Below are 115,343 nucleotides of genomic sequence, written 5' to 3'. Positions count from 1 at the left end.
TGCGCGACCAGCCACAACGGACCCGCAGCCCCCACCCCACCGAACCCGGCAGACGCTTAGTGCACGTCGTTAGTAGCCGCGATCTTCTTCCACGACTTCGGCCGCACCGGAACCCCAGCCGCCTTCACGATGGAAGCGGCCCGCGCCGCGGGCACCGCCGGCTTCGTCGGCTGGAACAGCCACGTGTCGAAGAGCACCGACAGCGACTTCCCGGACACCTGCTCGGCGTACTTCTGGAAGTCCTGGACGGACGCGTTGCCGTACGCGTGTTCCGTCGGCCACCCCTTCAGAACCGCGAAGAACGCATCGTCACCGATCTCGTTCCGCAACGCCTGGATGGCCAACGCCCCCCGGTCGTAGACCGGAAGCTCGAACTGGTTCTCCGGACCGGGGTTCCCCGGCGCGATCGTCCAGAACGCGTCGTCCGCAGGGTGCGAGGCATAGACGTAGTCGGCGAGCTGCTGCGCGGTCCCCTCACCCTCGTGCTCGGACCACAGCCACTGCGCGTACCGCGCGAAACCCTCGTTGATCCAGATGTCCTTCCAGCCCTTCAGCGACACGTCGTCGCCGTACCACTGGTGGGCCAACTCGTGGACGACGACAGAGGTGTTGGAGCCGTTCGCGAACTGCCTCGGGCTGTAGTAGACGCGGGTCTGGGTCTCCAGCGCGTACCCGGTGGTCGTGTTGGGCACGTACCCGCCGGCGGAGCTGAAGGGATACTTCCCGAAGTAGCCGCTGAGCCAGTCGACGATCTCCCCGGTGCGCTCGACGCTCGCCCGCGCGGCCCCGTCGTTGTCGCCGAGATCCTTGCTGTAGGCGTTGACGACCGGGACGCCGCCGCCCGAGGTACTGGTCGTGATGTCGAACTTGCCGAGGGCCAGCGTGGCCAGATAGGTGGCCTGCGGCTTGTTCTCCCGCCAGTTGTAGCGGGTCCAGCCCAGCTTCGAACTCGTCGACTGGAGCGTGCCGTTGGAGATCGCCTGGGTACCGTCCGGGACGGCCACCGACACGTCGTAGGTCGCCTTGTCGCTCGGGTGGTCGTTGCTCGGGAACCACCACCACGCCGACTCGGGCTCGTCCGCCGCGACCGCGCCGTCCGGTGTGCGGTGCCAGGTGGTGAAGCCGTACGCGCTCTTCGTCGACGGCACCCCGCTGTAGCGGACCACGACCGTGATCGGCGTGCCCTTCGGCAGCGGGGTCTTCGGGGTGATCTCCAGTTCGTGCTGGCCGGAGGTCGCGAAGGTCGCCAGGGCGCCGTTGACCCGCACCTCGCTCACGTCCAGCAGGAAGTCCAGATCGAACCGGGACAGGTCCTGCGTGGTCGTCGCGAGGACCGTCGCCGTACCCGCCAACTCGTCCGTGGCGGGTTGGTATTGAAGCCTGAGGTCGTAGTGCGAGACGTCGTATCCGCCGTTGCCGTAGGCCGGGTAGTAGGGGTCACCGATGCCCGGAGCGCCCGGGGAGTAGCTTGCCGCCGATGCCGGGATCGCCAGCATGAGGGAGGCCGCCGCGAGTGCGCCCGGCGCGATGATTCTGCGGTGCACGAGAACTCCAAGTCGTAGGGCTCCACGAAAAGCCGGAGAGCCATGGGGGTCCACGAAAGTCGAAGAGCCGTAGGGGGTCGAAGAGCCGTAGGGGTCGGTCCGCCAAATCTGTTCAAAGGCTATTCAGTCCCTGTGGCACCGCGCCTGTCCACGGCACCTCCTGTCACACGATCGCCATTCGGCCGTCACGAGCCCCGGAGTGCCTCTTTCTGCACGGGAGTTGACCGATGTACCGTCCGCGCATGCCGAAACGCACGCGCTTCACGATCTGGAGATCGCTCGCGACGGCGGCGATCGCCGCCCTCCTGGCCGCCTTCCTCACCCCGACAGTGGCCCAGAGCGCCCCGCAGGAAAGCCAACCGGTCTACTCCTACGCGAACGCCATCCGCGAGGCCGTCTGGGTGGACACCGGACTCGACGGGGACGGTGACGGGAAGACCGACCGGGTCGCCGTCGACATCGTCCGGCCGAGCGAACCCGCCCGCCAGGGCCACAAAGTGCCCGTCATCATGGACGCCAGCCCCTACTACTCCTGCTGCGGCCGCGGCAACGAGGGCCAGCTGAAGACCTACGACGCGAGCGGCAACGTTGTCCAGATGCCGCTGTTCTACGACAACTACTTCGTGCCCCGCGGCTACGCCTTCGTCGGCGTCGACCTCGCCGGCACCAACCGCTCCGACGGCTGCGTCGACGTCGGCGGCCGCTCCGACATCCAGTCGGCGAAGGCCGTCGTCGACTGGCTGAACGGCAGGGCCAAGGCCTACACCAGCCGCACCGGAACCGCCCGCGCCACGGCGAGCTGGACCAACGGCAAGACCGGAATGATCGGCAAGAGCTGGGACGGCACCATCGCCAACGGCGTCGCCGCCACCGGCGTGAAGGGCCTGAAGACGATCGTCCCGATCAGCGCCATCTCCTCCTGGTACGACTACTACTTCGCCAAGGGCGCCCCGCTCTACGACTCCGGCCCCGACTGGCTGTCCAACGTGGTCGAGAGCCCCGAGGCCCAGGCCGGCTGCGCGGCCGTACAGCAGAAGATCGTCGACGGCGCCCCGCGCACCGGCGACTGGACCTCGTTCTGGACCGAGCGCGACTACGTGAAGGACGCGAGCAAGGTCAAGGCCAGCGTGTTCCTCGTGCACGGACTCCAGGACCTCAACGTCCGCACCAAGAACTTCGGCCAGTGGTGGGACGCCCTGGCCAAGAACGGCGTCGAGCGCAAGATCTGGCTCTCCCAGACCGGCCACGTCGACCCCTTCGACTACCGTCGCGGCGCCTGGGTCGACACCCTGCACCGCTGGTTCGACCACGAACTCCTCGGCTACGACAACGGAATCGACCGTGAGCCGATGGCCGACGTCGAACGCCACCCGGACCAGTGGGTCACGTCGAAGGTGTGGCCGCCCAGCGGCACCGCCACGACCACCCTCCACCCGGCGCGGGGCACCCAGGCGGGCGTCGGCACACTGGGACTCGGCGCGGGCAAGGGCACCGAGACGTTCACGGACAACCCGCAGGAGAGCGAGACCGACTGGGCCGCCGCGATCGACAAGTCGACGGCGGACAAGGCCGGTTTCGTCACCGGGCCCCTCAAGAAGGACCTGCGTCTGTCGGGTTCGTCGAAGGTGACCATCACCGCGACGCCCACCACCTCCACGGCCCATCTCTCCGCCGTTCTCGTGGACTTGGGCCCCGACACCATCCGCGACTACGCCGACTCGGCCGAGGGCATCACCACGCTCACCGACCGCACCTGCTGGGGCGACAGCACGGCCGGTGACAGTGCCTGCTTCCTGGCAACCCAGGCCAAGACGACGGCAGTCGAGTACAACGTCTTCAGCCGAGGCTGGGCCGACCTCGGCAACTACGCCTCCGACCTCAAGGGCGTACCGCTCACCCCGGGCAAGGCGTACACCATCACCCTCGACCTGGCGGCGACCGACCACGTCGTCCCGGCCGGACACCGCCTCGCCCTGATCGTCGCGGGCACGGACAAGGACCTCATCGATCCGCCGTCCACCACCCCGACCCTCACCGTGAACCTGTCCCGTACCTCGGCCCAACTCCCGCTCGTCGGCGGCGCGTCGGCGTTCGCGAAGGCCACGGCGGGCAGCAAGTCCGTGACATCCGACGCCGAGACCCTGGACGGCGTACGGGCACCGCATTCCGCGCAGCGGGTACCGGGCAACTGATCATCCACTCCGAGTGCGGGCGGCGGCGCGAGTGAGCTCCGCCGCCCGCATCCCCAGCGCCTTGGCCGCCCACGGCCCCGGTTCGTCCAGCCGCGTCTCACCCTGTACGCCCTCGACCACGCGTACGCTCGTCTCCTCGGACCGCGTCGCCAACTTCTCGTACACGACCGGCGATTGGAACGCCCACTCACCGACGAACGCCACCGGTTCGATCCGGTACGGCCACCACCGCGCGCCCGCAACCGCCGAGGTCGTCAGCCCGACGGACTCCCGCGGCCACACCCGGACCCGGGCGCCGCGCTCGGCCGGCCCGACGGCCGTCGTCAACCCGATGACGCCCCCGCCGACCACGACCACCTCGCCCCTCACACCGGTGTCGGTGCGCGGACGGTAGCGGAATGTGTCATGCCGTGCTCATATCGCCATCGCGCTGGGGATACTCACAGCATGTCTGCCGAACACGCGACGCCTGCCGAATACGCGACCTTCGGCCTGGCACCGGCGATGCGCGCCGGTGAAGTCCTCGCGGACGGCGGCTACCAGGTGCACCGCGACTTCGTCGACTTCATCGTCGACGGACGCCCGCTGCTGTTCCAGCTGACCGACCTGGACGCCGTCTCCCCGCTCGCCTCCGACGTCCCGCCCGCGATCTTCACCGCCCAGGTCCGCAGCCTGCTCCTGGAGACGGACGCCCCGCTGGAGGGCGGCCGTTACGTCATCTACGGCTGCCCCGAGTGCGAGGACCTGGCCTGCGGCGCCGTCACCGCCGTCATCCAGAGCGACGGCGCCGACTTCATCTGGCGGGACTTCGCCTGGCAGACCGACGAGCATGCCGACCTGGAGCGCAACGGCTACCACGGCATAGGGCCCTTCCGCTTCGCCGGAGCCGAGTACCGCGCGGCCCTCGACTCCCTCATCGACGGCACCGAGATCCCGGCCGGCGGGCGACGCGTCCTGCTGATCGGCGCCCGCGTCGCCGTACTGAACAGGCTCGCCGCCGCACTGCGCGCCATCGGCATCGGTGCCGACATCACCGGCGACGCGACCCACGTCCCCGCCGACGAACTCCGGGTCTACGGCGCCGTGGCGTTCGGCCGGGCCGTCACCGAGGAGGAGCGCGCCGCCGTACGGGCCGCCTTCGACCGCGCCGGGGTGGAGGTGGCATACGTCGACGGCCTCGCACCCATCGTTCCCCTCCTCGTCGCGCAGATCGAACACGCCCTGGACCGCCGCCCCGCCGAGCTGCACCGCCTGACCCGGCTGGTCGCCGCCGACGGCGAGGCGGGCATCGAGGTCACCTCCCCGTGCCGGGTGCGCGTCACGGCGTACCGTCTCGACCGCCTCTACCGCAGCCACACCCAGGACGTCTTCGACGGCGTCCTGGAACCCGGCCGCCACCGCATCGCCCTGGACGCGAAGGCGGTGAAGGGCGAGGCCTTCGTGGTGGCACGGACCACGGGGAGCGTGCTGGTGGAGGCGATGGCCCGCTGAAAACCGCGGCGCGGGCGGCGAAGGGGACCGATTAGGATCGATGGTCTGATGACTGCCACTCTCGTCGCCAAGAATCTCGCCGCCGGACACGGCGACCGCGCCCTGTTCACCGGGCTCGACCTCGTCGTCGCCCCCGGCGATGTGATCGGCCTTGTCGGTGCCAACGGCGCGGGCAAGTCCACCCTGCTCCGGATCCTCGCCGGCCTGCTCGCACCGGAGGAGGGCGAGCTGCGCCTCTCCCCGCCGACAGCGACCGTAGGACATCTCCCGCAGGAGCCGGAGCGGCGCCCGGGCGAGAGCGTGCGCGAGTTCCTGGCCCGCCGCACGGGAGTCGCCGAGGCACAGCGCACGATGGACGAGGCCACCCAGGCACTGGTGGACGGCGCCCCCGGCGCCGACGACGCCTACTCGGCGAGCCTCGAACGCTGGCTCGACCTCGGCGGCGCCGACCTCGACGAGCGCGCCGAGGAGGTCACCGACTCCCTCGGCCTGGCCGTCGACCTCGACCAGCCGATGACGTCCCTCTCCGGCGGCCAGGCAGCACGCGCGGGCCTCGCCTCCCTCCTCCTCTCCCGCTACGACGTCTTCCTCCTCGACGAGCCCACCAACGACCTGGACCTCGACGGCCTGGAGCGCCTCGAACGCTTCGTCTCCGGCCTGCGCGCCGGCACGGTCGTCGTGTCGCACGACCGCGAGTTCCTCACCCGCACGGTCACCAAGGTCCTCGAACTCGACCTGGCCCAGAACCAGATCAACCTCTACGGCGGCGGCTACGAGGCCTACCTGGAGGAGCGGGACGTGGCACGCCGGCACGCCCGCGACGACTTCGAGGAGTACGCCGACAAGCGCTCCGCGCTCCAGGACCGGGCGCAGATGCAGCGCGGCTGGATGGACAAGGGCGTCAAGAACGCCCGCCGCAAGGCGAACAACGACAACGACAAGATCGGCCGCAAGTTCCGCAGCGAGGCCAGCGAGAAGCAGGCGGCGAAGGCCCGGCAGACCCAGCGCATGATCGAACGCCTCGACGTCGTCGAGGAGCCCCGCAAGGAGTGGGAGCTGCGCATGGAGATCGCGTCCGCGCCCCGCTCCGGCGCGGTCGTCGCGACCCTGCGGGACGCGGAGGTACGGCGCGGCGACTTCAGCTTCGGCCCGGTGTCCCTGCAGATCGACTGGGCGGACCGGGTCGCGGTGACCGGCGCGAACGGCGCGGGCAAGTCGACGCTCCTCGCTGCGCTGCTCGGCCGTATCCCCTTGGACGCGGGGCAGGCTTCGCTGGGCTCGGGTGTCCTGGTCGGCGAGGTCGATCAGGCGCGCCAGTTGTTCCACGGCACGGAGTCCCTGCTCGACGCGTTCTGTGCGGCGGTCCCGGACACCGAGCCGGCCGAAGTCCGCACGCTGCTCGCCAAGTTCGGGCTCAAGGCGAACCACGTGATGCGGCCTGCGGGGACGCTGTCACCGGGTGAGCGCACGCGGTCCGCGCTCGCGCTCCTCCAGGGCCGGGGTGTCAACCTCCTGGTCCTCGATGAGCCGACGAACCACCTGGACCTGCCCGCCATCGAGCAGTTGGAGTCGGCGCTCGATGCGTACGAGGGCACGCTGTTGTTGGTCACGCATGACCGTCGGATGTTGGACGCGGTTCAGGTGACTCGGCGGTTGGAGGTGGCGGACGGGAAGGTGACGGAACAGCGGTGAGGATGAGGTGGTTCGTTCACTGCCGGTCGGTGGGGGCTGGTCGCGCAGTTCCCCGAGCCCCTGAAGGGGAGCCCTACGTACCGGAGTTGAGACGATCGGCTTCCTTCGCCGCTCGCTCCACCCGGTCCCGGTGCTCGGCCCACCAACTCGCGTCGCCAGGCGCCATGTTGTCGCCCCCGGCCCGCTGACCCACCGTCCCGTCGACGAGTTCCCGTACGACATCGGCGTGGCCGACGTGTCGGGACGTCTCGTAGATCATGTGGACGAGGGTGCGGTGCAGGGTGATGTCGTTCCCCCGCTCACCGGGGATGCGGACGACCGCGTCCAGGGGCAGCGCGTCGATCGTCGCGTCGGAGTGTGCGCACACGCGCCGATAGCCCCCGACGATCTGCTCCCGCGTCTCGTCCGGCGTCGCCCACAGATCCGAGTTCGGCTCGGCGTCCCCCGCGATCCACAACTCCGGCGCGGAGACCGGCCGCCCGAAGACCGTCCCGAAGTAGAACCCCTCGGCCCCGGCCAGATGCTTGACCAGCCCCAGCAGATTGGTCCCGGTCGGCGTCATCGGCCGCCGGATGTCGTACTCCGACAGCCCTTCGAGCTTCCAGAGCAACGTGTCACGGGCGTCCTGCAGAACGACGCGCAGGCCGGCTTTGAAGTCCGCTGAGATCATGCCCCCAGTTTGTAGCAGGGCGCCAAGCGCCCTGTAGGGGCGCGGGGAACTGCGCGACCAGCCCCCACCGGCCCGCAGCTCCCCACAACCTGACCGCCAGAGCCGTCAGCGCTTGCCCTTCTTACCCGGGTCCAGCAACCCCGCCTTCCGCAAAGCATCAGCCATCGCACTGTTGCCCGGCGGCGGAGCCGCCTGCCGCGATCCACCACCCTGACCACCCTGCCGCTGCTGCTGGCGCTGCTGAGGAGGACGCCCTCCACTCCGCTGCCCGCGCTGGGCACCCCCACCCTGCTGTCCCCGCTCACCGCCGGAGGCCTGCGCCGCCGCCTCGTCGTCCAGCCGCAACGTCAACGAGATCCGCTTCCGCGGGATGTCGACATCGAGAACCTTCACCTTGACGATGTCACCCGGCTTCACCACGTCCCGCGGATCCTTGACGAACGTCTTCGACAGCGCGGAAACGTGCGCCAGACCGTCCTGGTGGACACCGACGTCGATGAACGCCCCGAACGCGGCGACGTTGGTGACAACCCCCTCCAGGACCATCCCAGGCGCAAGGTCGGAGATCTTCTCGACGCCGTCCTTGAACGTGGCCGTCTTGAACGCCGGCCGCGGGTCACGCCCCGGCTTCTCCAACTCCTTCAGGATGTCGGTCACGGTCGGCAGACCGAACGTCTCGTCCACGAAATCCGTCGGCTTCAGCGAACGCAGCACCGCCGTGTTGCCGATCAGCGAAGCGACCTCGCTGCCCGCCGTCTTCACCATCCGCCGCACCACCGGATACGCCTCGGGGTGCACGCTGGACGAGTCGAGCGGGTCGTCGCCGCCGCGGATGCGCAGGAAGCCCGCGCACTGCTCGTACGCCTTCGGGCCGAGCCGCGCCACGTTCTTCAGCTGGGTGCGCGACTTGAAGGGGCCGTTGGCGTCGCGGTGCGACACGATGTTCTCCGCGAGGCCGGAGGTGATGCCGGAGACGCGTGAAAGCAGCGGCGCGGAGGCCGTGTTGACGTCCACGCCGACGCCGTTCACGCAGTCCTCGACCACCGCGTCCAGCGAACGCGACAGCTTCACCTCGGACAGGTCGTGCTGGTACTGGCCGACACCGATCGACTTGGGGTCGATCTTCACCAACTCCGCGAGCGGGTCCTGGAGCCGGCGGGCGATGGAGACCGCGCCGCGCAACGACACGTCCATGTCGGGCAGTTCCTGCGAGGCGAACGCGGACGCCGAGTACACGGACGCGCCGGCCTCGGACACCATCACCTTGGTGAGGTTCAACTCCGGGTGCTTGGTGATGAGTTCACCGGCGAGCTTGTCGGTCTCGCGGGACGCCGTGCCGTTGCCGATCGCGATCAGGTCGACCGAGTGCTGGGCCGACAGTCGGGCCAGCTTGGCGAGGGCGTCGTCCCACTTGTTGGCCGGGACGTGCGGGTAGATCACGTCCGTGGCGACGACCTTGCCGGTCGCGTCGACGACGGCCACCTTCACACCCGTACGGAAACCGGGGTCCAGGCCCAGCGTCGCGCGCGTGCCGGCCGGGGCGGCGAGCAGCAGGTCCCGCAGGTTCGAGGCGAACACGTTGACCGCCTCGTCCTCGGCCGCCGTCCGCAGTCGCAGCCGCAGGTCGATGCCGAGGTGCACGAGGATGCGGGTCCGCCAGGCCCAACGGACCGTGTCCTGAAGCCACTTGTCGCCGGGGCGGCCCCGGTCGAGGATCTGGAAGCGGTGGGCGACCATCCCCTCGTAGGAAGAAGGCCCCTCGGTGTCCTCCTCGGGCTCCAGGACGAGATCGAGGACGTCCTCCTTCTCGCCGCGCAGCATCGCGAGGATGCGGTGCGAGGGCAGCGCGGTGAACGGCTCCGAGAAGTCGAAGTAGTCGGCGAACTTGGCGCCCGCCTCCTCCTTGCCGTCCCGCACCTTCGCGGCGAGGCGTCCGCGCCCCCACATCCGCTCCCGCAGCTCGCCGATCAGGTCGGCGTCCTCCGAGAACCGCTCGGTGAGGATCGCCCGCGCACCGTCCAGGGCCGCCTGCGGATCGGCGACACCCTTGTCGGCGTCGACGAACGCGGCGGCAGCGGCCAGAGGTTCCACGGACGGGTCGCCCAACAGCCCTTCCGCGAGGGGCTCAAGTCCCGCCTCCCGCGCGATCTGCGCCTTGGTGCGCCGCTTGGGCTTGAAGGGGAGGTAGATGTCCTCAAGACGAGCCTTGGTCTCGGCGGCCCGAATCTGCGCCTCCAGCTCCTCGGTGAGCTTGCCCTGCTCGCGCACCGATTCGAGGATCGCGGTCCGCCGCTCCTCCAGCTCCCGCAGATAGCGCAGCCGTTCCTCGAGCGTGCGCAACTGCGCGTCGTCGAGCATCTCGGTCGCTTCCTTGCGGTAGCGGGCGATGAAGGGAACCGTCGAACCGCCGTCGAGCAGCTCGACGGCAGCCCTCACCTGCCGCTCCCGTACGCCGAGCTCCTCGGCGATCCTGCCTTCGATGGACCCTACGAGGGGTGTCGTCACGCCCGTACCGCCTTCTCCACTGAGGTTGCGCGGCAATTGTGGCAGGTGACACCGACAGCCGGGGATCAGGGCGCCGTCCTGCGGGCCCGGTTCCTAGCTCTTGCCGATCAGATTCCGCGGAAACGCCCCGGCGGCGAGCGCGCGCCGTGCGAACCCGGTCGCCAATTCGGTCAGTCGTACGACGCCCTCGGCCCCCAAGTGCTCGTACGGCGCCCGGTCCAGCCGGTCGGTCTCCGCCTCGATCTCGGTGCGCAGCGCGATGCCGGCCTCGGTCAACTCGCCGTCCCCGTCGAGCAGTCCGCGCTCGCGCAGCCGTTCCGAAGCGGCGTCCCACTCCTCCTGGTTCCACCCGCGCGTGCCGAACACCCACTTCGGGGTCATGCCCTTGCCGGTCGCCGTATGGGTGACCACGGCCTCCAGGCCGTCGAGCCCGGCGGACATCAGAACGGCGAGATGACCGTCGCCCCGGTGCTCGCGCAGCAGCGTGGCGCCGTGGAAGTACGCCAGATGCGGCTCCTCGGGGACCGGCAGATCGGCGTGGGCGGCATACAGGGGCCGGGAGGGACGCGTACACGCCTCGGCGGCCCGTAGCGCCAGCCGCGCGGCCTCCGCCATCTCCTCCGACTCCACCACGTCGTCGTCCAGCAGGCGGCGCAGGGTCGCGTCGACGGCACGCGCGCGTGCGTGCAGGACCTGCTCCGGGGAGGCGATCTCCCACACGGCGGGCACATGCCGCGCCACGAGCTCGTACTTGTAGTTGTAGAAGGTCGCCGCCACCGTGCCCGGTCCGACCGCCCCCATCGCCGCCGCCCGTGCGGCGAAGTTGATGGCCGCGGATTCCTTGATTCCGAGATCCGTCAGCTCCCTCCCCAGGTCGGGCGAGAAGTACAGCGTGGCGTGGAGCGAGTTGAGCGCGTTGTGGCAGCGGCGCCCGGCACGGGGATCGACGGCGGCAGTAGTCATGACGGTCACGCTACCGACTGGTTGGTACGGTCTCCAGTGGCGGGCACGGGATGGCAGGAAAGGTGGGGTACCCGTCATTGCGGCCAACACCGGAAGCGCGAAGAATCAACGGTATGCGAACCGTCCTGGTGGTCCTCTTCGACGACGTGCAGAGCCTCGACGTCACCGGCCCCGCGGAGGTCTTCGCGGGCGCCGAGACGCAGGTCCCCGGGACCTACCGCATCCGTACGGCCTCCTTGGACGGCGGCCCGGTGCGCACCTCCAGCGGCCTGATCCTCGTACCGGACTCGTCCCTCGCCGACGCACCCGCCCCGCACACGCTCCTCGTCCCCGGCGGCCAGGGCACGCGCGGCCCGGCCCCGCGCCTGACCGACTGGCTGCGCGCGCACGGGCCGAGCGCCGAGCGCCTGGTGTCCGTGTGCACCGGGGCGATCCTGCTCGCCGAGGCGGGCCTCCTGGACGGGCGCCGGGCCACCACCCACTGGGCGTACGGCGCCAAACTCGCCCGGGACCACCCCGCCGTGACCGTCGACCCCGACCCGATCTACATCCGTGACGGACACGTCTCCACCTCGGCCGGTGTCACCTCGGGCATCGATCTCGCCCTCGCCCTGGTCGAGGAGGACCTGGGCCGGGACACGGCGCTGACCATCGCCCGCCACCTGGTCGTCTTCCTGCGCCGGCCAGGGAACCAGGCCCAGTTCAGCGCCCAGCTCGCCGCCCAGACGGCCCGCCGCGAACCCCTCCGCGAGGTCCAGCAGTGGATTACTGAACACCCTGACGACGATCTCGGCATCGAGTCCCTGGCCGCCCGCGCCCGCCTTTCGCCCCGCCACTTCGCCCGCGCCTTCCAGGCCGAGACCGGCATGACCCCCGGCCGCTACGTCGACCGCGTCCGCCTCGAACACGCCCGGCGCCTCCTGGAGGAAACCGCCGACGGCATCGAGCAGATCTCCCGCACCAGCGGCTACGGCACTCCCGAGGCGATGCGCCGAGCCTTCCTCAAGACACTCGGCACGGCCCCGACCGAATACCGCCGCCGCTTCCATCCGGCCCAGAGCGCCCGGGCAACACCCGCCCGCTGAAGACCGAGGGCATCGCCGGCGTTCCACCGCCCCAGCCCGTCCGGCCCGGAGAGTCTTCCGGTGCTCCCACAACTCCCAGTCGCTGAACGCCGAGAGCTCCCCGGGGGCGTCCCGCCACCCCCTGCCCAACGGACGCGGCCCAGCGTCCACACCTCAGGGGCGCGGGGAACTGCGCGACCAGCCCCCACCGACCCGCAGTGAACGAACCACCTGAACCTCACCGCTGCTCCGTCATTCAGCGTGTCCTCACAGGCGCCCAGAGCCGACTCCGGCGGAAAGCCCCCGGCGCTCCACCGCACTTGCCCATCGGGCATTGAAAGCCTTCCGACGCCCCCACAACACCCACCCCACCGAACACCCAACAACGAGCACCGGATGGTCCCCATGCAGATCGCCATCGTCCTCTTCGACCGCTTCACCGCCCTGGACGCCGTGGGCCCCTACGAAACCCTCGCCCGCCTCCCGGACGCGGACACCGTCTTCGTCGCGGAGCGAACCGGCCCCGTCCGCAACGAAACCGGAAACCTGGCGATCGTCGCCGACCGGACCCTGGCGGATGTACCGAGCCCCGACATCCTGGTCGTCCCGGGCGGCCCAGGTCAGACCGCGCAGATGGGCAACGCGCCCCTCCTGGACTGGCTGCGCACCGCCGACGGCACGAGCACCTGGACGACCTCGGTGTGCACAGGCTCCCTGTTGCTGGCCGCCGCAGGACTCCTCCGGGGCCGCCGCGCGACCTCGCACTGGCTCGCCCTGGACGACCTGAAGCGGTTCGGTGTCGAGCCCACGGGGGAGCGGGTGGTGACCGACGGCAAGTACGTCACCGCGGCCGGCGTCTCCTCCGGCATCGACATGGGCCTCACCCTGCTCGGCCGCATCGCCGGCGACGCACACGCTCAGGCCGTACAGCTCGCGATCGAGTACGACCCGCAACCGCCCTACGACGCGGGGGCCCCGGAGAAGGCCCCCGCGCACCTCGTCGAGAAGTTCCGTACGAACAGCCGCTTCATCCTGACGCAGTCCACGTGAAGCGCGGCTCGCGGCGCTCCAGGAACGCGGCGACGCCCTCCGCGGTGTCGCCGCTGCCGCGCGCCTGATCGGCCCAGTAACCGTCCCTGTCCGTAAGCCCGTTGGCGAACTCCTTCGCCGCCGCCTGCGTCAACTGCGAGCGGGACACCAGCACTCGGGTGAACTCCGCGACCCGCTTGGCGAGTTCACCCTCGGGCAGCAGCTCGTCGACGAGACCGGTACGCAGCGCCCGCTCCGCGTCGATCAACTCGCCGGAGAACAGCAGGTGCTTGGCGGCCCCCGGACCCACCAGCGACACCAACCGCCCGGTGGCGGACGCCGGATACACGATCCCCAGTTTCGCCGGAGTCACCCCGAACAGCGCGCCCTCCTCGGCGAACCGCAGATCGCAGGCCGCCGCCAACTGCGCCCCGCCGCCCACGCAATGGCCCCGGATCGCGGCCAACGTCGGCTTCGGGAACGCGGCCAGGGCCTCCTCCGCGAGCACCGCGAGCCCCTGTGCCTCGCCCGGCGACTCCCGCAACGTCGAGATGTCGGCCCCAGCGCAGAACGTCCCGCCCTCACCGGTCAGCACGAGCGCCCGTACGGCCGGATCGGCGGCCAGGGTGTCGAGCAGCGGAGGCAATGAGCGCCACATCTCGGCGGTCATCGCGTTGCGCTTGCCGGGGTGGTGGACGGTGACGGTGGCGACCGAGTCGGTGACGCCGTGCAGCAGGCGGGGCTCCATGCGCCGGATGCTACGGACAAGCCGAAGAGTTCGCTAAGTCGGCACATGGGGAACAGAGGCGATCTCACACTCGATCCGGTCGTGCAGCAACGATCGGAAAGCGTCCGATAACTGCTGACTTCTGTTCAGTCATCCGGGGTGGCGCGGGTCGGTGCCAACACTCGTGGGGTGGTGACAATCGAGCGCAAGGGTGGCGACCGGACGATGGAGAACCACGGGCGAGGGTCAGGCCCACGCCCAGAAGGCGGCAGGGACGATCCCCTGGACCCCGCCCCGCCGGATCCGCTGCCGTACGAAGGAGTCTGGCGGTTCACCGCGTCCGCCGTCGACGTCTCGGTCCCGCAGGCGCGACACGCCGTACGGGACCTGCTCTTCCGCCAGGGCGTACCCCTCGCGGACGACCTGCTCCAGGGGCTGTTGCTGATCGTCTCCGAACTGGTGACCAACGCGGTCAAGCACGCGGCGCTGCTGTCGCCGGTCCTCGCCGTGGAGATCGCCGTCGGTGCCGAGTGGGTGCGGGTGTCCGTCGAGGACAACCACCCCTACCGCCCGACCGCCCTGGTGGCCGACCACGACGAGACCGGCGGCCGGGGACTGCTCCTGGTGCGCGAGGTGACCCGGGAGGCGGGCGGTGTGTGCGACGTCGAGCACACGGCGAGCGGCGGGAAGGTGATCTGGGCCGCCCTGCCGCTCCGGCCCGCGCAGGTGTCGTAGACCCGGTTACCAGCCCGCGGACGGGCCCGTCAGTTCCCTGACCGCCGGACGGGCCGCGTCCAGCACTGTCATGAACCAGGACGAGAAGGTGTCCTTCGCGTGGCGCTCCGCCAGCTCGGCGGGGGTCACGAACGCGGTCGTGCCCACCTCCTCCGGGTCCGGCCGCAGCGGGGACTGCACCATGCCGACGAAGAGGTGGTTGTACTCCTGCTCCACCAGACCGGAGTCCGGGTCCGGGTGGTTGTAGCGCACGGTGCCCGCCTCGGCGAGCAGCGACGGGGACACCCCCAGCTCCTCGTACGTCCGCCGGGCCGCCGCCGCGAAGGGCGCCTCGCCGGGGTAGGGGTGGCCGCAGCACGTGTTGGACCACACGCCGGGGGAGTGGTACTTGCCGAGCGCCCGCTGCTGGAGCAGCAGCCGGCCCTGCTCGTCGAAGAGGAAGACGGAGAACGCGCGGTGCAACTGCCCCGGCGGCTGATGGGCGGCGAGCTTCTCCGCGGTACCGATCGTCACGCCGTTCTCGTCGACCAGTTCGAGCAAGATCGCTTCAGCGGTGCCGTTCGACGAGTTGTGCGTCGCGGTGGCAGGTGTGATCGGCATACCCATCCTTCACTTCGGTCTTCGAGCCAAGTCTGCCGTACGAATCCGGCACTCCCGGCAGTTCATCGTGCCCGGCGCGGCGACGGCGGAACCGTCCGGGGGCGGGACTGTGGGAGTGAGGACGCGGACGCGCGCCCGGACGGCTGCGTTCCGTCGCAGCCGATCGTTTTCTGCCGAACTCTGTCGATTTCCGTCAGCGCCGAGACCTCGACGGGGACTTCACGGCCACCTCAGTGGCACAGCTTCGCCTCGTGCTCCGCGTGCCCGCCGGGCTCCAGCTGGAAGGTGCAGTGCTCCACGTCGAAGTGGTCGCCCAGGCAGCCCTGGAGTTCGTGGAGCATCTTCTCGTTGCCGATGGCGTTGAGCACCTCCGAGCTGACGACCACGTGCGCGGAGAGCACCGGCATCCCCGAGGTGATCGTCCAGGCGTGCAGATCGTGGACGTCCTCGACCCCGTCCAGGGCCAGGATGTGGGCCCGCACGTCCTGCATGTCGACATCCTTGGGGGCCGACTCCAGCAGCACGTCCAGGGTCTCGCGCAGCAGCTTCAGCGTGCGCGGCACGATCATCAGGGCGATGGCGAGCGAGGCGATCGGGTCGGCCGCCTGCCAGCCCGTGGTCAGGATCACCACGGCGGCGATGATCACCGCGAGGGAGCCCAGCGCGTCGGCGGCCACCTCCAGGAACGCGCCGCGCACGTTCAGGCTGTCCTTCTGCCCGCGCACCAGCAGCGTGAGGGAGATCATGTTCGCGACCAGGCCGATCAGGCCGAACACGATGGTCAGCCCGCCCTCGGTGTCGGCGGGCGTGACGAACCGCTGGACCGCCTCGTAGAGGACGTATCCGCCGACGCCGAGCAGCAGCAGACAGTTGGCGAGCGCGGCGAGGATCTCCGCGCGGGCGTAGCCGAAGGTGCGGTTGCCGGTCGCCGGGCGGTTCGCGAAGCTGATCGCGAGCAGCGCCATGCCGAGGCCCAGCGCGTCCGTCGCCATGTGGGCCGCGTCCGCGATGAGCGCGAGGGAGTCCGCGAGCAGCCCGCCGACGACCTCGACCACCATCACGGTGATCGTGATCCCCAGCGCGACGCGCAGCCTGCCCCGGTACGCGGCCGCCGCCGTACCGGTGACGGGAGCACCGTGCGAGTGCCCGTGGTCGTGCCCTGCCCCCATGGAATGCCGCCCTCCTGATTACTGCCCGGGACCCCAGTGAACTACGGGTGGGGGGTATCGGGCAACGCGGCACTGAACACCGTTGTCATGTGCCCTGACCTGCGCAAACAAATCGCAGGTCAGGGCAGCCTAAGTTCACAGGGCGTGGTGCAGCCGCCAGCCCTGCCACGCCGAGTCGACCATCTCCCGCACCCCGCGCCGAGCCGTCCACCCCAGTTCTACGGCGGCCCGCTCGGCGGAGGCGACCGCGCGCGGCGCGTCACCGGGACGCCGCCCCTCGACGACGGCCGGCCGCCGGTCACCGGTGACCTCGCCGATCACCGTGACCAGCTCGCGCACCGAAACCCCTTCCCCGCGGCCGATGTTGACCGTCAGGTCGCCGCTCGCGCCGCCGTCGGACAGTCGCCGGGCCGCCGCCAGATGGGCCTCCGCGAGGTCGGCGACATGGATGTAGTCGCGGATACAGGTGCCGTCCGGGGTCGGATAGTCGTCGCCGAAGATCCTCGGGGCCTCGTCGCGGGTGAGCCGGTCGAAGACCATGGGGACGATGTTGAAGACGCCCGTGTCGGCCAGTTCCGGCGCGGCGGCGCCCGCCACGTTGAAGTAGCGCAGGCACACCGTCGCGATGCCGTGCGCCCCGCCCGCCGCCCGGACCAGCCACTCACCGGTGAGCTTGGTCTCGCCGTACGGGTTCACCGGCGCGCACGGGGTGTCCTCCGTGATCAGGTCGACGCCCGGGTCGCCGTAGACCGCCGCCGAGGACGAGAACACGAACCGCTCGATGCCGGCGCCCGCGACCGCGTCCAGGAGGGTCGCCAGGCCGCCCACGTTCTCGCGGTAGTAGCGCGTCGGCTGCGCCACGGACTCGGCGACCTGCTTGCGCGCCGCGAGATGCACGACCCCCGTCACCTCGTGCTCGGCGAACACCCGCTTCAACAGGTCGCCGTCGAGGGAGGAGCCGTTGACGAGCGGGACGTCCGCCGGGAGGCGCGCGGGGTTGCCTGCGGAGAGGTCGTCGAGGGCGACGACGCGTTCCCCGGCGTCCGCCATCGCCCGTGCCACATGGGCCCCGATGTATCCGGCTCCGCCGGTGATCAGCCATGTCATGGGCATTGACCCTATGCCGATACGAAGTGGGCCTCCGCAATGTCCCGCGATGCCCGGTCTGGCGGGTGCGGTTTGTCGGCCGGGGCCCGAATCCCTGATGATGATCTCGGCGGAGGCGCTGGCAGACCCTGTTGATCAGGCCATGAACGGCCGGTGAACACGGGCTTGAGAGCATCCGATAGCCTCTGCCGACATGCCGCCCGGGTGCCACCCAAGGGGCGCCACCACCATGCACATGACCGGCGCCCGAGCGTCGGTACCCAGGGAGTGAGTTCGGTTGTCGACCGCCATCCTCACCGGCTCGCCGGTCCCCGGATCGTCGATCGAGGGCGATCTGCGGTCGCTCGGCTTCGACGTCCGGACCGCCGCCGACACCACCGAGGCGGAGACGCTCCTGGCGGCGGTCCCCGGTGACCAGCGGGTCGCCGTCGTGGACGCCCGCTTCGTGGGCCACCTGCACGCGCTGCGCCTCGGCCTCACCGACCCCCGCTTCCCACTCGCCGCGGTACCGGGCGCCGTCACCGCCCAGCCCGCCGGCCGCCAGGCACTGACCCGCGCGGTCGCCCGCGAGAACTCGGCGAGCGCCGGCACGACCCTCCTCGACAACCTCGCCGACCGCATCGTCACCGCCCTCGACACCGACGGCTGCGACGTGCACCGCCCCGAGCTGGGCAGCCTCGTCGCCACCGTCCCCGCCGACCCGCAGGCCCGCAATGAGGCACGGCAGGCGGTCGCCGCCGTCGACGACGAGGCCGTACGCCTGAAGTCGGCCGTGAAGTCCCGCGACGGCTTCTTCACCACCCACTTCATCAGCCCGTACTCCCGCTACCTCGCCCGCTGGTGCGCCCGCCGCGGCCTCACCCCGAACCAGGTCACCACCGCCTCGCTGCTCACCGCCCTGATCGCGGCGGGCTGCGCGGCCACCGGCACCCGCGCCGGGTACGTCGCGGCAGGCGTCCTGCTGATCGCGTCCTTCGTCCTGGACTGCACCGACGGCCAGCTCGCCCGCTACTCCCTGCAGTACTCCACGCTCGGCGCCTGGCTCGACGCCACCTTCGACCGCGCCAAGGAGTACGCCTACTACGCGGGCCTCGCGCTGGGAGCGGCCCGGGGCGGCGACGACGTATGGGCCCTGGCCCTCGGCGCGATGATCCTGCAGACCTGCCGGCACGTTGTGGACTTCTCCTTCAACGAGGCCAACCACGACGCCACCGCCAACACCAGCCCCACCGCCGCCCTCTCCGACAAGCTCGACAGCGTCGGCTGGACGGTCTGGGTGCGCCGGATGATAGTCCTGCCCATCGGCGAACGATGGGCGATGATCGCCGTCCTCACGGCAGTGACCACACCCCGGATCACCTTCTACGTCCTCCTCGTCGGCTGTGCTTTCGCGGCGACGTACACGGCGGCGGGCCGGGTGCTGCGCTCGCTGACCCGCAAGGCGACGCGGACGGACCGGGCGGCCGGGGCGCTGGCGGACCTGGCGGACAGCGGGCCGTTGGCCGAACTGCTCGCGCGCGTCCTGCCCGGCAGGTCTCGCGTTCCGGCGCTCCTCTGGGCCGTCGCCGGGACCGCCGTACTCCTGCTCGCGGCCTGGTTCGACGGACCGGGCCGGTCGGTCGTCCTGGCCGCCGGTGTCTACGCCATGGTGTCCGCCGAGGCCGTCTCCCGCCCCCTCAAGGGCGCCCTCGACTGGCTGATCCCCCCGCTCTTCCGGGCGGCCGAATACTGCACCGTCCTCATCCTCGCGGCCAAAGCGGAGGTGAACGGAGCACTTCCCGCGGCTTTCGGCCTGGTGGCCGCGGTCGCCTACCATCACTACGACACGGTGTACCGCATCCGCGGCAACGCCGGGGCGTCCCCGGCCTGGCTGGTGCGCGCCATAGGGGGGCACGAGGGGCGGACGCTGCTCGTCACCGTTCTCGCCGCCGTGCTCACCGCGTCGCAGTTCACGGTCGCGCTCACGGTCCTCGCCGTGGCCGTGGCCCTGCTGGTGCTCTTCGAGAGCATCCGCTTCTGGGTGTCCGCAGGGGCGCCCGCCGTACACGATGAAGGAGAACCCGCATGATCGGCCTCGTGCTGGCGGCCGGCGCCGGACGGCGTCTGCGCCCCTACACCGACAGCCTTCCCAAGGCTCTGGTGCCGGTGGGGCCCGCGGGCATAGAGGGCGAACCCACGGTCCTGGACCTGACCCTCGGCAACTTCGCCGAGATCGGTCTGACCGAGGTCGCGATCATCGTCGGTTACCGCAAGGAAGCCGTGTACGAGCGCAAGGCGGCCCTGGAGCAGAAGTACGGCCTCAAGCTCACCCTCATCGACAACGACAAGGCCGAGGAGTGGAACAACGCCTACTCCCTGTGGTGCGGACGTGACGCCCTCAAGGACGGCGCGATCCTCGCCAACGGCGACACCGTCCACCCGGTCTCCGTCGAGAAGACCCTGCTCGCCGCCCGCGGCGACGGCAAGAAGATCATCCTCGCGCTGGACACCGTCAAGTCCCTTGCGGACGAGGAGATGAAGGTCGTCGTCGACCCCGCCAAGGGCATGACGAAGATCACCAAGCTGATGGACCCCGCCGAGGCCACCGGCGAGTACATCGGCGTCACCCTCATCGAGGGCGACGCCACCCCCGAACTGGCCGATGCGCTCAAGACGGTGTGGGAGACCGACCCGCAGCAGTTCTACGAGCACGGCTACCAGGAACTCGTGAACCGCGGCTTCCGGATCGATGTCGCCCCGATCGGCGACGTCAAGTGGGTCGAGATCGACAACCACGACGATCTGGCCAAGGGGCGGGAGATCGCGTGCCTGTACTGACCCGGCTGATTCCCTCGCCCGTCGTCGTGGACATCCGCCCGGGTGCCCTCGACGACCTGGCCTGCGTCCTCGCCGACCAGCGCATCTCGCACTCCGGCCGGCTCGCCGTCGCGGTCAGCGGCGGCTCCGGTACCCGGCTGCGCGCCCGCCTCGAACCCAGCCTGCCCGGCGCCACCTGGTACGAGGTCGGCGGCGGCACCCTCGACGACGCGATCGAGCTGGCCGGCGAGATGAAGGCCGGTCACTACGACGCGGTCGTGGGCCTCGGCGGCGGCAAGATCATCGACTGCGCCAAGTTCGCCGCCGCACGCATCGGCCTGCCCCTGGTCGCCGTACCGACGAACCTCGCGCACGACGGTCTGTGCTCGCCGGTCGCCACCCTCGACAACGACGCGGGCCGCGGCTCCTACGGCGTGCCGAACCCGATCGCGGTCGTCATCGACCTCGACGTCATCCGTGAGGCACCGGTCCGCTTCGTGCGGGCGGGCATCGGGGACGCGATCTCCAACATCTCCGCCATCGCGGACTGGGAGCTCGCCAACCGCGTCAACGGCGAGAAGATCGACGGTCTTGCCGCGGCCATGGCCCGGCAGGCGGGCGAGGCCGTACTGCGGCACCCGGGCGGAGTCGGCGACAACGCCTTCCTCCAGGTGCTCGCCGAGGCGCTGGTGCTCACCGGTGTCGCCATGTCGATCTCCGGGGACTCCCGTCCGGCCTCCGGCGCCTGCCACGAGATCAACCACGCCTTCGACCTGCTCTTCCCGAAACGCGCCGCCGCCCACGGCGAGCAGTGCGGACTGGGCGCGGCCTTCGCGATGTACCTGCGCGGAGCCCACGAGGAATCGGCGTACATGGCCGAGGTACTGCGCCGGCACGGACTGCCGGTGCTGCCGGAGGAGATCGGCTTCACCGTGGACGAGTTCGTCCGCGCGGTGGAGTTCGCTCCGGAGACCCGCCCCGGCCGCTACACGATCCTCGAACACCTCGACCTGAAAACCGACCAGATCAAGGACATCTACGCCGACTATGTCAAGGCCATCGGTAGCTGAACTCCGTCCCGTCGTCCACCCCGCTGGGGTGAAGGACCGGCGCAGCGGTGAGCACTGGATGGGGCGCCTCTACATGCGTGAGGTGTCCCTGCGGGTGGACCGCTACCTGGTGAACACCAGGGTCTCGCCCAACCAGCTCACGTACCTGATGACCGTCTTCGGCGTGCTCGCCGCGCCGGCGCTGCTGGTGCCGGGGATCACGGGCGCCGTGCTCGGCGTGGTGTGCGTCCAGATGTATCTGCTGCTGGACTGCGTCGACGGCGAGATCGCCCGCTGGCGCAAGCAGTACTCCCTTGCAGGGGTCTACCTCGACCGGGTCGGTGCTTATCTGACCGACGCCGCCGTGCTGGTCGGCTTCGGGCTGCGCGCCGCCGACCTGTTCGGCAGCGGCCGTATCGACTGGCTGTGGGCCTTCCTCGGGACGCTGGCCGCGCTCGGCGCGATCCTGATCAAGGCCGAGACCGACCTGGTCGGGGTCGCCCGGCACCAGACCGGCAAGGCACCGGTCCAGGAGGCCGCGGCCGAGATGCGGTCCTCCGGGATGGCGCTGGCCCGCCGGGCCGCCGCCGCCTTCAAGTTCCACCGGCTGATCCTCGGCATCGAGGCGACCCTGCTGATCCTGGTCCTCGCGATCGTGGACCAGGTCCGCGGCGACCTGTACTTCTCCCGACTCGGCGTCGCCGTACTGGCCGGCATCGCGCTGCTGCAGACCCTGCTGCACCTGGTGTCGATCCTCGCGTCGAGCAGGCTGAAGTGAGCGGCCTGAAGGTCGGGGCGGTGATCATCACCATGGGCAACCGCCCCGACGAACTGCGGGCCCTGCTCGACTCGGTCGCCAAGCAGGACGGCGACCGGGTCGAGGCGGTCGTCGTCGGCAACGGCTCGCCCGTCCCGGACGTCCCCGAGGGCGTCCGGACCGTGGAACTCCCCGAGAACCTCGGCATCCCCGGCGGCCGCAACGTCGGCCTGGACGCCTTCGGGCCCGCCGGTCGCGATGTCGACATAGTGATGTTCCTCGACGACGACGGACTCCTCGCCCAGCACGACACCGCCGAGCTGTGCCGGCAGGCCTTCGCCGCCGACCCCCGGCTCGGCATCATCAGCTTCCGCATCGCCGACCCGGACACGGGCGTCACTCAGCGCCGCCACGTCCCCAGGCTGCGCGCCTCCGACCCGATGCGGTCCTCCCGGGTCACCACCTTCCTCGGCGGCGCCAACGCCGTCCGCACGAAGGTCTTCGCCGAGGTCGGCGGACTCCCGGACGAGTTCTTCTACGCCCATGAGGAGACCGACCTGGCCTGGCGGGCCCTCGACGCGGGCTGGATGATCGACTACCGGTCCGACATGGTGCTGTACCACCCGACGACCGCCCCCTCGCGGCACGCGGTCTACCACCGGATGGTCGCCCGCAACCGGGTCTGGCTGGCCCGCCGCAACCTCCCCGCCCCCCTCGTCCCCGTTTACCTCGGGGTGTGGCTGCTGCTCACCCTCCTGCGCCGCCCCTCGCGCCCGGCCCTGCAGGCCTGGTTCGGCGGGTTCAAGGAGGGCTGGACCACTCCCTGCGGACCGCGCAGGCCCATCAAGTGGCGTACGGTGTGGCGCCTGACTCGACTGGGCCGTCCACCGGTGATCTGACAAGCTCGAAGATGCCTGGCCGCGCGCGCACGGCGCGCGGCCCACCCCGGGAAACCTGACCGACGGCGGATACATGTCGCGTCCTATAGCACAATTCCGTAAGACGAACGCAAGACAGTCGTAAGACGAATCCGAAAATGAAGGCTTCCACCCTTGAGTGAGACAACGCATGACGGCGGAGTCGCGGTGAGCCCGCGTCCGTCGCCCGACGAAGGCCTCACGGCGGCGCAACTGTCCGCCAAGTACGGGCTGACGGTCAGCGGTGCCCGCCCCGGACTCGCCGAGTACATCCGCCAGTTGTGGGGACGCCGGCACTTCATCCTCGCCTTCTCCCAGGCGAAACTGACGGCCCAGTACAGCCAGGCGAAGCTCGGCCAGCTCTGGCAGGTGGCCACACCGCTGCTGAACGCGGCCGTGTACTTCTTCATCTTCGGCGTCATCCTGAAGGCGAGCCGGGGCATGTCCCGGGACGTGTACATCCCGTTCCTGGTCACGGGCGTGTTCGTGTTCACCTTCACGCAGAGCTCGATCATGGCGGGCGTGCGGGCGATCTCCGGCAACCTCGGCCTGGTGCGCGCGCTGCACTTCCCGCGGGCCTCGCTGCCGATCTCGTTCGCGCTGCAGCAACTTCAGCAGCTGCTGTTCTCGATGACCGTGCTGTTCATCATCGTCGTCGGCTTCGGCAGCTACCCGAGTCTGTCCTGGCTGCTGATCGTCCCGGTCCTGCTGCTGCAGTTCCTCTTCAACACCGGGCTCGCGCTGATCGTGGCGCGGATGGGCGCCAAGACCCCGGACCTCGCCCAGCTGATGCCGTTCATCCTGCGCACCTGGATGTACACGTCGGGCGTCATGTTCTCCATCAGCACGATGATGGAGGGCCGCTCCGAGGTGTTCGTCCGCCTGCTCCAGGTGAACCCGGCCGCCATCTACATGGACCTGATGCGCTTCGCGCTCATCGACGGCTACGGCGCCTCGAACCTGCCACCGCACGTCTGGGCCATCGCCGCCTTCTGGGCCGTGGTCCTGTTCGTCGGCGGCTTCGTGTACTTCTGGCAGGCGGAGGAGAGGTACGGCCGTGGCTGAGCAGAACCTTGAGCAGAACCCCGTGGACCCGAACCCGGGGGACCTGATCCCCACCGTCATCGCGGACGAGCTGCACATCGTCTACCGCGTCCACGGCGCCAAGACCGGCAAGGGCAGCGCCACCTCCGCCCTCAGCCGCATAGTCAAGCGCGGCGAGGAGCGCGGTGTGCGCAAGGTGCACGCCGTAAGGGGCGTCTCCTTCGTCGCCTACCGGGGCGAGGCCGTCGGCCTGATCGGCTCGAACGGCTCCGGCAAGTCGACCCTGCTGCGCGCCATCGCCGGCCTGCTCCCCGCCGAGAAGGGCCGCGTCTACACCAACGGCCAGCCCTCGCTGCTCGGCGTGAACGCGGCCCTGATGAACGACCTCACCGGCGAGCGGAACGTCATCCTGGGCGGGCTCGCCATGGGGATGACCCGCGAGCAGGTCAGGGAGCGCTACCAGGAGATCGTCGACTTCTCCGGGATCAACGAGAAGGGCGACTTCATCACCCTCCCGATGCGCACCTACTCCTCCGGCATGGCGGCCCGGCTGCGCTTCTCCATCGCCGCCGCCAAGGACCACGACGTCCTGATGATCGACGAGGCGCTGGCCACCGGCGACCGCAAGTTCCAGGTCCGCTCCGAGGAGCGCATCCGCGAGCTGCGCAAGTCCGCGGGCACGGTGTTTCTGGTCAGTCACAACAACAAGTCGATCCGCGACACCTGCGACCGGGTGCTGTGGCTGGAACGCGGCGAGCTGAGGATGGACGGGCCGACCGACGAGGTCCTCAAGGAGTACGAGAAGTTCACGGGCAAGTAGTCCACCCGCATACGGTCACAAAAGCCCAGAACGCTTCCCAGGGCCCCGCCGGAACTGTTCCGGCGGGGCTCCGCGTCTGCAAAGGAAACGTCAACTCGGCCCCGCCCAAGGAATCTTGACGCCAATCGGTGTGTTGTTGTGATGTGCAGGACACCCCGAGGAAGCTCGCTGCGTTGTACAACGTAAGCTGTACCGGTGCCGAATAGCGGCAAGTGGGGCGATAATGCGCGACACCCTTCTGCGGGTATCTGTGCGGACGACTGGGCGGCGTGTCCGAAATAGTGTGTATTGGGTCGGCAGTGTAGAACGGGAGATGTGACGGCAATGGCTACGGAAACTCCCCAGCTCACCGAAGCACGCGCCGTCCCCGCCCCTGGCAGTGAGCGGTGACGGGAAGCGGCACCGCCGGCCCCGGTGATCCGGAGCGCGGCACACTCGACAAGGCCGCGGGTGAGAACTTCCCCGTGGCGCCTTTCTTCCTGCCCAAGGCCTGGCGCACCGACCTCATGGCGGTGTACGGATTCGCCCGCCTCGTCGACGACATCGGCGACGGCGACCTGGCCCCCGGCGGCGCCGACGCCAGGCTCCTCGGTGTGTCGCCCGCGGAGGCCGAGGACCGCCTGGTCCTCCTGGACGCCTTCGAGGCCGACCTGCACCGCGTCTTCGACGGCACCCCGGGCCACCCCCTGCTGCGCCGCCTCCAGCCGACCGTCCGCCGCCGCGCGCTGACCCCCGAGCCCTTCCTCGGCCTGATCGCCGCGAACCGCCAGGACCAGCTCGTCACCCGCTACGAGACCTACGACGATCTCCTCGCCTATTGCGAACTGTCCGCGAACCCGGTCGGCCGCCTCGTCCTCGGCGTCACCGGCACCGAGACCCCCGAGCGGGTCCGGCTCTCCGACGCGATCTGCACCGCACTGCAGATCGTCGAACACCTGCAGGACGTGGCCGAGGACCTCGGCCGCGACCGCATCTACCTGCCCGCCCAGGACATGAAGCGCTTTCACGTCCAGGAAGCGGATCTCGCCACGCCCTCCGCGGGCGCATCGGTGCGCGCACTGGTTGCATACGAAGCAGAACGCGCCCGGGATCTCCTGAATGAAGGCGCCCCCCTGGTGGGTAGCGTCCACGGCAGGTTGAAGCTGCTGCTCGCGGGGTTCGTGGCGGGGGGAAGGGCGGCGATCCACGCGATCGTCGCCGCCGAATACGACGTACTTCCCGGCCCACCCAAACCCGGCAGGTTCCAGTTGCTGCGCGAGGTGGGCGTGACTCTGCGAGGAGAGGGGTGATCCGGACCGTGGAGTCTGCACCGCACATGTCCGCGCCGGTACTCGCCGCCTACAGCTACTGCGAGGCCGTCACCGGACAGCAGGCACGCAACTTCGCGTACGGCATCAGACTGCTGCCGACGCCGAAGCGGCGCGCGATGTCGGCGCTGTACGCGTTCTCACGGCGTGTCGACGACATCGGCGACGGCACGCTGGCGACCGACGTGAAGGCGGCGCGCCTGGAGGACACCCGGGCGCTGCTCACCCGGGTTCGCGAAGGCAAGGTCGAGGAGGACGACACCGACCCCGTCGCGGTCGCCCTCGCCCACGCGGCCGAGGCCTTCCCGATCCCGCTGGGCGGCCTGGACGAGCTGATCGACGGCGTCCTGATGGACGTACAGGGCGAGACCTACGAGACGTGGGACGACCTGAAGGTCTACTGCCGGTGTGTCGCGGGCGCGATCGGGAGGCTCTCGCTCGGCGTGTTCGGCACGGAGGCGGGGGCGCGCGGAGTCGAGCGCGCCTCGGAGTACGCCGACACCCTGGGGCTCGCGCTCCAGCTCACCAACATCCTGAGAGACGTCCGCGAGGACGCCGAGGGCGGCCGTACGTATCTGCCCGCCGACGACCTCGCGAAATTCGGGTGCTCGGCCGGGTTCAACGGACCGACCCCGCCGGAGGGCTCCGACTTCGCGGGTCTCGTGCACTTCGAGGTGCGACGGGCCCGCACCCTTTTCGCCGAGGGCTACCGGCTGCTCCCCATGCTCGACCGCCGCAGCGGCGCCTGTGTCGCCGCCATGGCGGGCATCTACCGCCGTCTCCTCGACCGCATCGAGCGCGAGCCGGAGGCCGTACTGCGCGGCCGCGTCTCGCTCCCCGGCCGAGAGAAGGCCTACGTCGCCGTGCGCGGCCTGTCCGGCCTGGACACCCGGCATGTCTCGCGGAGGACGCTCAGGAGGCGCACCTGATGGACAAAGTGGGCCAAGGTGATGCCACCGGAGAAATGCGGCACGCAACCCTCCGGTGTGAAGTCGCGTCCCTGACTGCAACGACCTGCCACGGCGGGTACGCAGGGGGGAGTACGCGATGAGCGACGGGACGCGGTCCGACGGGCCGCCCTCGGACAAACCGACGGGAGGGGCCGGTCGGCATGCCGTGGTGGTCGGCGGCGGGCTCGCCGGCGTGACCACCGCGCTCGCGCTCGCCGACGCCGGAGTCCGCGTCACCCTGCTCGAGGGCCGGCCGCGCCTGGGCGGGCTCGCCTTCTCCTTCCAGCGCGGCGACCTGACCGTCGACAACGGACAGCATGTGTATCTGCGCTGCTGCACCGCCTACCGCTGGTTCCTCGACCGCATCGAGGGCGCGGCGCTGGCTCCGCTGCAGGACCGTCTCGACGTGCCCGTGCTCGACGTGAACCGCCCCGAGGGGCGCCGGCTCGGCAGACTGCGGCGCGACCCGCTGCCCGTGCCCCTGCATCTGGGGCGCAGCCTCGCGACGTACCCGCATCTCTCGTTCGCCGAGCGCGCCAAAGTCGGCCGTGCCGCACTCGCCCTCAAAGGGCTCGACCTCGCCGACCCCGCGCTGGACGCCCAGAACTTCGGCAGCTGGCTGACCGCGCACGGTCAGTCGGCGCGTGCCGTCGAGGCACTGTGGGACCTGGTGGGGGTCGCCACCCTCAACGCGGTGGCCGGCGATTCCTCGCTGGCGCTGGCCGCGATGGTGTTCAAGACCGGTCTGCTCTCCGACCCGGGCGCGGCCGACATCGGCTGGGCCCATGTCCCGCTGGGTGAACTGCACGACCGGCTGGCCCGCAAGGCGCTCGACTCCGCGGGCGTGCGCACCGAAGTCCGTACACGCGTCACCTCCATCTCTACTGACGAGAACGGGCGTTGGAGCGTTCAGGTTCCCGGCGAGACCCTCGATGCCGACGCCGTCGTCCTCGCCGTACCCCAGCGCGAGGCCCACGATCTGCTGCCCGACGGCGCCCTCGACGCCCCTGAGCGGCTGCTCGCCATCGACACCGCGCCGATCCTCAACGTCCACGTCGTCTACGACCGCAAGGTGCTCACCCGGCCCTTCTTCGCCGCGCTCGGCAGCCCCGTGCAGTGGGTGTTCGACCGGACCGACGCGTCCGGGCTGAAGGACGGCCAGTACCTGGCCCTGTCCCAGTCCGCCGCGCACGACGAGATCGACGAGACCGTCGCCGAACTGCGCGAGCGCTACCTCCCCGAGCTGGAACGGCTGCTGCCCGGTGCGCGCGGCGCCGAGGTGAGGGACTTCTTCGTCACCAGGGAGCGCACGGCGACGTTCGCTCCCGCCCCCGGCGTCGGACGGCTGCGGCCCGGCGCCCGCACCAAGGCCCCCGGCCTGTACCTGGCCGGAGCGTGGACCGCCACAGGGTGGCCCGCGACCATGGAGAGTGCGGTCCGCAGTGGGGTGAGCGCGGCGGACGCCGCACTCGCTGCCCTGGGCCGGCCCCGCCCCAGCCATCTCTTCGAGTTCGAGGAGGCGGCGTGATGCTCGATCAGCATGCGGCAGGCCCCCGCACCCCCGGTAGCACGACAAGAGGAGAGACTGTGCCCACTGTGCCCCCGGCCGAGACGGCTGCCGACGCGGTGGACGTGTCCGCGCTCCTGGAGCGCGGCCGGACCCTTGCCACACCGGTACTGCGGGCGGCCGTGGACCGCCTGGCTCCCCCCATGGACACCGTTTCCGCCTACCACTTCGGCTGGATCGACGCCGAGGGCAACCCGGCGGCCGGCGACGGCGGCAAGGCCGTTCGCCCCGCGCTCGCCGTGCTCTCCGCCGAGGTCACCGGTGCCACGCCCGAGACTGGCATCCCCGGCGCCGTCGCCGTCGAACTGGTCCACAACTTCTCGCTGCTGCACGACGACCTGATGGACGGCGACGAACAGCGCCGGCACCGCGACACCGTCTGGAAGGTGCACGGCCCCTCCCAGGCCATCCTCGTCGGCGACGCCCTGTTCGCGCTGGCCAACGAGGTCCTGCTGGAGCTCGGCACCGTCGAGGCCGGCCGCGCCACCCGCCGCCTCACCACCGCGACCCGCGCCCTCATCGACGGCCAGGCGCAGGACATCTCCTACGAGCACCGCGACCGCGTCAGCGTCGAGGAGTGCCTGGAGATGGAGGGCAACAAGACCGGCGCCCTGCTTGCCTGCGCCTCCTCCATCGGGGCCGTGCTCGGCGGCGCGGACGACCGCACCGCCGACGTCCTGGAGAAGTACGGCTACCACCTCGGCCTGGCCTTCCAGGCCGTCGACGACCTCCTCGGCATCTGGGGCGACCCGGAGTCCACCGGGAAGCAGACCTGGAGCGATCTGCGCCAGCGCAAGAAGTCCCTGCCCGTGGTGGCGGCGCTCGCGGCGGGCGGACCCGCCTCCGAGCGGCTCGGCGAGATCCTCGCCGCCGACGCCAAGAGCAGCGACTTCGAGAACTTCTCCGAGGAGGAGTTCGCGGCCCGCGCCGCGCTCATCGAGGAGGCCGGCGGCCGCGAGTGGACCGCCGAAGAGGCACGCCGTCAGCACACCATCGCCATCGAGGTCCTCGACGCCATCGACATGCCCGACCGGGTTCGGGCGCAGTTCACGGCGCTCGCCGACTTCGTCGTCGTACGAAAGAGATGATCACTATCGGTCGAATAGCCCTCGCGTAGTCGCCGGCCGGTGCTGCGGAGATACGAGTACCGGCCGACGGCGGACCCACAGCAGAGACATGCCACTGCACGAAGGGGAAGCCATGACAGCGACGACCGACGGAAGCACCGGGGCCATGCAGCCCCGTGTTGCCGCGGCCAGCGAAACCGACATCGACACCCCCGTGGCGGCCGGGATGCACGACGCCGCCGCACTCGCCGTCCAACGCGCCACCGACTTCCTCCTCGCGCAGCAGGACGCCCAGGGCTGGTGGAAGGGCGACCTCGAGACGAACGTCACGATGGACGCCGAGGATCTGCTGCTCCGTCAGTTCCTGGGCATCCGCGACGAGTCGACGACCCAGGCCGCCGCACTCTTCATCCGCGGCGAGCAGCGCGCGGACGGCACCTGGGCCAGTTTCTACGGCGGCCCGGGCGAACTCTCCACCACCATCGAGGCGTACGTCGCCCTCCGCCTGGCCGGTGACGCGCCGGACGCCCCGCACATGGCGAAGGCGTCCGCCTGGGTCCGCGAGCGGGGCGGCATCGCCTCGGCCCGCGTCTTCACCCGGATCTGGCTCGCGCTGTTCGGCTGGTGGAAGTGGGACGACCTGCCCGAACTCCCGCCGGAACTCCTCTACTTCCCCACCTGGGTACCGCTCAACATCTACGACTTCGGATGCTGGGCCCGGCAGACCATCGTGCCGCTGACGGTCGTCTCCGCGAAGCGGCCGGTACGGCCCGCACCCTTCCCCCTCGACGAACTCCACACCGACGCGAACAACCCGAACCCGGTCAAGCCCCTTGCCAAGGTGGCGAGTTGGGACGGCGCCTTCCAGCGGCTCGACAAGGCGCTGCACCTCTACCGCAAGGTGGCACCGCGCAAGCTGCGCAAAGCGGCGATGAACGCGGCAGCGCGCTGGATCATCGAACGGCAGGAGAACGACGGCTGCTGGGGCGGTATCCAACCGCCGGCCGTGTACTCGGTGATCGCCCTGCACCTGCTCGGCTACGACCTCGAACACCCGGTGATGCGCGAGGGGTTGGCGTCCCTTGACCGGTTCGCGGTCTGGCGCGAGGACGGGGCCCGGATGATCGAGGCCTGCCAGTCCCCGGTGTGGGACACCTGCCTCGCGACCATCGCGCTCGCCGACGCGGGCGTGCCCGCCGACCACCCCCAACTGGTCAAGGCGGCCGACTGGATGCTCGGGGAGGAGATCGTCCGCCCCGGCGACTGGGCGGTCAAACGGCCCCAACTGCCGCCCGGCGGCTGGGCGTTCGAGTTCCACAACGACAACTACCCCGACATCGACGACACCGCCGAGGTCGTGCTCGCGCTGCGCCGGGTCAGACATCACGACCCGGAGCGGCTGGACCGGGCCGCCGGACGCGCGGTCCGCTGGAACCTCGGAATGCAGTCCAAGAACGGCGGTTGGGGCGCCTTCGACGTCGACAACACCAGCCCGTTCCCCAACCGGCTGCCGTTCTGCGACTTCGGCGAGGTCATCGACCCGCCGTCGGCGGACGTCACCGCGCATGTCGTCGAGATGCTCGCCGTCGAGGGCCTGGCCCACGACCCGCGCACCCGGCGCGGCATCGAGTGGCTGCTCGCCGAACAGGAGCCGGACGGCTCGTGGTTCGGCCGCTGGGGCGTCAACTACGTATACGGCACAGGGTCCGTGGTGCCCGCCCTCGCCGCGGCCGGGATCCCCGGCTCGCACCCGGCGATCCGGCGCGCGGTGACCTGGCTGGAGACCGTCCAGAACGACGATGGCGGCTGGGGCGAGGATCTGCGCTCCTACAAGTACGCCAAGGAATGGAGCGGCCGGGGCGCCTCGACCGCCTCGCAGACGGCCTGGGCGCTGATGGCCCTGCTGGCCGCGGGGGAGCGCGACTCCAAGGCAGTGGAACGCGGCATCGAATGGCTCGCGACGACCCAGCGGGAGGACGGGTCCTGGGACGAGCCCTACTTCACCGGCACGGGTTTCCCGTGGGACTTCTCCATCAACTACCACCTCTACCGACAGGTCTTTCCGCTCACCGCGCTCGGGCGCTTTGTGCACGGAGAACCGTTCAGCCAGACCGTCTCTCCGGCCGTTTCCCAGACCAAGGGGGGCTGATGAGCAACCAGCCCGCCGGACCGCCGCTGCTGATCGCCTGCGCGCTCGGCATCGAGCGCCTCGCCCTGCGCTTCGGCGACCGCTCGGGCGCCGGCGGGCAGGTCACCGTCCTACGGACGGGCATGGGGCCCCAGGCGGCCGAGGAGGCCGTCACGAGGCGCCTGGCCGACCCGGCGCTGTCCGAGGCTGCCGTACTGGCCACGGGCTTCTGCGCCGGGCTCGCCCCCGGCATGCACCCCGGCGACCTGGTGGTCGCCGAGGAGACCAGGGACCCGCGCGGAACCGTTCCGTGTGTCGGCACCGAGCTGCTCGTCAAGGAAATCGTGCGTGCCCTGCCCGGACGCACCGTCCACACCGGCCCCCTGGTCGGCTCTGATCACGTCGTCCGCGGTCAGGAACGGTCGGATCTGCTCGCGACCGGCGCAATCGCGGTCGACATGGAGTCGGCGGTCACGCTGCTGAGCGCCGTGCGTACGGGCACGCGCCCGGTTGCGGCCGTACGGGTGGTCGTGGACGCTCCTGAACATGAACTCGTCCGGATCGGCACGGTGCGCGGTGGAATATCGGCTTTCCGCGTTCTTCGATCCGTTCTTCCCGCTTTTTTCGAATGGCACCGTTCTTTGCTGCTCCCTCGGAGGTGAGCCCAGATGGCCATGCCGCTGCGTCAAACCATCAAAGTCGCTACATACTTGGCCGAACAGAAGCTCCGCAAGCGGGACAAGTTCCCCCTGATCGTGGAGCTGGAACCGCTCTTCGCGTGCAACCTGAAGTGCGAGGGCTGCGGCAAGATCCAGCACCCGGCGGGCGTGCTCAAGCAGCGCATGCCGGTGGCGCAGGCCGTCGGGGCGGTGCTCGAGTCCGGTGCGCCGATGGTGTCCATCGCGGGCGGCGAGCCCCTGATGCACCCTCAGATCGACGAGATCGTGCGGCAGTTGGTGGCGAAGAAGAAGTACGTCTTCCTCTGCACCAACGCCATGCTGCTCCGCAAGAAGCTCGACAAGTTCACGCCCTCGCCGTACTTCGCCTTCGCGGTGCACATCGACGGGCTGCGCGAGCGGCACGACGAGTCCGTCGCGAAGGAGGGCGTGTTCGACGAGGCCGTGGAGGCGATGAAGGAGGCCAAGAAGCGCGGCTTCCGGGTCACCACCAACTCGACCTTCTTCAACACGGACACCCCGCAGACCATCATCGAGGTCCTGAACTTCCTCAACGACGACATCAAGGTCGACGAGATGATGATCTCGCCCGCCTACGCCTACGAGAAGGCGCCCGACCAGGAGCACTTCCTGGGTGTCGCGCAGACCCACGAGCTGTTCAAGAAGGCCTTCGCGGGCGGCAACCGCCGGAAGTGGCGGCTCAACCACTCCCCGCTCTTCCTGGACTTCCTGGAGGGCAAGGTCGACTTCCCGTGCACGGCCTGGGCGATCCCGAACTACTCGCTCTTCGGCTGGCAGCGCCCCTGCTACCTGATGAGCGACGGGTACGTGCCCACGTACCGGGAGCTGATCGAGGAGACCGACTGGGACAAGTACGGCCGCGGCAAGGACCCGCGCTGCGCCAACTGCATGGCGCACTGCGGCTACGAGCCCACCGCCGTCCTCGCCACCATGGGTTCCCTCAAGGAGTCCCTGCGGGCCATGCGCGAGACCGTCGCCGGAAACCGCGACTGACGTCATGACCGCCGTAGCCCTGGGCGTCCCCGAGATGCCGGTCCGGCCGATCGCCGAGCGACGTGTGTCGCGACGCATCCAGGTCGGACCGGTGGCGGTCGGGGGCGGGGCCCCCGTCTCGGTCCAGTCGATGACGACGACCCGTACGTCGGACATCGGTGCCACCCTGCAGCAGATCGCCGAACTCACCGCGTCCGGCTGCCAGATCGTCCGCGTCGCCTGCCCCACGCAGGACGACGCGGACGCGCTGGCGACCATCGCCCGCAAGTCGCAGATCCCGGTGATCGCGGACATCCACTTCCAGCCGAAGTACGTGTTCGCCGCAATCGAGGCCGGCTGTGCGGCAGTTCGCGTCAATCCCGGCAACATCAAGCAGTTCGACGACAAGGTCAAGGAGATCGCGCGGGCCGCCAAGGACCACGGCACGCCGATCCGGATCGGGGTCAACGCCGGTTCCCTGGACCGCCGTCTGCTGCAGAAGTACGGCAAGGCGACGCCCGAGGCGCTCGTCGAGTCGGCCCTGTGGGAGGCGTCGCTCTTCGAGGAGCACGGTTTCCACGACATCAAGATCTCCGTCAAGCACAACGACCCTGTGGTGATGGTCAACGCCTACCGGCTGCTGGCCGCGCAGAGCGACTATCCGCTGCACCTCGGGGTCACCGAGGCAGGGCCCGCCTTCCAGGGCACGATCAAGTCGGCGGTCGCCTTCGGGGCGCTGCTCAGCGAGGGCATCGGCGACACCATCCGGGTGTCGCTGTCCGCCCCGCCCGCCGAGGAGGTCAAGGTCGGCATCCAGATCCTGGAGTCGCTGAACCTGCGGCAGCGCCGGCTGGAGATCGTGTCGTGCCCGTCCTGCGGGCGCGCCCAGGTGGACGTCTACAAGCTCGCCGACGAGGTCACGGCGGGCCTGGAGGGCATGGAGGTGCCGCTGCGCGTCGCGGTCATGGGCTGCGTCGTCAACGGCCCCGGCGAGGCGCGGGAGGCGGACCTGGGGGTCGCCTCCGGCAACGGAAAGGGCCAGATCTTCGTCAAGGGCGAGGTCATCAAGACCGTGCCCGAGTCGAAGATCGTGGAGACCCTCATCGAGGAGGCGATGAAGATCGCCGAGCAGATGGAACAGGACGGCGTCGCGGCGGGGGAGCCGGCCGTCACCGTGAGCTGAACCAGCACGGACCGAAGGGGGCCCGACGTGACGATCCTGGAGAACATCCGGCAACCACGCGACCTGAAGGCGCTGTCCGAGGCGGAACTCGGCGAACTGTCCGAAGAAATCAGGGAGTTCCTGGTCCATGCGGTGGCCAGGACCGGCGGACACCTCGGGCCCAACCTGGGCGTGGTGGAACTGACCATCGCGCTCCACCGGGTCTTCGAGTCACCGACCGACCGCATCCTGTGGGACACCGGCCACCAGAGCTACGTACACAAGCTCCTGACGGGCCGTCAGGACTTCTCGAAGCTGCGCAGCAAGGGCGGCCTCTCCGGCTACCCCTCGCGCGAGGAGTCCGAGCACGACGTCATCGAGAACAGCCACGCCTCCACCGCGCTCGGCTGGGCCGACGGCCTGGCCAAGGCCCGCCAGGTGCAGGGCGAGAAGGGCCATGTCGTCGCGGTCATCGGCGACGGCGCGCTCACCGGCGGCATGGCGTGGGAGGCGCTGAACAACATCGCCGCCGCCAAGGACCGGCCCCTGATCATCGTCGTCAACGACAACGAACGCTCCTACTCGCCCACGATCGGCGGCCTCGCCAACCACCTGGCGACGCTGCGCACGACCGACAGCTACGAGCAGGTCCTCGCCTGGGGCAAGGACGTCCTGCTGCGCACCCCGATCGTCGGCAACACGATCTACGAGTCGCTGCACGGTGCGAAGAAGGGCTTCAAGGACGCGTTCGCCCCGCAGGGCATGTTCGAGGACCTGGGCCTCAAGTACGTCGGCCCGATCGACGGACACGACATCGGCGCCGTCGAGTCGGCACTGCGCCGCGCGAAACGCTTCCACGGCCCGGTCCTCGTCCACTGCCTCACGGAGAAGGGGCGCGGCTACGAACCCGCCCTCGCCCATGAGGAGGACCACTTCCACACCGTCGGCGTGATGGACCCGCTCACCTGCGAGCCCCTCGTGCCTTCCAACGGCCCTTCCTGGACCAGCGTGTTCGGCGACGAGATCCTGCAGATCGGGGAGGAACGGGACGACGTCGTGGCCATCACGGCGGCCATGCTGCACCCGGTCGGCCTCGGCAAGTTCGCCGCGAAGTTCCCCGACCGGGTGTGGGACGTCGGCATCGCCGAACAGCACGCGGCGGTGTCCGCGGCGGGCCTGGCGACCGGCGGACTGCATCCCGTCGTCGCCGTCTACGCCACCTTCCTCAACCGCGCCTTCGACCAACTCCTGATGGACGTGGCGCTGCACCGCTGCGGGGTGACGTTCGTCCTGGACCGTGCCGGGGTGACCGGAGTTGACGGAGCGTCGCACAACGGCATGTGGGACATGTCCATCCTTCAGGTCGTGCCGGGCCTGCGGATCGCCGCCCCGCGCGACGCCGACCAACTCCGCGCCCAGCTACGGGAAGCGGTCGCCGTCGACGACGCGCCGACCCTCGTCCGCTTCCCGAAGGAGTCGGTCGGACCGGAGATCCCGGCGATCGACCGCGTGGGTGGCCTCGACGTGCTGCACCGGGGCGCCGAGACCCCCGAGGTGCTGCTCGTCGCCGTAGGAGTGATGGCGCCCGTCTGCCTCCAGGCCGCCGAACTCCTCGAAGCGCGCGGCATCAACTGCACGGTGGTGGACCCCCGTTGGGTCAAACCGGTCGACCAGGCACTCCCGGGCCTCGCCGCCGAACACCGGTTGGTGGCCGTGGTGGAGGACAACAGCCGAGCCTCCGGCGTCGGCGCCGCCGTGGCGCTGGCACTGGGCGACGCCGAAGTCGACGTGCCCGTACGGCGGTTCGGCATCCCGGAGCAGTTCCTCGCGCACGCCAAACGCGGCGAGGTGCTCGCCGACATCGGCCTCACACCCGTCGAGGTCGCCGGACGGATCAGCGCAAGCCTGGCGGTCAAGGACACGGCCGACCACGCAGCCAAGGAGAAACCCGAATGACCAAGGAGTTCGACCTCACCGCGCTCTTGGCCGAGCGCGGAGCCGAGCGTTACGAGCTGCACGCCAAGTACCTGAACCACCAGCTCCCGCGCATGCTGCACACCATCGGCTTCGACAAGGTCTACGAGCGGGGCGAGGGCGCCTACTTCTGGGACGCGGACGGCAACGACTACCTGGACATGCTCGCCGGGTTCGGGGTGATGGGCCTGGGCCGCCATCACCCCGTCGTCCGCAAGGCGCTGCACGACGTCCTCGACGCCCAGCTCGCCGACCTCACCCGCTTCGACTGCCAGCCGCTGCCCGGCCTCCTCGCCGAGAAGCTGCTCACCCACAGCCCGCACCTGGACCGGGTGTTCTTCGGCAACAGCGGTACGGAGGCGGTCGAGACCGCGCTCAAGTTCGCCCGCTACGCCACCGGGAAACCCCGGGTCCTGTACTGCGACCACGCCTTCCACGGCCTGACCACCGGTTCGCTCTCCGTCAACGGCGAGGACGGCTTCCGGGACGGCTTCGCCCCGCTGCTGCCCGACACGGCCGTACCGCTCGGCGATCTCGACGCCCTGGCACGGGAGTTGAAGAAGGGCGACGTCGCCGCCCTCGTCGTCGAGCCGATCCAGGGCAAGGGCGTACACGAGGCCCCGCCCGGTTATCTGCGCGCCGCGCAGGAACTCCTGCGTCAGCACAAGGCGTTGCTCATCGCCGACGAGGTACAGACGGGCCTCGGCCGTACCGGCGACTTCTACGCCTACCAGCACGAGGACGGCGTGGAACCGGACTTGGTGTGCGTGGCCAAGGCGTTGTCCGGCGGGTATGTGCCGGTCGGCGCGACCCTCGGCAAGGACTGGATCTTCAAGAAGGTCTACTCGTCCATGGACCGCGTGCTGGTCCACTCGGCGAGCTTCGGGTCCAACGCCCAGGCCATGGCGGCCGGCCTCGCGGTGCTGTCGGTCATGGAGAACGAGCAGACCGTCGCCAACGCCCGTGCCACCGGGGACCAGTTGAGGACCCGGCTCGCCGCGCTGATCGACAAGTACGAGCTGCTCGCCGACGTGCGCGGCCGGGGTCTGATGATCGGCATCGAGTTCGGGAAGCCCAAGTCGCTGAAGCTGCGCAGCCGTTGGACCGTGCTGCAGGCCGCGCGCAAGGGACTCTTCGCGCAGATGGTGGTCGTACCGCTGCTCCAGCGACACCGCATCCTCACCCAGGTCTCCGGCGACCACCTGGAGGTCATCAAGCTGATCCCGCCGCTGGTCGTCGGCGAGCGCGAGGTGGACCGCTTCGTGGACGCCTTCACGGCGGTGATGGACGACGCGCACAGCGGTGGCGGGCTGATGTGGGACTTCAGCAAGACGCTCGTGAAGCAGGCGGTGGCCAACCGCTGAGCCTCAGGACGGGGTTTTTGCCTCTGTGGCAAGAAATTTGCCGCAGGGGCAAACGTCCGGCTGAATGGAGAGCATGAGCTCTTCCGAGACCGAGCCGGAACCGCACACCGACCCGGAACCGTCAGCCGGACCGGCCGACGACCTGCCGGCCACCGTCGCACCCCAGCTCCGCGCCCTGCGCCGCCGCGCCTCCCTCACGCTGGAGGTCGCCGCCCGCTCGGCCGGACTCTCGCCCGCCCACCTCTCCCGGCTGGAGACCGGGCTGCGCCAGCCCTCGCTGCCGATGCTGCTCGCGCTGGCCCGCATCTACGGTACGACAGTCTCGGATCTGCTCGGCGAGACGGTCACCGACCGGGACGCCGTCGTGCGCGCCGCCGAGATGGAACCGACCCACGCGGGCGGCTGGACGTACTGGCAGGCCGGGGCGCCCGGCCGCGGAATGCAGTCGCTGCGCGTGCGCATCCCGCACGGCTCCCAGGGCGACATCGTGCGCGTGCACCCCGGCGAGGAATGGCTGTACGTCCTCAAGGGCCGGCTGCGGCTGCGCCTCGGCGACACCGCGCACCTCCTCGGGCCGGGCGACAGCGCGCACTTCGACTCGCTCACCCCGCACCGGCTCGCCGCCGCCGACGAGACCGGCGTCGAGGTCCTGTTCGTCCACACCCTGCTGCAGAGCCCCACGGCCACCCTGTGCCTGGGCCCGATCACCGGAGAGACGCCATGAGCGGCAACAACATCGAGGACAAGTTCCCGCGTGCCCTGTGGGTACGGCTCATCATCTACATCGCCGTCGGCCATCTCTTCGCGGCCTTCATCTACCTGCTGTTCTCGGTGGGCGCCAAGTAGCCTGCCGCAGCTGTCGGTTCAGTCGAGCAGGCGCTCGCGCAGCCGCTCCCGGATCTCCGGGGTGATCCCCAACCCCTGCTCCAGATAGGCGTCCACACTGCCCCAGGTCTCCTCGACGGTGTCGAACGCCGCCGTCAGATACTCGGCGCGGGCGTCGAAGAGGGGGCTGAGGAGTTCCATCACCTCGGGGGAGTGGCCCGCTGCGGAGGAAGCGCTGCGCCGCACCTTGTAGCGGCGGTGCTTCGCGTTCGACTCCAGGTAGTCGGCCAGGATCGCCTCGCGCTCCACGCCCACGGCGAGCAGGGTCACGGCTATCGACAGGCCCGCGCGGTCCTTGCCCGCCGCGCAGTGCATCAGCGCGGGAACACTGTCCTCGGCGAGCGAGTGCAGCACCTGGGAGTGCTCGGCGGTGCGCTCCTTGATGATCGTGCGGTACGAGTTGATCATCCGGTCGGCGCCCTTGCCGTCGCCGAGGATCCCGCGCAGCTGCTCTATCTCCCCGTCGCGGACCATCTTCCAGAACTCGGAGCCGTCCGCCGGGTCGCTCAGCGGCAGATTCACGTTGCGTACGCCGGGCAGCTCGACGTCGGGACCCTCCAGCTTCTGGTCCGACGCGTTGCGGAAGTCGAAGATCGTGTGCAGCCCGAGGGAGGCGAGGAACGCCGCGTCCTCGTCGGTCGCGTGCGCGAGGTGGCCGCTGCGGAACAGCACCCCGTGCCGCACCTGCCGTCCGTCCACCGTCGGAAGTCCGCCCACGTCCCGGAAATTGCGCACTCCGGACAACTCCGGCTCGGTCGACGGAATCTGCTGCGTCACGAGGACTCCTCCCACTCGGCCCGACGACGCGGCTCACCGGCGGGCACGTTCCCGACGATACGACATCGATTCCGGAGGCCATGAGTTGTCCACAGGCGTTGCCTCACAGGCCCCGGGCCATTGATGATGTTGCTGCTTGAGTGGACTTGTTCGAATCTGTGAGGGACCTGATGCTGGAGATCGCCGAGAACGGCCGTACCTGGGTGCTGTCGGGCCCCACGAGCAGCTACGCCGTCCATCTCACCGAGGACGACGAGCTGCTCCACCTGCACTGGGGCCCCGTCATCGCCCTCGCGGACGCCGAGGAGCTCGCCGCCCGCCCGCTGCCCAGCGGCTCGTCCTTCGAGTCCCCGCTCGACGGACGCGAGGAATACCCCGTCGAGGGCGGCCCCCGCTTCGCACGGCCCGCCCTGTCCGTGCGCACGCCCGAGCGCCGCGGCACGGAATGGACCTTCGAGCGCTACGACACCGAGGGCGACGAGCTGCGGCTGCGCTTCCGGGACACCGGACTGGCGATCACGCTGCACTACCGGACGCGCGGCGACGTCGTAGAGCGCTGGACGACCCTCGACAACGACGGGCCCGAGGCCCTGGAGCTGTTGCGGGCCGACTCCGCCGTGTGGACCCTGCCCGAGCGGGAGGGGTGGCGGCTGTCGCAGTTGCACGGGCGGTGGGCCGCCGAGTCCCGGCTGGTGCGATCCGACCTCACCTACGGTGAGAAGGTCATCGGCAGCCGGCGCGGACACACCGGGCATCAGCACCTGCCCTGGGTCGCGCTCGACCTCGACGCGACCGAGGAGCGCGGCGAGGTCTACGGCTGCGCTCTCGGCTGGTCGGGGTCCTGGCGGATCGCCGTGGCCCAACTCCCGGACGCGCGCGTGCAGATCAGCGGCGGCGCCGGGTACGACGACTCCGGGCTGCTGCTCCTGGCGGCGGGGGAGTCCTTCACGACCCCCGTCTTCGCCGGACTGTGGAGCGACGCCGGCTTCGGGGGCGCCAGCCGCACCTGGCACACGTACCAGCGGACGTACGTCATCCCCGACGCGGACCAGGACCGGCCGGTGCTCTACAACTCCTGGGAGGCCACCCAGTTCGACATCTCCGAGGAGCAACAGGGCGTGCTCGCGCGGCGCGCGGCGGCGGCCGGTGTCGAGCTGTTCGTGGTCGACGACGGCTGGTTCGGGAAGCGCACCAGCGACCGCGCCGGACTCGGCGACTGGACCCCGAACCCGGACCGTTTCCCCGGCGGCCTCAAGCCGCTCGCCGACTACGTGCACGCGCTCGGCATGCAGTTCGGTATCTGGGTCGAGCCCGAAATGGTCAATCCGGACAGCGACCTGTACCGCGCGCACCCCGACTGGGTGCAGTTCCAACCGGGACGAAAGCGGACGGAGTTCCGCAATCAGCTCGTGCTGAACCTCGCCCGCGAGGACGTCCAGGAGTACCTCTGGGAGCGCCTCGACACGCTGCTGACCAGTGCCCCGATCGACTACGTGAAGTGGGACTTCAACCGCTGCTTCACCGACGCCGGCTGGCCCGGCGAGGCCTATCCGCAGCGCCTCTGGGTCGACCATGTGCGCGCACTGTACGGCCTGTTGGACCGGCTGCGGGCGGCCCACCCCGGCGTGGCCTTCGAGTCCTGCTCGGGCGGCGGCGGCCGGATCGACCTCGGCATCATGAGCCGCACGGACCAGGTGTGGACCTCGGACAACACCGACCCGCTCGACCGGCTCGCCATCCAGCACGGCTTCAGCCAGATCCACCCCGCGCGCGTGATGGCCGCCTGGGTCACCGACAGCCCGAACACCCAGCTCAACGACCGGGTCAGCAGCCTGCGCTTCCGGTTCGTGAGCGCCATGGCCGGGGTGCTCGGCGTGGGCGGCGACCTCTCGGAATGGACCGAGGAGGAACTCGCCGAGGCCCGCCAGTGGGTGGACCTCTACAAGGAGATCCGGCCGCTCGTGCAGCACGGCGACCTCCACCGGCTGCGCCCGCCCACGGGCGGACTCAGTGCCGTGCAGTACGTGCGCGGCGACGAGACCGTCGTCCTCGCTCTGCTCCAGGCGCAGCACTACGGCGAGCCGCTGCCGGCGCTCCGGCTGCGCGGGCTCGAGCCGACGGCGTCGTACGAATGCCTCGAAACGGGCGAAGTCCACCGGGGTGCCGTCCTGTTGCATCACGGACTGCGCACCGGTCTGCGCGGTGACCTCGATGCGACGGTTCTCCGGCTGCGTCGCATCTGAGCCTTCTGTCCTAATTGCAGCCTTCGTTACAACTCGCTCTGGAATAAGGGAATCTGATGAGGGCGTACGTGATCAGCGTCATATTCGTGACCGTACGTCGCTCGTCATGTTCACGTAATTGACGTGCTTTTCCAGGGGAATTGAGGGGTGGAGCCCCAGGGGAATTCACGGAGGGTCACTGTGAATTCCCACAGGGGATCACAAGAAACGCAAATCCGTGGAACCTCCTGCTTGTCCCTTTGCGTCTTCCTCGCTTACGTTCGCCACCAATCCGGACGGACGCCCAATCCTGCCGCCGACCGGACTCCGCACACACCCACCCGTATGCGGCAGGAGCGGGGGACCCACAGGTAAGACGCCTGTTCCGGTCTCCGGAACGGGCTTGGGGTAAAGCCGCGACCAGCGCGCGGCCGGGCATCTCCAGCCCGCACCCGACAGCTCACCTCGCAGGCGCCGGAGAGGAATTCGTCATGCCCGCGAAGGGTAAGCACCGCCGCCCGAAGTCCCAGCGCCTCACCCGCTCGATAGCCGTAGCCGGAACAGGCGGCGCCGCGCTCGCCCTGCCGCTCATGGGGGCCGCCGGCGCTCATGCCGCGACCGTGACTTCCGCTCCGGAAAAGGCCGTTCAGTCGGTTCCGGCCACCGAGAAGGCGACCACTGAGAAGACGGTCGCCGCGAAGTCGGTCGCCGAGAAGACCGCGAGCGTCAAGACGTATTCGGTGAAGGCGGGCGACTGGCTCGCGAAGATCGCCGAGGACCAGGACGTCAGCGGCGGCTGGAAGAAGATCTACCAGGACAACCGCGAGGCCATTGGCGCCGACCCGTCGCTGATCCACCCGGGTCTCAAGCTCTCCCTCGGCAAGAAGGCCACGACGAGCACGGACACGGGTGCGAGCACGACCAAGTCGTCGGATTCGTCTTCCAGTTCGTCCTCTTCGTCATCCTCCTCTTCCTCGAAGAAGACGACCGCCGCGCAGAGCGCCGACGCCACCAGCACCTCCAGCGGCTACACCCTCCCCGTGACCGGCGGCACCATCGGCACCGGTTACCACGTCGCGGGCAGCATGTGGTCCAGCGGCTACCACACGGGCGTCGACTTCGTCGTCCCGACCGGCACCACCGTCAAGGCGGTCGCCGCGGGCACGGTCGTCTCCGCCGCCTATGACGGCGCCTACGGCAACGAGGTCGTGATCCGGCACGCGGACGGCGAGTACTCGCAGTACGCGCACATGTCGCAGCTGTCCGTCTCGGCCGGCCAGACCGTGACCGAGGGCCAGCAGATCGGCCTCTCCGGCGCGACCGGCAACGTGACCGGCCCGCACCTGCACTTCGAGATCCGGACCACGCCGTACTACGGCTCGGACGTGGACCCGGTCGCCTACCTCCGCTCGCACGGCGTCACCGTCGGCTGACATCAGGCCCCGGGCATCTGCCCCCTTGTCACCGAAGGCCGCACCCTGATCCCCGGGTGCGGCCTTCGGTGTTGTGGCATTCCACGCGCCAACGCCCCTGATCAGAGACTTATTCCGACTTTGGACAACCCTTTACAAGTGGCTTATATCACCGTCCGTCAACCCCTAAATACGATCGCGTAGGTCACACTCCAGGGTGAATTATGGTTGCCGTGGCTAACGATTCGAAGAGTGACAACAGATCGGTGATCGGGTCGTACGTGGCGGTGGGGGACAGCTTCACCGAGGGCGTCGGCGACCCTGGGCCCGACGGGGCGATGGTCGGCTGGGCCGACAGGTTCGCGGTACTGCTCGCGGACCGGCGACCCGAGGGCGACTTCGAGTACACCAACCTTGCCGTGCGCGGGAAACTGCTCGACCAGATCGTGGCCGACCAGCTCACCCGCGCCAAGGAGATCGGCCCGGACCTGGTCTCCTTCTGCGCGGGCGGCAACGACATCATCCGGCCCGGCACCGACCCCGACGAGGTCGCCGAGCGCTTCGAACGCGCGGTCGCCGACCTCACCGGCGCCGTCGGCACCGTCATGGTGACGACCGGCTTCGACACCCGTAACGTGCCCGTGCTCAAGCATCTGCGCGGCAAGATCGCCACCTACAACGGACATGTGCGGGCCATCGCCGACCGCTACAACTGCCCGGTGCTCGACCTGTGGTCCCTGAAGACGGTCCAGGACCGACGGGCCTGGGACGGCGACCGGCTCCACCTCTCTCCCGAGGGGCACACGCGCGTGGCGCTCCGCGCCGGCCAGGTCCTCGGCGTCGAGGTCCCGGTCGACCCGGACCAGCCCTGGCCCCCGCTGCCGCCTCGCGGCACCCTCGACATCCGGCGCGACGACGTGCACTGGGCGCGCGAGTACCTGGTGCCGTGGATCGGGCGCCGGCTGCGCGGCGAGTCCTCGGGCGACCATGTGGAGGCCAAGGGGGCGCTGTCGCCGGGTGACATCAAGATGCGGATCGAGTCGGTGGCTTGACGGGGTGGGGTGACGGGGCCGGTAGGGGCGACCGGTGTGCCGGGGGCCGTACGGCTACCTAGGTCCCGGCGTGCGACCCCGGGGTCGCGTCCGTGCGCCCGCACGCGCACGCGTGGCCTTTGTCACTGCCCTGTGCGGCCACCCTCGCGCGTGATTCAGGAAGCGGTCAACGCCGCCCGCTCCAGGCCGAGTTCCCGCGCGAGCGCCTCGTCGACCCACTCCAGGGCCCGCGCCCGCGACACCGCTCCCGCGTACGCCGTCATCTGTACGGCGAGGCCGTCCAGGAGGGCGGTGAGGCGCAGGGCCGTGCTGTCCGGGTCCGGGCAGTGGAACTCGCCCGCGGCCACACCCTCGGCGACGACCTCCGCGAGCGCCTGCTTCCACTGCCGGTCGAGATCGCGGGTGACGTCCAGGAGGGCGGGTTCGCGCAGGGCCGCCGCCCAGCCCTCGATCCACAGCCGCCAGCCCTTGGCCTGTCCGGTCGGCGCGTACCAGCGCACCGCGGTCCGCAGTCGGCGCAGCGCGGTCGTCCGGCGGCTCAGTAGCTTGCGCAGATGCGCGAGGTCGTCCTCGGCGGCGAAGGTGAACGCGGCGGCGACCAGTTTCTCCTTGGTCGAGAAGTGATAGAGCACCAGCGCGTTGCTCACCCCGAGCGCCGAGGCCACGTCGGCGATCCTGACCGCCGCCACGCCCCGCGCCTCGATCTGCTCGACGGCGGCCCGCAGCAACTCCGCACGCCGTTCCGCCACGCCCAACCGCACTCTCGCCACGCGGTCACCCTAATCCGTAGCCCGCCGAGGTGTTGCCCCGTGTCTCACCGGTACCAGCCGAAACGTTCCGCGATGACCGGCAGCCGGTCCGCGACGATGGCGTGCGCGGCGGCGCGCGGTGTCGTGTCGTCGGCCTCCGCGCGGGCCAGCATCAGGTCGATCAGGGCGCGCATCGAACGCCGGGTGTGGGCGAACGCCTCGTCCGCGTCAGCGCCGATGTCGCCGAACAGGGTCCACCACCACCAGGCGTTCGTCCCGGAGTTCACGACCACGTCCGGCAGCACGATGACCCCGCGCGCGGCCAACAGCTCCTCCGCCTCGGGCAGTACCGGCATGTTGGCCGCCTCGACGATCCAACGGGCGGAGATCCCCTGCTGGTTCGTGGTGTCGATCGCGTACGACACGGCCGCCGGAACCAGTACCTCCGCGTCGACGGACAGCCAGTCCTCACCGGGGAGTTCGCGGTCGCCGGGGCGCAGCGCGGCGCGGTCCGCGGTGCCGTATCCGTCCCGGGCGGCGAGCAGCGTGTCCACGTCGAGGCCGGCCGGGTTCGCGATCGTGCCCTTGACGTCGGCCACGGCCACGACCGCCAGCCCCGCGCGCGTGAGGAACCGTGCCGTCGCCCCGCCCATGGTGCCCAGGCCCTGCACGGCGACCCGAGTCCCCGCGTACGGCACGCCCGCCCGGTCAAGCGCCGCGAGCACCGACTCGGCGACCCCGCAGCCGCCGACCAGCTCGTCGAGACCGATGCCGTCCACCTCGACCGCGAAGGCGTCCGCCAGCCGCCGCCGTGCCGTCGTCTCGTCGTCGAGCAGCGGATACACGGCCTGGATCGACGACACGAGCCCCGCCTCCGCGGCGGCCCGGTCGACCAGGTCCTGGGTCAGCCCGAGATCCTCGCCGGTCGTCCAGAAGCTCTCGATGTACGGCCGCATGGCCCGCAGGTAGCGGACGAGGAGGCCGTACGACACCGGGTCCTGGGGATCGCAGTCGATGCCGCCCTTGGCGCCGCCCAGGGGGACGTAACGGCCCTCCGGGTTGTAGTGCAGCGCCTCCTTCATGGTCATCCCGCGCGCGAGCCCCGCCACCTCGTCGAGCGTGCAGCCCGGCCGCATCCGCAGACCGCCGCTCGACACACCGCGCACCAGCCGGTCGACGACCAGGAAGCCCTGGCGGCCGGTGACGTGGTCGGTCCAGGTGAGCGACATCAAGGGGGCGGTCATACGGACTCCTCGCGGCGTCGGCCGGCAGGGCATGTGCAGAAGTGCGTACCGGACGGCTGGTACTGAACGGCGAGTCAGTATCGGAAGCGGAGCCGGGTCCTGTCAACGGAAGATCGAATTCCGCCCCGCGGTGTCAACCCCGGGCGTGGAACTTTGGTCTTTCCTTGGAATGACGGCCCCGTGAAGCCGATGCACCGGCGTTGTCACAGGGGTCGACCATAATGGAAAGCCTGACCGACTCCACCTGGAGGAATCGTGACCGGTTTCCGTACCCTGAGCTCCGGGCTCCGCGAGCTGCAGCCCGCGGCCTTCGGCGCGGACCCGAGCGGCGAGCGCCTGGCGCGCATCCGCAGATCCCCCCACTTCAAGGACGGGGTCTTCCAGAATCCCGGGGGCAACACGAACGTCCGCCCGTCCGGCGGCACGATGCGCGAGATGGGCAAGGCCTATCTCGACAAGGAGGCACGCGCCCGCCGCGCCCCCGACGGCACGCTGCCGGTGCACGCCACCACCCTCGCCGACCTGGCCAAGCCCGCCGCCACCGGGCTGCGGCTGACCTGGATGGGGCACTCCAGCGTCCTGGCGGAGATCGACGGCCACCGGGTCCTCTTCGACCCGGTCTGGGGCGAGCGCTGCTCCCCGTTCCCGTTCGCCGGACCCAAGCGGCTGCACCCGGTGCCCCTGCCGCTGGCCGCGCTCGGCCCGGTCGACGTCGTGGTCATCTCGCACGACCACTACGACCACCTGGACATGCCCACGATCAAGGCGCTGGCCGACACGGACACCTTGTTCGCGGTGCCGCTCGGTGTCGGCGCCCACCTGGAGCACTGGGGTGTGTCCGCCGACCGGCTGCGCGAGCTGGACTGGCACGAGGAGACCACGGTCGGCGGCCTCACCCTGACCGCCACCCCGGCCCGCCACTTCTGCGGCCGCGGTCTGCGCAACACCCAGCACACGCTCTGGGCCTCCTGGGTGGTCGCCGGCGAGGAGCACCGCATCTACCACAGCGGTGACACCGGGTACTTCGAGGGCTTCAAGGACATTGGTGCCGCGCACGGCCCGTTCGACGCGACGATGATCCAGATCGGCGCGTACAGCGAGTTCTGGCCCGACATCCACATGACGCCCGAGGAGGGCATGCGCGCCCACCTCGACCTCCAGGGCGGGCAGCCGCACGGGGTGCTGCTGCCGATCCACTGGGGCACGTTCAACCTGGCCCTGCACCCGTGGGCCGAGCCCGGCGAATGGACCGCGGACGAGGGCGAGGCGGTGGGCCAGGCCGTGGCCACACCGCGGCCGGGCGAGCCGTTCGAGCCGGGCGGCGAGCTGACGACGAACCCCTGGTGGCGGCCCTTCGGCGGAACGATCGCCCACCACTGGCAGCAGCCGAAGCCGGTCGGGACCGAACCGAAGCCGACGGCGACCCCGGCGGAACTGGACCTCGCGAACGAACGCTGAGCGGACCACGAGGCCGCGCGCCCAGCCCGCCCGCGCCCCTCGCCCGCACCCACCCCTGCGCTCCAGCGCACCGCGGAACCGGGCCCACGGCATCGTCCGGACGATGCCCACCCGGAACTCGCGCACGCTGGAGCGCGGTTGTTTGCTGCGGCCGGACTCCGCACCGTCCCGACCCGCGCGTGCCGTCGACGCGCCCGCTCCGGCGAACACGGTGGGTGATGTTCTGGGGTGCGGCCGAGATGGGGCGGGGCCCCGAAAGATGCCTTCGCAGCCCGGCCGCGGGTGTGAGACGGAAGAGCGTCCCGTGCCGAACTCCCGGACCCCCGGCGCCCGTTCGTGACCGGTTCCGATCAGGGGCGATCGATTCTTTGTCCTTCTTCTGCATGTGGTCGAGCAGGTTATCGGTCTGTCGTGCGAGGCCTCATACCAGAGCGGGACGCTCCCCGTGGGACTTTGTCAACTGCCCACCGCACCTGATGCGTTGGCGACTACTGTGAGTGTCCGCCGGGCGACGCGGGGCCAATTTTTTCGGCTCTCTCGACCGGCACCGCGATGGCGTATGCCCGAATCGCGCACCCCGCGCGAGCAAACCGGCCCGACGCACCAGTACGAGGACGCCGATGTCTCAACTCCGTGCACCGGCCGCACGCGCAGACCGCCGTGAGGGCGGCCGGCACGGGCGACCGGCCGCCCGCCCCGTGCCCGCAGTGCCCGAGACGCACATACGGCCCCAACTGCTCCGCCTCGCCGTGCTGCCGCCCATCGCGGTCGCACTGAGCGCCAGCGCGGCCGTCCTGTTCACCGTCCGCTCCACCGGAGCGCGGACCAGCCTCACCCTCTGGGGTGTCCTCGCCGGAGCCACGTCGGTGACTGTCGCGGGCATTCTGATCGCCGCCGTGGCCGCGGGCCGCGCCGCCGGTTCCGTCAGCGACCGCATCGGCGCCCTGCGCCGCAGCAGCGCGCGCGGCGAGGCCGACCTGCGCGACCTGGTCGAGGCGCTGCGCCGCGGCGAGGGCCCGCCCCAGCGCAAACCGCGCAGCAGGCCCCCCGGAGACGCCGACGACTTCGACCTGCTCGCCGCCGACCTGGCACACGCCCACGACGGCGCCGTCACCGCCGTCGTGGCCGCCGCTCAACTCTCCAGCCAGGCCGGCAGCGAACAGAAGGTCGAGGTCTTCGTGAACCTCGCCCGGCGCCTGCAGTCCTTGGTGCACCGGGAGATCTCCATCCTCGACGAGCTGGAGAACGAGATCGAGGACCCCGACCTGCTCAAGGGCCTCTTCCACGTCGACCACCTCGCCACCCGCATCCGCCGTCACGCCGAGAACCTCGCCGTCCTCGGTGGCGCCGTCTCGCGCAGACAGTGGAGCAACCCGGTCTCCATGACCGAGGTGCTGCGTTCCGCCATCGCCGAGGTCGAGCAGTACTCCCGCGTCAAACTCGTGCCGCCGATCGACGGCACCCTGCGCGGGCATGCCGTCGCCGACGTGATCCACCTGCTGGCCGAACTCGTCGAGAACGCCACGGTGTTCTCCGCCCCGCACACCCAGGTACTGCTCCGCGCCAACCTCGTCACCTCGGGCCTCGCCGTCGAGGTCGAGGACCGCGGACTCGGCATGCCCGTCGGCGAACAGAGCCGGATGAACGCCCTGCTCACCGATCCCGACCAGGTCAACGTCGCCAGCCTGCTGGCCGACGGCCGCATCGGCCTGTTCGTGGTCTCCCAACTCGCCCGCCGCCACGGCATCCACGTCCGCCTGCAGACCAACATCTACGGCGGCGTGCAGGCCGTACTCGTCGTGCCACAGGCCTTGTTGGGTACGGCGCCGGGCGCCCCCGGGGCCGTAGGGCGGCCGGAGGACACGATGGGCGGGGGGCATCCGCTCGTCCCGCCGCAGCAACCTCCCCAGGGCGGGGCGCAAGGTGGGTCGCGGGGTGGGACCGATGGGGGTCGACCGGGGCGGCACCAGCGTGAGGCCGGGGCACCGGGGCGGCATCAGCGGCCGGACTCGGTGCCGAACGGCGGCGGACCGGTGCCGCTCCCCGTACGCGGCGCCCACGTGGAACGGGCCAACCCCTCGGAGGCGGTACCCGGTATCCGCCCCGACGACCGGCGGACGGTGGCCGAGAACGTGACCGCACCGCCCGTGCCACGCGGCGGAGCGGTACGCGGCACCATGGGCAAGCCGCCCCAACTGCCCCGGCGCCGCGCCCAGGAACACATCGCCCCCCAACTCCGCGACGGCCCGGCACCCCGCCAGGACTCCGAACACCCCGCAGGCCACGACCCCGGCCTGATGGCCGCATTCCAGCGGGGGATCGGTCTCGCGGAGGCACAGCAGCACATGGAGGCGACGGAGGAGGCCGAGCCGGCGTCACCGCACATGGACCCGCTCCATAGGGAGGCTCCGCACCTGGAGGCGAAGCACATGGAGTCGGGCCACACCGACGTGGCGCAGTCACCGGTGTTGAGCGCCGAGCCGCAGCACATGGAGTCGGTACACACCGGGTCGGCCCACATGGGGTCAGATCACACGGAGTTGCCGCACACAGACGGGGTCTACGTGGGCGGGGCCTACATGAGTGCGCTCCACACGGAGCCGTCGCTCACAGAGTCGTCGACGCGCACGGGTTCCGACCCCACGACCGCGTCCAACGGCACAGACCGCTTTCCCCTTGCCGACCACAACCCTGCGGCCCACACCCCCGTGGACCACACGGAGATGCCGCCCTTCATCCTCGGCCCCCACATGGACGCGACCCCCATAGCCGAAGCGCACGCGCATGCCCCCGGTCACGGTCACGACCTCACCGCCCGGCACGACGGGAGCGCATCAGCCGGATGACCACGCACGCCCCCACCCCCACAGCGGCGACCACCCGCACGCCGACCCCCACCCGCGCTCCCGCAGACCTTCGTACCCCAAGGAGTCGATCCACCATGGCGAGCGATGCGCCGACCGGCCATGTATCCGATCTCGACTGGCTGATGAGCGGCCTCGTGCAGCGCGTACCGCACACCACCAGCGCGGTCCTGCTCTCCTGCGACGGGCTCGTGAAGTCGGTTCACGGCCTCGACCCCGACAGCGCCGACCACATGGCGGCCCTGGCCTCCGGCCTGTACTCCCTCGGCCGGAGCGCGGGCGTCCGCTTCGGTGACGGCGGAGACGTCCGGCAGGTCGTCGTCGAACTCGACTCGACGCTGCTCTTCGTCACCACCGCCGGCTCCGGCACCTGTCTCGCCGTGCTCGCCGGCCGCGAGGCCGACGCGGCCGTACTCGGCTACGAGATGGCGATGCTGGTCAAGAGTGTCCGCCCCTACCTCGTGACCGCGCCCCGGCAGCACGCCGTCGAATCACCTGCGATGAGGCCTTGAGCGTGGCGACGGCCGGCGACGGGCCTTGGTTGGACGACGCGGCCGGACGTCTGGTGCGCCCTTTCACGGTCAGCAACGGCCGGACCCGGCCCTCCGTCGCACTCGACCTCCTGTCGCAGGTCATGGCTACCGGTGCCACCCCGCTCGGCTACCTCGGCCCCGAACACGCGCAGGCGCTCGACCTGTGCCGCGCGCCCATCTCGGTCGCCGAGGTCTCCGCCCACCTGAAGCTGCCGGCCGCGGTCACCAAGGTGCTGCTGTCGGACCTCGTCGACTGCGGGGCACTGACCACCAAGCCACCCGAGTTCCACCACAACCCCACTGACCGGTCTCTTCTGGAGGCAGTGCTCGATGGACTACGACGACAGCTCTGACTACGAGAGCGGCCACGATCCCTTCCCCACCGCACTGAAGATCCTGGTGGCGGGCGGCTTCGGCGTCGGCAAGACGACCTTCGTCGGAGCGGTGAGCGAGATCGCGCCGCTCAGCACGGAGGAGCTGCTCACCACGGTCAGTGCCGCGACCGACGATCTCGAAGGCATCGAGAACAAGGTCGAGACGACCGTGGCGATGGACTTCGGCCGGATCACCCTCGACCCGGAACACGTGCTCTATCTGTTCGGTACACCCGGACAGGAGCGGTTCTGGTTCATGTGGGACGAGCTGTCCGAGGGCGCGCTCGGCGCGGTCATCCTCGCCGACACACGCCGCCTGGAGGAGTGCTTCGCCGCCGTCGACTTCTTCGAGCAGCGCGGCCTCGGATTCATCGTCGCGATCAACGAGTTCGACGGCTCCTACCGCTACGACCCCGAGGAGGTGCGTGCCGCCATAGATCTCGACCCCGGCATCCCCGTCGTGCGCTGCGACGCGCGGATCTCCAGTTCCGGAGTCCAGACCCTGCTGACCCTCGTACGCCACCTCATCGCCCACGCCCCGGCGCCCGCGCCGAGCCATGGTGCCCACATGTGATCCCCACACACCGCCACGGAGTTCCTATATGACCTACGTCCACAGGGACGGAGTACGCCCATGAGCTACGACCCGCCGCGTCCGGCCGGTCGTCTGCTGCTCACGCCCGAGGACAAGGAGGCCCCTCAACGGATGCGTCGGCTGCGCGGGTTGGGGCTGGGGGAGCGCCCGGACCCGGCGCTCGACGCCTTCGCGGACCATCTCGCCGAGCTCACCGGGGCGCCGTACGCCATGGTCAACTTCATTGACGAGAACCGGCAGTTCTTCGCCGGTCTGCACACCCCGGGCAGTGTGGGACTGCCCAGGCCGGCCTCGGGCGGGGAGCATGCCAAGCCAGAGGTGGGGCGGCAGTTGGCGCGTGACTATGGGTTCTGCCCCCATGTGGTGGTCCGACGTAAGGCGCTGGTGTTGGAAGACGTCTGCGACTATCCGCGGTTCGCGGGGAATCCGGTCGTCGACGAGTTCGGTATCCGGTCCTATCTGGGGGCGCCCCTCATCGACTCCACGGGGATGGTGCTGGGCACGGTGTGTGTCGTAGACACCGAGCCGCGGCCCTGGGGGAAGCCGGGGCTGGAGACGATCAAGCGGACCGCGGCCGAACTGGTGGCTCGGCTCGAACTGCTCGGGGGCGGGTAGCCGGATGGCCGGGCGGGCGGGAAGCTGGGTAGCCGACCGGTCGTATAATGGTGGTATGGGTAGGACCAGTGACGCCGGAGAGAAGATCCTTGCCGCCGGGCGGTCGCTCTTCGAGGCGCGCGGTTACTCGGCACTCGGGGTGGCCGAGATCTGCAAGGCGGCCGGAGTGCCGAAGGGGAGCTTCTACTACTTCTACGAGTCGAAGGAGTCCCTCGCGCTGGCCGTCGTGGACGAGCACTGGGCGGACCAGCGGCGGGAGTGGACGCGCATCCTGAGCGGAGACAGCGGTGCTCCCCAACCCCTGGACCGGCTACGGCAGTTGTTCGAGGAGACGGAGGCCGGCCTGCGCGCCGGACAGCAGGGCTGCGGCACCGTGATGGGCTGTCTGTTCGGCAATCTCAGTCTGGAGATGAGCAACCAGACCGAGGCCGTCCGCACCCGGCTGCAGGAGATCTTCGACGCCCAGGTCGAGATGGTCGACGCGGTCGTCAGCGAGGCCCGCGACCGTGGGGACGTCACCGTCGCCGACACCCAGGAGGCGGCGCGGTCCGTCGTCGCGCAGTTGGAGGGCCAGGTGATGTTCGCGAAGCTGTACAACAACACCGGGCGGCTGAGCCCCCTTTGGGCCAACTGCCTCGCCCTGCTCGGGGCGGCCCGCGCCGCCTGATCAGCGGCCTGCGGTCGGTACCTCCAGAGCGGGCCCGGAGTCTCGTAGCGCCACCGCGTCGCGCGGCGGGAAGCCGACGCGCAGGACGGCGGCGGACACGGCCGCGGCGAGGACCACCAGGGCGGCCAGGAGCAGGGCCGGGCGGTAGCCGTGGTGGAGCAGCGGGGCGACGGCCAGCGGGCCGAGGATCTGGCCGACGGAGTATCCGGCGGTCAGCAGCGCCACCGAACGCGGAAATCGCAACTGGGCCCCGGCCGCCAGGGCCAGCGTGCTGATGCCGATGAAGGTCGCGCCGAACAGCACCGCGGAGACCAGTGCCGCCGTCACCCCGCCGACCAGCGCGGGCAGCGCGATACCGACCGCCTGGATCACCAGCGCCACGCACAGCAGTCCCGGCCGCGACCAGCGGCGCCCGAGCCGCGCCCACAGCGCCGAGGAGGGTACGGCGGCCAGCCCCACCAGCACCCACGCGCCACTCCCGATCCAGCCGGGGGAGCCCTGTCCGATCGCGGCGACCAGGAAGGTTCCGGCGACGATGTAGCCGACGCCCTCCAGGCTGTAGCTGACGAACAGGGCGCCGAACCGGCGATCAACTCTCGTCTCAGGGACGCGAGTTGAGGGTGCGGCTGGCACCTCGGGCCGTAGGTTCCACGAAGCCGTCGCGAGCGCCGTGGCGAGAGCGGCCGATGCCCACCACGTGGTCCGCCAGTCCCCGACCGGGCGCAGGGCGAGGACCAGCAGGCCGGAGAGCGCGATGCCGGCGCCCACGCCGCCGAAGGCCCAGCCGGGCAGGTGCGGCGGGTGGTCCCGGAGGTGGCCGAGGAGTGAGTTGACCGCGATCACGAAGATCAACGCGCTTGCCGTGCCCGCCAACAGGCGCAGTGCGATCCACACCCCGGTGCTGTCGGTGGTGGGCATCGCGGCGAGGGTGCCGACCAGGAGGACGAGCGAGCCGCGCAGGACCGCACGGGAGCGGACCAGGGCGGGGAGGAGGGTGCCCGCGAGTGCGCCGAGGAGGTAGCCGACGTAGTTGGCGGTGGCGAGGTGCGCGCCGGCGTCGGTGGACAGGCCCGCCCGGGCGTGCATCAGCGGGAGGATCGGGGTGTAGACGAAGCGGCCGACACCCATGCCGGCCGCGAGGGCCGCGGCGACCCGGGCGACATGGGCCCAGGGCGACAGGAGGGGGCTCTCCGCCCGTGCCCCGCGGACCGGGGCGCACGGGCTCACGGCGGTGAAATCCCTTGCAGGCGGGGCGAGTTACTCCGCATAGCCGGGGTCGTTCGGGTGCGGCTCCAGCGGGGTGACGACGAACGTCATCCACGCGTGCAGGGGCAGGGTGCCGAGCACCTTCTCGTGGAGTTGCTCCTCGTCGTCGGCGCGCCAGACGCCGATGCTGCGCCGTTCGCCGACCGGGCGCCACAGCCGCCCCAGATGGCCGGTGGCGGCCAGTTCGCGGGCGCGGACGGCCTCGGCGGCGCGGCGCCGGTCGACCTCGTCCTGACCGGTGCCTTCGGGGATCGTGGTGGTGATCTCGACCAGGAACTCTCGCATGATCTCGCTCCGTTCGGGCCCGCCAGGACCGGCGGCAGGGCGCCGGACTTCCGTGCCCCCATCGTCGCCCGGGACCGGCGCGGGCGCCACGACAGGCTTGCTCCCTGCTGAGAGGGACGGCCTCCCAGCCCGCGTAGCATGACGGGCGTGGAGCTGCGCCAACTCAGGTATTTCGTCGCCGTCGCCGAGGAACTGAACTTCGGCCGGGCCGCCGACCGCCTCCTGATCGCGGGCCCGTCCCTCTCCCAGCAGATCAAGGCCCTCGAACGCGATCTGGGCGTACGACTCTTCGACCGCGACCGCCGCTCGGTCTCGCTCACCCCGGCCGGAGCGGCCCTCCTCCCGCACACCCGTGCCCTGCTGGAGCGCGCCGCCGACCTCCAGCGCAGGGCCGGCCGGCTCGCGGGCTCGGAGGCGGTCCGGCTCGGCTACGTCAACTGGCTCCCCGCCGACCTGACCGCGCGCACCGCCGGAGTGGCCCAGGTGCATGTCGACGCGTGGGTCGCGCCCTCGCACACGCAGGCCTCCCGGGTCTCGGACGGCAGCCTGGACCTCGCCGTGTGCTGGGTGCGGGACGAGGACCTGAAGCGGCTCGGCCTCCGGGCCCGGCTGCTCGGTGCCGACCGGCTATATGCGGTGAGCACAGGCAACGACCCCGGTGATGTGTGGGCCCGGGACACATCCGTCCTCCTCGACGACGACACCAATTCCTGGTCGTCCTGGAACGTGTACGCCGAGCAGCTGGCCCACGACACCGGGGCCCGCGCGGTGTCCATCTCCGACGGCGGCATCACCGGCCCCGCGTTCTTCGACCACGTCCGCCGCAGCCGCCGCCCGGTCGTCAACTCGCCCAAGGGACAGACCACTCCACTCCCGCCCGACCTGGTGCGCCGCGAGATCGTCGGACCGACCGTCCACTGGACCTGGTCGCTGGTGTGGCGCGAGGGCGAGACGCGTACCGGGGTCCTCGCCGCGGTGGACGCGCTGTGCGACGGCGTCGGCGACCTCGGACTCCGCGCCCCCGACGCCTGGCTGCCCGAGGGCGACCCGCACCGCTGACGTGGACTGGGAGGTCAGGCCTCCCAGCAGCGAGGATTCCGGTCCTGGGAAAACCCCCTCTGACCTTTGCTTTCACCTGTCCGGGTCGCCTACCTTCACGAATAGGCGACCGGTCGGCTAGTAGAGACGATCGACCGGGAGCACCACAGCCACCACTTCGGAGAAGGTCGTCATGAGCACTCAGAACCAGAAGGTCGCGATCGTCACCGGTGCCTCGCAGGGCATCGGAGCCGGCGTCGTCGAGGCCTACCGCAAGCTCGGCTACGCGGTCGTCGCCACCTCACGCGCGATCGCCCCTGCCGACGACGCGGACGTCGTGACCGTCCAGGGCGACATCGCCGACCCGGCCACCGCCGAGCGGGTCGTGGCCGCCGCCATCGAGCGGTTCGGCCGCATCGACACGGTGGTCAACAACGCGGGCGTCTTCGTCGCCAAGCCGTTCACCGACTACACGGCCGACGACTACGCGAGCGTGATCGGCATCAACATGACCGGGTTCTTCCGGATCACCCAGCTGGCCATCGGGCACATGCTCACCCAGGGCGGCGGCCACATCATCAACATCACCACCAGCCTGGTCGACAACGCGGACGCCCGTGTCCCCTCCGCACTGGCCTCGCTGACCAAGGGCGGCCTGCAGTCCGCCACCAAGTCTCTCGCCATCGAGTACGCCACGCGCGGCATCCGCGCCAACGCCGTGTCGCCGGGCACCATCAAGACCCCGATGCACCCGGAGGAGACCCACGAGGGCCTCGCCGGCCTGCACCCGGTCGGCCGGATGGGCGAGGTGGGCGACATCGTCGACGCCGTGGTCTTCTTGGAGAACGCCCCCTTCGTCACCGGCGAGATCCTGCATGTCGACGGCGGTATGAGCGCCGGTCACTGAGAAAGGTCGACGGAGATGAACACCACGAACGACGACGAACTCGTCCTGCGCGGCGTCCTGGAGCCGTGGAAAGCGGCCGTCGACGCCCACGAACCGGAGGAGGTGGCCCGGCTCTTCACCGAGGACGCGATCTTCCAGGGGCTGCACCCCTACGGCGTCGGCCGACCCGGCGTCGCCGAGTACTACGCCTCCCAGCCGCTCGGGATGAAGGCCGCCTACCGGATCCTGGAGACCCGGCGGTACGCCGACGACCTCGTACTCGGCTATCTGGACACGGAGTTCACGTTCACCGACCGGCCGCCGGTCGACGTCAAGCTCGCCGTGCTGGTGAAGCGGTTGACGGACGGCTGGTACATCGCCCACTACCAGGTGTCGCGGCTCGACGGGTGACGGACGTGAAGGCGGCCGGTGTGAAGGTGCCAGGTGTGAAGGAAAGCTGCGGCACGGCTTAAGAAAACCTCGATGGACCGGGGCGCTCCGGTGGGGCAGATTGCTAGCAGAATCCACCCCCACCCCTGGAACGGGCTCGTCCGGCATGCCCGGATCGTGCCCGGCCCCGGGACCTACCCTCAGGAGCCGTGGCGTTGAAGGCGCTGGTCAAGGAGAAGGCGGAGCCCGGGCTGTGGCTCGTGGACGTCCCGGAGCCCGCCGTCGGACCCGGCGACGTACTGATCAAGGTCCTGCGGACCGGGATCTGCGGCACCGACCTGCACATCCGGTCCTGGGACGGCTGGGCGCAGCAGACGATCCGTACCCCCCTCGTGCTCGGGCACGAGTTCGTCGGCGAGGTGGTGGAGACCGGCCGTGACGTCGTCGACATCACGGCCGGCGACCGCGTGAGCGGCGAGGGCCACCTGGTGTGCGGCAGGTGCCGCAACTGCCTTGCCGGGCGCCGCCACTTGTGCCGCGCCACGGTCGGGCTCGGCGTCGGCAGGGACGGGGCCTTCGCGGAGTACGTCGTGCTGCCCGCCGCCAACGTGTGGGTGCACCGCGTCCCCGTCGACCTCGATGTCGCCGCGATCTTCGACCCGTTCGGCAACGCCGTCCACACCGCGCTGTCGTTCCCCCTGGTCGGCGAGGACGTACTGATCACCGGCGCGGGCCCGATCGGCCTGATGGCGGCGGCAGTTGCCCGGCACGCCGGCGCGCGGAACATCATGGTGACCGACGTGAGCGAGGAGCGCCTCGCCCTCGCCCGGAAGATCGGCGTGAGCCTCGCGCTGAATGTGACGGACGCTCAGATCGCCGACGGTCAGCGGGAGTTGGGACTCCGCGAGGGCTTCGACATCGGCCTGGAGATGTCCGGCCGACCCGAGGCCATGCGCGACATGATCGCCAACATGACGCACGGCGGCCGGATCGCCATGCTGGGACTGCCCTCCCAGGAGTTCCCGGTCGACTGGTCCCGCATCGTCACCTCGATGCTCACCATCAAGGGCATCTACGGCCGTGAGATGTTCGAGACGTGGTACGCGATGTCGGTACTGCTGGAAGGCGGCCTCGACCTCGCGCCCGTGATCACCGGCCGGTACGGCTACCGCGACTTCGAGGCGGCGTTCGCGGACGCGGCGAGCGGACGTGGCGGCAAGGTCATCCTGGACTGGACCGCGTAACTCCCTTCCGACCGCGTAACTCCCTTTTGGTGAAGGAACTTTAGGAGCTTCCCCCATGTTCGACTCCGTGCGCGACGACCTCCGCACCACCCTCGACGAGATCCGCGCCGCCGGACTCCACAAGCCCGAGCGCGTGATCGGCTCCCCGCAGTCCGCGACCGTGAACGTGACCGCGGGCGGTCACCCCGGCGAGGTCCTCAACTTCTGCGCCAACAACTACCTCGGCCTCGCCGACCACCCCGAGGTCGTCGCCGCCGCCCACGCGGCCCTCGACCGCTGGGGCTACGGAATGGCCTCCGTGCGCTTCATCTGCGGAACCCAGGAGGTGCACAAGGAACTCGAGGCCCGCCTGTCCGCGTTCCTCGGCCAGGAGGACACGATCCTCTACTCCTCCTGCTTCGACGCCAACGGCGGTGTCTTCGAAACCCTGTTGGGCCCGGAGGACGCGGTCATCTCCGACGCCCTCAACCACGCGTCGATCATCGACGGCATCCGCCTCTCCAAGGCCCGCCGCTACCGGTACGCGAACCGCGACATGGCAGACCTGGAACAGCAATTGAAGGAAACGGCGGGCGCCCGGCGCAAGCTGATCGTCACCGACGGCGTCTTCTCCATGGACGGTTACGTCGCCCCGCTGCGCGACATCTGCGACCTCGCCGACCGCTACGACGCGATGGTCATGGTCGACGACTCCCACGCCGTCGGTTTCGTCGGTCCCGGCGGCCGGGGCACCCCCGAACTGCACGGCGTCATGGACCGCGTCGACATCATCACCGGCACCCTCGGCAAGGCACTCGGCGGCGCCTCCGGCGGTTACGTCGCCGCCCGCGCCGAGATCGTCGCCCTGCTCCGCCAGCGCTCACGGCCGTACCTCTTCTCGAACACCCTGGCCCCGGTGATCGCGGCGGCGTCGCTCAAGGTGCTCGACCTGCTGGAGTCGGCGGACGACCTGCGCGTCCAACTCGCCGAGAACACGGCGTTGTTCCGCCGGAGGATGACCGAGGAAGGCTTCGACGTCCTCCCCGGTGACCATGCGATCGCACCCGTGATGATCGGTGACGCGGCGGTGGCCGGGCGGATGGCGGAACTGCTGCTCGAGCGGGGGGTGTACGTGATCGGGTTCTCGTACCCGGTCGTCCCGCAGGGCAAGGCCCGTATCCGCGTCCAGCTTTCCGCCGCACACTCGACGGAGGACGTGAACCGGGCGGTCGACGCGTTCGTGGCGGCGCGGGCGGAACTGGAAGCCTGAGCGGTTTCAGCAGGTTGGACATATTGCGATAATCGGTCCCATGATCGAAGCGCGGCGGCTCCACATCCTCCGTGCGGTGGCCGACCACCGCACCGTGACGGCGGCAGCCGCCGCGCTGTACCTCACCCCCTCGGCGGTGTCCCAGCAGCTCGCCGCCCTGGAGCAGGAGACCGGCCACCGCCTGGTCGAGCGCGGCGCCAAGGGCGTACGGCTGACCCCGGCCGGCGAGATCCTGCTCAGCCACACCAACGTGGTCCTGGCCCAGCTGGAACGGGCCGAGGCGGAACTCGCCGCGTACAGCTCGGGCGCGGCCGGCACGGTCACGGTGGCCGCGTTCGCGACGGGCATCGCACAGGTCGTAGCACCCGCGGTGTCCCGGCTGTCTCTCCTCGCACCGGGCATCCGCCTCCGGGTCCAGGACGCCGAGGGCGACGCCAGTCTGCCGATGGTGCTGGACCGGCAGGTGGATGTCGCGGTCGCCGTCGAGTACCGCGGGGCCCCGCCCGCCGACGATCCGCGCCTGATCCATGTTCCGCTCTACGCCGAGCCGTTCGACGTGGTCGTCCCGCTCACCCACCGCCTCGCCGACGCCGCCGAGATCCCCCTCGCCGAACTGGCCAAGGACCCGTGGATCGGCCCGTACCCCGGCAACCCCTGCCACGAGGTCACCGTCCTGGCCTGCGAGAACGCCGGATTCCAGCCCCGCCTCGAACACTCCTCCGACGACTTCCGCGCCGTCGTCGCCCTCGCGTCGGCCGACGCGGGCGTGGCCCTCGTCCCCCGCTCGGCGCTGCGCGGCATGGACCTGACGGGCGTGGTCGTCCGCCCCGTCGACGGAGTGGCGCCGACCCGCCGGGTCTTCGCGGCCGTACGACGCGGCACGGAGGAGCACCCGCTGATCCGACCGGTGCTGGAAGCGCTGGAAGAAGTGGGCCGGACGTAACCTCGTCGTCTCATATCCGGGATACCGTCCCGAATATGAAACAGGAGGAAACGGGGACCGCCGACCCCATGGACGCCCGGCTCGGCACCCGCCTTGCCGAACTACGGGCCGAACGCGGCTGGTCCCTGGGGGAGTTGGCGGAACGCAGCGGGGTGAGCCGTTCGACCCTGTCGCGGGCCGAACGCGCCGAGATCAGCCCCACCGCCTCCCTCCTCAACCGCCTCTGCGGTGTCTACGGCCGCACCATGTCCCAACTCCTCAGCGAGGTGGAGACCGAGCCCGCCCTGCTGATCCGTGCCGCCGAGCAACCGGTGTGGGAGGACCGCACCTCCGGTTTCCTACGACGATCCGTGTCGCCCCCGCACACCGGGCTGCGCGGCGAACTGGTCGAGGGACGGCTCGGCGCGGGCGCCGACATCGCCTACGACCGGCCGCCCGTACCCGGTCTGGAACAGCACATCTGGGTCCTGGAAGGCGCCATCGAGGTGACGGCCCAGGATGTCGAGCACCATCTCGACGCCGGTGACTGTCTGCGGTTGCGGGTGTGGGGGCCGACGCGGTTCCGATGCCCGGGGCCTGGCAGCGTGCGTTACGTGCTGGCGGTGGTGCTGCCGTGAAGGTGACGCGTCTGGATGTCACTCAACTGCTCGCCGCCGTCGACGAGTTGGCGAACCTGCTGATCGACACTGTCGACGACGGCGCCTCGGTCGGCTTCCTCGCCCCGCTCGACCGGGCGGCTGCCGTCGACTGGTGGCGGGAGCGCGCCGACGGTGTGGCCGTCGGCCAACTCGCCGTGTGGGCGGCGTCGAGCGGCGAGCGGGTCGTCGGCACCGTGAGCCTGGCCTTCCCGGACAAGCCCAACAGCCGCCACCGCGCCGAACTGGTCAAGCTGATGGTGCACCGGGAGGCCAGGGGAGAGGGCCTCGGCCGTCGGCTCCTGACCATCGCCGAGGACGCGGCCGTCGCCGCCGGCATCACCCTCCTCCATCTGGACACCGAGACCGACAGCCCCGCCGAGCACCTGTACCGCTCGGCCGGCTGGACCCGGGCCGGCGTGATCCCGGACTACGCGGCGAGCCCGGACGGGGTGCTCCGGCCGACGACGCTCTACTACAAGTGCGTGGGGGAGTATCTGAGGGCAGGCACTCCCACCAGGTGATTGTCAGTGCCGGCCGCTATGTTGCGTGTCATGCCGGATGCTGAAGACGTACGCCGTATCGCCCTCTCCCTCCCGGACACGACGGAGAAGATCGCCTGGAACATGCCCACTTTTCGGGTCGCCGGGAAGATGTTCGTCACGGTGCCCGAGGAGGAGACCTCCATCGCCGTGCGCTGTCCCAAGGAGGAGCGCGACGAACTGGTGCTGGCCGAGCCGGAGAAGTTCTGGGTCGCCGACCACGAGGCGGGCTTCGCCTGGGTCCGGGCCCGCCTCGCCGCGCTGGACAGCGAGGAGGAACTGCGCGACATCCTCGCCGACTCCTGGCGCCAGGCGGCCCCGCCCCGACTCCTGGAGTCCTACCCGGAGTTGGGCCTGCCGTCCAGCGACTGAAATTCCCTCGGGCGTTGTCAGTGGTGCGTGGCATCATCCGAAGACAGGAGTGGGAGCCGGGGCGGAGGGGGATCCGGCTCCCACCTGGACGGGAGTTCATGGCACCGGCGGGGCGCATCGGGGGCGGCGGCCGGGGAGGGAGCGGTGGGGGATGACGGGGACGGCATCGGATCCGGCACGCGAGTCGGCGGGGTTCGAATCGGCGCCCGGCGGGGCGGCCGGCGGAGGCGATGACATCGTTGCCGGAGCCGGAGCCGTCGGGGTTGTGAAAAGAGGCGCCGAGGGTGGCGAACGGCCCGTCTGGTCAAGGGACTTCGCGCTGTTCTTCGTGGCCCGCGCCATCGCCCGGCTCGGCGACACCATGCTGCCCGTGGCCCTCGCCGCAGGCCTGTTGGAACACGGGTACGGCGCGGGCGCGGTCGGCCTTGCCATGGCCTCCACGGCCGCCGCCTTCGCGGGACTCGTCGTCTTCGGCGGTGTGATCGCCGACCGCTTCAGCACCCGCAAGCTGATGATCGGCGCAGACCTGGTGCGCCTCGGCACCCAGTCCCTCGCCGCCGCACTCTTCTTCACCGGCCATGTCGTGCTCTGGCAGATCTGCGCGATCGGCTTCGTCAACGGCGTGGCGGGCGCGGTGTTCCAGCCCGGCGTGGCGAGTACGGTGCCGAGACTCGCCTCCGACATCCAGGGCGCGAACGGCGCGATACGCATCGCCGAGTCCGCAGCCCAGTTGGCGGGTCCGGCCGTGGCGGGCCTGCTCGTCGGATTCGCCTCGCCCGGCGGCGTGTTCGCGGCCCACGCCGCCACCTACGCCGTGAGCGCCCTCTGCCTCCTGCTGCTCCGGCTGCCCCCACTCGCGCCGGGCAGCCGCGAGCCCGGGCACGGGACGGGCGCCTTCAAGGCCGATCTCGTCGAGGGATGGCGGGAGTTCAGATCCCGTACCTGGCTCTGGGGAGTCATCGCCGTCTGGTGCCTCTACATGATCGCCGTATGGGGTCCGACCGTGCCGCTCGTGGCGACAGAGGTGGTGCAACAGCACGGCCCGCGCGCCTACGGCCTGGTCAACTCGGCCCTCGGCGCGGGCACCGTCGTAGGCGGACTCCTGGCCCTGCGGCTGCGCCCCCGCCGGATGCTGCGCGCCGGTGCGATCGCCCTGTTCGCCTTCGCCGGCTTCCCGGCGACCGTCGGAGCAGGGCTCGGCGTACCGGCCATGGCGGCCGGAGCCGCTGTCGCCGGGGCGGGCATGTCCTTCTGGGGCGTGATGTGGGCGACCAGCGTCCAGACACAGGTCCCACCGGACGTCCTCAACCGCATCCACGCCTACGACGTGGCGGGCTCCCTCGCGATGATGCCGGTCGGCCAGGCACTGGCGGGTCCTGCGGCCGCGGGTATCGGCGCCGACCACGTACTGCTCGTCGCGGGCGCGATGAGCCTCGTGGTGCCGATCGCCCTGCTCCTGGTGCCTGCCATCCGCGACCTGATACGCGCCGACGCGATCGCGGTCGGTCCGAGCGGCCCGAGTAACCCGAGCGATGCGGCGATACGTGAACGGGCGTGCCCGCAAGAGAGTTGACGGCGGGTGCGGGTGTTGGCGTACGCCGGGCTCGCTCAGCCTCGCGCTGTCGTCGGCCCGTTCCCGGTGAAGCCGGCGATCCGTTCGCGCAGGGTTCGCGCGTCGAGGCCGTGGGCGGTCAGGTGTTCCGTGAGGGTGCCGTAGCGGCGGAGTTCGGCGCGGCCCACGCCCAGGCCGAGTACGCGGTGGGGCACGTCGGCGAGTGCGTCGTTCGCGGCCGGCGTCGAGGTGCCGGCCAGGTACGGCTCGACGAGGACGACGTCCGTCCCGGCCGTCCGCGTGGCCCGGCGCAGTGCGGTCGCGTCGAAGGGCCGTACGGTCGTGGCGTACAGGACGGTGATGTCGAGGCCCTCCGTTGCGGCCAGCACGGCGTCGAGCATCGGACCGACGGCGACGACCACACCCGCGCGGCCCTCGCGGACGGTGAGGAAGCGCTCGCCGTCGACCGGAAGAGCCTCCGGGTTCGACTGGACGGACAGCCGTACGTACACCTTGTCGTCGCCTGCGGCGACCGCGTGCCGTAGCAGGGTCTCGGCCTCGTCCGGGTGGCCCGGCACGTGCACGGTCCAGCCGTCGAGAGTGTCGAGGAGGGCCACGTCGCCCGGAGCCATGTGCGTGAACCCGCCGGCGGGCCAGTCGAAGGAGGCCGCCGCGCTCACCAGTACCGCGCCGACGTCCTGATGTCCGAGGTCCAGCTTGAGTTGCTCGAAGGGCCGCTCGACGAGGAAGCCGGCGAAGGTGTGCACGATCGGGCGCATGCCGGTCAGGGCGAGTCCCGCGCCCGCCCCGACGAGGAGTTGCTCGCGGATGCCGACGTTGATCACCCGGTCGGGATGGCGGAGTTGGGCCTCGGTGAAGCCGTCCCTGCCGATCTCGGCGAGGACGACCGCGAGGCGTGGGTCCTCGTCGAGCAGCCGGGAGACGACCGGGGCGAAACGGTCACGCATGGTGTCCATGGAGAGGAAGCCCTTCTGGAACAGCTGCTGAATGGCAGGCTGGCTGGACGGATGATCAGGGACGGGTGATCAGGCGGACTTGGGTTCCACCCGGGCCACGACCACCTGCGGTCGGCCGGGGTGCGGAGCGGTGAAGGCGGCGTACAGCGCGTCGTGATCGCGGCCGTCGACCGTGATCGCGGACCAGCCCGCCGCCTCGAAACGGGCGGCGATACCGCCGGGCCGGGCGTGGCTGGCGGAGGAGTTGTCGACGACGACGGTGTGCAGCCGGTCCAGCCCGGCGGGCCCGGCGAAGGCGATGGCCTCGTGGTTGCTGCCCTCGTCCAGTTCGGCGTCCCCGACCAGCACCCAGACCCGCGGCTCGGCGAGCCCCTGGGCGCGCAGCCCCAGCGCCGTCCCGACGGCGATCGGCAGCCCGTGCCCCAGCGACCCGCTGCCGATCTCGGCGCCCGGCACCAGCACCCGGTCGGGGTGGTGGCCGAGCGGCGAGTCGTAGGAACCGAAGTCCGGGAGCCACTCCACCGGCACGAATCCCTTGGCGGCCAGTACGGCGTAGTACGCCATCGGCCCGTGCCCCTTGGAGAGCAGGAACCGGTCCCGCCCGGGGTCGTCCATCCGCTCCGGGCCGACCCGTAGGACCCGGTCGTAGAGCACCCACAGCACGTCCAGCGTCGAGGTCGCCGCCGGGCCGTGTTTCTCGTCGCCGGTCATCAGCCCCATGAGCCGGGGCAGGTCGCCGTGCGTGTACGGGCGGCTGTGTTCCGTGGTGATGGTCATGAGGGCGATCGTCCAACCTCAACCAAACTTCAGGTCAAGGGGTGGGCGGGAACTCGGCCGGCAGGTGGCCCCGAATAAAGGCGTGCGCGATCACCGATGCGAGTGCGGTATTGTTTCCATGCGCGTTCGGCCAGGGGAAATCCCAGGTCAGATGGGCAACGGGACGTGGCGCAGCTTGGTAGCGCACTTGACTGGGGGTCAAGGGGTCGCAGGTTCAAATCCTGTCGTCCCGACCAGCTTTGCAGCGGGTCGGAGGCCGTTTTCTCAGCGATGGGAAAGCGGTCTTTTCTGTGTTCGCAGGCGTAGGTCGATGGAGTGTGACGGTCACAGGGTGACCGTCTTGTACTCGACGTACTGGGCGAGCCCCACGGCGCCGTACTCGCGGCCGATGCCGCTGGCCTTGTAGCCGCCGAAGGGGCCGTCGAAGGCGATGGGCGCGCCGTTCACGGTGACCGTGCCGGTACGCAGGCGGCGGGCGACGGCGAGCGCGCGGTCCTGGTCGGCGGACCACACCCCACCGGAGAGGCCGTACTCGGAGTCGTTGGCGATGCGCACGGCGTCGTCCTCGTCGTCATAGGGGATGACGACCAGGACCGGGCCGAAGATCTCCTCCTGTGCGATGCGCATCGCGTTGTCCACGTCGGCGAAGACGGTAGGGGTGACGTAGTTGCCGCCTTCGAGGCCGGGCGGCACCTGGGGACCGCCGGTGACGAGCCGAGCGCCTTCCTTGATGCCGAGTTCGATGTAGTCGCGCACGCGCTGCTGCTGGTCGGGGCGGACCATCGGGCCGATGAAGGTGTCGGGGTCGCTCGGGTCGCCGACCTTGAGCGACTCGACGAGGGTCTTGAGAGCGGCGACGACTTCCTCGTACCGGCTGCGCGGGGCGAGGACGCGGGTCTGTGCGATGCATGCCTCGCCGTTGTTCAGCAGGGAGGCGAACTTCAGCCCCTGCACGGCCTGTTCGACGTCGGCGTCGTCCAGGACGACGGCGGCCGACTTGCCGCCCAGCTCCAGGCTGACCCGCTTCAGCTGCTCGCCCGCGATGGACGCGATCCTGCGGCCGGCCCGGGTCGAGCCGGTGAACGCGATCTTGTCCACATCGGGGTGCGACACGAGGTACTCGCTGGTCTTCCGGTCGGCGGGCAGGACGCTGACCACGCCCTCCGGCAGGCCGGCCCGCTCCAGCAGTTCGGCGAGGAAGCCCATGCTCAGCGAGTTCTCCGGGGACACCTTCAGTACGACGGTGTTCCCGGCCAGCAGTGCGGGGATGAGCTTGGCCAGGGCCGCCGAGAACGGGGAGTTCCACGGAATGACGGCGGCCACGACACCGATGGGTTCGCGCCGCAGCACGCTCCGGGTGGGGGAGTCGGGGTCGGACGGCGTCAGGGACTCCTCCCAGCCGAGTTCCTCGGCCGCCTTGAGGTAGGCGCCCGCCTGCCGTCCCAGCCCCGGCTGCCCGGCCAGCGTGAACCAGCCGGCCGAGCCGTTTTCCGCGGAGATGAGCGCGGCGATCCTCTCGGCGTCGGCCTCGCGCAGCGCGTTGAGCCGCCGGACGACGGCGATGCGTTCGGCGGGTGCCGTGCGGGGCCAGGGGCCCTCGTCGAAGGCGGCGCGGGCTGCGGCCACGGCGCGGTCCACGTCGGCGGTGCCGGCCTGCGCGGCCCGGCCGATGACCGTCCGGTCGTGCGGCGAGCGGATGTCGAGCAGCTCGGGGTTGCTCGGTGCGGTCCACGAAGCCGCGATGAAGAGTCGGTCGTAGGTGATCATGTGCTCTCTCCCGAGGAGTTGAGGGGTGATCGTTTTCGGTATCTGTCACTTCAATGTAGCACTTAGATGAAGCATCGCCTCATGCGTGTGGTGATAGCGGGCTATACTTCGCTGCGTGAGAGCCGACGCCGTACGCAACCTCGAAGCCGTCCTGACCACCGGTGCGCGCATGCTCGCCGCCGATCCGGGCGCGAGCATCGCCGCGATCGCCGCTGAGGCCGGTGTCGACCGGCGCACCGTCTACCGGCGGTTCGCTTCCCGCGAGGAACTGCTGGCGGCCATCTACGAGGCCCGCGTCGAGGCGATCGAGCGGGCCACCGAGGACGCCAGGCTGCGCGAGGCTCCCGTCGCCGTGGCCCTGCACCGGTATGTCGAGGGGATCATCGGCGTCAATCGCACCTGGCCCGTGGAACTCGCCCGGATGAAGGCCGACGAGACCATCCGCGAGCGGCGTGACGTCCTGATCCGGGAGGTCGACACCTTCCTGCAGCGCGCCACCGACGAAGGTCTCCTGCGTGCCGACATCCCTGCGGCATGGGCGAGTTCACTGCTGCCGCAGCTCATGCACCTGGCCTCGCAGCAGCTGCCCGACCACAGTGCCGCCCAGGCCGCCGACATGGTCGTCGACACCTTTCTGCGGGGGCTCGGCGGCGGAGACGCCGACGGGGTGCGCTGACCCGGATCCTTGACCCCCGTTCGGCCCTCCATGATGCTGTGTTGCGACACGTGAGAAGCGTGCCGTAATGAGCAACGTATCGCTCAGGTCTCGTACCAGCGGAGGAGTGGCCATGACTCACCAGGTCCGTGCTGTCGTCGCGCGGGGGAAGGGTGCCCCCGTCAGCCTGGAGACGATCGTCGTCCCCGATCCCGGTCCGGGTGAGGCGCTGGTGAAGGTCGAGGCCTGCGGGGTCTGCCACACCGATCTGCACTATCGCGAGGGCGGCATCAACGACGAGTTCCCGTTCCTGCTGGGGCACGAGGCCGCCGGTGTCGTGGAGTCGGTGGGGGAGGGCGTCACCGATGTCGCCCCCGGTGACTTCGTGATCCTCAACTGGCGTGCCGTGTGCGGGAATTGCCGGGCCTGTCGGCGCGGACGGCCGCAGTACTGCTTCAACACCCACAACGCCAAGCAGAAGATGACCCTGCTCGACGGCACCGAACTCTCTCCGGCCCTCGGCATCGGCGCCTTCGCCGAGAAGACGCTGGTCGCGGCGGGACAGTGCACCAAGGTCGACCGCGCCGCGTCGGCTGCCGCCGCCGGACTGCTCGGCTGCGGCGTGATGGCCGGCATCGGCGCGGCCATCAACACCGGCAACGTCGGACGCGGTGACAGTGTCGCCGTCATCGGTTGTGGCGGGGTCGGTGACGCGGCGATCGCCGGGTCCCGGCTCGCGGGGGCGGCGCGGATCATCGCCGTGGACATCGACGACCGGAAACTGGAGAAGGCCCGCTCCCTCGGCGCCACGCACGCCGTCAACTCCAAGGAGTCCGACCCCGTCGAGGCGATCCGGGAGCTGACCGGTGGCTTCGGCGCGGATGTCGTCATCGAGGCGGTCGGCCGCCCGGAGACGTACAAGCAGGCCTTCTACGCCCGTGATCTCGCCGGGACGGTTGTCCTCGTCGGTGTGCCCACCCCGGAGATGAAGCTCGAACTCCCGCTCCTGGACGTCTTCGGGCGCGGTCGAGCGGATGCACGGCGGCGATGTGCTGCGTTCGGTGGTGGTGTTCTGATGGCCGCGCGCATCGAACACCTCGTCACCTCCGGGCAGTTCACGCTCGACGGCGGCACCTGGGGCGTCGACAACAACGTGTGGATCGTCGGCGACGACCACGAGGTCGTCGTCATCGACGCCGCCCATGACGCCGACGCCATCGCGGAGGCGATCGGCGACCGCCGGCTGGCCGCGATCATCTGCACCCACGCCCACAACGACCACATCGACGCCGCCCCGGCTCTCGCCGACCGCACCGGCGCTCCGATCCTGCTGCATCCCGACGACCTGCCGCTGTGGAAACAGACCCACCCGGATCGGTCACCCGACGGGGAACTGGACGACGGACAGGTCGTGGAGGTGGCCGGGGTCGAGCTGACCGTGCTGCACACGCCCGGTCATGCGCCCGGTGCCGTGTGTCTGTACGCGCCGGGGCTGAACGCCCTCTTCAGCGGTGACACGCTCTTCGCGGGCGGGCCAGGGGCCACAGGGCGGTCGTACAGCGATTTCCCGACCATCGTCGACTCGATCCGGGAGCGGCTGCTCGGTCTGCCGGGCGGCACCGTCGTGCACACCGGTCATGGGGACACGACCACCGTCGCCGCCGAGGCTCCGCATCTTCAGGAGTGGATCGACCGAGGGTTCTGAACCCTTCCCGGTGTTGCTTGTCGCGCACGCTGTTGCGTGAAAAGCAACACTCGGGCGGCGGTCCAACCGCCCTCAGGATGCCTTGACAAGGGTTTGGGGCCGCCCTCAAACTGACGTTGCGCTTACCGCAATCCGTTTCGCTATACGCACCGAGGTGTCATGATGATTCCCGCGTGCCTTCTCGTGGATCTGCCGCGAGGCGAGGCCTACCGGCTCGACATCGATCCGCCGGTTTCGGTGTTCCACACCGACGACGGCGAGGTCTTCGCCATCGACGACACGTGCACCCACCAGGACGCCTCGCTCGCCGACGGCTGGCTGGAGGGCTGCGAGGTGGAATGCCCGCTGCACGCTTCGAAGTTCGACCTGCGGACGGGAGCCGTCGACGCCCCGCCGGCCAAGCGCCCGGTGCGTACCCACGAGGTGCTCGTCCAGGACGGCATGATCTACGTCGTGCCGTCCACGGACGCCCCGAACCTGCCGCCCTGCGTCGCGTCCCGGCTCGCCGGAGGACCCGCGTGAGGACCGTGGCCGTGGTGGGCGCCTCGCTGGCAGGGCTGTCGGCGGCGCGCTCGCTGCGGAAACAGGGCTACGACGGAGGGCTCGTCGTCATCGGCGACGAAGCCCATCGCCCGTACGACAGGCCGCCGTTGTCCAAGGAGTTCCTGGCCGGCACTGTCGGCGAGGCCGACCTCCTGCTGGAGACGGACGACGAGGATCTGCGGGCCGAGTGGCTGCTCGGTGTGCGTGCCGTCGCCCTCCAAGTCGACGGCACGGAGCGGGTCCTGGTGCTCGACGACGGGCGGGAGGTCCGGGCCGACGGCGTCGTCGTCGCGACCGGCGCGGTGGCGCGGAACCTGCCCGGCACGGACGGACTGGCCGGCGTGCACACCCTGCGCACCCTGGACGACGCCCGCGCCCTGCGCGACGAACTCGCCCTGGGCGGACGGCTGGTGGTGATCGGCGGCGGGTTCATCGGCGCCGAGGTCGCCTCCACCGCGTACGCCCTCGGACTCGACGTGACGGTGATCGAGGCGGCACCGACCCCCCTCGCGGGACCGCTCGGCGAGACCATGGGCGGCGTCGTCTCCGCCCTCCACGAGGCCCACGGCGTACGGCTGTTGTGCGGTGTCGGGGTCAAAGGGCTGAGCGGCGAGGACCGGGTCGACGCCGTGCTGCTGGAGGACGGGCGAACCGTCCCCGCGGACATCGTCGTCGTCGGTGTCGGCGCTCGGCCGTGTGTCGAGTGGCTGGAGGGCTCCGGCGTCGAGCTCGACAACGGCGTCAAGTGCGGTGCCGACGGCCGTACCAGCGTCGCGGGTGTGGTCGCCGTAGGCGATTGTGCTTCCTGGTACGACCCGCAGGCGGGGTTCCACCGGCGGGTGGAGCACTGGACCGGTGCGCGGGAGCGGCCCGAGGCGGCCGTGGCCGCATTGTTGTCGTGGGGTGCGGTGGAGGCGGGGGCGCCGCGGCCGCCGTACTTCTGGTCGGACCAGTACGGCGTGAAGATCCAGTTCGCCGGTCATGCGGCCGGCGCCGACAGTGTGACCGTCGAGGAGGGCGCCCCGGGCGACCGCAGTTTCCTCGCCGTCTACCGGTGTGCCGGGCAGCCGGTCGCCGTGCTCGCGATGAACCAGCCGCGGCTGTTCATGCGGTGGCGCAAACAGCTTGCCGCCAGGGTGAGTTGAACCGTACCTACGCCGTCCGGAGTCGCTCTTCCCGGCGCGTGAATGACCGACCCACGACGTTCTCCGAGGAGTGCTCTGTGACCTCGACCAGCCTGCCGGACAGCCTGATCGCCACCCTGCCCGGTTCCGCCTACACGGACCCGGAAATCTTCGCCCAGGAGCAGGAACGCATCTTCGAGACGATGTGGTTCTGCGTCGTGCGCTCCTCGGACCTGGCCAAGCCCGGCGCCTTCCGGACCGTCGACGTGGGCCGCGAGAGCATCCTGATCACGCGTGCCCGCGACAACTCGATACGCGCCTACTTCAACGTCTGCCGACACCGCGGCGCGAAGTTGTGCACGGAGGAGGCCGGCGAGGTGAAACGGGCCTTCCAATGCCCGTACCACGCCTGGACGTACGACCTGAACGGCAAGCTCGTCGCGGCGCCCAACCTCACGAAGATGCCCGACGTCGGCCGCACCGAGTTCGGGCTGGTGAGTGTCGCCGTCCGCGAATGGCTCGGCTATGTGTGGGTCAACCTGGCGGAGAACCCGCCGTCGTTCGACGAGGACGTCATCAGCGAGGTCGTCACCCGGCTCGGCGACGTGGAGTCCCTGGAGCACTACGACGTCGACCACCTCTCGGTGGGCAAGCGCATCGTCTACGACGTGAAGGCCAACTGGAAGCTCATCATCGAGAACTTCATGGAGTGCTACCACTGCGCCACGATCCACCCCGAACTCACCGAGGTACTACCGGAGTTCGCCGACGGCTACGCCGCGCAGTACTACGTCGGCCACGGCGCGGAGTTCGGTGAGGAGGTCCAGGGATTCACCGTGGACGGCTCGGAAGGACTCGACCGCATTCCAGGGGTGAGCGACGACCAGGACCGCCGTTACTACGCGATCACCATCAAGCCGCAGGTGTTCATCAACCTCGTCCCGGATCACGTGATCTTCCACCGGATGTACCCGGTGGCCGTCGACCGCACGATCGTCGAGTGCGACTGGCTCTATCTCCCGCACGTCGTCGAGAGCGGCAAGGACGTCAGCCGGTCCGTGGAACTCTTCGACCGGGTCAACCGCCAGGACTTCGAGGCCTGCGAGCGCACCCAGCCCGGGATGAGTTCCCGGATGTACGCCAAGGGCGGGGTGCTGGTGCCCAGCGAGCACCACATCGGCGCCTTCCATGACTGGGTGAACGAGCGCCTGGGGATTCAGCAGGGGTGACGTCGGTTCAGCCCAGGTAGCCCATGCGGTGGCTGATCTCCTCGGCGCCCTTGACCAGCACCGGGGCGAGTTCGTGCAGCCGCTCCTCGGTGAAGCGGTACGCCGGTCCCGAGGCGCTCACCGCCGCGATGACCTCGCCGTCCCGGTTGCGCACCGGGGCGGCCACGGCGTGCAGCCCGACCTCCAACTCCTCCAGGGTCCAGGCGTATCCGCGCTCCCGGGCCTCGGCGAGGTTCTTCTCGAGCTTCGTCTTCGAGGTGATGGTGTGCGGGGTCACCTTCTTCAGGCCGGCCTCCGCGAGCAGCGTGGCGCGCTCCTTCGCGGGCAGGTGGGCCAGCAGGACCTTGCCGCTGGAGGTGGCGTGCAACGGGGTGAGTTCTCCTACCCAGTTGTGCGCGGTGACGGCGCCGGGGCCGCGCACCTCGTACAGGTTGATCGCGTACTGCTCCTGCATGACGGCGATGTTGACGGTCTCGCCGATGTCCTCGGCGAGGCGCTCGCAGACCGGGCGGCCCTGCTGGGTGATGTCGATACGTCCGGTGACCGCGCCGGCCAGCCGTACGATCCCGAACCCCAGCCGGTACTTGCCGCGTTCGCCGGCCTGCTCCACCAACCCCCGTGCCTCCAGGGCCCCGAGCAGCCGGAACGCCGTCGACTTGTGAACATCGATCTCGCCGGCCACCTCGCTGACACCGGCCTCGCCACGCTGGGCCAGGATCTCCAGCACGCTGATGGCACGGTCCACGGACTGAACTCCGCCGGACTGCGAACCTGTTGTTTCAGTATCTGGACTGTAGTTGCTCACAGCGAAACTATACGCGTAGTGCGGTACAAGCCGTTTACGTTTGGGACTCTGAGCAGGTTCTTTCGGCTGGTAACGGGCGGTTGACGTGGGGCGCCGGCCCGGCCGAGGTTTCCCTCCGGGCAGGGGACAGTGTGGGGGATTCCCTGTCCCCGTCCGCGGAGCGTCTCCACGGCCGGCGCAGCGCAGCGGTCAGTACTGCTCGGTCTCCACGAAGCCCGCGTCCACGTCGTCGGCGCCGTAGGTGTCGGTGGCGGCCGTCAGGTTCAGTCCGGGCGGGCTGTCCTTGAGACCGAGGCCCATGCCGGCCAGCTTCTCCTTGACCTCGTCGATGGACTTCGCACCGAAGTTGCGGATGTCCATCAGGTCGGCCTCGGAACGCGCCAGCAGCTCGCCCACCGAGTGGACGCCCTCGCGCTTGAGGCAGTTGTAGGAGCGGACCGTGAGCTCCAACTCCTCGATCGGCAGGGCGAGATCGGCGGCAAGAGCGGCGTCCACGGGGGACGGGCCCATGTCGATGCCCTCGGCGTCGAAGTTCAGCTCGCGGGCGAGACCGAACAGCTCGACCAGGGTCTTGCCGGCCGACGCCATGGCGTCACGCGGCCGCATGGCCTGCTTCGTCTCGACGTCGACGATCAGCTTGTCGAAGTCGGTGCGCTGCTCGACACGGGTCGCCTCGACCTTGTACGTGACCTTCAGCACGGGGCTGTAGATGGAGTCGACCGGGATACGGCCGATCTCCTGGCCCACCTGCTTGTTCTGAACAGCCGAGACGTAGCCGCGACCGCGCTCGACGGTCAGCTCCATCTCCAGCTTGCCCTTGCCGTTGAGCGTGGCGAGGACGAGGTCGGGGTTGTGCACCTCGACACCGGCCGGGGGCGCGATGTCGGCGGCGGTGACCAGACCCGGGCCCTGCTTGCGCAGGTACATCACGACAGGCTCGTCCTGCTCGCTGCTGACGACGAGCTGCTTGATGTTGAGGATCAGGTCGGTGACGTCTTCCTTGACGCCCGGCACGGTGGTGAACTCGTGCAGGACACCGTCGATCCGGATGCTGGTGACCGCCGCACCCGGGATCGAGGACAGGAGCGTACGACGCAGGGAGTTCCCGAGGGTGTAGCCGAAGCCCGGCTCCAGCGGCTCGATGACGAACCGGGAGCGGAACTCGTCGACAACTTCTTCGGTCAGGGACGGACGCTGAGCAATCAGCACGGGGTGTTGCCTCCAGTGGTTTGGCGCCCGCTATGTGACGCCGTGGACACCACGAAGGGTACGGGGCGGCGCGAGCGATACGGTCTCCGCCGTGGCCGAACCACCCGTCTCCCGACCAGGAGAGGAGACCGGAAGGGTACCGGACACCAGCCTACGACTTCCGCGCGCCCTGGCGCTGCCCGCTCCGGGCCCGCTCCGGTCGTCGGCGGGTACCTGCTCCGGCAGCGCGCCCGACCCACCTGACGCGCACCTTTTGCCGGGTTCGGCTGTGGTGTCAGAGACGATCGAGGGGGAACCCGTTCTGGACCGGCGCTCAGGAGACAGAACATGAAAACGATCCACGCGGCCGATATCCGCGAGTGGCGCAACCGCAACGTCGTCGACTCCGAGGGGCACAAGATCGGCGTGCTCGAATCGGTCTACGTGGACACCGCCACCGACGAGTCGGCCATGGCCACCGTCCGCATCGGACTGCCCACGCGTCAACGACTGGCTTTCGTTCCCCTCGACGACGCGGTCCTCGGACCCGACTACGTCAAGGTCACCTACGCGAAGGCGCTGGTGAAGAAGGCGCCGTCGATCGGCACGGACGACATCCTGCCGGCCGAGGGGGAGGAGGCGATCTTCCAGCACTACGGTATGGACTACCGGCCCGGCGCGGGCGGAGAGCGGCAACTCGCTCGCCGCTGACCCGCTGTTCAACCCCACGTCTGAAGGGTGGTGTTCCGTGATGGTTCTCTTCCTGCTGCTCGTCCTGATCGCCCTCGTGCTGGGAATCGTCGGGGTGGCCGCGCACGGCCTGGGCTACCTGCTGGTGATCGGCATCGCCGTTCTCGTGGCGGCTCTGGCCCTCGTCGCCGTGCGCTGGTCCCGGCGCTCCGGCAGCCGCCCCATTCGCTGAAGCCGAGGTCGGCCCGTCAGGGCAGGATCGAGTCGATGTAACCGCCGTCGACCCGCAGCGCCCCGCCTGTCGTGGCCGATGCCTGGTCGGAGCTGAGGTACACGACCATGTGCGCGATCTCCTCGGGCTCGATCAGCCGTTGCAGCAGGGACTGCGGCCGGTGCTTCCGCATGAACTCGCGCTGGGCCTCGTCCCAGGGCAGCTCGCGGTCGACGAGTTCGTAGACGAAGTCCTCGACACCGCCGGTGTGGGTGGGGCCGGCGATGACCGAGTTGACCGTCACACCCGTGCCCGCCGCCTGCTTCGCGAAGCCCCGGCCGACGGCGAGGAGCGCCGTCTTGGACATGCCGTAGTGGATCATCTCGGCCGGGATGACGACCGCCGAGTCGCTGGCGATGTACTGGATCCGGCCCCAGCCGCGCTCCGTCATGCCCGGCAGATACATCCGGGTCAGCCGTACCGCGGCCAGCACGTTCACCTCGAAATAGCGCCGCCACTCCTCGTCGCTGATCTCCAGCGGGTCGGCGGAGCCGAAGATGCCGAGGTTGTTGACGAGGACGTCCACCTCCGGCAGCGCCTCCAGGACGCGCTGCGCGCCCTCCTCGTTGGTCACGTCGGCGGCCACCGGGACGAAGGAGGCGCCGGGCACCTCCTTCGCCAGCCGCGCCACGCCCTCCGCGACCCGCTGCTCGTTCCGGCCGTTCACCCCCACGCGGGCACCGGAGCGCGCGAGTCCGGCGGCGATCGCCGCGCCGATGCCCTGCGTCGAGCCCGTCACCAGGGCGGTGCGTCCGGTCAGGTCGATCTGCATGGGGAACCAGTCCTCTTGTCGCGTGTGTCCGTCCTGCGTGCCGGTCCGTCTGCCGTCAGCCTGGCGGCAGCGCGAAGGGCCCGCCACTCCGGCCGACGCCGACGGGCGCGGCCGGCTTCGGAGTCGTATGCCCACTGCCGCCATCGGCATCCACTAGACGTGCATGTCGACGACCACCCATGAGGCGTGGTGCACCCAGTGGGCGATGGCGGCCAGGTGCGCAGGGTGGTTGAAGTACCGCTGGAAGGCGGCGGTGTCGTCGAAGAGGCTGTTCAGGGCGAAGTCGTAGGAGGCGGGTGTCTCGTCGAACACATGCCATCCCACCTCCCACTGGCGGATCTCGGGGATTTCCCGGTCGAGGTTCCGCACGAGCTCGAAGCCCTCCACCACCTCCGGAGATACCCGCGTGAGGCCTTCGTTGAGCTGGAAGAAGACGATGTTCCGGATCATTTCCCCTCCTGGTGCCGAGCCGGATGCGGTGAACGTGGTCGACTACGGGGCGTCCCACGACTCGGTTCACCACGAGGGGCGACGCGCCGACGAGCCCTTCGGGGCTTTTGGTCACCCACGGCACAATGGCGCCCATGCGTTTTCGACTGCTCGGCCGCCTGGAGCTGGTGAACGGCAGCGGCGCGGTCATCCCTCCGGGCCCGGTGTCCCGGGCGATCGTGGGCCGGCTGCTGCTGGCCCACGGAGCGGTCGTGCAGCGCGACACCCTCATCGACGAGTTGTGGGAGGAGCGCGAGACCAAGGACCCGGTCAACGCGCTTCAGGTGCAGATGGCCAAGCTGCGTGCCGCGTTCGCGGCGCGGGGCGAGGACACGCGCCTGCTGTTCGGGCACGGCGGGTACCGGATCGTCCTCAGGCCGGAGGACGAGGTCGACGTACCCGCCTTCGAGACCGTGGTCCGCGAAGGCCGGGAGCACCTGGCGGCGGCGGAGTACCGGAAGGCCGAGAGCGCCCTGCGGCAGGGGCTGTCGATGTGGCGCGGGCGCGCCCTGGACGGCCTGGAAGGACGGGTCTTCGAAGTCGAGCGGACCCGCCTGGAGGATCTGCGGCTGGGCGCGCTGGAGGACGCCGCCACCGCGGGCCTCGAACTCGGCCGTGCGGAGGACATGGTCCCCGAGCTGAAGGCCCTCGTGTCCCTCGCACCGCTGCGCGAGCGGTCCCGGGCCCGTCTCATGCTCGCGCTCTACCGCTGCGGACGGTTCGCGGAGGCGCTGGAGGTCTACGAGACGGGCCGTCGGCTGCTGAAGTCCGAACTCGGTGTCGTGCCCTCGGCGGAGCTGCGCTCCCTGCACGCCACGATGATCCGCCACGACCCGTCACTCCAAGGACCGTTCCCCGCGTCCGACCGGCTGTCCTTGACGCGCACGGAGGACCGGCCCACCCAGGCCGAAGGCAACGTGATCCGACCGCTCGGCCCGTTCGTCGGCAGGCGCAAGGAGCTGAACGCGCTGCGCGAAGTCGTCGACCGCGAGCGGCTGGTGACCGTGCTGGGACCGGGCGGCGTCGGCAAGACGCGCCTGGCCCTGGAGGTGTGCGCGCTGGTCCAGCCGTCCGGCGGCAACGTGTGGTGGGTCGACCTGGCCACCGCCGACGACGCGAACGTGCTCGCGGTGGTCGCCTCCGCACTCGGCCTGTCCGACACCTCCGTCCGGCTGGACCAGCCGCCGCACGACTATGTGCACCGGCTCACCTCGTTCCTCGCCGGACGGCGGGCCGTACTCGCGCTCGACAACTGCGAGCACCTGCTCGACGCCGTCGCCCCGCTCGTGGCGACGCTGCTGGGCCGGTGCCCCGCACTGACCGTCCTCGCCACCAGCAGAGCGCCGCTGGAGGTCCCGGCCGAGGTGCTCCACCCGCTGGCGCCGATGCCGGACGACGAGGCCGCGGACCTGTTCGGCACCCGCGCCGCCATGATCGACCCGTCCTTCGTCCCGGACGAGGCGGCGCTGCGCGACATCCGCTCGCTGTGCCGGAGGCTCGACGGACTGCCGTTGGCGGTGGAACTCGCCGCCGCGCACGTCCGGCTCCTGTCCGTCCGGCAGATCGAGGCCCGCCTCGACAACCGCTTCGCCCTGCTGACCAAGGGCGACCGCACCGCACCGGCCAGACACCGCACCCTGCGTGCCGTCCTCGACTGGAGCTACGCCCTCCTCGACACCACCGAGCAGAGACTGCTGACGGAACTGGCCCTCTACGTGGGCGGCTGCTCCCTCGAACTCGTCGAGGCGGCCACCCCGCTCCCCGGGGCGGACAGCGCCCAACTGCTGCATGTACTGGCCCAGTTGGTCGACAAGTCCCTCCTCGTCCCGGTCGCCACACCCGACGGGAACCGGCTGCGGATGCTGGAGACGGTCCGCGAGTACGCGCTCGCGCGACTCAGAGAAGAGGGCTGGGCGCCGGAAGCCGAGGAACGCCTCATGGCGTGGGCCGCCCGCTTCGTCCGCGAGGGCAGCGAGGGAATCTCCTCCCGCGGCCAGAAGGAGTGGGCCCGGCGGCTCACCGAGGAGGCCCCCAACATCAGGGCGGCGTCGGAACTGATGACGGCCACCTCCAGGGAGGCCAAGGCCCTCCTGCTGGAGGCACGGCTGGGCTACTTCTGGTTCATCAGCGGCCGCGAGGAGGAGGGAATCGACCGCCTCCACCGCAGCCTGCAGGCCTACGACGCCGCAGCGGGCCGGCGGACCGAGGAGCCCACCGAGGAGGACGAGTGGGCACTCTTCCACACCATCGCCTGGCTCACCTGGCTCAACCACGTCGCCGGACATCACGCCGAAGCCAGGTCCTACATGGTGCGGCACAAGGCGGCCTGGCAGCACGCGAAGAACCCCGACCTCGCCGTCCTGGGCCTCTGCTACGACGCGCTCCACGCGATGCTCCACGGGCACGACGACGTGGAGGAACTCTTCGCCGCGGCGGAGGCCGCCGTGGTGGGCACGGAGTTCCACTGGGACCGGGCGGTCCTGCAGACCAACTGGTCGACCTACTGCCTGCAGCACGGGGACGTCGAGGGGGCCCGCCGGCACGGTCTGATCGCCGTCGCGGCGTCACGCGCGGCGGACGACGACTTCGCCCGGGTCTTCTCCCTCACTCTCTGCGGCGACGCGGACGAGAGCGACGGACTCCGTGACCGGGCTCGTGAGCAGTGGACCGAGGCGGCCCGCATCCTCCGTGCCATCGGGGCGCGCACCCGCTGGGCGTACGCCGTGCTCCGGCTGGCCTGTCTGGACATCGCCGAGCGGGAGTTCGCCGCGGCCGAGCAGCGGCTGGTGGACGTGAGCAGGCTCGCGGACGAAGTGAGCGCGGACGACCTCCAGGCTGCCGTGGCGAACCTGCGCGGACTGCTGGCGTTCAGGGACGGCCGCTTCGCGGACGCGGAACGCGTCTACCACCGGGTCTGGCACTGCCCGCAGGCGCCGCCCGACCGCAGAGCGGTGTCGGCCGTCGGGCTGGCCGTCCTGGCGAGATTCGGTCCGCCGGGGCCCACCGCGCCGGACGACGCGCAGGCCTGGATCGAGCGGGCGCGTCGGATGCACGCCGGGTTGCTGGAGCCGCTGGCCCGGCACGCGGTGGGGGCGATGTTGGACAGGCTGGACACGCAGGACCCGCCGGGGGCCGGTGGGCGCGACTCGCTCTCGGGCGGCCCCTCGGTACTGGCCGCCTTCTGCTGAGTGGTCATGTGCGCGTTTCGTGAACCTCTTCGGGGTGTGCGCCGTAGCAGCCATCGGACGGCACCCGGTCGCGTCGAGGAGCCGTATCCCTTGCTCCCCACGTGGCCGTCGCGCCGACGAAAGGCACAGCACCATGACCGAAAACCAGGGGCCGACCGCTCTGGGAGAAGACACCGTCACCGAACTGGCCGACCGGATCCAGGGATTCGTGTTCGTCCCCGGCGACGCGGGCTACGCGGCGGCGACCGCGGGGTTCAACCTGCGTTCCCAGCAGCGGCCCTGCCTGGTCGTCGCGGCCGCAGGCGCCGCTGATGTGCGGGCCGCGGTCGCTTTCGCCGCCGCGCGTGACCTGCCCGTCGGGGTCATGGCCACCGGGCACCAGCCCTTCCCCGCCGAGGACGGCTTCCTGCTCGTCACGACGGGTGCGATGCGCACGGTCGAGATCGACACCGAGCGCGGTGTGGCCCGCGTGGGGGCCGGCGCGCGCTGGTCGGACGTCGTGGAACCGGCGCAGGCGGAAGGCCTGGCACCGCTGAACGGGTCCAGCCCCCTCGTGGGAGCCGTGGGCTTCACCCTCGGCGGCGGACTCAGCCCGTTCCTGGGCCGGTCCTTCGGCTGGGGCGCCGACCACGTCGTGGCGATCGAGGTCGTCACACCGGACGGCGTGCTGCGGCGCGTCTCGGCGACCGCGGAACCCGAGCTGTTCTGGGGCCTGCGCGGCGGACGCAGCAACTTCGGTGTCGTGACCGAGCTGGAGATCGGGCTCTTCCCCGTGACCTCTTTCTACGGCGGCGGTATCTACTTCCCCGCCGAGGACGTCGAGGCCGTGCTCCGCGCCTTCCCCGAGGTCGTCCGCGCCGCGCCCGACGCCTTCACCTGCTCCGTGGCCCTGCTCAACTTCCCGCCGGTCCCGGAGATCCCCGAACCGCTGCGCGGCCGGTTCCTGGCCCACGTACGGGTGACCCACCTCGGCTCCGACGAGGAGGCCGAGAAGCTCATGGCGCCCTTCCGGGCCATCGGCGAGGGGATCCTCGACACCGTCGCCCGCCACCCCTACGGCGCGTTCCCCGTCGTGCACACGGACCCGGTCGACCCCTTCCCGTACGAGGAACAGGGCGCCCTCCTGGCCGAGTTGCCGGCCCAGGCCGTCGAGTCCCTCGTGGAGAGCGCCCAGGTGGCCGCCGGCGGTCTCGTCACGGTCCTGGAGATCAGGCATCTCGGCGGAGCGCTGGCCGGTCGGCCGATCGCGGCGGGTCCCGTCGCCGCCCGGGACGCCGTGTTCAACGTGTGGGGAGCGACCGTCGGGCCGCCGGAGGTCGTCGACGCCGGAATGTCCATGCTCGGCGGAATGATCGAGCGCCTGAGCCCCTGGGCCACGGGACTCTCGTACACGAATTTCGCCGGTCGTGACGACCGGGCGGAGAACGTGTTCACCGCCGAGGACCTGGAGCGGCTGCGCGCCCTGAAGAAACGCTACGACCCGCGGAATCTCTTTCGGGTCAACAACCACAACATCGCTCCGGAATAGGACTCGGCCGGCACCGACTTGATCCCAGGAGACCGCACGGTGAAATGCGAACAGGGGAAAACCGAACTGGCTGCTTATGTCATGGCAGCCCTCGATCCCGCGGAAGCGGTACGCGTCGACAGTCATGTACGGGAGTGCCGGGCCTGTGCGGGCGACGTGGACGAGATCCACACCACTCTCGCAGCCGTCCGGAGACTGCCTGCCGAGGCGATGCTGGGCGACTGGTCCGGCAAGCTCCCCAAACTGCGGGAGGCGGCGGTCCGCGCGGCCTTTGCGGAGTTACCGGGAGACAGCTCCTGAGCGTCCCCGGCCTCCGCCCGTAAGCCCTTTCCTGCGTCTGTCCTGACAGGCGCAGGCCAGGCAAGCGGAGATTAAGCGGCCGGCAAGAGGTCCCCCTGAAGGTTGCCCCGTTCAGCTTTCAACGAGTTGGTGCGCCGTGCACAGCCGGCGGCGCAATGGGGGAACGTGGCAATGAGGTACAGCACAGGAGACCGGGACAGGACGCACGACGAGGCGTTCATCCGCGCCGTCTACGACAAGCATGGTGTGTTCCTGCTGAGAGTGGCCACCGGCCTGCTCTGGGGCGACAGCCATCAGGCCCAGGACCTGGTCCAGGAGGCCGTTCTGCGCGCCTGGCAGAACGCCGAGATCCTCGATCCAGGGGCGGAGGGCATCCGGCCGTGGCTCGTCACCGTGGTCCGCAATCTCGTCATCGACGGCTACCGCGCCCGGCAGGCCCGCCCGCCGGAGACGGTCGACACCGCGTTGAACGACATGCCCGGTCCGGAACGCATGGACGCGGCCCTTAGCAAGAAGATCGTGCGCGAGGCGATGGCGGACCTGACGTTGCAGCACCGCGAGATCCTCGTCCACGTCGAGTTCCTGGACCGGTCCGTGGCCGAGACGGCGAAGACCCTGGGCATACCGCCGGGCACGGTCAAGTCCCGCACACACCTTGCCCTCAGGGCCCTGCGGACCGCGCTGACCGAGCGGGGCCACACCTTGTGAGGGGTGCCTCCCACGAGGACCCGGAAAACCGAGAGGGAGCACCGGCGACCCCGGTGCTCCCTGTCTCGGTAATTCGGTAAAAGGCTGATGGACATACGCCGTTACCGGGCTCTGCGACTCCCGGCGGTCTCGCGTTGAGTCGCCCGTCGGCGCGCCGCGTCAATCACGCTCCTCTCTTCCGTCGAGAGGAGGTCCATCAGCTTCTCGTTGTTGACCCAGTCGTTCAGAAGGGCATGAGAACCTCCGAGACTCAGCGAGTACGCCCACATACTTCGTCCTCGCCGCGTCCCGTTCCATTCGGTTGCCCAGCTGAGCAGATGGCCAATTCTCTGCTCCTGCGTGAACCTCATGACTCGCATGCCCGTCACCTTTCCATGGTTACGAGAAGGCCTGTTCCTCTTCCGCTCTGTAAACGGGTCGGGGAAGAAAGAGGTTCACAGAAGGATCAGAATCCGGTGAGCGTCACCTTGCCGATGGTGGAGCCGGACTCCAGGATGCGGTGCGCCTCCCGCAGATGGGCGGCGTTGATCGTCCCGAGGTCCCGGGTGGCCGTGGTGCGCAGGGTACCCGCGTCGACGAGCCGGGCGATCTCGCCGAGGATGTGGTGCTGCGCCACCTGGTCCGGGGTCCGGTACAGGGAGCGGGTGAACATCAGCTCCCAGTGGAAGGAGATGCTCTTCGCCTTCAGCAGGCCGATCTCCACGGCACCGAAGTCGTCGATGGCGAGCAGCCCGCCGAACGGCTTGAGGATCTCGGCGTACGCGGCGAGGTTCCGGTCCGTACCGGCGGTGCCGAAGATGTGGTCCACCCCGCCGGGCGCCACCTCGGCGACCTGTGCCTGCAGCGGGCGATGGTGGTCGACCACGTGTGTCACGCCCATCCGGCGGGCGAACTCGACGCTCTCCGGGCGCGAGGCGGTGCCGATCACGGTCAGGCCGGTGAGGGCGCGGGCCAGCTGGGCCACCATGGCTCCGACACCGCCCGCCGCCGCGGTCACCAGCAGCGTGCCGGTCTCCTCCGAGGCACCCTGGCGCAGGCCCAGGCGCTCGAACAGGCCCTCCCAGGCGGTCAGCGAGGTCAGGGGCAGCGCCGCCGCCTCAGAGAAGGAGAGCGTGCTGGGCTTCCGGCCGACGATGCGCTCGTCCACGGCGTGGAAGCGCGCGTTCGTGCCCGGCCGGTCGATCGCGCCGGCGTAGAACACCTCGTCGCCGACCTCGAACAACTCGACCTGCTCACCGACCGCGACGACCGTGCCGGCGGCGTCCCAGCCGAGGACCTTGGGCTCGCCGCCCGGGTCGTTGCTCTGCCGGACCTTGTAGTCCACGGGGTTGACCGCGACGGCCTCGACCTGGACGAGCAGATCGTGCGGACCCGGCTGCGGCACGGGCAGTTCGACGTCCACGAGGCTCTCGTCGTCATCGATCGGCAGGCTCTTGCGATAGGCGACGGCGGGCATCGTCGACGTCTTCCAGGTCTCGCTCATCAGGGATCTCCCTCGATTCGTACGGTGGGCCGACGAGGAACGGCGGCCACGGCCCGCAAGGTACCCATCGGGAGGTAGTAACCTTCAAGGGAGCCTAGTTCCCAAAGGGAAGTATTGGGGTGGGGAACCTGCGAAGAACCCCGAACGTCGTGGAGTCGGAACATCGTGGAGTCAGGCGGACTCGGGGAACCGGTCTATGTTCTGCTCCACCCAGGTCCGCAGATGGGAGAGCGGCGCACAGGCGTCCTTGCCGAGCGGGGTCAGGCTGTACTCGACGCGGGGCGGCACTTCCGGGTAGATCCGCCGGTTGATCAGGCCGTAGTCCTCCAGGCGGCGCAACGTCTGGGTGAGGACCTTGGGGCTCACGCCCTGCAGTCGGTCGCGCAGTGCTCCGAAGCGCCGTGGACCGTCCTCGAGCGCCCCCAGTACGAGAGCGCTCCACTTGTTGGCGAGCAGGTCCAGCATGTCGCGGCAGGGGCAGGCCGCGGAGTAGACGCTCTTGGGGTCGTCGCAGAGGCCCGATGTCTTCGTCATCCGGCGATAGTACCCAACGGGTACCAGCATCCCTTGCGGGTAACCGCCGGCCACCTCGTAGGGTCACGGATGTGCTGGGAACCCTGTCGACCGGTTGTCGATCGGGGGTTCGTCGCGCGTCGATCGTCGGCGCTCACCGTAGAGCTGTAGGACGACACAGCTGTAGGACAAAGCAACCGGCCCCCCACGGACACAGGCTGAGACATGAACGATGAGGCCATGCACTTCCGACTGCTCGGCCGCCTGGAGCTGGCCGACGGGAGCGGTGCCGTCGCTCTGCCCGGTGCCGTCTCCCGGGCGATCGTGGGCCGACTGCTGCTGGCCGGGGGAGCGGTCGTGCACCGGGACACCCTCATCGACGAACTGTGGGAGGAACGCGAGGCGAAGGACCCGGTCAACGCGCTTCAGGTCCAGGTGACGAAGCTGCGCGGGGCGCTTGCGACACGGGGGCAGAGCGGGCGGCTGCGGTCGGAGCACGGGGGTTACCGGTTTGTGCTGGGCCCGGAGGACGAGCTCGACACGGTCCGTTTCGAGGCGGCGGTCCGCGAAGGGCGCGCGCACCTGGCGGCGGGGGCGTACGGGCAGGCCGAGGACGCGCTCCGGCAGGGGCTGGCACTGTGGCGGGGCCGCGCGCTGGACGATCTGAAGAGCCGGTTCTTCGACGCCGAGCGGCTGCGACTCGAGGAACTGCGCCTGAGCGCACGGGAGGACGCGGCTGCCGCCGGTCTCGAGCTCGGCCGCGCCGAGGAACTCGTCCCCGAGCTGACGGCACTCGTGTCCGGCGCACCGCTGCGCGAGCGGTCCCGGGCGCGTCTGATGCTCGCCCTCCACCGCTGCGGGCGGCATGCCGAGGCCCTGGACGTGTACGAAGCCGGCCGCACGCTGCTGCGGTCCGAGCTGGGCGTCGACCCGTCCCCCGAACTGCGTTCCCTGCACGAGGAGATGCTCGCCCACGACCCGGCGACCACGGACTCCGCACGGTTGACCTCGGCACACGCCGATTCCCGGCCGACCCCCTGCGAAGGCGCCCCGGACCACCCCCTCGGCCCGTTCGTCGGCCGGGGCGAGGACCTCGACGGGCTGTGCGCGGTCGTGGACCGGGAGCGGCTGGTGACCGTCGTAGGACTGGGCGGTGTGGGCAAGACCCGCCTCGCTCTCGAAGCGTGCATGCTGCTGAAGTCGTCGTACGACGATCTCTGGTGGGTCGATCTGACCTCGGCCGACGGCGCGGGCGTCCTCGCGGTGATCGCCGGAGCACTGGGTCTTTCGGACGCCGCCGTCCGGCCGGACCAGCCGCCGCACGACTATGTGCACCGGCTCACCTCGTTCCTGACCGGACGTCGGGCGGTCCTCGTGCTCGACAACTGCGAGCACCTGCTCGACACGGTAGCCCCGCTCGTCGCGGCCCTCCTCGGCCGGTGCCCCGCGCTGACCGTCCTGGCGACCAGCAGGGCACCGCTGGCCGTCGCGGGCGAAACGCTGTACCCATTGGCGCCGATGCCCGACGGCGAAGCCGCGGACCTGTTCAGCGCCCGGGCCGCGATGATCGACCCGTCCTTCGCCGCAGGACCGACGACGGCGCACGACATCCGTTCACTGTGCCGCAGGCTGGACGGACTGCCGCTCGCGGTGGAACTCGCCGCCGCACACGTGCGGTTGCTGCCGGTACGCGAGATCGAACGGCGCCTCGACGACCGCTTCGCCCTGCTGGCCAAGGGGAAGCGCAGCGCCCCCGCCCGGCACCGCACCCTGCGCGCCGTCCTCGACTGGAGCTACACCCTCCTGGACGCCACCGAGCAGCGGGTGCTGACGGAACTCGCCCTGTACGTCAGCGGCTGTTCCCTCGACGCGGCCGAGACGGCGATCCTCCCGCCCGGGGCGGACCCCCACGAGATCCTCCAGGTACTGGCCCAACTGGTCGACAAATCCCTCCTGTTCACGGTCCGGACGCCCGACGGCAGCCGACTGAAGATGCTGGAGACGGTCCGCGAGTACGCACTGGACCGGCTCCGGGACGAAGGACGGGCGGCCGAGGCGGAGGAACGCTTCATGGCCTGGGCCCTGCGTCTCGCGCACGACAGCACCGACGGCATCACGCCCGGAGACCAGGGCGAGTGGATCAGACGCCACACCGCCGAATCCGCCAACATCAGGGCGGCCTCGGACCTCCTGATGTCCAGGGCGAGAACAGCGCAGGCCCTCGCGCTGGAAGCACGACGCGGCTACTACTGGACCATCAGCGGCCGCGAGGAAGAAGGCATCGACCGCCTCCAACGCAGCCTGCAGGCCTACGACACCGCCGAGCAACCCGCCGCAGGCCCCACGGAAGAGGACGAACGGGCCCTCTTCTACGCCCTCACCTGGCTGATCTGGCTCAACCACGTCGTCGGTCGGCACGCGGAGGCCGACCTCCTCATCGACCGCTACCAGGCGGCCTGGCGACAGGCGAAGAACCCCGACCTCGCCGTGCTGGGACCCTGCCACGAGCCGCTCCACGCCATGCTGCGGGGGCGGCACGACGACGTGGAGGAACTCTTCGTGCTGGCCGAGAAAGGCATCGCAGGCACCGAGTTCCACTGGGACCGGGCGGTCCTCCAGACGAACTGGACGACGTACTGCCTCCAGGCCGGCGACATCGACGCCGCCCGCGCTCACGGCCGGGCCGCCGTCTCGGCGGCACGCGCCGCAGGCGACGACTACGCCAAGGCGTTCTCCCTCGTGCTCTGCGGCGACGCGGACGAGAGCGGCGGCCTGCGCGCCCACGCCCGCGAGCACTGGACCGAAGCGACACGCATCCTCCACGCCATCGGCGCCCGTGCCCTCTACGCGTACACCGCGCTCAGGATGGTGTGCCTGGACATCGCGGAGGGAGAGGTCGGGACCGCCGAGCACCGGCTCTCGGAGGTGGCCCGGCTCGCGGACGAACTGAGCGCCGACGACCTCCGGGCCGCGGCAGCCATCCTGCGCGGAGCACTCGCGATCCACGACGGCCGCTTCACGGACGCGTGGACCGTCTTCGCCGGCGTCTGGAACAGCCCCACGGCACCGCTCGACCGCAGAGCGATGTCCGCCATCGGCCTGGTGGTGGTCGCGGCCTTCGGCCCGGCCGACCCTTCACTGCCCAGCGACGCACGGACATGGATGGACCGCGCCGCCCAGGCGCACGACCGGATACGCGAACCGCTGGCCCGCCGCGCGGTCGGCGTCCTGCTGGACAGGCTGAACGAGTACTTCCAGTCCTGCCCGAGCGGCGAGATGCGGGCCGACCGGGTACAGGCATGGCTCTCCAGCAACCCTTCCCTGCTCGCCGGTTTCAGCGGAGTGCTGAACGGCCCGGGCCGGCATCGATGACCTGAGTTACGGGGAGGCCGCAGGCTGCGGCCTCCCCGCCGGGCCTCAGGTATTGCGCGCGGACCTCGGCCGCAGAACGGGCCGCTCCCTCTTGCGCTCACCCAGCACCTTCACCAGCTGAGCGGGAACGGGGTTGTGGAAGAACGCGCTCAGAGCGATCTCCACGTCGAGTGCTGTGCGGATGCGGTTGATGAGCCGGGTCGCGAGCAGTGAGTGGCCGCCGAGTGCGAAGAAGTCGTCGTCGGGGCCGACTTCGGGCAGGCCGAGGATCTCCGCGAAGAGAGCGCAGAGGATCTCCTCCTTCTCGGTGGCAGGCTTACGGCCGCCGCCCGACGCGATGACCGGGGCGGGCAGGGCGCGTCGGGCGAGCTTGCCGTTCGAGGTCACCGGCAGCCGGTCCAGTACGACGAGTGCCGAGGGGATCATGTAGTCCGGGAGCACTGCCGCCATGTGCGCCTTCACCTGTACGGCGACATCGGGGTCGGCCTCGCCGGTGGGGACCAGACAGCCGACCAGCCGCTTGTCACCGGGGATGTCCTCACCCACCAGAAGAGCTGCCTGGGCGACGCTTTGGTGAGCGGTGAGTGCTGCTTCGATCTCGCCGGGTTCGATGCGGAAGCCGCGGATCTTGACCTGGTCGTCCGTGCGGCCGAGGTATTCGAGGACGCCGTCAGTGGTCCAGCGGACCAAGTCGCCGGTGCGGTACATCCGTTGGCCGGGCTCGCCGAAGGGGTCGACGACGAGAACGAGTGCCCGGGTGTTGGCGATCGGGCCCCGATGGGCACCCTCTGCGCCTGGTCGTCCAGCGCCGGAATCATGTAGGCGCAAGCCACTGTTGTTGCCTCGGTCGGCCCGCAGGCATTGACCACTTGCAGCCCGGGCACCACCCGCTGCGCTGCCCGCACATGGCGCGCCGACACGCCTCGCCGCCGACCAGAATGCGCTCCAGCCCCGTCAGCACCCCCGGGTCCTCGTCGGCCACCGCGTTGAACAGCGACGTGGTCAGCAACAGGCTCCGCACCCCGTATCGGCTTGTCAGCCCGCCGAGTTCGGCCACCCCCACCCCGCCGGGCGGGGCCACCACCAGGCGGCCACCGTGGATCAGCGGGCCCCACAGCTCCCAGGTGGTCGCGTCGAACGCCAGGGGAGCGAGCGTGAGTTGTACGGCCTCGGGCCCGAGCACGTCGTACTCCTGCCCGCACACCAACCGCACCACCGACCGGTGCTCCACCATCACGCCCTTCGGGCGCCCCGTCGACCCCAAGGTGAACATCACGTACGCCACGTCCGCCGGAGCCACGTCGACCGCCAGCGCGTCGGCGGAACCGCCCGCGAGGTCGAGCCCGTCGATCAGCACCAACTCGGCCTGATGCACCCGAAGTCGGTCGGCTGTTGAGTGAACCGGGTCGGGGAGCGGCTCGTAGACGGCATACGGCGAGTCCTGCGAAACGGCTCGTCCGAGGGCGGTCCCCCCGCCCCCGCACGCCTTGTGCCCGTCCGCTCGTCAGCCACGCGCCGACATCGCTGACGAGTATCCGCAGCACGCGGGTCACCCTGGCCAAGGCTCCGTACGTGTTGCGTCTTCGGAGGAATGACATGCCGAGCAGTCCCGCAGATCAGACCCTGGCCGCCCAGGTGGTCAACAGCATGGAGCGGATGAGCGGGAGGTTCCCGGGATACCGCCGCTCCAGTGCTCGGGGGGCCGGTTTCCGGGCCACCTTCACTCCCACCGGGGACGCGGCGGCCCTGACCACGGCCGCACATCTGCAGACGCGGCCGGTTCCGGCGACAGTACGGTTCTCGAACTCCGAGGGAAATCCGCACACCCCCGACACCGCCCCCGTCACCCGCGGCATGGCCACCCGATTCCATCTGCACGACGGCAGCGACACCGACCTCATCGCCCTCACCGTTCCGCGCTTCGTGGCCTCGACGCCCCGGGAGTTCCTCGAACTGACCGAGGCCCTGCGCCCCGACCCCGTGTCCCACCAGCCCGACCCGGCCCAGGTGGTCGCGTTCGTCCAGGCCCACCCCCACCTGGCCGAAGCCGTCGCCCAGCAGCCGCCCATACCCGTCAGCTACGCCTCCGCCGCCTACTGGGCCATCCACGCCTTCATCTGGGTGGACGCGGTCGGCGCCAGGCAGGCCGTGCGCTACCGCTGGGAACCGGTGGCCGGACGCGTGGAGTTGAGCGCGGACGAGGCGGCCACCCGCACCGCCCACTACCTGACCGACGAACTGCACGAGCGCCTTGAACAGGCACCGGTGGCGTTCAACCTGCGGATCCAGCTCGCCGAACCCGACGACCCCACCCACGATCCCAGCACCGTCTGGCCCGACCACCGCAAGGAGATCAACGCCGGGCGTCTGGAGATCAACGCACCGGCCGACGACCAGGATCTCTGGAACACGCAGGCCTTCAACCCGACCCGTGTCACCGCCGGTATCCAGCTCTCCGACGACCCCGTGCTCGCCTTCCGCGCCCACGCCTATGCCGAGTCCCACCTTCGGCGCAGCCACAACCAATAGGCCGCGACCCTCAGCGACCTGGGTGCATCCACGAGTGAACCTCCTTGATGCGTACGCCGTTTCACGAATCGACAGCCCAACGCCCCCGCACCGCACGACCGTTGGCGGAGTGACTCGACGAGCGCTCCGGGGGCCCGACGAATGGATGGACTTGAACAAGCAGACCGAGCGATACCCCGGCCGACGTGGCCTGTTGCGAGGCGCCGTGGTGGCGTCCTGCGCGATGGCCCTGTCCACCGCGGGGGCGACAGCCGCGAGCGCCGCGACACCCACCCCGCGCACCGTGAACTACGTTGCGCTGGGCGACTCGTACGCCTCCGGCCCCGGTATCCCCACCCAGGTCGACTCCGCGTGCGCGCGGTCCGACCAGAACTATCCGTCCCTCTTCGCGGCAGCGCGGAACTGGCAGCTGACCGACGTCAGTTGCTCGGGTGCCACCACGACGGCCCTGGCCGGAACCCAGGGTGCGCAGCAGCCGCAGCTGGACGCGCTCGGCGCGGACACGGACGTGGTCACGCTGACCATCGGTGGCAACGACATCGGGTTCTCCAGCAATCTGGCCACCTGCGCCGGACTGGCGGCCAAGGACCCGACGGGCAACCCGTGCCGGACCTTCTTCACCAGTGACGGCACCGACCGGCTGGCGCAGCGGGTCGACGACACCGCTCCCAAGATCGCCGCGGCGCTGGACGCGATCCGGCAGCGGGCCCCTCGGGCCAAGGTCCTGGTGGTCGGTTACCCCGACCTGTTCCCGGACGACGGGGTCGGCTGCACCAGTTCCGCCGTACCGATCGCGGCCGGTGACTTCGCCTATCTGCGGGACACCGAGAAGAAGCTCAACGCGATGCTCGCGAGCCAGGCGTCCGCGAACGGCGCGGGCTACGTCGACACGTACACCCCGTCGACAGGACACGACATGTGCCGCCCCGCCGGAGAGCGCTGGATCGAACCGCTGGTCGCGACGGCCCCTGCGGCACCCGCCCACCCCAACGCCCTCGGCCAGCAGGCCATGGCCACCGCGGTGGAGCAGGCCCGCCACTGCGGCGCGCACCGCCGCTGACCTGAACGGAGACGGAAGGGGGGCGCCGGCTGTCCTGGGGAGAGCCGGCGCCCCGCTCCGGGCGGTCCGGAACGAATCCTCGGTCGGTCGCTGAGCCGGAGAACCCGTCTCCCACCGCCTGGAGCGATCGACGCCGGGCACGTAACACCTCCGAAACCCGGACCTTGCAAGTTGCGTGTCTCGCAACCTAGTGCGTATGGCGATACCCGTATTAGCATGCGTCGCGTATCTACGGCGCGAGCGAGACGAGAGATCATGGCTCCCCTGCAATACGACTTCGTCATCGTCGGCGGTGGATCCGCCGGCAGCGCACTGGCGAACCGGCTCTCCGCGGACCCCGCCCATCAGGTGCTGGTCCTGGAGGCCGGTCGGCCCGACTACCCGTGGGACGTCTTCATCCACATGCCCGCGGCGCTGACCTACCCGATCGGCAGCCGGTTCTACGACTGGAAGTACGAGTCGGAACCCGAGCCGCACATGGGCGACCGGCGCATCTACCACGCGCGCGGCAAGGTGCTGGGCGGTTCCAGCAGCATCAACGGCATGATCTTCCAGCGTGGCAACCCCATGGACTACGAGCGCTGGGCCGCCGACGCGGGCATGGAGAGCTGGGACTACGCGCACTGTCTGCCGTACTTCCGGCGCATGGAGAACTGTCTCGCGGCCGAGCCCGACGACGAGTTCCGCGGCCACGACGGCCCGCTCGTCCTCGAACGCGGCCCCGCTGCCAACCCGTTGTTCGGCGCCTTCCTCAAGTCCGTCCAGGAAGCGGGCTATCCGCGCACCGACGACGTCAACGGCTACCAGCAGGAGGGCTTCGCGCCCTTCGACCGCAACGTCAGCCGGGGCCGTCGGCTCTCCGCCTCCAAGGCGTACCTCAAGCCCGTGCGGAAGCGGCCCAACCTCACCGTCACCACCCGCGCGATGGTCACCCGCGTCCTCTTCGAGGGCAAGAAGGCCGTCGGCGTCGAGTACCGGCACCGCGGCAAGGTCCAGCAGGTGCGCGCCCGCGAGGTCATCCTCTGCGGCGGCGCCATCAACTCCCCGCAGCTGCTTCAGCTTTCGGGAGTCGGCAACGCGGAGGAGCTGAGCGCGCTCGGCATCGACGTCGTCCACGATCTGCCGGGCGTCGGCGAGAACATGCAGGACCACCTGGAGGTGTACATCCAGTACGCCTGCAAGCAACCCGTCTCCATGCAGCCGTACATGGCGAAGTGGCGCGCCCCCTTCATCGGGCTGCAGTGGCTCTTCCGCAAGGGTCCCGCCGCGACCAACCACTTCGAGGCCGGCGGCTTCGCGCGCAGCAACGAGGACGTCGACTACCCCAACCTGATGTTCCACTTCCTGCCGATCGCGGTCCGCTACGACGGCTCCTCGCCGGCCGGCGGCCACGGCTACCAGGTGCACGTCGGGCCCATGTACTCCGACGCCATCGGCTCGGTGAAGATCAAGAGCAAGGACCCGCTGGAGCACCCGGCGCTGCGCTTCAACTACCTGTCCACGGAACAGGATCGGCGCGAGTGGGTCGAGTCGGTCCGGGTCGCCCGCAAGCTCCTCAACCAGCCCGCCATGGCCCCGTACAACGACGGGGAGATCTCGCCCGGCCCGTCCGTGGAGAGCGACGAGGAGATCCTCGCGTGGGTCGCGAAGGAGGGGGAGACCGCTCTCCATCCGTCCTGCACTTGCAAGATGGGCACCGATGAGATGTCCGTTGTCGATCCCGGCAGCATGCGGGTGCACGGTGTGGAAGGGCTGCGGGTCGTCGACGCGTCGGTGATGCCGTACGTCACCAACGGCAACATCTACGCGCCGGTCATGATGATCGCCGAGAAGGCGGCCGACCTCATCCTCGGCAAGGAGCCACTGGCTCCGTCGAAGGCCGTGTACTACCGGCACCGCGACGCCCAGAAGCAGGCCGGGTAGGGCGTGTTGGGCAGCAACGGTCTCAAGGCGCTCCTGTCGAGCGTCCGTTACGAGGTGCTGCCCGCGAAGACGACCGAGGAGAAGGTCCTCGCCCATGTACCGCGCGACGTCGTCGTCACCGTGACGGCGTCGCCGGTCAAGGGCCTGGAGCCGACCCTCGACCTCGTCGAGCGGCTCGCGGCGCACGGTTACCGCGTGGTCCCGCACATGCCGGCACGGCTGCTGCGGGACGACGCGCATCTCAAGGATGTCGTCGACCGGCTCCGGGAGACGGGTGTCGACGACGTCTTCGTGCCCGCCGGAGACGCCGATCCACCCGCCGGGGCCTACGTCGGGGCCCTGCCGGTGCTGCGCAGGCTGAGCGAGCTGGGCAGCCCGTTCGCCCGCGTAGGCATCACCGGCTACCCCGAGAGCCACCCCCTCATCCACGACGACCTCACCATCCAGGCCATGTGGGACAAGCGCACGCACGCGACGTACATCGTGAGCAACCTGTGCTTCGACGCGCGCGTGCTGGGGGAGTGGGTCGGTCGGATCCGGCGGCGTGACGTCACTCTGCCGTTGTACGTCGGCGTCGCGGGGCCTGTGCAGCGGGCGAAGCTGTTGGCCATGGCGACGAAGATCGGGGTGGGGGAGTCGACGCGGTTCCTCACGAAGCACGCGTCCTGGTTTCTACGGTTCGCTGCGCCCGGGGGTTACTCGCCGGACCGGTTGCTTGCCCGTAGTGCGGAGGCGCTCACCGGGCCCTCGGCGGGGGTGGCGGGCCTGCACGTGTTTACGTTTAACCAGGTTGCCGAGACGGAACGGTGGCGCCGGGCTGCGTTGGAGAGGTTGGGGGAGTAGCCGCTGGGGGCTGCGCCCCCAGACCCCCATCGGCCCTGAAGGGGCCTCGTCCTCAAACGCCGGACGGGCTGGATATTGCCGGCCTGCGTTTCAAGTCCCGCCACCACACGCCGTATACAACCCCCACCCCCTCACCGAAACACCACCGTCCGATTCCCGTCCACCATCACCCTGCTCTCGCTGTGCCACTTCACCGCGTGCGCCAGCACCTGCGCCTCCACGTCCCGCCCCACCGTCACCAGCTCCTCCGGGTCGAGGGAGTGGTCCACCCGCACCACGTCCTGGTCGATGATCTGGCCCTCGTCCAGCTCCGGTGTGACGTAGTGCGCCGTGGCGCCCACGAGCTTCACTCCGCGGTCGTACGCCTGCTGGTAGGGGCGGGCGCCCTTGAAGCTGGGGAGGAAGGAGTGGTGGATGTTGATGGCGTGGCCCTCGAGCTGCTTGCAGAGGTCGTCGGAGAGGATCTGCATGTAGCGGGCCAGCACCACCAGGTCGATGTCCAGGTCGCGTACGAGCTCCAGTAGGCGCGCCTCGGCGTCGGCCTTCGTGTCCCTGGTGACCGGGACGTGGTGGAAGGGGATGCCGTAGGTGTCCGCGAGGCCCTCGAAGTCCCGGTGGTTGGAGACGATCGCCGGGATCTCGATGTTGAGCGCGCCGGTGCGCTGGCGGAACAGCAGGTCGTTCAGGCAGTGGCCGAACTTGGAGACCATGATCAGGGTTCTGGTGGGAGTCGAGGCGTCCCGCAGGGTCCAGGAGATGCGGTAGGCCTCGGCGACCGGGCCGAATCGGTAACGCAGAGTTTTCAGGTCGGCGTTTGGATCGGAAACGTCGAAGTGGACCCTCATGAAGAAGCGGTCCTTGAGTCGATCATCGAATTGCTGGCTCTCCAGGATGTTGCCGGAGTTCCGGACGAGGAAGCCGCTCACTGCATGGACCAGTCCGGCGCTGTCCGGACACGAGAGAGTGAGGACGAATTCGCGGCCAGGGTGCGGTCGAGGGGACATGGGAGGCCTCCGTCGGTGCGTATTGCACAACAAGGTGAGCGATACGCAACATGGTTGGGCCGGGCGCCGCCCGCGGTCAAGAGGTGACCGCGCAATGGGCCGCATGGCGAAATCGTCATCTGCCAACCCCTTGACGTATGTCTGCACATTCGCCAGGGTGTTCCACCACAAGCAATACGGTGCGTGATGCGCAACGAAATTCGCTCGAAGGGCTCCACACGTGGCAGACCTGTATGTGGACGGAGAATGGCGCGATGCGGTGGCCGGCGGTCACCGTGAAATCCGCTGTCCCGCCGACGGCACGCTCACCGCGACCGTGTCCGAGGGAACGCGTCCCGACACCGAGGCCGCGATCGCCGCTGCCCGCCGCGCCTTCGACGAGGGACCCTGGCCGCGCACCCCGGAGCGCGAGCGCGGCGCGCTGCTACTGCGCACCGCCGACATCCTCGAACGTGACGCCAAGGAGTTCGCCCGCGCCGAGTCGCTGGACACCGGCAAGCGGCTGGTGGAGAGCGAGTACGACATCGCCGACGTCGTCTCCTGTTTCCGCTACTACGGCGGGATCGCCGGGACCGACGCCGGGCGGGTCATCGACACCGGGCGGGACGACGCCGTCAGTCGGGTCGTCTATGAGCCCGTTGGGGTGTGCGGGCTCATCACGCCCTGGAACTACCCTTTGCTGCAAGCCAGTTGGAAGGTCGCTCCGGCGCTCGTCGCGGGGAACACCGTTGTCCTCAAGCCCAGTGAGCTGACGCCCTCCACCTCCATCCTGCTGATGAAGGCGCTGGAGGAGGCCGGGCTGCCCGCCGGTGCCGCCAACCTCGTCCTCGGTACCGGGCCCGAGGTGGGCGCGCCGCTCTCCGAGGACCCCGCCGTCGACATGGTCTCCTTCACCGGGGGCCTGGAGACCGGCAAACGCATCATGGCCACCGCCGCCGCGACCGTGAAGAAGGTCGCGCTGGAGCTGGGTGGTAAAAACCCCAACGTCATCTTCGCCGACGCCGACTTCGAGACGGCCGTGGACTTCGCGCTCACGGCCGTCTTCCTGCACTCCGGCCAAGTCTGCTCCGCCGGCGCCCGGTTGATCGTCGAGGACTCGCTGCACGACCGGTTCGTCGACGAAGTGGTGCGTCGTGCGCGGCAGATCCGGCTCGGCGGGCCCTTCGATCCCGAGGCCGAGACCGGGGCGCTGATCTCCGCGCAGCACCGCGAGAAGGTCGAGGCGTATGTCGAGGCCGGGATCGCCGAGGGTGCCGTGCTGCGGTGCGGTGGCGAGCGGCCGTCCGAACTCGCCCTCGCCGACGGGCACTTCTACCCGCCGACCGTGCTCGACGGGTGCACGCAGGACATGCGGGTCGTGCACGAGGAGTCCTTCGGGCCCGTGCTGACCGTTGAGCGCTTCACCGACGAGGACGACGCCGTACGCATCGCCAACGACACCGAGTACGGACTCGCCGGAGCCGTCTGGACCCAGGACGCCGGGAAGGCCCAGCGGGTCGCCCGGCGGCTGCGGCACGGCACGGTGTGGATCAACGACTACCACCCCTATGTGCCGCAAGCGGAATGGGGTGGCTTCGGACACTCGGGCGTGGGCCGGGAGTTGGGACCGACCGGCCTGGACGAGTACCGAGAGCCCAAGCACATCTGGCAGAACATCCAACCCCGGCCGCAGCACTGGTTCCGCGGCTGAACGCCGAAAAGAGGTCGATCGTGACCCCAGCACAGACCGAGGTGCCGCAGCGGCGCGGCACGCCCCAGGACTCGGCCCCCACCCCGGTCATATCCGTGCGCAAGCTGTGGAAGGTGTTCGGGCCGAAGGCGGAGCAGGTTCCCGACTCAGAGGAACTGTGCGGGCTCACGCGCCGTGAGCTGATGGACCGCACCGGCTGCACCGCCGCCGTACGCGATGTGAACTTCGAGGTCTCGCCCGGCGAGGTCTTCGTCGTCATGGGCCTGTCCGGCTCCGGGAAGTCCACCCTGGTGCGATGTCTGACCCGGCTGATCGAACCGACCTCCGGTGAGATCGTCTTCGAGGGCGAGGACATCCGTGACGCGGACGCCAAACGCCTGCGCGAGCTGCGGCGCCGTAAATTCTCCATGGTCTTCCAGCACTTCGGGCTGCTGCCGCACCGCAAGGTCGTCGACAACGTGTCGTTCGGCCTGGAGATCCGCGGCATGAGCAAGGCCGAACGCACCAAACGGGCCCTGGAAGTCGTCGAGTTGGTCGGCCTCTCCGGGTACGAGAACTCCTACCCCGACCAGCTCTCCGGCGGTATGCAGCAACGCGTCGGTCTCGCCCGGGCGTTGGCCGGCGACCCGGACGTCCTCCTCTTCGACGAACCGTTCTCGGCGCTCGACCCGCTGATCCGCCGTGACATGCAGAACGAGGTCATCCGGCTGCACCACGAGGTCGGCAAGACCATGGTGTTCATCACCCACGATCTGTCCGAGGCCCTCAAGTTGGGCGACCGCATCCTCATCATGCGTGACGGCAAGATGGTGCAGTGCGGGACCGGGGACGAGCTGGTCGGCGCGCCCGCCGACGACTACGTGCGCGAGTTCGTGAAGGACGTGCCGCGCGGTGACGTCCTCACCCTGCGCTGGATCATGCGCCCGGCGGTGGACGGAGACGCCCTGGACGGACCCGAGTTGGGGCCGGACGTCGTCGTACGGGAAGCCACCCGGGCTGTGTTGGCGGCCGACAAGCCGGTCAAGGTCGTCGAGAACGGCAAGCTGCTCGGCATCGTCGGCGACGAGGAGATCCTCGCGGTCGTCGCCGGGCAGGAAGGCGACGCGTGATGACCGTCGCCGTGGAGAAACCGGAGCCGGCACAGCAAGTCGCCGACGCCGCACCGGAGTTGAAAAGCTCGCGACGCAAGGTGACCCGGCCCATGATGGTGGGCGCGATCCTCGTCGTCTGGCTGGTGCTGTTCGCCGTGCTGCGCGGCAAGCAGACGCTCACCCTCGCGGCGGCCGATCTCACCGGGCTGCACCGCTGGTTCAACGACCTCAACGACTCGGTCGGCGCGAACCGCAACTCCAACCCGCTCTTCCTCTACTTCTTCAACGAGATCCGCCTGGTCATCGACAACCTGGTGACCTTCGTCCAGGACCTGATCTCGCAGCCGAGCGGCGACCGCCCGCTGCCGCAGATCGGCTGGCTCGGGGTCGTCGGCATCGCCGGCTTCGTGTCCTGGGCCGTGGGCAACTGGCGGGTCGCACTGCTCGCCATGGCCGGCTTCGCCTTCTTCGGGCTCCAGGGGCTGTGGCAGGAGAGCATGGACACCCTGGCGCTGACGCTCTCCGCCGTGCTCGTGGCGCTGGTGTTCGCGATCCCGCTGGGGGTGTGGGCGGGGCTGTCCGACCGGTTCAACCGGATCATCACGCCCTTCCTCGACTTCATGCAGACGATGCCGACCTTCGTCTACCTGGCCCCGCTGACCCTGATCTTCCTGATCGGCCCGGCCTCCGCCGTGATCGCCACGGTGATCTACGCGGCGCCGCCCGCGATCCGCATCACCGCGCACGGCATCCGCTCCGTACCGGAGACGACGGTGGAAGCGGCCGACTCGATGGGGTCGACGCGCTGGCAGTCGCTGCTGAAGGTGCTGCTGCCGATGGCCAAGCGGACCGTGGTGATGGGCGTCAACCAGACCATCATGGCCGCCCTCGCCATGGTCACCATCGCGGCCCTGATCGACGCCCCCGGCCTCGGCAAGACCGTCATGCAGGCCCTCCAGTCGCTCGACGTCGGTACGGCCTTCAACGCGGGCCTGGCCATCGTCATCATGGCCATCGTCCTCGACCGGGTCACCACCGCGTCCAGCACGCGTGCGGAAGAGGCCCGCAACGCGACCGGCCGCTTCCTCAAGTGGCGCCGCCCGCTGCTCGGTTCGGGCGCCGTGGGCGTCGTAGTGCTGATCTATCTGTCGCACACGTACCTGTGGGCGGCGCAGTTCCCCGGCGACGGCACCACCGGCAGCCATATCGCGAGCGCGGCGGACAGCGTGACGACCTGGGTGCAGGACAACCTGTCCGGCGTCACGAACGCCTTCCGCAACGCGATCACCAACGGCCTGCTCAACCCGTTCCAGTCGCTGCTCACCGACTCCCCGTGGTGGCTCGTCGGCGCGGTGCTGGTCGGGATCGCCGGGGTGCTCGGCGGTTGGAAGGTCTCCGTCACCACGGCGGTGTGCGTGGGCCTGCTGGTGGGCACCGGTATGTGGTCGGACGCCATGACGACGCTGGCCTCGACGATCGTGGCGACGGCCCTGGTGATGGTGTTCGGCATCGCCTTCGGCGTCTGGATGGGACGCAGCATGATGGTGGACCGGCTGCTGCGGCCCACGCTGGACGCGGCGCAGGTCATGCCGCCGTTCGTCTATCTCGTGCCGTTCCTCGCGCTGTTCGGACCGTCGCGCTTCACCGCGATCGTCGCCGCCGTCGTGTACGCCGTGCCGGTCGCCATCAAGATCACCGCCGACGGGATCCGGGACGTGCCCGAGACCACCGTCGAGGCGGCGACCGCGGCCGGCTGCAACACCTGGCAGATCATCACCAAGGTTCAACTCCCGATGGCACGCAGCGCCCTGACTCTCGCTACCAACCAGGGCCTGATCTATGTGCTGTCGATGGTTGTTGTGGGCGGCCTGGTGGGAGCCGGCGCCCTCGGCTACGACGTCGTGGCCGGATTCTCGCAGGGCGAGCTGTTCGGAAAGGGCCTGGCGGCGGGGCTGGCCATCGTACTGCTCGGAGTCATGTTCGACCGGATCACTCAGGCGGCCGCGCGCCGAACCAGCGCTTAAAGGAGCACGACACCATGGCAAGACACTGGCGAACCGGCGCGGCCGGCCTGGCCGTCCTCGGCCTCACCCTCACCGCCTGCGGCGGGGCGAAGGTCGGCGACACCTCCTCGGGGTCGAGCAGCAGCTCGGGCAAGTGCGGGACCTTCAACCTCGCGGTCAACCCGTGGGTGGGCTACGAGGCGGACGCGGCGGTCGTCGCGTACGTCGCGCAGCACCAACTCGGCTGTACGGTCGACAAGAAGGACCTGAAGGAAGAGATCGCCTGGCAGGGCTTCGGGACCGGCGAGGTCGACGCCGTCCTGGAGAACTGGGGCCACGACGACCTCAAGAAGAAGTACATCACCGGCCAGAAGACCGCCGTCGAGGCCGGCCAGACCGGCAACAAAGGCATCATCGGCTGGTACGTACCGCCGTGGCTCGCCAAGGCCCACCCGGACATCCTGAACTACGCGAACCTCAACAAGTACGCGTCCAAGTTCAAGACCTCCGAGTCGGGCGGCAAGGGCCAACTCCTCGACGGCGACCCGTCGTACGTCACCAACGACGCCGCGCTGGTGAAGAACCTGAAGCTCGACTTCAAGGTGGTGTACGCGGGCAGTGAGACCGCGCTCATCCAGGCCTTCCGCACCGCCGAGAAGAACAAGCAGTGGGTCATCGGCTACTTCTACGAGCCGCAGTGGTTCCTCTCCGAGGTCGCGCTCAAGAAGGTGTCGCTGCCCGCGTACAAGACGGGCTGTGACGCCGTCGCCTCGAAGGTCGCCTGCGACTACCCGGTCTACGACCTCGACAAGATCGTCAGCGCGAAGTTCGCCAAGTCGGGCAGCCCCGCCTACAACCTGGTGAAGAACTTCAACTGGACGAACGAGGACCAGAACACCGTGGCCAAGTACATAGCGCAGGACAAGCTGTCCGACGACGCCGCGGCCAAGAAGTGGGTCGACGCCAACAAGGACAAGGTGGACGCCTGGCTCAAGTAGGCGGCGGAGGAACACGGTTGACCATGCCCGGTGGGCGGTGCGCGCAGGTGCGTACCGCCCACCGGGCATCGCCGTGTTCCGGCCGGTGCTCGGGGGCGTCGTCCGACGTCACGGGACCCCTTGACACCCGCTCCTCACGCCGGGCACATTGAGTTGCGCAACCTGAAGCATGTTGCGCAGACAGCAACCGGATTGCTTTCTAGCCGGAGGTGCGGCGATGGCGGGACCCCGAGTGGTCATCATCGGAGCGGGCGTCGTGGGGGCGGCGCTCGCGGACGAGATCTCCGCGCGAGGCTGGACCGAAGTGACCGTGGTCGACCAGGGCCCGCTGCCCGCCACCGGCGGCTCGTCCTCGCACGCGCCGGGGCTGGTCTTCCAGACCAACTCCTCGAAGACCATGACCGAGTTGGCCCGCTACACGGTCGAGAAGTTCTGCTCCCTCGACGTCGACGGCAAGCCCTGCTTCCTCCAGGTCGGCGGCCTCGAAGTCGCCACCACCCCCGAGCGCGTCGCCGAACTCCACCGCCGCCACGGCTGGATCACCGCCTGGGGCATCGAGGCCCGTCTGCTGAGCCCGGAGGAGTGCGTCGAGCACCACCCGCTGGTGAACCCGGACAGGGTCCTCGGCGGCCTCCTGGTCCCCACCGACGGCCTCGCGAAGGCCGTCCTCGCGGTGGAGGCCCAGATCCGCCGCGCCACGGACCGCGGCGTGACCTTCCTGGCCCGCCACGAGGTCCTGGACGTCCAGCAGGCCGACGGCCGCGTCACCGGCGTCCTCACCGACCAGGGCGAGATCCCCGCCGACATCGTCGTGTGCTGCGCCGGCATCTGGGGCCCGAAGATCGCCCGCATGGTCGGCATGAACCTTCCGCTGACCCCGCTCGGCCACCAACTCGCCTGGACCGGTCCAGTACCGGCCCTCGCCGGCCAGACCGAGGAGGCCGTCCGCCCGATCCTGCGCCACCAGGACGCCGACCTCTACTACCGCGACCGCTTCGACGCCATCGGCATCGGCTACTACGGCCACCGCCCGATGCCGATCTCGGCCGACGACATCCTCTCGGTCGGCGAGGCTGACGACATGCCCTCCGTCCTCAAGTTCACGGAGGACGACTTCGCGCCCGCCTGGACGGAAACCCAGTCCCTGCTCCCCGCGACGAAGGACGCGAAGGTCGAGGAGGGCATCAACGGCCTCTTCTCCTTCACCACCGACAACTTCCCCCTCCTCGGCGAGTCCCCGGACGTCAAGGGCTTCTGGGTCGCCGAGGCGGTCTGGGTCACGCACTCGGCGGGCGTCGGCCGGGCGATGGCGGAGTGGCTGGTAGACGGTTTCTGCTCGTCCTTCGACCTGCACGAGTGCGACGTCAACCGCTTCGAGGAACACCAACTCGCCCCGGAATACGTCCTGGCCCGCGACTGCCAGAACTTCGTCGAGGTCTACGACATCCTCCACCCGCTCCAGCCGTCCGGTAAGCCGCGCCCGATCCGCACCAGCCCCTTCCACACCCGCCAGCAGGAACACGGCGCGGTCTTCCTGGAGGCCAACGGCTGGGAGCGCCCGCAGTGGTACGAGGCCAACTCGGGCCTGCTGGAAGGCCGTTCGATCCCCACCCCGAACGACTGGGCGGCCCAGTACTGGTCGCCCATCGTCGGCGCCGAGGCGCAGGCCACCCGCGAGACCGTCGCGATGTACGACATGACGGCCCTCAAGCGCCTCGAGGTGACCGGCCCGGGCGCCGCCGACTTCCTGGAGGGCCTGGTCACCGGCAAGGTCGCCAAGTCGGTCGGCTCGGTGACGTACACCCTCCTGCTGGACGAGGACGGCGGCATCCGCAGCGACATCACCGTCGCGCGCCTGGCCCGCGACCAGTTCCAGGTCGGCGCCAACGGCAACCTCGACCTCGACTGGTTCACCCGCCACCTCCCCTCCGATGGAACGGTCCAGGTCCGAGACATCACCCCCGGCACCTGCTGCATCGGCCTGTGGGGCCCCCTGGCCCGCAAGGTCCTCCAGCCTCTGACGGACGAGGACTTCACGAACGAGGGCCTCAAATACTTCCGCGCCAAGCGGGCCTACATTGGAACGGTCCCGGTCACCGCCATGCGCCTCTCCTACGTCGGCGAACTCGGCTGGGAGCTGTACACCACCGCCGACCAGGGCCAGAAACTCTGGGACACCCTGTGGCAGGCGGCCGAGCCCCTCGGCGGTGTCATCGCAGGACGCGGCGCCTTCAACAGCCTCCGCCTGGAGAAGGGTTACCGCTCCTTCGGCACCGACATGACCTACGAGCACGACCCCTACGAGGCCGGCGTCGGCTTCGCCGTCAAGCTCGACAAGGGCGACTTCCTAGGCAAGGCCGCACTGGAACGCCGAAAGGCCGACGTACAAAGGCAGTTGACCTGCCTCACCATCGACGACCCCAGCTCGGTCGTCATGGGCAAGGAGCCGGTCTACGACGGCGAGCGCGCAGTCGGCTATGTCACCAGCGCCGCCTACGGCTACACGATCGGCAAGGGCATCGCGTACGCCTGGCTCCCGGCCGAACTCGCCACCCCTGGCACACAGTTGCACATCGGCTACTTCGACGAGCGCGTCGAAGCTGTCGTAGCGGCGGAGCCACTGTTCGACCCGACGATGTCCCGCCTCCGCGGTTAGCCGGAAGGACACCAACGCCGAATGAACGCGCTGAACACTCCCCTGTCGGAACTGGATCCCGAGGTCCACGCCGCGCTCCGCGCCGAACTGCACCGCCAGCAGTCCACGTTGGAGATGATCGCCTCCGAGAACTTCGCGCCCTCCGCCGTACTGGAGGCGCAGGGCTCCGTCCTCACCAACAAGTACGCGGAGGGCTACCCCGGCCGCCGCTACTACGGCGGCTGCGAACACGTCGACGTCACCGAGCGGTTGGCGATCGAGCGGGTCAAGTCCCTCTTCGGCGCGGGCTTCGCGAACGTCCAGCCGCACTCGGGCGCGCAGGCCAACACGGCGGTCTTCTTCGCCCTGTTGAAGCCCGGCGACACGATCCTCGGCCTCGACCTCGCACACGGCGGACACCTCACCCACGGCATGCGCCTCAACTACAGCGGCAAGATGCTGAATGTGGTGCCGTACCACGTGGGGGAGACCGACAACCTGGTCGACATGGACGAGGTGGAACGCCTCGCCAAGGAACACGGCCCCAAGATGATCATCGCGGGCTGGTCCGCGTATCCACGGCAGTTGGACTTCGCGGAGTTCCGGCGGATCGCCGACGAGGTGGGCGCCCTCCTGATGGTCGACATGGCGCACTTCGCGGGCCTGGTAGCCGCAGGCCTGCACCCGAATCCGGTCCCGTACGCACACGTGACCACGACGACAACGCACAAAACCCTCGGCGGCCCGCGCGGCGGAGCCATCCTCACCAACGAGGCCGACCTCGCCAAGAAGATCAACTCGGCGGTGTTCCCAGGCATGCAGGGCGGCCCGCTGGAGCATGTCATCGCCGCGAAGGCGGTGTCGTTCAAGGTCGCTGCCTCACCCGAGTTCGCCGAACGCCAGGCCCGCACACTCGCCGGCGCCCGCATCCTCGCCGAACGCCTCACCCGCGCCGACGCGTCGGCCGCCGGTGTGAAGGTCCTCACCGGCGGCACGGACGTCCACCTGGTCCTGGTCGACCTGCGTGATTCGTCATTGGACGGCAGGCAGGCCGAAGACCTCCTCCACGAGATCGGCATCACCGTCAACCGCAACGCCGTGCCCTTCGACCCGCGCCCGCCCATGGTCACGTCCGGGCTGCGCATCGGCACCCCGGCGCTGGCCACCCGTGGCTTCACGGAGGAGGACTTCGCCGAGGTCGCGGACGTGATCGCGCTGGCCCTCCAACCGGCTCCGGACATAGAGGACTTGCGCGCCCGCACAGAGGCACTGGCCGCGAAGCACCCGCTCTACCCGCACCTGTCCGAGGAGGGCGACCCCCGATGACCCCCCGCACCCCCGGCGCCGACCTCCCCGAACACCCCGACTGGCTCTGGCGCACACCCGAGCCGAAACGCTCGTACGACGTCGTCATCGTGGGCGGCGGAGGCCACGGCCTGGCCACCGCCCACTACTTGGCGAAGAACCACGGCATCACGAACGTCGCGGTACTGGAGAAGGGTTGGCTGGCGGGCGGCAACATGGCCCGCAACACCACGATCATCCGCTCCAACTACCTGTGGGACGAGAGCGCGGGCATCTACGAACACGCGCTCAAGCTCTGGGAGGGACTGGAGGAGGAGCTGGACTACCCGATCCTCTTCTCCCAGCGCGGAGTCCTCAACCTCGCCCACAGCCTCCAGGACGTCCGCGACAGCGTGCGCCGAGTAGAGGCGAACCGCCTCAACGGTGTGGACGCGGAGTGGCTCGACGAACGGCAGGTCAAGGAGGTCTGCCCGATCGTCAACGTCTCGCAGGACGTGCGCTATCCGGTGATGGGCGGCACGTACCAGCCACGCGCAGGCATCGCCAAACACGACCACGTGGCGTGGGGCTTGGCCCGTTCCGCCGACGCGGCAGGCATCGACCTCATCCAGAACTGTGAGGTGACGGGCCTCGACATAGTCGACGGCAGGGTGGTGGGCGTACAGACCACACTCGGCCCGATAGCGGCGGGCAAGGTGGCCCTCTGCTCGGCCGGCCACACATCCGTCCTCGCGGCCATGGCGGGCATCCAACTCCCGCTCCAGAGCCACCCGTTGCAGGCCCTGGTGTCGGAACTGCTGGAGCCGGTCCACCCCACGGTCGTCATGTCCAACGCGGTCCACGTGTACGTGAGCCAGGCGCACAAGGGCGAGTTGGTGATGGGAGCGGGCATCGACTCGTACAACTCCTACACCCAGCGCGGCGCGTTCCACATCATCGAAGAGCAAATGGCGGCGGCCCTCGAACTCTTCCCGGTCTTCGCCCGCGCGCATGTGCTGCGCACCTGGGGCGGCATCGTCGACGTCACGCCGGATGCCTCACCGATCGTCGGTCTGACTCCGGTGGACAACCTGTACCTCAACTGCGGCTGGGGAACGGGCGGTTTCAAGGCCACCCCGGGTGTCGGCTGGGTCTACGCCCACACGATCGCCCACGACACCCCCCACCACCTCAACGCCCCCTTCTCGCTCGACCGTTTCACCACCGGCGCGCTCGTCGACGAGCACGGCGCCGCCGCGGTGGCCCACTAGGGAGCCCAACCATGCTGCTGATCCCCTGCCCCTGGTGCGGGCCCCGCGACGAAGCCGAGTTCCACTACGGCGGCCAGGCCCACGTCGCCTACCCGGAGACCCCGGCCGACCTGACCGACGAGGAGTGGGCGCGCTACCTGTTCTTCCGCGACAACCCCAAGGGCCCGTTCGCGGAACGCTGGAACCATGCGGCGGGGTGCCGCCGGTGGTTCAACGCGGTACGGGACACGTCGACGAACGAGATCCTGAGTGTGTACCGGGCGGGGGAGCCCCGACCGGAGACCAGTGATTTCGGGACGGCGACTGGGCGTTCGACGCCCTCCCAGCCAGGCCAGGCGCCCTCAGCCGGTCCGGCGTCCACTTTTCAGCGAGGGCCCGCACCCTCAGCCCGTCCGGCGTTTGAGGACGAGGCCCCTTCAGGGCCGACGGGGGTCCAGGGGGCGGAGCCCCCTGGGAGCGGGGTCGAAGGGGCAGAGCCCCTGGAGGATGGGACGGGTAGGGGCGGCGGGGGCGAGACAAATCCGTTCCGCCACCCCACCCGAGGCCGAATCCACCGAGACACCCCCCTCACCTTCACCTTCGACGGCACCGAGTACACGGGCTACAAAGGCGACACCCTCGCCTCCGCCCTCCTCGCCAACGGCATCATCCAAACCGGCACCAGCATCAAACTCGGCCGCCCCCGAGGCATCTTCACGGCCGGCGTCGAAGAACCCAACGCCGTCATCCAGATAGAGGCCCCCTTCCCCGAGCCGATGCTCCCCGCGACAACGGTCGAGCTCTACGACGGCCTGGTCGCGACCAGCCTCCCCGGCCAGGGCCGCCTGGCCACCGAACCGGACCCCGCCCGCTACGACGCGGTCCACGCCCACTGCGACCTGCTCGTGGTCGGCGCAGGCCCAGCCGGCCTCGCAGCCGCGGCGGCAGCCGCCCGCACCGGAGCCCGAGTCATCCTCGCCGACGACCGCCCCGAACTGGGCGGCACCCTCCTGGACGCGGCCCAACTCCTCGACTGGGTAGCGGAGTTGAAGGAGGAGCTCAGCACCGCACCCGACGTGCGCGTACTGACCCGCACCACCGTCTTCGGCCACTACGACGACAACCACCTCCTCGCCGTGGAACGCCGCACCAACCACCTCGGCGCAACAGCCCCCACCCACGTCTCCCGAGAACGCGTCTGGCGCATCCGCGCCCGCCGCGTCGTCCTCGCAACAGGCGCCCACGAACGCTCACTTGCCTTCGCGGACAACGACCGCCCCGGCGTGATGCTCGCCGCCTCGGCCCGCGCCTACGTCAACCGCCACGGCGTCCTGCCCGGCCGCCACGCCGTCGTCCTCACCACCAACGACAGTGCCTACGCAGCCGCGTTGGACCTCGCGGCGGCGGGCGTCGAGGTCGCGGCGATCGTGGACACGCGCCCGTCAGAGCCCGTGGAGTGGGCGGGCCGAGCCCGCGAGGCCGGTATCGAGGTGCTGTCCGGACACGCCGTCGTCGGCACAGAGGGCACCCCGCGACTCACCGCCGTGACGGCAGCCCCGTACGGCGAGACCACAGGGACGACCCGGCACTTCGCCGCCGATCTCCTGCTGGTCTCCGGCGGTTGGAACCCGGTCGCCCACCTCTTCAGCCAGGCAGGCGGCAAGCTCCGTTACGACGACACCCTCGGCTCCTTCGTCCCCGACACCTGCCGTCAGGCGGTCGAGGTCGCGGGCAGCGCGAACGGCGTCCTCGACCTGGCAGACGTCCTGGCGCAGGGCGCGTCCGCAGGCGCCCGCGCGATCGAGGCGGAAGGCTACACCGCCGCGACACCGAGCCTGCCCCAGGTGCCCACCGAACCCGACACCGCCCCCGCCATGCAGGTCTTCCTGGTCCCCGGAGCCACCGACGCCCCCCACTTCGTCGACCTCCAACGCGACGTCACCGTAGGCGACTTGACCCGCGCCACCGGCGCCGGCCTCAACTCGGTCGAGCACACCAAGCGCTACACGACGGCGGGCACGGCCAACGACCAGGGCAAGACCTCGGGCGTCCTGGCGAGCGGCGTGGTCGCCGAACTCCTCGGCGTGGACGTCTCCGCGCTCGGTACGACAACATTCCGCCCGCCCTACACCCCCGTCTCCTTCGCCACCCTCGCCGGCCGCGACCGGGGCGCGCTGCACGACCCAATCCGTACGACCGCGCTGCACGACTGGCATGTCATGCAGGGCGCGCTGTTCGAGAACGTCGGGCAGTGGAAGCGGCCTTGGTACTACCCGCAGGACGGCGAGGACATGGAGACGGCAGTCCTGCGCGAGTGCGCGGCGGCCCGCGAGGGCATCGCCTTCATGGACGGTTCCACCCTCGGCAAGATCGACGTACAGGGCCCGGACGCGCCGGTCTTCCTCGACCGGCTCTACACCAACATGATGAGCAACCTGAAGGTCGGCATGATCCGTTACGGCGTGATGTGCCGTCCGGACGGCATGGTCTTCGACGACGGCACGGCCATCCGCCTCGCACCGGACCGCTACCTGGTCACCACGACGACGGGCAACGCTGCCGCCGTGCTGGACTGGATGGAGGAGTGGCACCAGACCGAGTGGCCCGAACTCCGCGTCCACTGCGCCTCGGTGACCGAACAGTGGGCCACCGTCGCCCTGGTCGGCCCCCGCTCCCGCGAGGTGCTCGGCTCGCTCGCGCCCCAACTCGCCGTCGGCAACGACGACTTCCCGTTCATGGCCTGGCGGGACACGACCGTCGCGGGCATCGAGGCCAGGGTGTGCCGGATCAGCTTCTCCGGCGAACTCGCCTACGAGATCAACGTGTCACCGTGGGAGGCCCTCGCTCTGTGGGAGGCGCTCTACGAGGCCGGTGCCCCCTTCGGCATCACCCCCTACGGCACCGAGACCATGCACGTCCTGCGCGCCGAGAAGGGCTACCCGATCATCGGCCAGGACACCGACGGCACGGTAACTCCCCAGGATCTCGGCATGAGTTGGGCGGTCTCGAAGAAGAAGCCCGACTTCATCGGCAAGCGTTCCTTCGCCCGCGCCGACGCCGTCCGCCCCGACCGCAAACACCTCGTCGGCCTGCTTCCGGAGGACCCTGGCGCCTTCCTCCCGGAGGGCACGCAACTGATCGCGGACAGCGTATTGCCCGCCCCGCCCGTCCCGATGCTCGGTCACGTCACCTCCAGCTACCGCAGCGCAGCCCTCGGCCGCACCTTCGCCCTGGCCCTCATCAAGGGCGGCCGGGACCGCATCGGCGAGCGCCTCTACGCCCCCGTGGGCGACCGGCTGATCCCGGTCACCGTCGCAAGCCCCGTCCTCTACGACCCCGAAGGAGCCCGCCGCGATGGCTGACACCGCCCTTTCCGTCCCGCGCCGCAGCCCCCTCGCGGGTGCCGCCGACCGACTGGCCGCCGCGACCCGTTCCTCCGGCGGCGCGGTCCGGCTGGCCGAACTCCCCTTCCTGGCCCAGGTGAACGTCCGGCTCGACGCGAAGGGCGCGGCGGCGGACGCCGTAGGACTCGCGCTCGGTCTGTCGCTTCCCCTTGAGCCCAACACCGTTGTGCGGGCGGGGGAGTTGACCGCGCTGTGGCTCGGTCCCGACGAATGGCTCGTGGTGGGACCGCCGGACACGCAGCGGGACGTGGAGGACCGGATCCGGACGGCGAGTGGCGACGAGCATGTGGCCGTCACCGATGTCTCGGCCCAGCGCACCACCCTCCTCGTCTCGGGCGCCCGCGCCCGCGACCTGCTCGCCCACGGCTGCCCCCTGGACCTGCACCCGCGTGCATTCGGTCCCGGACGATGCGCCCAAACGACGCTGGCCCGCGCCCAGGTCGTGCTGGTCGCCCGGGACGAACCCGGCGGCGGATTCTGGGTGTTGGTCCGTTCGTCCTTCGCCGGGTATCTGACGGACTGGTTGCTGGACGCGGCGGCCGAGTACGTGCGGGACGTCTGAACCAGCCCTGCGGCGAAGGCCGTTCACCCGAGGATGGGTGAACGGCCTTCCGCATGTGCAGGGGTGTCGCCCGTGGTGTCAGGCCGCCACGGCCTGGCCGACCTCCACCTCGTCGAGATGCCTGCTCCTGGGGATCAGGGCGACGAGCAGCGCGCCCGCGGCGACGCAACCGACCACGAGCCAGAGGCCGTTGGTGAAGCCGGCGTCGAGGTAGAACTGGGTGCCCTTGAGGACCGCCCCGTGCTGGGCCATCACCACGAAGGCCAGCTGGGAGACGACGATCTGGGCGACGCCCTGGCCGAGGGTCTGGACGCCGTTGGCCAGCGCCTGTTCCTCGGCGGAGACCACCTCGATGATCATGATGGGCACGATCGCCATGACGATGCCCGTGCCCAGTCCCGCGATCACGCCCATCTCGATGATCTGCGGACCGCTGTGGTGCAGATGGGTGCCGATGCCGTAGCCGAGGACCGCGAGCGCGGCGCCGGTGCCCAGAAGGATGCGCGCGTCCAGCCGACGGGCGAGGAAACCGGTGCCCACGGCCCCGACGATGATCATCGCGCTGATGGGGCTGGTGACGATGGCGTTGTGCGTTCCGGACCAGCCCAGCCCCGCGGAGACGGTGGGGATGTTAGGCATCAGGATGAGGAGCTGGATCACCACGCCCACGGCGCTGAGCGAGCCGGCCGCGATGGAGGTGGCCAGCAGGACCGTCCACACCGGGCGGCGTCGGGTCATGGAGAGCGGGAACAGGGGTTCGGTGACCCGCCGTTCCACGAGGACGAAGGCGATCAGCGCCAGGGCCGCCCCGATGACGTAGCCGATGAACTTGCCGCTGCCCCAGCCCCAGTGCGAGCCCTGGCCGACGGCGTAGACGATCGCCGTGACACCGCCGCCGAGGAGGATGCCGCCCACCCAGTCCATCCGGCCGCCCGCCGTACGGATCGGGCTCTCGGGGACGAAGGCCGCCACCAGCAGGAAGCTGACGGCGGTGCTGACGGCCATGAACCACAGGACACCGCGGAAGCCGTAGTCGTCGAGCAGCCAGCCGGACAGGAACGGTCCACCGAACGCGACGAGACCGACACCGCCGGCCAGGATGCCGCTGGCGAGTCCGACCCAGCGGCGGGGGAACACGTCGCGGGTGATGGCGTAGGCGAGCGGGGCGCTGGCGGCGTAGACGCCCGCGATGCCGCGGCCGATCAGCAGGGTGCGGTAGTCGGTGGCGACGGCGGCGACCAGGTCGCCGACGAAGCCCAGCCCGATGGCGACGAGCAGGACGCGCCTCTTGCCGAACAGGGCCGCGGCCTTGACCACGAACGGCAGGAAGAAGGTCCCCGTCAGCAGGGTCATCAGGGTGAACCAGGCGATCTCGGTGGTCCTGAAGTGGATCGCGACGTCGGCCTGTGCGATACCGGACAACGCGGCGATGAGCGCGACCAGTTGGACGGTCCATACGAGGGCGACGACGACGAGGACATTGCGTGCGGCGGAGGGAGGTCTCTCGTCTGCCGGCGGGGGACTGATCTCGGTCTGGGACATCGGCGGCCTTCCGTGGGTGAGCGGAGCGGAGGTCCAGAGAGCCGATAAATTAGACCTAACGGTCGGTACAAACAATGAGTTGCGCAGAAAGAAAGCTAACGTTGCGGCCCGCGTCGACTCCGGGCCTGGTCAGCGATATCGGGCCAAAGTCTTCGACGAAATCGTCAACAATAGAGTCGACGCTATTGCCCGCGGATTAACGGACAGCTACGTTCCTCGCCGTGCCTGCACGACCCCGGTCCGGCGATCGAACGGAGTACCCAGCATGCCCAAGCTGATCAGATGGTGTCGGTGGAACTCGGCCGGCTTCATGGCCACCCTCGCCGCAGCCGTCGCGCTGGTGACCGGTGCGGGCGTCGCGCTGGCCAACAGCACGACCGGCAGTGCGCAGGTCGCCAACTCGGCCTCGGCGAAGGCTGTTTCGGCGAGCACCACGACCTCGGGCATCGCACCGGCCATGTCCTGCTCCGCCGTCGCCCAACTCGACCTGGCCGCCGCCGTCCCCGGCCTGCCCTTCGAGATCACCTCGGCCACCGAACTCGCCGCGAGCGCCAACACCCTTGGCAGCTGGGCCGCTTGTGACGTCAAGGGCGTGATCGCCCCTCAACTCCACTTCGAGATCAAGCTCCCCGAGACCGGCTGGCAGGCCAACTACCTCCAGGTCGGCTGCGGCGGCCTGTGCGGCAACGTCAACGTGACCAGCGCCCCGGCCTCGGCCGGCTGCGTCCCGCTGACCACCGGCGCCTTCGCCGTCGCGTCCAGTGACGAGGGCCACTACCAGGGCGGCGGCCTCTTCTCCACCGACCCGACCCTGCGCGCCGACTTCGGCTACAAGTCCGACCACGAACTGGTCCAGGCGGCCAAGGCCGTCATCAAGCAGTACTACGGCCAGGCGGCCACCCACTCCTACTTCGACGGCTGCTCCCAGGGCGGCCACCAGGCCCTCACCGAGGCCCAGCGCTACCCCACCGACTTCGACGGCATCATCGCCGGCGCCCCGGCCAACAACTTCACGGCACTGAACACCTTCTCGCACGCCTGGACCGCCCAGTCCGTCTACCTGAACGGCGGCCCGGCCACCCTCACCAACGCCGACCTCGCCGACCTCCACAAGGCCGTGCTCAAGGGCTGCGGCGCCCCCGCCGACGGCATCATCACCGACCCGCTGAGCTGCACTTGGGACCCCGGCACCATCCAGTGCGCGACCGGCCGGACCTCGACGTCCGAGGCCTACTGCCTGACCGCCGACCAGGTCACCACCCTGCGCCGCATCTACGCCGGACCCACCGACGAACACGGCCAACTCCTCTACCCGGGCTACCAGTTGCGCGGCTCCGAGGTGAACTGGGCCGGAATCATCACCCCGGCCACCGCCACCGCCAACTCCGGTGACATCAGCTTCGTCCGAGAGACCCTGCGCTACCAGATCTTCGACAGCCCCCAACCGGCCCTGACCTACAAGGACATCAAGTTCACGGCCGCCTACTACAAGAAGGTCATGCGGCTGGGCGAGGGCATGTACGACGCCACCGACCCCGACCTCACCGCGTTCAAGAAGGCCGGCGGCAAGCTGATCCTCTGGCACGGCCTGGGCGACCAGCACATTCCCGCCGTAGGAACGATGGCCTACTACAAGGCAGTTGAGAAGGCCGTGGGCGGCGAGGCGGCCACCAAGACCTTCGCCCGGCTGTTCCTGCTCCCCGGCGTCGCGCACTGCGGTGGCGGCCAGGGCCCGGACACCTTCGACGCGCTGACCGCGATCACCGACTGGGTCACCAAGGGCGACGCCCCGGCGAGCCTGACGACCAAGTCGGCGGACAGCAGCGGCAACACCACCGCCTCCCGCCCGGTCTACACCTTCCCGTACTACGCCAAGAACACCACGGGCGGCCCGGCCGCCGACGCGAGCAGCTACACCCCCGTCAAGTCCACCGCCGAGGCCGCCCTCAAGCTCGACTGGCTCGGTTCCTTCCGCTCCGGCTACGAGACGGTCGGCAACTGGGTGGGCGGTAGGTGGGTCGTCAGCAAGGGCAAGAACTGACCCTGGTGGGTGGGTAGTTGAGGCATCGGGGTGGTGGAAGTCCCGCATGCTCGCTTCCCGTGTCGCCCGGTCCTGGCTGTGCCACTCCACCGCTCACGAGAGCACCGCCCGTTCCACCGAGGGGTCACCCTGGCTAACCGGCAGGCCGTTCTTGTGTCACGCCCGCGAGGACCGTGGTCGCGACGCGGTGGAAGGCCTCGGTCTCCGGCGGGGTGTCCGGCCGGCCGGCGGCCAGGAGGTGTCCGGCTCCGATCAGGGTGCGCGCGAGGGTGTCGACATCGGCGTCCGGGGTGATGCGGCCGAGGTCGCGTTCCGCCGTGAGGTACGAGGTGAACATCGCCGTGGCTTCCGTCAGGAGCGGGATGCCGGTCGGCGTGGTGCGGCGCAGGCGGGTGCGCAGGGCGTCACGGGAGATGACCAGGCCGACGATCGCCACCGCGACCGAACCGAACAGGTCCGACAGCGCACCGGTGACGTTGTCGGCGACGGTGCCGGTCCCGGCGGCGTCGCGGAGGGCGGCGGACTGGGCGTCGAGCCGGCCGATGCGGTCCAGGACGAGGTCGGCGAGGAAGGCGTCGAAGTTGGTGAAGTGCCGGTGCAGGACGCCCTTGGCGCAGCCCGCCTCCGTGGTCACCGCCCGACTGGTGAGCGCGTTCGGTCCGTCCCGGAGCAGGATCCGCTCGGCGGCGTCGAACAGCTGCTCCCGCGGATCGCGCAGGGCCACCCCTGTCGGCATACCGTGCGTCCTTCCCTTCGCGCCCGGACAAGTGGGCGCCCGCCCAACCGTAGACGAGTGGGCGGGTGCCCACTATGGTGGGCGCATGCCCACTCTCCCCTCTGAGCAGCCTGAACGACCTGGACGGTCCGAACAGCCCGAGCCGGTTTCGCAAGCGGAGCAGTCCGAGGGCACGCGGCTCACTGTGCGGGATTCCCATCGGGCCCGGCAGATCGCGGAGTCGTTCGGCACCGACGCCGAGCGCTACGAGCGGGCCCGGCCCAGTTATCCCGGCGCGTTGATCGAGCGGATCGTCACCGGTAGCCCCGGGCCCGACGTCCTGGACGCCGGCTGCGGGACAGGTATCGCGGCACGGCAGTTTCAGGCGGCGGGCTGCCGGGTGCTCGGCGTCGAACCCGACGCGCGGATGGCGGAGGTGGCGCGCCGACTCGGCGTCGAGGTCGATGTGTCGACGCTGGAGGCATGGGACCCGGCAGGGCGGAAGTTCGACGCGGTGGTCGCGGCCCAGGCCTGGCACTGGATCGATCCCGTCGCGGGGGCGGCCAAGGCCGCACAGGTACTGCGTCCCGGCGGACGGCTGGCCGCGTTCTGGCACGTCCTCCAACTCCCGCCGGACATCGCGGAAGCCTTCGCCGAGGTCTACGAACAGGTCCTGCCCGAAGCGCCGGTCAACCTTCGGTGGCTGTCCGGGCCGCCCGAGACCGCCTACGCACCGATGCTCACCAAGGCCGCCGACGGGTTCCGTGCGGCAGGCG

100 protein-coding genes, 1 tRNA gene, 2 pseudogenes and 1 riboswitch (1 of these 104 only partly in view) are annotated in these 115,343 nt (G+C 70.0%); of the genes and pseudogenes, 75 read left to right on the top strand and 28 right to left on the bottom strand.

Annotation, left to right across the window (positions count from 1 at the left end; translation table 11 throughout):
- Window positions 1-56 precede the first annotated feature (56 nt).
- A complete protein-coding gene (locus tag OO70_RS18025; protein WP_043671513.1) occupies window positions 57-1,544 on the bottom strand; it encodes a M1 family metallopeptidase in 1,488 nt (495 codons plus the stop codon).
- A 242-nt stretch (window positions 1,545-1,786) separates the two neighbouring features.
- Here OO70_RS18025 and OO70_RS18020 point away from each other — a divergent pair, with 242 nt between their 5' ends.
- Complete coding sequence (locus tag OO70_RS18020) at window positions 1,787-3,736, top strand: Xaa-Pro dipeptidyl-peptidase (protein WP_043672714.1); 1,950 nt, start codon at window positions 1,787-1,789, stop codon at window positions 3,734-3,736.
- 39 nt (window positions 3,737-3,775) lie between these two features.
- Here OO70_RS18020 and OO70_RS18015 read toward each other — a convergent pair.
- Window positions 3,776-4,105, bottom strand: a pseudogene (locus tag OO70_RS18015) (FAD-dependent oxidoreductase); the annotation flags it as partial.
- A gap of 78 nt (window positions 4,106-4,183) precedes the next feature.
- Here OO70_RS18015 and OO70_RS18010 point away from each other — a divergent pair.
- Both OO70_RS18010 and OO70_RS18005 read left to right on the top strand, forming a co-directional pair.
- Window positions 4,184-5,227: a hypothetical protein gene (locus OO70_RS18010; RefSeq protein WP_043671509.1), complete on the top strand. Its 1,044-nt coding sequence runs from the start codon at window positions 4,184-4,186 to the stop codon at window positions 5,225-5,227.
- Window positions 5,228-5,275: 48 nt separating this feature from the next.
- Window positions 5,276-6,919 carry an ABC-F family ATP-binding cassette domain-containing protein gene (locus OO70_RS18005; RefSeq protein ID WP_043671507.1) on the top strand — a complete coding sequence of 548 codons (1,644 nt, stop codon included), beginning with the start codon at window positions 5,276-5,278 and terminating at the stop codon, window positions 6,917-6,919.
- Between the two features lie 73 nt (window positions 6,920-6,992).
- Here OO70_RS18005 and OO70_RS18000 read toward each other — a convergent pair whose 3' ends face one another.
- From OO70_RS18000 to OO70_RS17990, 3 genes are all read right to left on the bottom strand, one after another.
- Window positions 6,993-7,589, bottom strand: coding sequence for a DinB family protein (locus OO70_RS18000; RefSeq protein WP_043671505.1), 597 nt, complete (start codon window positions 7,587-7,589; stop codon window positions 6,993-6,995).
- Window positions 7,590-7,694: 105 nt separating this feature from the next.
- Entirely contained in the window at window positions 7,695-10,094 is a 2,400-nt protein-coding gene (locus OO70_RS17995) for a Tex family protein (protein WP_043671503.1), read from the bottom strand.
- 93 nt (window positions 10,095-10,187) lie between these two features.
- The gene (locus OO70_RS17990; RefSeq protein ID WP_043671501.1) at window positions 10,188-11,057 is read right to left on the bottom strand and encodes an SCO6745 family protein; all 870 of its coding nucleotides are present in this window, start codon (window positions 11,055-11,057) and stop codon (window positions 10,188-10,190) included.
- A 113-nt stretch (window positions 11,058-11,170) separates the two neighbouring features.
- Here OO70_RS17990 and OO70_RS17985 point away from each other — a divergent pair, with 113 nt between their 5' ends.
- Together OO70_RS17985 and OO70_RS17980 are read left to right on the top strand one after the other, a co-directional pair.
- Entirely contained in the window at window positions 11,171-12,142 is a 972-nt protein-coding gene (locus OO70_RS17985) for a GlxA family transcriptional regulator (protein WP_043671499.1), read from the top strand.
- 384 nt (window positions 12,143-12,526) lie between these two features.
- Window positions 12,527-13,171, top strand: a complete 645-nt coding sequence (locus OO70_RS17980) for a DJ-1/PfpI family protein (protein ID WP_043672708.1) — start codon at window positions 12,527-12,529, stop codon at window positions 13,169-13,171.
- Here OO70_RS17980 and OO70_RS17975 read toward each other — a convergent pair.
- Window positions 13,149-13,898: an enoyl-CoA hydratase/isomerase family protein gene (locus OO70_RS17975; protein WP_043671497.1), complete on the bottom strand. Its 750-nt coding sequence runs from the start codon at window positions 13,896-13,898 to the stop codon at window positions 13,149-13,151. The two genes, OO70_RS17980 and OO70_RS17975, sit on opposite strands and share 23 nt — an antisense overlap.
- Window positions 13,899-14,102: 204 nt before the next feature.
- On the opposite strand from OO70_RS17975, the gene OO70_RS17970 reads away from it, so the two are divergent.
- Window positions 14,103-14,612: an ATP-binding protein gene (locus tag OO70_RS17970; RefSeq protein WP_043671494.1), complete on the top strand. Its 510-nt coding sequence runs from the start codon at window positions 14,103-14,105 to the stop codon at window positions 14,610-14,612.
- A 6-nt stretch (window positions 14,613-14,618) separates the two neighbouring features.
- Here the strand turns inward: OO70_RS17970 and idi are convergent, their stop codons facing one another.
- From idi to galE, 3 genes are all read right to left on the bottom strand, one after another.
- The gene (gene idi, locus OO70_RS17965; RefSeq protein WP_043671491.1) at window positions 14,619-15,212 is read right to left on the bottom strand and encodes an isopentenyl-diphosphate Delta-isomerase; all 594 of its coding nucleotides are present in this window, start codon (window positions 15,210-15,212) and stop codon (window positions 14,619-14,621) included.
- Between the two features lie 230 nt (window positions 15,213-15,442).
- Window positions 15,443-16,381: a cation diffusion facilitator family transporter gene (locus OO70_RS17960; protein WP_043671488.1), complete on the bottom strand. Its 939-nt coding sequence runs from the start codon at window positions 16,379-16,381 to the stop codon at window positions 15,443-15,445.
- A 135-nt stretch (window positions 16,382-16,516) separates the two neighbouring features.
- Window positions 16,517-17,488: a UDP-glucose 4-epimerase GalE gene (galE, locus tag OO70_RS17955; RefSeq protein WP_043671485.1), complete on the bottom strand. Its 972-nt coding sequence runs from the start codon at window positions 17,486-17,488 to the stop codon at window positions 16,517-16,519.
- 277 nt (window positions 17,489-17,765) lie between these two features.
- On the opposite strand from galE, the gene OO70_RS17950 reads away from it, so the two are divergent.
- The 20 genes from OO70_RS17950 to OO70_RS17860 all read left to right on the top strand — a co-directional run bounded on the left by OO70_RS17950 (window position 17,766) and on the right by OO70_RS17860 (window position 38,906).
- Entirely contained in the window at window positions 17,766-19,556 is a 1,791-nt protein-coding gene (locus OO70_RS17950; RefSeq protein ID WP_043671482.1) for a DUF5941 domain-containing protein, read from the top strand.
- Complete coding sequence (locus OO70_RS17945; protein WP_043671479.1) at window positions 19,553-20,305, top strand: phosphocholine cytidylyltransferase family protein; 753 nt, start codon at window positions 19,553-19,555, stop codon at window positions 20,303-20,305. Before OO70_RS17950 ends, OO70_RS17945 begins: the two co-directional genes overlap by 4 nt.
- The gene (locus tag OO70_RS17940; RefSeq protein ID WP_043671476.1) at window positions 20,293-21,354 is read left to right on the top strand and encodes an iron-containing alcohol dehydrogenase family protein; all 1,062 of its coding nucleotides are present in this window, start codon (window positions 20,293-20,295) and stop codon (window positions 21,352-21,354) included. Before OO70_RS17945 ends, OO70_RS17940 begins: the two co-directional genes overlap by 13 nt.
- A complete protein-coding gene (locus OO70_RS17935; protein WP_078651441.1) occupies window positions 21,332-22,111 on the top strand; it encodes a CDP-alcohol phosphatidyltransferase family protein in 780 nt (259 codons plus the stop codon). Before OO70_RS17940 ends, OO70_RS17935 begins: the two co-directional genes overlap by 23 nt.
- Window positions 22,112-22,143: 32 nt before the next feature.
- A complete protein-coding gene (locus tag OO70_RS17930; RefSeq protein ID WP_051741407.1) occupies window positions 22,144-22,989 on the top strand; it encodes a glycosyltransferase family 2 protein in 846 nt (281 codons plus the stop codon).
- A 153-nt stretch (window positions 22,990-23,142) separates the two neighbouring features.
- The gene (locus OO70_RS17925; RefSeq protein WP_043671466.1) at window positions 23,143-24,072 is read left to right on the top strand and encodes an ABC transporter permease; all 930 of its coding nucleotides are present in this window, start codon (window positions 23,143-23,145) and stop codon (window positions 24,070-24,072) included.
- Entirely contained in the window at window positions 24,065-24,871 is an 807-nt protein-coding gene (locus tag OO70_RS17920) for an ABC transporter ATP-binding protein (protein WP_199827332.1), read from the top strand. Before OO70_RS17925 ends, OO70_RS17920 begins: the two co-directional genes overlap by 8 nt.
- A 386-nt stretch (window positions 24,872-25,257) precedes the next feature.
- The gene (hpnC, locus tag OO70_RS17915; protein WP_043671463.1) at window positions 25,258-26,160 is read left to right on the top strand and encodes a squalene synthase HpnC; all 903 of its coding nucleotides are present in this window, start codon (window positions 25,258-25,260) and stop codon (window positions 26,158-26,160) included.
- Complete coding sequence (gene hpnD / locus OO70_RS17910) at window positions 26,157-27,107, top strand: presqualene diphosphate synthase HpnD (RefSeq protein WP_043671460.1); 951 nt, start codon at window positions 26,157-26,159, stop codon at window positions 27,105-27,107. The genes hpnC and hpnD overlap by 4 nt, the downstream gene beginning before the upstream one ends.
- Window positions 27,107-27,229 carry a DUF6380 family protein gene (locus tag OO70_RS57050; RefSeq protein ID WP_407702783.1) on the top strand — a complete coding sequence of 41 codons (123 nt, stop codon included), beginning with the start codon at window positions 27,107-27,109 and terminating at the stop codon, window positions 27,227-27,229. Before hpnD ends, OO70_RS57050 begins: the two co-directional genes overlap by 1 nt.
- On the top strand, window positions 27,226-28,656 hold the full coding sequence (gene hpnE, locus OO70_RS17905) for a hydroxysqualene dehydroxylase HpnE (protein ID WP_043671457.1): 1,431 nt from the start codon (window positions 27,226-27,228) through the stop codon (window positions 28,654-28,656). The genes OO70_RS57050 and hpnE overlap by 4 nt, the downstream gene beginning before the upstream one ends.
- Complete coding sequence (locus tag OO70_RS17900) at window positions 28,656-29,783, top strand: polyprenyl synthetase family protein (protein WP_078651440.1); 1,128 nt, start codon at window positions 28,656-28,658, stop codon at window positions 29,781-29,783. Before hpnE ends, OO70_RS17900 begins: the two co-directional genes overlap by 1 nt.
- A 112-nt stretch (window positions 29,784-29,895) precedes the next feature.
- Entirely contained in the window at window positions 29,896-31,911 is a 2,016-nt protein-coding gene (gene shc / locus OO70_RS17895; protein WP_043671451.1) for a squalene--hopene cyclase, read from the top strand.
- Window positions 31,911-32,552 carry a phosphorylase family protein gene (locus OO70_RS17890; protein WP_043671448.1) on the top strand — a complete coding sequence of 214 codons (642 nt, stop codon included), beginning with the start codon at window positions 31,911-31,913 and terminating at the stop codon, window positions 32,550-32,552. Before shc ends, OO70_RS17890 begins: the two co-directional genes overlap by 1 nt.
- Window positions 32,553-32,558: 6 nt before the next feature.
- Entirely contained in the window at window positions 32,559-33,581 is a 1,023-nt protein-coding gene (gene hpnH / locus OO70_RS17885; RefSeq protein ID WP_043671446.1) for an adenosyl-hopene transferase HpnH, read from the top strand.
- 4 nt (window positions 33,582-33,585) lie between these two features.
- Window positions 33,586-34,743 (top strand): flavodoxin-dependent (E)-4-hydroxy-3-methylbut-2-enyl-diphosphate synthase, encoded by a 1,158-nt coding sequence (gene ispG / locus OO70_RS17880; protein WP_043671444.1) that lies wholly within the window; start codon window positions 33,586-33,588, stop codon window positions 34,741-34,743.
- A gap of 27 nt (window positions 34,744-34,770) precedes the next feature.
- Window positions 34,771-36,678, top strand: a complete 1,908-nt coding sequence (gene dxs, locus OO70_RS17875; protein ID WP_043671442.1) for a 1-deoxy-D-xylulose-5-phosphate synthase — start codon at window positions 34,771-34,773, stop codon at window positions 36,676-36,678.
- Window positions 36,675-38,060 (top strand): aspartate aminotransferase family protein, encoded by a 1,386-nt coding sequence (locus OO70_RS17870; protein ID WP_043671437.1) that lies wholly within the window; start codon window positions 36,675-36,677, stop codon window positions 38,058-38,060. Before dxs ends, OO70_RS17870 begins: the two co-directional genes overlap by 4 nt.
- Before the next feature lie 73 nt (window positions 38,061-38,133).
- On the top strand, window positions 38,134-38,784 hold the full coding sequence (locus tag OO70_RS17865; protein ID WP_043671434.1) for a helix-turn-helix domain-containing protein: 651 nt from the start codon (window positions 38,134-38,136) through the stop codon (window positions 38,782-38,784).
- Complete coding sequence (locus tag OO70_RS17860) at window positions 38,781-38,906, top strand: DUF6126 family protein (RefSeq protein ID WP_043671431.1); 126 nt, start codon at window positions 38,781-38,783, stop codon at window positions 38,904-38,906. The genes OO70_RS17865 and OO70_RS17860 overlap by 4 nt, the downstream gene beginning before the upstream one ends.
- 18 nt (window positions 38,907-38,924) lie before the next feature.
- Here OO70_RS17860 and OO70_RS17855 read toward each other — a convergent pair whose 3' ends face one another.
- A complete protein-coding gene (locus OO70_RS17855; RefSeq protein ID WP_043671428.1) occupies window positions 38,925-39,722 on the bottom strand; it encodes a tyrosine-protein phosphatase in 798 nt (265 codons plus the stop codon).
- 170 nt (window positions 39,723-39,892) lie between these two features.
- Here OO70_RS17855 and OO70_RS17850 point away from each other — a divergent pair, with 170 nt between their 5' ends.
- The 3 genes from OO70_RS17850 to OO70_RS17840 all read left to right on the top strand — a co-directional run bounded on the left by OO70_RS17850 (window position 39,893) and on the right by OO70_RS17840 (window position 44,408).
- The gene (locus OO70_RS17850; RefSeq protein ID WP_043671424.1) at window positions 39,893-41,965 is read left to right on the top strand and encodes an alpha-galactosidase; all 2,073 of its coding nucleotides are present in this window, start codon (window positions 39,893-39,895) and stop codon (window positions 41,963-41,965) included.
- Window positions 41,966-42,268: 303 nt separating this feature from the next.
- Window positions 42,269-42,431: riboswitch (cyclic di-AMP (ydaO/yuaA leader) on the top strand.
- A 4-nt stretch (window positions 42,432-42,435) separates the two neighbouring features.
- Window positions 42,436-43,377: a M23 family metallopeptidase gene (locus OO70_RS17845; RefSeq protein WP_043671421.1), complete on the top strand. Its 942-nt coding sequence runs from the start codon at window positions 42,436-42,438 to the stop codon at window positions 43,375-43,377.
- A gap of 245 nt (window positions 43,378-43,622) precedes the next feature.
- The gene (locus OO70_RS17840; RefSeq protein ID WP_043671411.1) at window positions 43,623-44,408 is read left to right on the top strand and encodes an SGNH/GDSL hydrolase family protein; all 786 of its coding nucleotides are present in this window, start codon (window positions 43,623-43,625) and stop codon (window positions 44,406-44,408) included.
- A gap of 155 nt (window positions 44,409-44,563) precedes the next feature.
- Here OO70_RS17840 and OO70_RS17835 read toward each other — a convergent pair whose 3' ends face one another.
- Together OO70_RS17835 and OO70_RS17830 are read right to left on the bottom strand one after the other, a co-directional pair.
- Window positions 44,564-45,178 carry a TetR/AcrR family transcriptional regulator gene (locus tag OO70_RS17835; RefSeq protein WP_078651439.1) on the bottom strand — a complete coding sequence of 205 codons (615 nt, stop codon included), beginning with the start codon at window positions 45,176-45,178 and terminating at the stop codon, window positions 44,564-44,566.
- A 44-nt stretch (window positions 45,179-45,222) separates the two neighbouring features.
- Complete coding sequence (locus tag OO70_RS17830; protein WP_043671406.1) at window positions 45,223-46,401, bottom strand: Glu/Leu/Phe/Val dehydrogenase dimerization domain-containing protein; 1,179 nt, start codon at window positions 46,399-46,401, stop codon at window positions 45,223-45,225.
- Window positions 46,402-46,656: 255 nt separating this feature from the next.
- Between OO70_RS17830 and OO70_RS17825 the strand changes: the two genes are divergently transcribed.
- The 7 genes from OO70_RS17825 (at window position 46,657) to OO70_RS17795 (ending at window position 53,507) form a co-directional block, all read left to right on the top strand.
- Window positions 46,657-47,859 carry an MBL fold metallo-hydrolase gene (locus tag OO70_RS17825; protein ID WP_043671403.1) on the top strand — a complete coding sequence of 401 codons (1,203 nt, stop codon included), beginning with the start codon at window positions 46,657-46,659 and terminating at the stop codon, window positions 47,857-47,859.
- 620 nt (window positions 47,860-48,479) lie between these two features.
- A complete protein-coding gene (locus tag OO70_RS17820; RefSeq protein WP_078651438.1) occupies window positions 48,480-50,705 on the top strand; it encodes a sensor histidine kinase in 2,226 nt (741 codons plus the stop codon).
- A gap of 95 nt (window positions 50,706-50,800) precedes the next feature.
- Complete coding sequence (locus OO70_RS17815) at window positions 50,801-51,235, top strand: roadblock/LC7 domain-containing protein (protein ID WP_019069670.1); 435 nt, start codon at window positions 50,801-50,803, stop codon at window positions 51,233-51,235.
- Window positions 51,236-51,237: 2 nt separating this feature from the next.
- The gene (locus OO70_RS17810) at window positions 51,238-51,609 is read left to right on the top strand and encodes a DUF742 domain-containing protein (RefSeq protein ID WP_043671401.1); all 372 of its coding nucleotides are present in this window, start codon (window positions 51,238-51,240) and stop codon (window positions 51,607-51,609) included.
- Window positions 51,587-52,204 (top strand): GTP-binding protein, encoded by a 618-nt coding sequence (locus OO70_RS17805; protein WP_043671398.1) that lies wholly within the window; start codon window positions 51,587-51,589, stop codon window positions 52,202-52,204. The genes OO70_RS17810 and OO70_RS17805 overlap by 23 nt, the downstream gene beginning before the upstream one ends.
- Window positions 52,205-52,264: 60 nt before the next feature.
- Window positions 52,265-52,840: a GAF domain-containing protein gene (locus OO70_RS17800; protein WP_043671395.1), complete on the top strand. Its 576-nt coding sequence runs from the start codon at window positions 52,265-52,267 to the stop codon at window positions 52,838-52,840.
- A gap of 55 nt (window positions 52,841-52,895) precedes the next feature.
- Window positions 52,896-53,507 (top strand): TetR/AcrR family transcriptional regulator, encoded by a 612-nt coding sequence (locus OO70_RS17795; protein ID WP_043671392.1) that lies wholly within the window; start codon window positions 52,896-52,898, stop codon window positions 53,505-53,507.
- Here OO70_RS17795 and OO70_RS17790 read toward each other — a convergent pair whose 3' ends face one another.
- A complete protein-coding gene (locus tag OO70_RS17790; protein WP_078651465.1) occupies window positions 53,508-54,635 on the bottom strand; it encodes a YbfB/YjiJ family MFS transporter in 1,128 nt (375 codons plus the stop codon).
- 129 nt (window positions 54,636-54,764) lie between these two features.
- On the bottom strand, window positions 54,765-55,058 hold the full coding sequence (locus OO70_RS17785) for a muconolactone Delta-isomerase family protein (RefSeq protein ID WP_043671389.1): 294 nt from the start codon (window positions 55,056-55,058) through the stop codon (window positions 54,765-54,767).
- A gap of 138 nt (window positions 55,059-55,196) precedes the next feature.
- Here OO70_RS17785 and OO70_RS17780 point away from each other — a divergent pair, with 138 nt between their 5' ends.
- The 10 genes from OO70_RS17780 to OO70_RS17735 all read left to right on the top strand — a co-directional run bounded on the left by OO70_RS17780 (window position 55,197) and on the right by OO70_RS17735 (window position 63,930).
- Window positions 55,197-56,117, top strand: a complete 921-nt coding sequence (locus OO70_RS17780) for a LysR family transcriptional regulator (protein ID WP_043671386.1) — start codon at window positions 55,197-55,199, stop codon at window positions 56,115-56,117.
- A 172-nt stretch (window positions 56,118-56,289) separates the two neighbouring features.
- A complete protein-coding gene (locus OO70_RS17775) occupies window positions 56,290-57,003 on the top strand; it encodes an SDR family NAD(P)-dependent oxidoreductase (protein WP_043671384.1) in 714 nt (237 codons plus the stop codon).
- A gap of 15 nt (window positions 57,004-57,018) precedes the next feature.
- Entirely contained in the window at window positions 57,019-57,393 is a 375-nt protein-coding gene (locus OO70_RS17770) for a YybH family protein (protein ID WP_043671381.1), read from the top strand.
- Between the two features lie 194 nt (window positions 57,394-57,587).
- Window positions 57,588-58,616, top strand: coding sequence for an L-threonine 3-dehydrogenase (gene tdh / locus OO70_RS17765; protein ID WP_043672697.1), 1,029 nt, complete (start codon window positions 57,588-57,590; stop codon window positions 58,614-58,616).
- A 55-nt stretch (window positions 58,617-58,671) separates the two neighbouring features.
- Window positions 58,672-59,865 carry a glycine C-acetyltransferase gene (locus OO70_RS17760; protein WP_043671375.1) on the top strand — a complete coding sequence of 398 codons (1,194 nt, stop codon included), beginning with the start codon at window positions 58,672-58,674 and terminating at the stop codon, window positions 59,863-59,865.
- A 40-nt stretch (window positions 59,866-59,905) separates the two neighbouring features.
- Window positions 59,906-60,808: a LysR family transcriptional regulator gene (locus OO70_RS17755; protein ID WP_043671372.1), complete on the top strand. Its 903-nt coding sequence runs from the start codon at window positions 59,906-59,908 to the stop codon at window positions 60,806-60,808.
- A 35-nt stretch (window positions 60,809-60,843) separates the two neighbouring features.
- Complete coding sequence (locus OO70_RS17750) at window positions 60,844-61,425, top strand: helix-turn-helix domain-containing protein (protein WP_043671369.1); 582 nt, start codon at window positions 60,844-60,846, stop codon at window positions 61,423-61,425.
- Window positions 61,422-61,967, top strand: a complete 546-nt coding sequence (locus tag OO70_RS17745; protein ID WP_043671364.1) for a GNAT family N-acetyltransferase — start codon at window positions 61,422-61,424, stop codon at window positions 61,965-61,967. Before OO70_RS17750 ends, OO70_RS17745 begins: the two co-directional genes overlap by 4 nt.
- 30 nt (window positions 61,968-61,997) lie before the next feature.
- Window positions 61,998-62,357, top strand: a complete 360-nt coding sequence (locus OO70_RS17740) for an MmcQ/YjbR family DNA-binding protein (protein WP_043672694.1) — start codon at window positions 61,998-62,000, stop codon at window positions 62,355-62,357.
- A 151-nt stretch (window positions 62,358-62,508) separates the two neighbouring features.
- The gene (locus OO70_RS17735) at window positions 62,509-63,930 is read left to right on the top strand and encodes an MFS transporter (protein ID WP_234336861.1); all 1,422 of its coding nucleotides are present in this window, start codon (window positions 62,509-62,511) and stop codon (window positions 63,928-63,930) included.
- A 35-nt stretch (window positions 63,931-63,965) separates the two neighbouring features.
- On the opposite strand, the gene OO70_RS17730 is transcribed toward OO70_RS17735, so the two are convergent.
- Both OO70_RS17730 and OO70_RS17725 read right to left on the bottom strand, forming a co-directional pair.
- Window positions 63,966-64,886 (bottom strand): transketolase family protein, encoded by a 921-nt coding sequence (locus OO70_RS17730; protein WP_043671361.1) that lies wholly within the window; start codon window positions 64,884-64,886, stop codon window positions 63,966-63,968.
- 69 nt (window positions 64,887-64,955) lie between these two features.
- Window positions 64,956-65,663 carry a thiamine pyrophosphate-dependent enzyme gene (locus OO70_RS17725; protein ID WP_043671359.1) on the bottom strand — a complete coding sequence of 236 codons (708 nt, stop codon included), beginning with the start codon at window positions 65,661-65,663 and terminating at the stop codon, window positions 64,956-64,958.
- A gap of 159 nt (window positions 65,664-65,822) precedes the next feature.
- Between OO70_RS17725 and OO70_RS17720 the strand changes: the two genes are divergently transcribed.
- Window positions 65,823-65,899, top strand: a tRNA-Pro gene (locus tag OO70_RS17720).
- 88 nt (window positions 65,900-65,987) lie between these two features.
- Here the strand turns inward: OO70_RS17720 and OO70_RS17715 are convergent.
- Window positions 65,988-67,430, bottom strand: coding sequence for an aldehyde dehydrogenase (locus OO70_RS17715; RefSeq protein ID WP_043671356.1), 1,443 nt, complete (start codon window positions 67,428-67,430; stop codon window positions 65,988-65,990).
- Window positions 67,431-67,599: 169 nt separating this feature from the next.
- On the opposite strand from OO70_RS17715, the gene OO70_RS17710 reads away from it, so the two are divergent.
- The 6 genes and pseudogenes from OO70_RS17710 (at window position 67,600) to OO70_RS17690 (ending at window position 72,686) form a co-directional block, all read left to right on the top strand.
- Complete coding sequence (locus tag OO70_RS17710) at window positions 67,600-68,106, top strand: TetR/AcrR family transcriptional regulator (RefSeq protein WP_043672688.1); 507 nt, start codon at window positions 67,600-67,602, stop codon at window positions 68,104-68,106.
- A gap of 112 nt (window positions 68,107-68,218) precedes the next feature.
- Window positions 68,219-69,112 (top strand): annotated as a pseudogene (locus tag OO70_RS56040) (S-(hydroxymethyl)mycothiol dehydrogenase); the annotation flags it as partial.
- Between the two features lie 48 nt (window positions 69,113-69,160).
- A complete protein-coding gene (locus OO70_RS56035) occupies window positions 69,161-69,790 on the top strand; it encodes an MBL fold metallo-hydrolase (protein WP_234336879.1) in 630 nt (209 codons plus the stop codon).
- A 159-nt stretch (window positions 69,791-69,949) separates the two neighbouring features.
- Window positions 69,950-70,312, top strand: coding sequence for a bifunctional 3-phenylpropionate/cinnamic acid dioxygenase ferredoxin subunit (locus tag OO70_RS17700; protein ID WP_019069625.1), 363 nt, complete (start codon window positions 69,950-69,952; stop codon window positions 70,310-70,312).
- Window positions 70,309-71,478 carry an NAD(P)/FAD-dependent oxidoreductase gene (locus OO70_RS17695; protein ID WP_043671353.1) on the top strand — a complete coding sequence of 390 codons (1,170 nt, stop codon included), beginning with the start codon at window positions 70,309-70,311 and terminating at the stop codon, window positions 71,476-71,478. Before OO70_RS17700 ends, OO70_RS17695 begins: the two co-directional genes overlap by 4 nt.
- Window positions 71,479-71,555: 77 nt before the next feature.
- A complete protein-coding gene (locus OO70_RS17690; RefSeq protein WP_043671350.1) occupies window positions 71,556-72,686 on the top strand; it encodes an aromatic ring-hydroxylating oxygenase subunit alpha in 1,131 nt (376 codons plus the stop codon).
- 7 nt (window positions 72,687-72,693) lie between these two features.
- Here the strand turns inward: OO70_RS17690 and OO70_RS17685 are convergent, their stop codons facing one another.
- Together OO70_RS17685 and OO70_RS17680 are read right to left on the bottom strand one after the other, a co-directional pair.
- The gene (locus OO70_RS17685; protein WP_199827331.1) at window positions 72,694-73,491 is read right to left on the bottom strand and encodes an IclR family transcriptional regulator; all 798 of its coding nucleotides are present in this window, start codon (window positions 73,489-73,491) and stop codon (window positions 72,694-72,696) included.
- 189 nt (window positions 73,492-73,680) lie between these two features.
- The gene (locus OO70_RS17680) at window positions 73,681-74,700 is read right to left on the bottom strand and encodes a DNA-directed RNA polymerase subunit alpha (RefSeq protein ID WP_043671347.1); all 1,020 of its coding nucleotides are present in this window, start codon (window positions 74,698-74,700) and stop codon (window positions 73,681-73,683) included.
- Between the two features lie 327 nt (window positions 74,701-75,027).
- Between OO70_RS17680 and OO70_RS17675 the strand changes: the two genes are divergently transcribed.
- Window positions 75,028-75,390 carry a PRC-barrel domain-containing protein gene (locus tag OO70_RS17675; protein WP_043671345.1) on the top strand — a complete coding sequence of 121 codons (363 nt, stop codon included), beginning with the start codon at window positions 75,028-75,030 and terminating at the stop codon, window positions 75,388-75,390.
- Between the two features lie 37 nt (window positions 75,391-75,427).
- A complete protein-coding gene (locus OO70_RS54635; RefSeq protein WP_158711488.1) occupies window positions 75,428-75,601 on the top strand; it encodes a hypothetical protein in 174 nt (57 codons plus the stop codon).
- A 16-nt stretch (window positions 75,602-75,617) separates the two neighbouring features.
- Here OO70_RS54635 and OO70_RS17670 read toward each other — a convergent pair whose 3' ends face one another.
- Both OO70_RS17670 and OO70_RS17665 read right to left on the bottom strand, forming a co-directional pair.
- Window positions 75,618-76,412, bottom strand: coding sequence for an SDR family NAD(P)-dependent oxidoreductase (locus OO70_RS17670; RefSeq protein WP_043671343.1), 795 nt, complete (start codon window positions 76,410-76,412; stop codon window positions 75,618-75,620).
- A 153-nt stretch (window positions 76,413-76,565) separates the two neighbouring features.
- Window positions 76,566-76,862, bottom strand: a complete 297-nt coding sequence (locus tag OO70_RS17665) for a Dabb family protein (RefSeq protein ID WP_043671342.1) — start codon at window positions 76,860-76,862, stop codon at window positions 76,566-76,568.
- Between the two features lie 134 nt (window positions 76,863-76,996).
- Between OO70_RS17665 and OO70_RS17660 the strand changes: the two genes are divergently transcribed.
- From OO70_RS17660 to OO70_RS17645, 4 genes are all read left to right on the top strand, one after another.
- Entirely contained in the window at window positions 76,997-80,089 is a 3,093-nt protein-coding gene (locus OO70_RS17660) for an AfsR/SARP family transcriptional regulator (RefSeq protein WP_043672683.1), read from the top strand.
- A 133-nt stretch (window positions 80,090-80,222) separates the two neighbouring features.
- The gene (locus tag OO70_RS17655) at window positions 80,223-81,617 is read left to right on the top strand and encodes an FAD-binding oxidoreductase (RefSeq protein ID WP_051741331.1); all 1,395 of its coding nucleotides are present in this window, start codon (window positions 80,223-80,225) and stop codon (window positions 81,615-81,617) included.
- A 39-nt stretch (window positions 81,618-81,656) separates the two neighbouring features.
- Window positions 81,657-81,917, top strand: a complete 261-nt coding sequence (locus OO70_RS17650) for an anti-sigma factor family protein (protein WP_267881218.1) — start codon at window positions 81,657-81,659, stop codon at window positions 81,915-81,917.
- 171 nt (window positions 81,918-82,088) lie between these two features.
- Complete coding sequence (locus OO70_RS17645) at window positions 82,089-82,625, top strand: sigma-70 family RNA polymerase sigma factor (RefSeq protein WP_043671337.1); 537 nt, start codon at window positions 82,089-82,091, stop codon at window positions 82,623-82,625.
- A gap of 445 nt (window positions 82,626-83,070) precedes the next feature.
- Here OO70_RS17645 and OO70_RS17640 read toward each other — a convergent pair whose 3' ends face one another.
- Both OO70_RS17640 and OO70_RS17635 read right to left on the bottom strand, forming a co-directional pair.
- On the bottom strand, window positions 83,071-84,108 hold the full coding sequence (locus OO70_RS17640; RefSeq protein WP_043671336.1) for a zinc-binding alcohol dehydrogenase family protein: 1,038 nt from the start codon (window positions 84,106-84,108) through the stop codon (window positions 83,071-83,073).
- A 171-nt stretch (window positions 84,109-84,279) separates the two neighbouring features.
- Window positions 84,280-84,642, bottom strand: a complete 363-nt coding sequence (locus tag OO70_RS17635; RefSeq protein ID WP_051741329.1) for a winged helix-turn-helix transcriptional regulator — start codon at window positions 84,640-84,642, stop codon at window positions 84,280-84,282.
- A gap of 204 nt (window positions 84,643-84,846) precedes the next feature.
- Between OO70_RS17635 and OO70_RS17630 the strand changes: the two genes are divergently transcribed.
- On the top strand, window positions 84,847-87,993 hold the full coding sequence (locus OO70_RS17630; RefSeq protein WP_234336860.1) for a BTAD domain-containing putative transcriptional regulator: 3,147 nt from the start codon (window positions 84,847-84,849) through the stop codon (window positions 87,991-87,993).
- A gap of 45 nt (window positions 87,994-88,038) precedes the next feature.
- Here the strand turns inward: OO70_RS17630 and OO70_RS51270 are convergent, their stop codons facing one another.
- Window positions 88,039-88,821 (bottom strand): phosphopantetheine-binding protein, encoded by a 783-nt coding sequence (locus OO70_RS51270; RefSeq protein ID WP_234336859.1) that lies wholly within the window; start codon window positions 88,819-88,821, stop codon window positions 88,039-88,041.
- Complete coding sequence (locus OO70_RS51265; protein ID WP_051741325.1) at window positions 88,808-89,368, bottom strand: AMP-binding protein; 561 nt, start codon at window positions 89,366-89,368, stop codon at window positions 88,808-88,810. Before OO70_RS51265 ends, OO70_RS51270 begins: the two co-directional genes overlap by 14 nt.
- Window positions 89,369-89,589: 221 nt before the next feature.
- On the opposite strand from OO70_RS51265, the gene OO70_RS17620 reads away from it, so the two are divergent.
- The 4 genes from OO70_RS17620 (at window position 89,590) to OO70_RS17605 (ending at window position 94,348) form a co-directional block, all read left to right on the top strand.
- A complete protein-coding gene (locus OO70_RS17620) occupies window positions 89,590-90,522 on the top strand; it encodes a catalase family peroxidase (RefSeq protein WP_043671333.1) in 933 nt (310 codons plus the stop codon).
- Between the two features lie 145 nt (window positions 90,523-90,667).
- Window positions 90,668-91,582, top strand: a complete 915-nt coding sequence (locus OO70_RS17615) for an SGNH/GDSL hydrolase family protein (RefSeq protein WP_407702780.1) — start codon at window positions 90,668-90,670, stop codon at window positions 91,580-91,582.
- A 255-nt stretch (window positions 91,583-91,837) separates the two neighbouring features.
- Entirely contained in the window at window positions 91,838-93,505 is a 1,668-nt protein-coding gene (betA, locus tag OO70_RS17610; RefSeq protein WP_043671331.1) for a choline dehydrogenase, read from the top strand.
- A gap of 6 nt (window positions 93,506-93,511) precedes the next feature.
- The gene (locus tag OO70_RS17605) at window positions 93,512-94,348 is read left to right on the top strand and encodes a methylenetetrahydrofolate reductase (protein WP_043672671.1); all 837 of its coding nucleotides are present in this window, start codon (window positions 93,512-93,514) and stop codon (window positions 94,346-94,348) included.
- Window positions 94,349-94,479: 131 nt separating this feature from the next.
- Here OO70_RS17605 and purU read toward each other — a convergent pair whose 3' ends face one another.
- The gene (gene purU / locus OO70_RS17600) at window positions 94,480-95,352 is read right to left on the bottom strand and encodes a formyltetrahydrofolate deformylase (protein ID WP_043671328.1); all 873 of its coding nucleotides are present in this window, start codon (window positions 95,350-95,352) and stop codon (window positions 94,480-94,482) included.
- A gap of 220 nt (window positions 95,353-95,572) precedes the next feature.
- Between purU and OO70_RS17595 the strand changes: the two genes are divergently transcribed.
- From OO70_RS17595 to OO70_RS17555, 9 genes are all read left to right on the top strand, one after another.
- Window positions 95,573-97,042, top strand: coding sequence for an aldehyde dehydrogenase family protein (locus OO70_RS17595; RefSeq protein ID WP_043671325.1), 1,470 nt, complete (start codon window positions 95,573-95,575; stop codon window positions 97,040-97,042).
- Between the two features lie 20 nt (window positions 97,043-97,062).
- Window positions 97,063-98,151, top strand: a complete 1,089-nt coding sequence (locus tag OO70_RS17590; RefSeq protein WP_043671322.1) for a quaternary amine ABC transporter ATP-binding protein — start codon at window positions 97,063-97,065, stop codon at window positions 98,149-98,151.
- On the top strand, window positions 98,151-100,157 hold the full coding sequence (locus OO70_RS17585) for an ABC transporter permease (protein ID WP_043671320.1): 2,007 nt from the start codon (window positions 98,151-98,153) through the stop codon (window positions 100,155-100,157). The genes OO70_RS17590 and OO70_RS17585 overlap by 1 nt, the downstream gene beginning before the upstream one ends.
- Window positions 100,158-100,171: 14 nt before the next feature.
- Window positions 100,172-101,134, top strand: coding sequence for an ABC transporter substrate-binding protein (locus tag OO70_RS17580; protein ID WP_043671316.1), 963 nt, complete (start codon window positions 100,172-100,174; stop codon window positions 101,132-101,134).
- Window positions 101,135-101,351: 217 nt separating this feature from the next.
- Window positions 101,352-103,790 (top strand): GcvT family protein, encoded by a 2,439-nt coding sequence (locus tag OO70_RS17575; RefSeq protein ID WP_043671314.1) that lies wholly within the window; start codon window positions 101,352-101,354, stop codon window positions 103,788-103,790.
- Between the two features lie 21 nt (window positions 103,791-103,811).
- Window positions 103,812-105,095: a serine hydroxymethyltransferase gene (gene glyA / locus OO70_RS17570; protein WP_043671311.1), complete on the top strand. Its 1,284-nt coding sequence runs from the start codon at window positions 103,812-103,814 to the stop codon at window positions 105,093-105,095.
- Window positions 105,092-106,324 carry a sarcosine oxidase subunit beta family protein gene (locus OO70_RS17565; RefSeq protein ID WP_043671309.1) on the top strand — a complete coding sequence of 411 codons (1,233 nt, stop codon included), beginning with the start codon at window positions 105,092-105,094 and terminating at the stop codon, window positions 106,322-106,324. The genes glyA and OO70_RS17565 overlap by 4 nt, the downstream gene beginning before the upstream one ends.
- Before the next feature lie 11 nt (window positions 106,325-106,335).
- A complete protein-coding gene (locus tag OO70_RS17560; protein ID WP_043671306.1) occupies window positions 106,336-109,665 on the top strand; it encodes a sarcosine oxidase subunit alpha family protein in 3,330 nt (1,109 codons plus the stop codon).
- Complete coding sequence (locus OO70_RS17555; RefSeq protein ID WP_043671304.1) at window positions 109,658-110,269, top strand: sarcosine oxidase subunit gamma; 612 nt, start codon at window positions 109,658-109,660, stop codon at window positions 110,267-110,269. Before OO70_RS17560 ends, OO70_RS17555 begins: the two co-directional genes overlap by 8 nt.
- Window positions 110,270-110,347: 78 nt before the next feature.
- On the opposite strand, the gene OO70_RS17550 is transcribed toward OO70_RS17555, so the two are convergent.
- Window positions 110,348-111,811 carry an MFS transporter gene (locus tag OO70_RS17550; protein ID WP_043671302.1) on the bottom strand — a complete coding sequence of 488 codons (1,464 nt, stop codon included), beginning with the start codon at window positions 111,809-111,811 and terminating at the stop codon, window positions 110,348-110,350.
- A 265-nt stretch (window positions 111,812-112,076) separates the two neighbouring features.
- On the opposite strand from OO70_RS17550, the gene OO70_RS17545 reads away from it, so the two are divergent.
- Window positions 112,077-113,852 carry a tannase/feruloyl esterase family alpha/beta hydrolase gene (locus OO70_RS17545; RefSeq protein ID WP_043671298.1) on the top strand — a complete coding sequence of 592 codons (1,776 nt, stop codon included), beginning with the start codon at window positions 112,077-112,079 and terminating at the stop codon, window positions 113,850-113,852.
- 133 nt (window positions 113,853-113,985) lie between these two features.
- Here OO70_RS17545 and OO70_RS17540 read toward each other — a convergent pair whose 3' ends face one another.
- Window positions 113,986-114,588: a TetR/AcrR family transcriptional regulator gene (locus OO70_RS17540; RefSeq protein WP_043671295.1), complete on the bottom strand. Its 603-nt coding sequence runs from the start codon at window positions 114,586-114,588 to the stop codon at window positions 113,986-113,988.
- An 85-nt stretch (window positions 114,589-114,673) separates the two neighbouring features.
- Here OO70_RS17540 and OO70_RS17535 point away from each other — a divergent pair, with 85 nt between their 5' ends.
- A protein-coding gene (locus OO70_RS17535; RefSeq protein WP_407702779.1) for a class I SAM-dependent methyltransferase crosses the window boundary here: on the top strand, window positions 114,674-115,343 show its 5' portion. Its footprint extends 230 nt past the window's final position; only the first 670 of its 900 coding nucleotides appear in the window; the start codon lies at window positions 114,674-114,676; its stop codon lies beyond the right edge, outside the window.

Source organism: Streptomyces xylophagus (genome assembly GCF_000716435.1).
GTDB lineage: Bacteria > Actinomycetota > Actinomycetes > Streptomycetales > Streptomycetaceae > Streptomyces > Streptomyces xylophagus.
Note: the sequence above shows the minus strand (reverse complement) of the source record. Positions and strands in the feature narration are given on the sequence as shown.

Excerpts from the sequence above, each read along its gene's own strand:
- OO70_RS17655 (WP_051741331.1), top strand. The coding sequence starts at position 80,223 with ATGACCGAAAACCAGGGGCCGACCGCTCTGGGAGAAGACACCGTCACC.
- OO70_RS17640 (WP_043671336.1), bottom strand. The coding sequence starts at position 84,108 with ATGAGCGAGACCTGGAAGACGTCGACGATGCCCGCCGTCGCCTATCGC.
- OO70_RS17700 (WP_019069625.1), top strand. The coding sequence starts at position 69,950 with ATGATGATTCCCGCGTGCCTTCTCGTGGATCTGCCGCGAGGCGAGGCC.
- OO70_RS17585 (WP_043671320.1), top strand. The coding sequence starts at position 98,151 with ATGACCGTCGCCGTGGAGAAACCGGAGCCGGCACAGCAAGTCGCCGAC.
- OO70_RS17715 (WP_043671356.1), bottom strand. The coding sequence starts at position 67,430 with ATGATCACCTACGACCGACTCTTCATCGCGGCTTCGTGGACCGCACCG.
- OO70_RS17565 (WP_043671309.1), top strand. The coding sequence starts at position 105,092 with ATGACCCCCCGCACCCCCGGCGCCGACCTCCCCGAACACCCCGACTGG.
- OO70_RS17805 (WP_043671398.1), top strand. The coding sequence starts at position 51,587 with ATGGACTACGACGACAGCTCTGACTACGAGAGCGGCCACGATCCCTTC.
- OO70_RS56035 (WP_234336879.1), top strand. The coding sequence starts at position 69,161 with ATGGCCGCGCGCATCGAACACCTCGTCACCTCCGGGCAGTTCACGCTC.
- OO70_RS17560 (WP_043671306.1), top strand. The coding sequence starts at position 106,336 with ATGCTGCTGATCCCCTGCCCCTGGTGCGGGCCCCGCGACGAAGCCGAG.
- OO70_RS17815 (WP_019069670.1), top strand. The coding sequence starts at position 50,801 with ATGGCGAGCGATGCGCCGACCGGCCATGTATCCGATCTCGACTGGCTG.
- hpnH (WP_043671446.1), top strand. The coding sequence starts at position 32,559 with ATGGCCATGCCGCTGCGTCAAACCATCAAAGTCGCTACATACTTGGCC.
- OO70_RS17760 (WP_043671375.1), top strand. The coding sequence starts at position 58,672 with ATGTTCGACTCCGTGCGCGACGACCTCCGCACCACCCTCGACGAGATC.
- OO70_RS17665 (WP_043671342.1), bottom strand. The coding sequence starts at position 76,862 with ATGATCCGGAACATCGTCTTCTTCCAGCTCAACGAAGGCCTCACGCGG.
- OO70_RS17785 (WP_043671389.1), bottom strand. The coding sequence starts at position 55,058 with ATGCGAGAGTTCCTGGTCGAGATCACCACCACGATCCCCGAAGGCACC.
- OO70_RS17630 (WP_234336860.1), top strand. The coding sequence starts at position 84,847 with ATGAACGATGAGGCCATGCACTTCCGACTGCTCGGCCGCCTGGAGCTG.
- OO70_RS17725 (WP_043671359.1), bottom strand. The coding sequence starts at position 65,663 with ATGACCATCACCACGGAACACAGCCGCCCGTACACGCACGGCGACCTG.
- OO70_RS17620 (WP_043671333.1), top strand. The coding sequence starts at position 89,590 with ATGCCGAGCAGTCCCGCAGATCAGACCCTGGCCGCCCAGGTGGTCAAC.
- OO70_RS17930 (WP_051741407.1), top strand. The coding sequence starts at position 22,144 with ATGGGCAACCGCCCCGACGAACTGCGGGCCCTGCTCGACTCGGTCGCC.
- OO70_RS17790 (WP_078651465.1), bottom strand. The coding sequence starts at position 54,635 with ATGGGTGTCGGCCGCTTCGTCTACACCCCGATCCTCCCGCTGATGCAC.
- OO70_RS17800 (WP_043671395.1), top strand. The coding sequence starts at position 52,265 with ATGAGCTACGACCCGCCGCGTCCGGCCGGTCGTCTGCTGCTCACGCCC.
- OO70_RS17970 (WP_043671494.1), top strand. The coding sequence starts at position 14,103 with ATGGAGAACCACGGGCGAGGGTCAGGCCCACGCCCAGAAGGCGGCAGG.
- OO70_RS17730 (WP_043671361.1), bottom strand. The coding sequence starts at position 64,886 with ATGGACACCATGCGTGACCGTTTCGCCCCGGTCGTCTCCCGGCTGCTC.
- OO70_RS57050 (WP_407702783.1), top strand. The coding sequence starts at position 27,107 with ATGGACAAAGTGGGCCAAGGTGATGCCACCGGAGAAATGCGGCACGCA.
- OO70_RS17975 (WP_043671497.1), bottom strand. The coding sequence starts at position 13,898 with ATGGAGCCCCGCCTGCTGCACGGCGTCACCGACTCGGTCGCCACCGTC.
- OO70_RS17990 (WP_043671501.1), bottom strand. The coding sequence starts at position 11,057 with ATGACTACTGCCGCCGTCGATCCCCGTGCCGGGCGCCGCTGCCACAAC.
- OO70_RS17830 (WP_043671406.1), bottom strand. The coding sequence starts at position 46,401 with ATGACCGCCCCCTTGATGTCGCTCACCTGGACCGACCACGTCACCGGC.
- OO70_RS17980 (WP_043672708.1), top strand. The coding sequence starts at position 12,527 with ATGCAGATCGCCATCGTCCTCTTCGACCGCTTCACCGCCCTGGACGCC.
- OO70_RS18010 (WP_043671509.1), top strand. The coding sequence starts at position 4,184 with ATGTCTGCCGAACACGCGACGCCTGCCGAATACGCGACCTTCGGCCTG.
- OO70_RS17575 (WP_043671314.1), top strand. The coding sequence starts at position 101,352 with ATGGCGGGACCCCGAGTGGTCATCATCGGAGCGGGCGTCGTGGGGGCG.
- OO70_RS18005 (WP_043671507.1), top strand. The coding sequence starts at position 5,276 with ATGACTGCCACTCTCGTCGCCAAGAATCTCGCCGCCGGACACGGCGAC.
- OO70_RS17900 (WP_078651440.1), top strand. The coding sequence starts at position 28,656 with ATGCTCGATCAGCATGCGGCAGGCCCCCGCACCCCCGGTAGCACGACA.
- OO70_RS18020 (WP_043672714.1), top strand. The coding sequence starts at position 1,787 with ATGCCGAAACGCACGCGCTTCACGATCTGGAGATCGCTCGCGACGGCG.
- OO70_RS17945 (WP_043671479.1), top strand. The coding sequence starts at position 19,553 with ATGATCGGCCTCGTGCTGGCGGCCGGCGCCGGACGGCGTCTGCGCCCC.
- OO70_RS17770 (WP_043671381.1), top strand. The coding sequence starts at position 57,019 with ATGAACACCACGAACGACGACGAACTCGTCCTGCGCGGCGTCCTGGAG.
- glyA (WP_043671311.1), top strand. The coding sequence starts at position 103,812 with ATGAACGCGCTGAACACTCCCCTGTCGGAACTGGATCCCGAGGTCCAC.
- OO70_RS17860 (WP_043671431.1), top strand. The coding sequence starts at position 38,781 with ATGAGCGGCAACAACATCGAGGACAAGTTCCCGCGTGCCCTGTGGGTA.
- OO70_RS17645 (WP_043671337.1), top strand. The coding sequence starts at position 82,089 with ATGAGGTACAGCACAGGAGACCGGGACAGGACGCACGACGAGGCGTTC.
- OO70_RS17670 (WP_043671343.1), bottom strand. The coding sequence starts at position 76,412 with ATGCAGATCGACCTGACCGGACGCACCGCCCTGGTGACGGGCTCGACG.
- shc (WP_043671451.1), top strand. The coding sequence starts at position 29,896 with ATGACAGCGACGACCGACGGAAGCACCGGGGCCATGCAGCCCCGTGTT.
- OO70_RS17985 (WP_043671499.1), top strand. The coding sequence starts at position 11,171 with ATGCGAACCGTCCTGGTGGTCCTCTTCGACGACGTGCAGAGCCTCGAC.
- OO70_RS17795 (WP_043671392.1), top strand. The coding sequence starts at position 52,896 with ATGGGTAGGACCAGTGACGCCGGAGAGAAGATCCTTGCCGCCGGGCGG.
- betA (WP_043671331.1), top strand. The coding sequence starts at position 91,838 with ATGGCTCCCCTGCAATACGACTTCGTCATCGTCGGCGGTGGATCCGCC.
- OO70_RS17545 (WP_043671298.1), top strand. The coding sequence starts at position 112,077 with ATGCCCAAGCTGATCAGATGGTGTCGGTGGAACTCGGCCGGCTTCATG.
- OO70_RS17540 (WP_043671295.1), bottom strand. The coding sequence starts at position 114,588 with ATGCCGACAGGGGTGGCCCTGCGCGATCCGCGGGAGCAGCTGTTCGAC.
- OO70_RS17615 (WP_407702780.1), top strand. The coding sequence starts at position 90,668 with ATGGACTTGAACAAGCAGACCGAGCGATACCCCGGCCGACGTGGCCTG.
- OO70_RS17775 (WP_043671384.1), top strand. The coding sequence starts at position 56,290 with ATGAGCACTCAGAACCAGAAGGTCGCGATCGTCACCGGTGCCTCGCAG.
- OO70_RS17845 (WP_043671421.1), top strand. The coding sequence starts at position 42,436 with ATGCCCGCGAAGGGTAAGCACCGCCGCCCGAAGTCCCAGCGCCTCACC.
- OO70_RS17890 (WP_043671448.1), top strand. The coding sequence starts at position 31,911 with ATGAGCAACCAGCCCGCCGGACCGCCGCTGCTGATCGCCTGCGCGCTC.
- OO70_RS17865 (WP_043671434.1), top strand. The coding sequence starts at position 38,134 with ATGAGCTCTTCCGAGACCGAGCCGGAACCGCACACCGACCCGGAACCG.
- OO70_RS17870 (WP_043671437.1), top strand. The coding sequence starts at position 36,675 with ATGACCAAGGAGTTCGACCTCACCGCGCTCTTGGCCGAGCGCGGAGCC.
- OO70_RS17750 (WP_043671369.1), top strand. The coding sequence starts at position 60,844 with ATGAAACAGGAGGAAACGGGGACCGCCGACCCCATGGACGCCCGGCTC.
- OO70_RS17550 (WP_043671302.1), bottom strand. The coding sequence starts at position 111,811 with ATGTCCCAGACCGAGATCAGTCCCCCGCCGGCAGACGAGAGACCTCCC.
- OO70_RS17555 (WP_043671304.1), top strand. The coding sequence starts at position 109,658 with ATGGCTGACACCGCCCTTTCCGTCCCGCGCCGCAGCCCCCTCGCGGGT.
- OO70_RS17580 (WP_043671316.1), top strand. The coding sequence starts at position 100,172 with ATGGCAAGACACTGGCGAACCGGCGCGGCCGGCCTGGCCGTCCTCGGC.
- galE (WP_043671485.1), bottom strand. The coding sequence starts at position 17,488 with ATGACATGGCTGATCACCGGCGGAGCCGGATACATCGGGGCCCATGTG.
- OO70_RS17735 (WP_234336861.1), top strand. The coding sequence starts at position 62,509 with ATGACGGGGACGGCATCGGATCCGGCACGCGAGTCGGCGGGGTTCGAA.
- OO70_RS17755 (WP_043671372.1), top strand. The coding sequence starts at position 59,906 with ATGATCGAAGCGCGGCGGCTCCACATCCTCCGTGCGGTGGCCGACCAC.
- OO70_RS17935 (WP_078651441.1), top strand. The coding sequence starts at position 21,332 with ATGTCAAGGCCATCGGTAGCTGAACTCCGTCCCGTCGTCCACCCCGCT.
- OO70_RS17675 (WP_043671345.1), top strand. The coding sequence starts at position 75,028 with ATGAAAACGATCCACGCGGCCGATATCCGCGAGTGGCGCAACCGCAAC.
- idi (WP_043671491.1), bottom strand. The coding sequence starts at position 15,212 with ATGCCGATCACACCTGCCACCGCGACGCACAACTCGTCGAACGGCACC.
- OO70_RS17710 (WP_043672688.1), top strand. The coding sequence starts at position 67,600 with ATGCTCGCCGCCGATCCGGGCGCGAGCATCGCCGCGATCGCCGCTGAG.
- OO70_RS17850 (WP_043671424.1), top strand. The coding sequence starts at position 39,893 with ATGCTGGAGATCGCCGAGAACGGCCGTACCTGGGTGCTGTCGGGCCCC.
- OO70_RS17635 (WP_051741329.1), bottom strand. The coding sequence starts at position 84,642 with ATGACGAAGACATCGGGCCTCTGCGACGACCCCAAGAGCGTCTACTCC.
- OO70_RS18000 (WP_043671505.1), bottom strand. The coding sequence starts at position 7,589 with ATGATCTCAGCGGACTTCAAAGCCGGCCTGCGCGTCGTTCTGCAGGAC.
- OO70_RS17740 (WP_043672694.1), top strand. The coding sequence starts at position 61,998 with ATGCCGGATGCTGAAGACGTACGCCGTATCGCCCTCTCCCTCCCGGAC.
- OO70_RS17660 (WP_043672683.1), top strand. The coding sequence starts at position 76,997 with ATGCGTTTTCGACTGCTCGGCCGCCTGGAGCTGGTGAACGGCAGCGGC.
- hpnE (WP_043671457.1), top strand. The coding sequence starts at position 27,226 with ATGAGCGACGGGACGCGGTCCGACGGGCCGCCCTCGGACAAACCGACG.
- purU (WP_043671328.1), bottom strand. The coding sequence starts at position 95,352 with ATGTCCCCTCGACCGCACCCTGGCCGCGAATTCGTCCTCACTCTCTCG.
- OO70_RS17960 (WP_043671488.1), bottom strand. The coding sequence starts at position 16,381 with ATGGGGGCAGGGCACGACCACGGGCACTCGCACGGTGCTCCCGTCACC.
- OO70_RS17780 (WP_043671386.1), top strand. The coding sequence starts at position 55,197 with ATGACGGGCGTGGAGCTGCGCCAACTCAGGTATTTCGTCGCCGTCGCC.
- OO70_RS17820 (WP_078651438.1), top strand. The coding sequence starts at position 48,480 with ATGTCTCAACTCCGTGCACCGGCCGCACGCGCAGACCGCCGTGAGGGC.
- ispG (WP_043671444.1), top strand. The coding sequence starts at position 33,586 with ATGACCGCCGTAGCCCTGGGCGTCCCCGAGATGCCGGTCCGGCCGATC.